A 111,778-nucleotide genomic window follows, 5' to 3' on the forward strand; every position below is an offset into this window, starting at 1 on the left:
GGTGATGGTGGCGACCATCGCCTTCGGCATGGGGGTCGACAAGCCCGACGTCCGCTTCGTGATCCACGCCGATCCGCCGGCCGCCATCGAGGCCTATTGGCAGGAGATCGGCCGGGCCGGCCGCGACCGCCAGCCGGCCGAGGGCATCACCCTCTACAGCTCCGCCGACCTGGCCTGGGCCGTGCGCCGCATCGAGGCCCAGAGCGCGCCCGACGAGGTCAAGGCGGTGCAACTGCGCAAGCTGCGCCAGTTCTACGCCATGCTGGAGGGCGTCACCTGCCGCGCCGCCGCCGTCCGCCGCTATTTCGGCGAGGAGGGGGTCGAGCGCTGCGGGGTCTGCGACATCTGTGTTGCGCCGCCTGTCGGCGTCGATGCGACGCAGGCCGCCCAGAAGGCGCTGTCGGCCGCCCACCGCATGGGCGGACGGTTCGGACGCGGCCGCCTGGTCGACCACCTGCTCGGCAAGACCAAGGACGTGACCCAGGCCGAGGCGACCATGTCGACCTTCGGCATCGGCAAGGAATTCAGCCCCCAGGGCTGGCGCGACCTGATCGACACCCTGGTGTTCGAGGGCCTGCTGCGCGAGGACCCCAACGACGGCCGGCCGCTGATCGGCCTGGGCGACGGCGAGGGCGTGCGCCAGGTCTATCGCGGCGAGCGGCTGGTCTCGCTGCGCCAGCAGCCGATCACCGCCGACGGCCAGGCCAGGTCCGGGGCGGGCAAGACCGCCCGCAAGCGCCAGGCCCTGACCGTGCCACTGGAGGACCAGGCCCTGTTCGAGGCCCTGCGGAGCTGGCGGCGCGAGGAGGCGGCCCTGCAGCACGTGCCGCCCTACGTCATCTTCCACGACGCCACCCTGGCCGAGATCGCCGCCGCGCGGCCGGCCACCGCCGCGGCCCTGGCCAAGGCCGGCGGCGTGGGCCAGGGCAAGCTCGACCGCTATGGCGAGGCGGTGCTCAAGGTGGTGCGCGACAACTAGAAAAGGACGGCGGCGCCGCAAGCGCGAGAAACGTTTTGCCGCCGGGCGTGTTAAGAGTGTTGACCCCATCTCCTCCATGGATTTCGGCACGGGATTTCGCATGACCGACTTCACGATCAAGACCGCCACACCCGCCAAGACCCGCGCCAAGCGCGCCAAGGCCGCCGTGGACAAGGCCGTCGAGACGGTGACCGAAAAGGCCCACGTCGCCGCCGAGTACGCCGCCGAGAAGGCTGGGGTCGCCCGGTCCTTCGCCGCCGAAAAGGCCGAGGTCGGCAAGGCCTGGAGCATCGAGAAGGCCAAGGCGGCCCACGTGATCGCCGAGGAACGCCCCGTCGCCGTGGCGATCGGCGCGTTCGTGGCTGGCGCGGTGTTCGGTTTCCTGCTGGCCCGCAACTTCGACCGCTAGACCCGGCGTCAGAGCGTCAGCCGCTCGGCGTTGACGCCGGCGGCGCGCAGGGCGGCCAGCCGAGCGAAGGCCAAGGTCAGCGCCTTGCGGCGCGCCGGGGCCAGGGGCGCGACCGGCGCCTCGCGCACGATCGCCCCGCCGAAGCCGTCGGCGACGATCAAGCCCGGCTCCTCGGGCAGGATGCCTTCCGGGAAATCCGGCGACACCGAGAAGTAGAAGGCGTCGCAATAGGGGGCGTATTCGGGCCATTTGCGATCGACCCGGAAGTCCTCCAGCCCCGACTTCACCTCGACGATCAGCACATCCCCCTTCGGCCCCAGGGCCATCACGTCGGCGCGCCGCCCGTTGGGCAGGGTGACTTCGGCCAGGGGCGCGTAGCCCAGCGACACCAGGAACCGCGCCGCGCCCCGGGTGACGAGGTCGGTGGTCTCGGGCCGCGTGCGGAGATCGACGATGATGTCCATGCCGAAAACATGTTCCAGCTTTGTTCGCGGATCAAGAGGTCAGTAGTGGTAGCGGCATTGCGCCACTTCGAACCGCTGGTCTTCGCCCCAACCCACGACCCGATAGACGAGCCGATCTTCCAGCGTGATCCGCCGGGACCACCAGCCCTTCAGGTCGCCCTTCAGCGGTTCGGGCTTGCCGGTGCCCTTGAACGGCGTGCGCAGACATTCCTTGATCATGGCGTTCACCCGGTCCAGCACGGTGCGATCGGCGGCCTGCCAATGCAGGTAGTCTTCCCAGGCCTGCTCCGAGAAGACGAGCTTCACGGCTCGATCAGCGTCCGCTCGACGCCTTGCCCGGCATCGAGCTCGGCGATCGACTTACGCAGACGCTCGGCGTTGGCCGGCGACGATAGGAGGTGCAGCGTCTCTTCCATCGCATGCCAGTCCGACAGCGAGACCATCACGACAGACTCCGCCTTCTGGCGGGTGATCACGACCGGAGCACGGTCATCGACGACCCGATCCATGACCTCCTTGAGGTTGGCTCGGGTGTCGGAATAGCTGAGCACGTCCATCGGCAAAGCCTCCAAAATCACGGATTATATGTACTGATATTTGTACAAATTCAAGATGGCGTGCCGACCTCAACGTCGTTAGCTTGCTCGCGAAGCGTCACCTGACCCGCGAGCCGAACGCCATGAGCCTCACCGCCATCTTCCTCAATATGCTGCCCATCTTCCTGCTGATCGGCGTGTGGATCTTCTTCATGAAGAAGATGGGCAAGGCCTCGCCGGCGGTGACCACCCAGCTGGACTGCATGACCGCCCAGCTCGAGGAGACCCGACGGATGAACCAGACGCTGGAGCGGATCGCCGTCGCCCTGGAAGAGCGCCGAGGCGCCTAGCGCGACCCGTGCCGGGTCACCCGCAGCCTCGAGGTGTCGTAGCCCATCGCCCGGGCCCGGTCGGTCAGGGCGCTGAGCTGGGCCGGCGTCGGCGGTTCGCGGGTCAGCAGCCACAGATAGCGGCCCGAGCCCTCGCCGACGATCGACCAGCTGTAGTCGTCGGCGTGGTCCAGCACCCAGTAGTCGCCCAGGAAGAACGGGCCGAAGAACGAGACCTTCAGCTTGGCCGAGGTGGTCGCGTCGGCGACCTTGGCCTTGCCCTCGCTGACCTTGGCCGGGCCGGTCGGGCCGCCCTGGCGGCAGGTGTTGAGCACCCGGATCAGGCCGTCGGGACGTTTTGAGTACTCGGCCGTGACGCCGTCGCAGCCCTTCTCGAACCGCATGTCGTAGCGGGCCGCCTCGTACCAGCGCCCGGCGTAGCGCTCCAGATCGACCGCCTTGGCCGGCTGGGGTGGGTGCGGATTGCCGCTGGGCGGGGCCATGCAGGCGGCGACGGCGACCGCGGTCAGCAGCAGGGCGGCGACGAGGCCGGAGGCGTGGAGCGTCCGCATCTCAGGCCGGCGGCTGCTGCGGATATTCCAGCTTGGCGTAGCCGAGGCTCTTCACCCGCTCCAAGGCCTGGGCCTTGACCCCCTCGCTCAGCACCGGCCGACGGGCCAGCAGCCACACATAGTTGCCGCCCGGTGTGGCCATGATCGCCCACGAATGGTCGTCGGCGCAGTCCAGCACCCAGTATTCCTGCTTCTTCAGCCCGCCCAGGAAGCTCATGGTGAAGCGGGTGTTCTGGCTGCCCGCCAGGATCTTGCCGGTGGTGTCGAACGCCTTGGCCGCGCCGCTGGCCGAGCCCCTTCGGCAGACCTGGTGGACGGCGAAGCCGTCGGCGCCCTTGCCGGTGAACTCGGTGGTCGGGGCCTCGCAGTCGCGCTGGCCGGCGTTGGGCGTGCGGGCGATCTCGTACCACTTGCCCGAATAGAAGCTGGTCGGGATGGCCTTGGCCGGCGGCTTGGCGGCCGCCAGCGCGCCCCCGCCCGCGAACAGGCCCGCGGCGAGCAGGCTGACGGCGATCGAGATCGAAAGACTGCGCATGACGCCCACCTTGCCCCACAAGTCGTCCACAACGCAAAACGCCCCGCCGGGGTTCCCTTTGAGGGGTCCCGGCGGGGCGCTTGGTTCAGGCGATAGGAGGCCTATTCGGCGGCGATGGTCACCGGCGCGACGCGGTCCTTGAAGTTGATGGCCTGCAGGTGGCGGATGCCTTCCTCGGCGATGTCGTCGCCGACCATGCGGTCGCCCTCGCCCTTCAGCTCCTCGATGTCCACGTACATGGCGTAGAACGCCTTGGTGCGATCGGTGATGATGCCGGCGTTGAGCAGGGTCTTCACCAGCACCCGGAAGATGTTGGTCTGCTCCTTCATGTTCTCCCGACGCAGGTCGTCGGTCATGATCTTCCCGTACTCCTCGACCACCTTGTCGGGGTCCAGGCCAAACTCGCGATAGAGATCCAGCTGCTGGTGCGGCGAGACCAGGTTGAACAGCAGGGTCTGGAAGCAGTGCGCCGCCCAGTCCTCGATGATCGCGTGCTCCTCGGGGCTCAGCTTGGGCACCGTGCGGTCGGCCCAGATCTTCCCGAACTTGTGGTGGAAGGCCTCGTCGGTCATCACCAGCTGCAGCAGCTTCTTGCCGACCGGGTCGTTGATATTGTTGAAGAAGGTGGCGAAGGCGCCCATGGCCAGGCCTTCCACCAGCATCTGCATGCCGATGATCTTCTTATAGACCTCGGGCGCGCCGATGATCTCGACCAGCAGGGTCTTCAGGGCCGGCCCGCATTCGACCGGCTTGCCCCAGCGGGCCTTGATGTACTTGGCGAAGGCCGTGACGTGGCGGGCCTCTTCGCGGGTCTGGTTGGCGGCGTATTCCTGGGCGCCCTGGTCCTTGAGCACGTGGCACAGGCTGGCCGACAGGTTCAGCGCGCCCTGCTCGCCGTGCAGGATCGACGAGAAGCTGCGCAGCACCGACTGGTTGATGAAGCGGATGCGCTGCTTGGGATCGGAAAGGTGGTCGGAGACGTAGTCGGTGGACAGGGCGATCACCAGGTCCTCGGGAACCAGCGCCTGGTTCTCCATGTCGAACGGCTCGTCGAAATCGATATAGGCCTTGTCCAGCGGGTCCCAGAAGTGGTCGTGGGTGGCCGAGATGATCTTGTCGAAGGCGCTGGAGCGGTTGCCGTAGCGGTCGAGTTCGAGCATCGACTCGAAGTCGTCCGGCGCCACCGCGTCGTACATGGCGTCCTTGGTGATGTTCTTGTCCGTCGCGCTGGTCATCCTTGGGGGCTCCTCGCCTAAAGGGGCTGGACAGGCCCCGTCTAACGCGGGTCTCTGGCCTATCTAAACACTGTCAACTCAAAGACGCGGCGGGGTCAAATTAAAAATGACGACTGCGTCAGGTTCGCAAATGGGCCCGGGGCCCCTGGGGAAAGCACGGCCATGGGGCTCAACGTCTTCGTCCTGACCGGCGCCGGCATCTCGGCCGAGAGCGGCCTGGGCACCTTCCGCGACACCAGCGGCATCTGGACCCAGTACGAGCTTTCCGAGGTGGCCACCCCCGAGGGTTTCGCCCGCGACCCGGCCAAGGTGCGGGCCTTCTACAACGCCCGGCGGACCAATCTGGAGGGCGCGGCGCCCAATGCGGCGCACACGGCCCTGGCCCGGCTGCAGGCGGGTCTGGCCGCCAAGGGCGGGCGTCTGTTCCTGTGCACCCAGAACGTTGACGACCTGCACGAGCAGGGCGGCTGCGTCGATGTGGTCCATATGCACGGCGAGCTGCGGGTGACGCGCTGCCACGCCTGCGGGGCGACCTGGCCGGACCTGGATCCGCTGAACGCCGACATCGGCTGCCCGGCCTGCGGCCGCGTCGGGACCGCCCGCCCGCACGTGGTGTGGTTCGGCGAGGAGCCGCTGTTCCTGGACGCGATCGGCGACGCCCTGGAGGAGTCCGACCTGTTCGTGTCGATCGGCACCTCCGGCTCGGTCTATCCGGCCGCCGGCTTCGTGGCCGAGGCGCGGCGGCTCGGGCTCCGAACCTGCGAGCTGAACCTGGAGCCCTCGGACAACGCCCGGGCCTTCGACGAGCGGCGCTATGGACCGGCGACGGAGGTGGTGCCGGCCTGGGTGGAGGAGGTGCTGGGCGGGTAGGACCTCACCCTAGTCGCGTATCCACCCATCGAAGTAATCGGTCTCGGTGAGAAGGTCGGGTTCGCTGGAAACGACCGCCAGCGTGGCGTCGGGAGACACGGGCGCCTTGTCCTCATGACGCAGGCAGATGAACGCCTGGCCATCCCAACCGAAGGTTACCGCTCGGCAGGTCGCTGCCGATCGGACCGTGCCAGCACATACAGCGTTCGGGTCGATCGATCGCCGTATGCGGTCTAGCAAGTCCTCTTCCGACAGGAGGGGGATCAGGTGCGGTTCGGCCAGGTCTTCGTGAAAATGGCCCGCATCGGCGGCCGCTCCGGGATCGCGCCAATCGACGACGAACTGGAAGACGTCTCCTCCACTCCGCAGGCTGTCGAATGTCATCTTGGCGATCAGCGAAATGGACGCCTGCGTCCTTTCGGCCGGAACGTCATCACCATAGAGCTCGAACGCGGGAAAAATCGCATAGGCCTTCATGCCGTCAATCCGTCGGCCATGGTCGAGGTTCGCAACAGCGTCACGACGCTCCTACCCCTCCAGCCCCGCCAGCACCTTCGGATCCCGTTTCGCCAGCTCTACGATCCGTTCGATCAGGGCGTCCTTGCTCTCCAGCGCCAGACCGTCCCTCAGCCGCGCCAGGCGCTCGCGGACATAGCCCCGCCCCGTGCCGTCCAGCAGGTTGGCCGCCACGACCACGGCCGCTTGGTGCTTGCAGGCCCCGAACTTGTCGAAGCCCGGGCAGGTGCAGGCGCCCTCGCCGTCCGGGGCGCGCAGGGTGACGACATAGAGGTCGCCGGCGCTGCCCTTCACGTGGGCGGTGACCGCGTCGTCCTCGATGGCGACCAGGTCGACCGACCCGGCCTCGGCGATGGCCGCGCCGCTCTCGAACCAGCGCTCGTCCATGCGGCCCCGCCACGCATCGGCGTCAAAAAGCGTGTCGCCGTGGCTCATGCGTCGTCCTCGATGCGGTGGATGTCGTCGTCCGACAGTCCGAAATGGTGGCCGATCTCGTGGACCAGCACGTGGGCGATCAGTTCGCCCAGGGTGACGTCGCCGCGCTCGCACCATTCGTCCAGGATCGGGCGGCGGTACAGGAACACCATCGACGGCTGCGGCGTGGGGTCGAACAGCGAGCGGCGGGCCAGGTCGACGCCCTGGTAGAGACCGGTCAGCTCGAACGGGTCCTCGATGCCCAGGTCGTCCAGCACCTCGTCGGAGGCGAAGTCGTCGATGCGGAACACCACGTCGCCGGTCTGGCGGCGGAAGTCGGCGGGCAGGTCGTCGAAGGCCCGGCGCGCCAGGGCGGCGAAGTCGTCCAGCGAGGGGGCCATGCGTTCGGTCCAGGTCATGGTCGGTACATAGGCCGGAGGGACGGCGCCGGAAAGCCTCCGCGACCGCCACGCTCATCGCGCTCTGGCCACGCGCGGCCTAATCTGTGAAGCTGATTCGCTAACCATGACCGTAGCCAGGGGCCGACGCCAAGCCTGATGACCTCGTCCGACCTGATCTTGGCCGCGACGGCCGGCGCGGTCTGCCTCGCCCTTTGCGCCACCCTGTGGGCGATGTCGCAGCGGCGACGCTTCGAGGACCACCTCGCCCGCCTGAAGGCCCGCGCCGTCCGCCTGGAGACCCGGCTGATGGACAGCCAGGGCGCGGCCGAGGCCTTCGAGAGCGCCGTGGTCGTCCTCCACGACGACGGCGTCGACCTAGTGTCCGGCGAGGACGCCCTGGCCGCGTGCGCCGAGATCCTCGACGTCGCCGCCGACGCCCAGGCCGTGGTCCTGGCCCTGACCGAAGCCGATCCGTCCCACGCCCAGAAGCTGAAGGCCCTGTTCGAGCAGGGCCAGTCCTGCGCTTTCGAGGCCCGCGGCCCGCGCGGCGGCGTGGTGGTCGAGGGCCGGGCGGCGGGGACGCGCGCCTGGCTGCGCCTGTGCGCGGCAGCCGCCAGCGAGACCGGCCTGCCGGACGCCGGACGCTTCGCCGCCTTCATGGACGGCCTGGTCGAGCCGGCCTGGATCTCGGGCGCCGACGGCGCGCCGGTCTGGGGCAACGCGGCCTATCTGCGGGTGGTGGGGGTCGAGACGGCCGCCGACGCCTCGCGCGACAACAAGTCGATCGACCGGGCCGCCGACGCCCTGGCGGTCGAGGCCGCCAAGGCCGGCGAGCTGCGCGAACTGGTCCGCTGGGTGCCGCTGGACGGCCGCCGCCGGGCCCTGCGTTTCTCGGCCCAGCCGCTGGACGGCGGCGGGGTCGGGGTGTTCAGCAGCGACGTCACCGAGGTCGAGGACATGCGCGACGCGCTGAAGAAGCACGTCGCCGCCCACGACGAGACCCTGAACCACATCGCCGACGCGGTGGCGATCTTCAGCGCCGGCCGCCGCCTGGCCTTCCACAACACCGCCTTCGCCGAGCTGTGGGGCCTGGAGCCGGCCTGGCTGGCCGAGCGCCCGACCCACGGCGAGGTGCTGGACCGCCTGCGCCAGCGCCGCCGCCTGCCCGAGACGGTCGACTACGCCAAGTGGAAGGCGGCGGAACTGGCCCGCTACGAGGACCTGGGGCCCCAGGCCGACGAGATGTGGGACCTGCCCGACGGCCGCACCCTGCGCGTCGTGCGCCAGCCCCACCCGCTGGGCGGCATGCTGGTGCTCTATTCCGACATCACCGGCGAGCTGCGGCTGAAGGCCCAGTACAACGCCCTGATCCAGGTGCAGCAGGCCACGCTGGACAAGCTGAACGACGCCGTGGCGGTGTTCGGCTCGGACGGCCGCCTGCGCCTGCACAACGAGGCCTTCGAGACCTTCTGGAACGTCTCGGCCCAGGCCCTGGAGGCGGCGGTCGACTTCGAGGGCGTGGTCGAGCTGTGCGTGCCGCGCCTGCACGACCTGAGCTTCTGGCGCGAGCTGAAGGGCCGGGTGGCCGATCCCGACCCGCAGATGCGCGCCCCGACCTCGGGCGAGACCCGCACCTCGGACAACCGCATCATCGTCTATCAGAGCCGCCCGCTGCCCGACGGCGCCACCCTGATCGCCTTCGCCGACGTCACCGACACCCGCCAGCTGGAAAGCGCCCTGGCCGACCGCTCGGCGGCCCTGACCGAGGCCGAGCGGCTGAAGCGCGACTTCGTCGGCAACGTCTCGTACGAGCTGCGCACGCCGCTGACGACGATCATCGGCTATTCGGAGCTGCTGGAGCGGGCCGACGGCCTGACCGAGCGCGGGCGGGGCCACGTGGCCTCGGTGCGCGCCGCCGCCACCCAGCTGGCCCGCTCGATCGACGACGTGCTGGACATGGCCCAGATCGACGCCGGCGAGATGGCGCTGGAGATCGAGGACATCCGCGTGGCCGGCCTGCTGGCCGACGCCCAGGAGCGTTCGCTGAACGCCGCCCAGATCGGCGGGGTCACCCTGTCGGTCGAATGCGACAAGGACGTCGGCCTGATCCGCGGCGACCACAAGCGCCTGTCGCAGATCCTGGACCACCTGATCGAGAACGCCCTGCGCCAGACCCCGCCGGACGGGGTGGTCACCCTGTCGGCCCGCCGGGCCCTGGGCGAGGTGCGGCTGGACGTGTCCGACACCGGCCGCGGCGTGCCCTTCCACGTCCAGGCCCACATCTTCGATCGGTTCGTGGGCCGGGATCGCGGCGGGCCGGGCCTGGGCCTGGCCCTGGTCAAGGCGCTGGTCGAGCTGCACGGCGGCTGGGTGGCGCTGGAAAGCGAACCCGGCGCGGGCTCGACGTTCACCTGCCACCTGCCGGAGACCCAGCAGCCGGGGGCGGCGCAGCCGGAGTTCGGGTTCTAGGGCAAGGTTTGGGCGGCGAACACTTGCCCCCTACGGACCGCTTCGCGGTCGTCTTCCCCCGAAGGGGGAAGAGCGTTCGGCTCCGCCCCCTTCGGGGGCGGATAGACGGCGAAGCCGTCAGGTGGGGGCAAGTGGGTGAGCCACCGCCCCCAAAAAGACAATCCTAGTGCTGGCTTTCCGGCAGCCGCACCACCAGCCCGTCCAGGGCGTCGCTCACCTTGATCTGGCACGACAGGCGGCTGTTCGGCTCGACGTTCTCGGCGAAGTCCAGCATCGACTCTTCCATGGCCGACTTCTCGCCGGTCTTGTCCAGCCAGGCGTCGTCCACATAGACGTGGCAGGTGGCGCAGGCGCAGGCGCCGCCGCAGTCGGCGTCGATGCCCGGCACGTTGTTCTTCACGGCGCCTTCCATGACCGTCAGGCCCGGCTTGACGTCGATGACGTGGTCCGTGCCGTCGTGCTCGATGTAGGTGATCTTGGCCATGGGTCCCCTGAACTGGCTTTTGAACGGTCGTTTTACGCCGCTACTTCTTTCATGGAAATCGTGGTGTCCGCCAGCTTCTCGATGCTGACGGGCGTGCGTTTGGCGATCAGCTGCTTGCCGGCCATGAATTCGGGCGGCGCGTTGACCGCCTCGACGGCCTGGACCAGGTCGCCCTTCAGGTGGAAGACGGCGAACTTGGCGGCCGCCACGTCGCCACGCACCACTTGGCGGTCGGTGTCGAACGGCAGGCCGGCGATCTGCAGTTTCAGGTCGTACTGGTCCGACCAGAACCACGGGATCTCGTGCGGCGGCATGGCCTTGCCGGCGATGGCGGCGGCGGCCTGCTTGGCCTGCTCCAGGGCGTTGGGCACGCTCTCCAGGCGGAACTGGCGGTCGTAGGTGGGCAGCGGCCGGTGGGTCAGGTCGCCGATCGCGAACACGAACGGGTCGGCCGTGCGGGCCTCGATGTCGACCACCACGCCGTTGGCGCACTCCAGGCCCGCGTCGCGGGCCAGCTCCTCGTTCGGGACCGCCCCGACCCCGACCAGGGCCGCGTCGCAGGCGATGACCGAGCCGTCGGCCAGCCGCACGCCGGTGACGTGGCCGTCGACCCCGTCGAAGCCCGCGACGTTGGCGTCCAGCACGAAGGTCACGCCGCGTTCGCCGTGATAGTCCTGGAAGAAGTTGGACAGGGTCTCGCAGGCCACCCGGGCCAGGACGCGGGGCTCGCGCTCGATGATCGTGGCGTGGCCGCCCAGGGCCATGGTCGAGGCCGCCGCCTCCAGGCCCACATAGCCGCCGCCCACCACCGCCAGCCGCTTGCCGGGGCCCAGGGCCGCCTTCAGGGCCTCGGCGTCGGCCGCCGTGCGCAGAGCCAGGACGCCGGCCAGGTCGGCGCCGGGGATCGGCAGGGCCCGGGCCCGGGCGCCGGTGGCGAGGATCAGGTAGTCGTAGGGCAGGGTCTCGCCCGAGGCGAGGCTGACGGTCTTGGCGCCGCGGTTGATCGAGACGACCACCCCGCCCAGGCGCAGGGAGACCCCGGCTTCCTCGTACCAGCTGCTGGGCTTGAGCTGCAGGCTGTCGGCGTCGGCCTCGCCCTTCAGCCAGGCCTTGCTGAGCGGCGGGCGCTGATAGGGCAGCAGGGGCTCGTCGCCGATCAGCACGATCGGGCCGACATGGCCGTACTGGCGGAGGAAGGCCGCGGCCGAACCGCCGGCGTGGCCGGCGCCGACGATGACGACGCGGGCGTTCAGATCCCCGGTTCCAGCTTCACTCCCAATGCCGCTCAACGCCAAAGTCCTCCCGTTCGAGCAAAGATGACGGTGGCGTCACCTTTTTGCAAGCCGATCGGCCTTGGGCTCGAAGACCAGTTTTTACCGATCTTCTGCGGCGATGGAACAGGCCTCGTCCCGAGCCCGTCGAAGGACGAGGTAGGGAGCCGTGGTCCTTAGACCACGCGCTCCACCAGCATCTTCTTGATCTCGGCGATCGCCTTGGCCGGGTTCAGGCCCTTCGGGCAGACCTGGGCGCAGTTCATGATCGTGTGGCAGCGATAGAGCTTGAACGGGTCCTCGAGGTTGTCGAGGCGGTCGCCCGTGGCTTCGTCGCGGCTGTCGATCAGCCAGCGGTAGGCGTGCAGCAGGGTGGCCGGACCCAGATACTTGTCGCCGTTCCACCAGTAGCTGGGGCACGAGGTCGAGCAGCAGGCGCAGAGGATGCACTCGTAGAGGCCGTCCAGCTTGGAACGGTCTTCCGGCGACTGCTTCCACTCGGTGCGCGGCTCGGGCGTGACGGTGTGCAGCCAGGGCTCGATCGAGGCGTACTGGGCGTAGAACAGCGTCAGGTCCGGGATCAGGTCCTTGACCACCGGCTGCGACGGCAGCGGGCTGATCTGCACGGCCTTGCCGGGCGTGTCGGCGTGGCCGTGGGTGCAGGCCAGGGTGTTGCGGCCGCCGATGTTCATCGCGCACGAGCCGCAGACGCCCTCACGGCACGAGCGGCGGAAGGCCAGCGTCGGGTCGATGGTGTTCTTGATGTAGAGCAGGGCGTCCAGGACCATCGGGCCGCAGGCGTCGACGTCCACCTCGTAGGTGTCCCAGCGCGGGTTGCGGCCGTCTTCCGGGTCGTACCGGTAGACCTTGAACGAACGCGTGTTCTTGGCACCGGCCGGGGCGGGCCAGGTCTTGCCGTTCTGGACGGTGGAGTTCTTCGGGAGGGTGAGCTGAACCATCGATCGTACCCTCAGTACACGCGTTGCTTCGGCGGGATGTAGTCGATGTCCTTGGACATCGTGTAGCTGTGCACCGGCCGGAAATCGATCTTCACCTGGCCGGTCGACTGGTCGAGCCAGGCCAGGGTGTGCTTCATCCAGTTGGTGTCGTCGCGCGTGGAGAAGTCCTCGCGGGCGTGGGCGCCGCGGCTTTCGGTGCGGTTCACCGCCCCGGCCACGGTGACGACGGCCTGGCCGATCAGGTTGTCGAACTCCAGGGTCTCCATCAGGTCGGTGTTCCACACCAGGCCCCGGTCGCTGACCTTGATGTCCTTGGCCTTGTCCCAGACCGCGCCCAGGCGCTTGACGCCGCTTTCCAGGCTCTCGCCGGTGCGGAACACCGCGGCGTCCTCCTGCATGGCCTTCTGCATCTCGAGACGCAGGGCCGCCGTCGGCGTGCCGCCGTTGGCGTTGCGGAAGCGGTCGAAGCGGGCCAGGTGGCCGTCGGTCATGCTGTCCTTCAGCTCGGGCTGGGTGGCGCCGGGCGTCAGGATCTCGGCGCAGCGCAGGGCGGCCGCGCGGCCGAACACCACCAGGTCGATCAGGCTGTTGGAACCCAGGCGATTGGCGCCGTGCACCGACACGCAGGCCGCCTCGCCCACGGCCATCAGGCCGGGGATCACCTGGTCGGGGTTGTCGCCCGACTTGGTCACGACCTCGCCGTGATAGTTCGTGGGGATGCCGCCCATGTTGTAGTGGACGGTCGGCAGGACCGGGATCGGCGCCTTGGTCACGTCGACGCCGGCGAAGACCTTGGCGGTCTCCGAGATGCCGGGCAGGCGCTCGTGCAGGATCTTCGGGTCCAGGTGGTCCAGGTGCAGGAAGATGTGGTCCTTGTTGGGGCCCACGCCGCGGCCTTCGCGGATCTCGATGGTCATGGCCCGGCTGACCATGTCGCGCGGGGCCAGGTCCTTCACCGACGGGGCGTAGCGCTCCATGAAGCGCTCGCCCTCCGAGTTGGTCAGGTAGCCGCCTTCGCCGCGGGCGCCCTCGGTGATCAGGCAGCCGGCGCCGTAGATGCCGGTGGGGTGGAACTGCACGAATTCCATGTCCTGCAGCGGCAGGCCGGCGCGCAGCGCCATGGCGTTGCCGTCGCCCGTGCAGGTGTGGGCCGAGGTGGCCGAGAAGTAGGCGCGGCCGTAGCCGCCGGTGGCCAGGATGACCATCTGGGCCTGGAACCGGTGCAGGGTGCCGTCGTCCAGCTTCCAGGCGGTGACGCCCCGGCAGACGCCGTCTTCCATGATCAGGTCGAGCGCGAAGTACTCGATGAAGAACTCGGTGTCGTGGGCCAGGGACTGGCCGTACATCGTGTGCAGCATGGCGTGACCGGTGCGGTCGGCCGCCGCGCAGGTGCGCTGGATCGGGCCTTCGCCGAAGTTCTTGGTCATGCCGCCGAAGGCGCGCTGGTAGATCTTGCCGTCCACGGTGCGCGAGAACGGCACGCCCCAGTGTTCCAGCTCGTAGACCGCCGCCGGGGCGTTGCGGGTCAGGTACTCGATGGCGTCCTGGTCGCCCAGCCAGTCCGAACCCTTGACGGTGTCGAACATGTGCCAGCGCCAGTCGTCCTGGCCCATGTTGCCCAGCGAGGCCGAGATCCCGCCCTGGGCGGCGACCGTGTGGCTGCGGGTGGGGAACACCTTGGTGACGCAGGCGGTCTTCAGGCCGGCCTGGGCGCAGCCGAGCGCGGCGCGGAGGCCCGAGCCGCCGGCGCCGACGACGACGACGTCGAAGCGGTGATCAATGAACTTGTAGGCCGACATCAGAGGGCTCCGGTGAAGGCGACCTTGAGGATCGCCACGACCCCAAGAGCGCCGCCGAGGACGCAAACGAAAAGATTGGCGAGGACCAGCACGGTCTTGGTCGTGAAGTCCGGGACGTAGTCCTCGATCACCACCTGCACCGCGCCCTTCAGGTGGACCAGGGCGACGACGATCAGCAGGCTGAGCAGGACGGTGTTGTGCGGGATGGCCACCCATTCGGCGGCGCCGTCGAAGCCGAGGCCGGCCAGGCGCAGGGCGGCGAACACGCCCCACAGGGCCAGCGGGATCAGGGCGATGCCCGAGACGCGCTCGGTGACGAAATGGCCGACGCCGTGGTGCGAGGCGCCCAGGCCGCGGGCCCGGGACATCGGCGTGCGGAAGCGGGCGGAAGACGACTTGGCCATGATCAGAGCGCTCCGGTTTGGGCGGCGATCACCCAGACGACGATCGCGCCGACCACCGCGAAGGCGATGGCGGCCGCGCCGGTCATGTCCGCCGTCTTCGGCGTGAAGCCCTTGCCGGCGTCCCAGAAGGTCTGACGCACGGTGTAGGCGATGTTGTAGAGCACGGCGACGGTCAGGCCGAACAGCACCAGCTTGCCCAGCGGCGAGCCGAGGCAGCCGGTGTAGCAGGCGTAGGCCTGCGGACCCGAGGCCAGGGCCAGGGCCCAGCCGGCCAGCAGCAGCACGCCGACATAGAGGGCGAAGACGGTGGCGCGATGCAGGATCGAGCAGGCCATGGTGATGTGCCAGCGCCAGACTTGCAGGTGCGGCGACAGGGGGCGCTCGGGCAGACCCCCGCTGGTCTCGGTCATGGTTGTGTCCAACCCTTTAGCTTTGTGCGTTGCGGGATGCTTTTAAGCGCGACGCCCCGGGTGTCAACGCGGGCGCCCTTGTTGAGAAACGTTCTCATGACCGAGAGGATGGGCGCGGCGGAATACAGGCGCCGCAGCGCGCGGGGGCGCCCGCACCGGGTCGATCGCCGTTCGCCGAGCGCGTTCAACCTTTCGTTCAAACCTAGACAGTAAACGGGCCGTTGACCAAGTTGGGGTGCGTTCAATGGCCGCAGGGATTTCAACGGACGCGCCGGCGCCGGCCGGCTGGCGACGGACGCTCGGCGCGCTGTTCGACGTGCTGCGCGTCGCGGGCGGCGACACCGGCGGCATGGGCGCGCGGCTGGTGTTCTCGGCCGTCGTCTTCTGCGCCACCCTGCCCTATTCCAGCGACCACGCGCCGTACTTCTGGATGGCGGCCATGGCCGTCCTGGCCGTCGCCGAGGCGCGGACCACTGCAACGGGACGGGGCGGCGCCGCCGACCTCTTCGCCTGGATGCAGAGCGCCGGCTACGGCCTGGCCGGCTTCTATCTGACCTTCTTCCAGGTCGGCGCGGCCCAGACCTTCGGCGTGACCCTGTACGGCGTGGTCATGTTCGAGATCCTGGTGCGCGACTACGCCCGGCCCAAGCGCCTGCTGACCAACCTGACGCCGATGCTGGTCTCGATGGTCGTGGTCCAGCTGGGGGCCAGCGCCCGGCTGATCCAGCGCGACCAGCCCTGGCGGATCGCCACGGTGCTGGCCACCACCTACCTGGTGTTCCGCGTCTTCCGCTCGCTGCAGATCGACCTGACCCGGGCCCGTCGCGAGCTGGCCGAGGCGCGGGGGCGGGCCGAGGCCGACGCCCGCACCATCCGCGAGGCCCACCGCATCGCCCTGATGGCCGAGGACATGGCCGGGGTCGGCCACTGGCGCATCGACGTGGCCAGCGGCGTGACCACCTGGTCCGAGGGCGTGTTCCGCATCTATGGCCGGGAAACCTCGGCGGGCGTGCCCGACCGCGAGGTCCAGCTGACCCATTTCCCCGCCGACGACCGCCCCCGCTGGCGGGCCGAGCTGGAGACGGCGGCCGAGACGGGCGAGCCGTTCGAGTTCGAGACCCGCCTGACCCGGGCCGACGGCACGGTGCGCGACATCGTCAGCCACGTCGCGGTCGAGCTGGACGCCGAGGGCCAGGTCGCCACGCTGTTCGGCGCCCTGATGGACGTCACCGAGTCCCGCGCCCGCGAAACCGCCCTGCTGGACGCCAAGCTGCGCGCCGAGGCCGCCGCCGAGGCCAAGGCCGAGTTCCTGGCCAATATGAGCCACGAGATCCGCACGCCGCTCACGGCGATCAACGGCTTTTCCAGCCTGCTGGCCGACATCGACGACCTGTCGCCCGACGCCGGCCTCTATGTCCGGCGGGTCAGGACGGCGGGCATGACCCTGCTGACGGTGGTCAACGACATCCTGGAGTTCTCCAAGCTGGAGTCCGGCCACGTGGCCCTGTCGCCCCAGGCCTTCGCCGTGGCGCCGTTCCTGGACGACGTCATGGCCCTGTTCGCCGAGCAGGCCCGCGCCAAGGACCTGGCCCTGTCGCTGGATCTCGACCCGGGCGTGCCCGCGGCCCTGGCCACCGACGCCAACCGCCTGCGCCAGGTGATCGTCAACCTGGTCAGCAACGCCATCAAGTTCACCGAGGCCGGCGAGGTGCGGGTGGGCGTGCGCCATGCCGACGGCGTCTTGCACGTGTCGGTGCGCGACACCGGCTGCGGCGTGCCCGAGGACAAGCGCGACGGCCTGTTCCAGCGCTTCTTCCAGGCCGACGGCTCGATCAGCCGCCGCTACGGCGGCACGGGCCTGGGCCTTTCGATCTGCAAGGGCCTGGTCGAGCTGATGGGCGGCTCGATCGCCATGGAGCCCGCCCCGGGCGGCGGCTCGATCTTCGCCTTCGACGTCCGCGCCGACGAGGCTGCGGCCGCCCCGACGGGCGCCAACATCGAACGCGCCGGACCCGTCGCCGTCGCCCAGGTCCTGGTCGTCGACGACGTGGCGGTGAACCGCGAACTGGTGCGCGCCATGCTGCAGGCCGTCGGCCACGAGGTCTCGGAGGCCGCCAGCGCGGCCGAGGCCCTGCGCCTGACCGCCTGCGAGCGGTTCGACCTGATCCTGATGGACCTGCAGATGCCGCAGGTCGACGGCTTCACCGCCGCCCGCGCCGTCCGCGCCCAGGACAGCGCCAACCGCGACACCCCGATCATCGCGCTGAGCGCCGACGTCCTGCCCGAACACGTGGCGGCCAGCGCCGAGGCCGGCATGAACGGCCACATCGGCAAGCCGATCTCGCCGGCCGAACTCCTGGGCGCCGTCGAGCGCTGGACGGGGGTGCGGGTGGGGGGCGAAGACGTCGAACGGGAACAGGCGTAAGGCGGACGTCGCCTTTCCCTCCCCTTTATGGGGAGGGGGGACCAGCGAAGCTGGTGGGTGGGGCTTCGCCGCCGCCCTTGAGTCATCAAGCCCCACCCGACCCCTTCGGGGCCACCCTCCCCACAAGGGGGAGGGAAAGCTGGAGAGGCGCCCCTACCCCCGAAACACCGTCAGCGCCGCGTGCTGCAGCAGCATGATGGTCTTGGCGTCGCGGATGCGGCCGTCGGCGACCATGGCCAGGGCCTCGTCGATCGCCAGTTCCAGGACCTCGATGTCCTCGCCCTCGTCGGGATGGCCGCCGCCGTCGCCGATCCGCATCGAGGCGTCGTAGGGCGCGACGAAGAAGTGCAGGATCTCGGTCACCGAGCCCGGGCTCATGAAGGCCTCGAAGACCTTGGTCACTTCGCCCAGCCGGTAGCCCAGCTCCTCCTCGACCTCGGCGCGGATGCGCACCTCGGGCTCGGCGTCGTCCAGCAGGCCGGCGGCGGCCTCGATCAGCAGGTCGTCATAGCCGTTGACGAAGGCCGGATAGCGGAACTGCCGGACCAGCAGCACCGTGCGCCGGTCCAGGTCGTAAGGCAGCAGCACCGCCCCGTTGCCGCGGTCGTAGACCTCGCGAGCCTGCGTCTGCCAGGTCCCGTCGCGGCGCTTCCAGTCGAAGGTGGCGGCCTTCAGGACGTACCAGTTGTCGGAGAGCAGCCGGGTCTCGTGGACGCGGACACGGTCTTTCACGCTCATGGGTTCCTCGTCCTCATCACTCTGCCGATCCCAGGCCCATTCTTTTCAACCGTCATCCCGGGCCTTGTGCCCGGGACCCCTCTATCCGCCGCAGGTGCAGCGGTGTGGCGCGCCGGCGCGCCAATCTATCTCACGCGTCAGCTGACCCAGGGGTCCCGGGCACAAGACCCGGGATGACGGTGATGGGGAAGGCTCCGCGCTCGAATATCGATCAATCCTAGTCCCGCACCCGCGCCACATAGTCGGCCGAGCGCATCTCCTGCAGGCGCGACACGGTCCGCTCGAACTCGAACGAGCCGTCGCCGGCCGGATACAGGGCCTCGGGCTCGCCGTGGGCCAGGGCCACCAGCTTGGCGTCGGCCTCGTAGAGGGCGTCGACCAGGGTGTTGAAGCGCTTGGCCGCGTCGCGCCGGTCCGGGGTCAGCAGCGGCACGTCCTCGAGGAACAGGGTGTGGAAGCGCTCGGCGATCGCCAGATAGTCCTGCGGCCCCAGGGCCTGCTGGCAGAGGCTGGCGAACGAGGCGCGCAGCAGGCCGCCGGCGGCGCGCGGGAAGTGCATCTTGCGGCCCAGGACCTCGATCTTGGCGCCGGTCTCCTCGGCTCCGTCCAGCATGTCGGCCCACAGGCGGTCGAACTCGGCGAGGTTGGCCTTGTCGTCCGGGGCCAGCCAGGTGCGGGCGGCGCGCAGGCGGTCCAGCCGGAAATCCACCGGGCCGCGCACGGCCACGATCTCCAGCTTCTCCTTCAGCATCTCGATGAACGGGACGAAGAGCTGGCGGTTGAGGCCGTCCTTGTAGAGGTCGTCCGGCGGCCGGTTGGAGGTGGCCACCAGGGTGACCCCCTGGGCGAACAGGGCCTCGAACAGCCGGCCCAGGATCATGGCGTCGGCGATGTCGGTGACCTGCAGCTCGTCGAAGCACAGCAGGCGGGCGTCGGCGGCGATCAGGTCGGCGGTCGGGGCGATCGGGTCGTCGCCCTTGTGCTGGCCGAAGCGGGCCTTGCGCTCGGCCGCGTCGCCCTTGCGCCAGGCGTTGATGTGCTCGTGCACCTCGGCCATGAACGCGTGGAAGTGCGCGCGGCGCTTCTTGGCGACCGGGGCGCTGTCGAAGAACAGGTCCATCAGCATAGACTTGCCGCGCCCGACCGGTCCCCACAGATAGACGCCCTTCTGGCCCTTGGGCTTGCGGCCGAACAGCGAGAAGCCGGGCTCGCCGGCGTTGTCGAGGTCGGCCTCCAGCCGCGACAGGGCGTCGACCGCGGCGGCCTGGGCGACGTCGGGCTTGATCTCGCCCTGGGCCAGGCGCTCTCGGTAGGCGGTGCGGACGGACGTAGGCATCGCCACGGGGGTTAGCGCGCCGAGGACGGCGGGGGAAGAGCCAACAGCCCACCGAGCCCATCGCGCCCTCTTCCCGTTGTCAGCCCGGAAGCGCGCAGCGCTTGTCCGGGACCCAGGGGCGGCTGCACGGCTTTGGCCCGGTCACCTGGGTCCCGGACAGCCCCTGCGGGGCTTCCGGGATGACAACCTGTTTTGAGGCGCCGGCATCCCTAGGCCCGCCCCGCCGTCCGCATCCGGCCGCGCATGAACTCCACGAACGCCCGCAGCGCGGCCGAGGCGCCCAGGCGGCTGGGATAGTAGAGGTGCCACGAGGTCGGACCGGCCAGATAGGCGTCCAGCACCCGCTCCAGCCGGCCGTTCAGCACATGCCCCATGGCCAGGGGCTCGGGCTGGTAGGTCAGGCCCAGGCCGTCCAGCGCGCCCTTCATCAGCAGGTCGAAGTCGTTGACGCTGAGCGGGCTCTCGACCGCCACCTGGAACTCGCGGCCGTCCTCCTCGAACTCCCAGCGGTAGTTGTTCATCCGGGTGGTCTGCAGGACGTTGAGACAGGGATAGCCCTTCAGGTCGCGCGGGTGCTCGGGCCGGCCCCAGCGCTGCAGCAGGGCCGGGGCGCCGACCACGCAGAACCGGAACGGGTGCGACACCCGCACCGCCACCATGTCCGGCGCGATCATCTCGCCCATCCGCACGCCGACGTCGAAGCCCTCCTCGATCAGGCTGACCTGGGCGTCGTCGACCACGATCTCCAGCTTCACGTCGGGATAGGCGCGGACGAAGTCGGTGATGACCGGGGCCAGCACCATGCGCAGCGCCAGGCGCGAGGTGGTCAGGCGCACCGTGCCCGCCGGACCCTCGCCCAGCGATCGCGCCGAGGCCGTGGCCGCCACCATCGCCTCGACCGCCGGCTGGGCGCCGTGCAGGAAGCGCCGCCCAGCCTCGGTCAGTCCCACCTCGCGGGTGGTGCGGGCGAACAGCGACACGCCCAGCCGGGCCTCCAGCTGCTTGACCGCGTGGCTGACCGCCGCCGGCGTCACGCCCAGGTCGGCGGCGGCGACGGTGAAGCTGCGTCGCCTGGCCACGGTGGTGAAGGCGACGACGCCGTCCAGCAGGTCGCGCTGCATTATCAAGCCCTGTTTGAAACGACGTTCAAACTATCAAGGATTATCGCGGACGGGTCGAGCCCTCATCTTCCCCGTCACGAGGCGAGGACGCTCCAAAGCCCTCCCCGACAGCCAAGGAGATTTCCCATGTCCGCCAACATTTCCGGCAAGGTCGTCGTCGTCACCGGGGCCAGCAGCGGCCTGGGCGAAGCCACCGCCCGCCACCTCGCCGCCCAGGGCGCCCGCCTGGTGCTGGCCGCCCGCCGCGTCGACCGCCTGGAGGCCCTGGTCGCCGAGATCACCGCCGCCGGCGGCCAGGCGATCGCCGTCCGGACCGACGTCACCGTCAAGGCCGACGCCGACGCCATGATCGCCGCCGCCGTCCAGGCCTTCGGCCGGGTCGACGTGCTGGTCAACAACGCCGGCTACATGGCCATCGCCCCGATGTCGGCGCGCCTGACCGACGAGTGGGACAAGATGATCGACATCAACATCAAGGGCCTGCTGTACGGCGTCGCCGCCGCCCTGCCGGTGTTCGAGGCCCAAGGCTCGGGCCAGTTCATCAACATCAGCTCGATCGCCGGCCGCAAGGTCTTCAGCCCGGGCGGCACGGTCTACAGCGGCACCAAGTTCGCCGTGCACGCCATCTCGGAAGGCCTGCGGCACGAGGTGGGCTCCAAGGTCCGCGTGACGGTGATCTCGCCCGGCGGGGTCAACACCGAACTCAAGCACGGCAGCTCGGATGCGGACTCGCTGAAGGCCCTGGACGCCTTCTACGAGATCGCCATCGGCCCCGACGCCATCGCCCGCGCCGTCGCCTATGCGGTGGAACAGCCGGCCGACGTCGACGTCAGCGACATCGCCGTCCGTCCGACCGCCCAGGATTTCTAACAACCCTCCCGCGGTCGATGCGCGCCCCCGGTCATGAAACGTGACCGGGGGCGAGGTCGTTTGGTCCCTGAAACGTCAGAGGAGACCGTCATGGCCCAGCCCGAAGACCGCACCCCGTCCACCGTCGCCCCCGAAGGCGAGACCCGGGCGATCTACGAGGACGACGACAACCTGGAGCTCGACGCGGGCGCCCCGCCGCGCGACGGCGACCTCGACCATGTTCACGGCTCCAAGACCCGCCGGGCCCGCAAGGACGAGATCAGCCGCCGGCCGGTCTAGACCTCGCCGATCATCCAGACCTCGCCGCGCACCACATGCGGCGGGCCGAAATCGAAATCGCGCAGCTCGGTGGCGAAGCCCCGCTCTCCGAAACCCGGCGGGAGCCGAAGGTCCCAGCGTCGGGCGAGGCTGGCCTCGACCGGCGTCCAGGTCTGCTCCTCGTCGTCGCGCGGCGCGAAGGCGCGGAAATAGGCCTCGTCGAAGAAGACGCACACCTCGCTGCCGAACATGTGGGGCAGGTTGATGATCGCCGCCACCCGCGCGCCGGCCAAGCCGGGCGGCCGCCGGTCGGCCAGGGTCCTGGCCGCGTCGATCAGCACCTGGGCCGCGCGGCTCTGGAGCGCCGGCCGCGCCGTCGGCCCCGAGACCAGCGCGTAGGGCAGGGCCAGCTTCCAGTGGAAGTAGCCGCGGCCCTCGTACGGCTTCCAATCGAAGCCCTCGCCCAGGCCGGCGGCCCAGGACCGGAGGCGCCGCATGCGGCGCACGACGTCGTAGCGCGGCCTTTCCGACAGGACGGTGTCGAGGACCCGCACTAGGCGCCCAGGTCCTTCCGCACGAACCGGTAGGTCTCGCGCCGCTCGCAGGCGCAGGCCTTCATCGTGCCGTCCTTGGTCCACCAGACCAGCAGCGGATAGGCGAAGCTCACGCCGTTCTCCTTGAGCAGCGGCCGCAGGTCCTCGACGGTCTTGCGGCCGGCCTCGATCACGGCGGTGCGGGCCACGTCGCCGTCGGCGGGGGCGATGCCGGCGGCCGTCCAGGCCTCGACCGGGGTGGCGTCCCATTTCTCCGACAGCGCCCAGCTGCGGTTGACCCACATCTCGGCCACGGTGGCCCGCTCGGCCGGCGTGGATTTCGGCACGCCGTTGCGGTCGGCGCGGGCGATCTCGATCAGCCGGGTGTCGACCCCGGCCTTGTGCAGGCCCGGATATTCCTCCTGCTTGAACCGCACGCAGTCGGGGCAGGTGCGGAAGCTGACCATGTACAGCTTCTGGCCCTTCAGCCCCGGCGACACCCAGCCGGCGGTCTCCAGGATCTTGGCGATCTCCGCCTGGTTCCGGGTGATCGTCTTGGGCCGCCAGCGCAGGTCGTAGTTCCAATAGGCCCAGACCCCCGCCCCGACGGCGGCGATGACGACGGCGGCGACGAGCCAGCGACCGAAACGCTTCATGCGAGAACTCCCCTCTTCCGACCCCAACGTCCGACGTCGCGGCCGGTCCGTCAAATTTCCAGCCTCGCCTTGGAACCGCGCCCGGCCTTCTCTAGACTCGGCGGATGACCATGCAGCAGGCCCAGGACACGGCCCGCCCCCACATCATCGACACCCTGATCGCCGAGCGGGCGCCGAAGCTGTGCGGCTCGCCGGCCTGGCCGCTGGCGCGCGGGCCGGTGCACGCCCTGCTCAGCTACGGCAAGGCGCGCGCCCTGGCCGAGGCCGTCGCCCCGATGAGCGGCCGCGAGGCGCTGGACTACGTCTCCGGCCTGCTGGCCCTGGCCGTCGATGTCCGGGGCCTGGAGAACCTGCCGGCCAAGGGCGCGGCCCTGGTGATCTGCAACCACCCGACCGGCATCGCCGACGGGGTGGCGGTCTACGACGCCCTCAAGGCCCGCCGGCCCGACATCACCTTCTACGCCAACGCCGACGCCCTGCGGGTGTGCCCGCGCCTGGACGAGACGCTGATCCCGATCGAATGGGTCGAGGCCAAGCGCACCCTGGCCGACACCCGCCGCGTGCTGGAGCGCACCCGCGCGGCGCTGAAGGCCGAGCAGGCCCTGATGATCTTCCCGGCCGGCCGCCTGGCCACGCGCGTCGAGGGCCGGCTGACGGACAAGCCCTGGCAGGCCTCGGCCGTGTCGATGGCCCGCTGGAGCGGGGCGCCGATCGTGCCCATGCATCTGACCGGCCCCTGGTCGACCCTGTTCCACCTGTTCGACGGCCGCTTCCAGGAGCTGCGCGACATCACCCTGTTCCACGAGATGCTCAACAAGCGCGGGCGGCGGTTCTCGCTGATCGTCGGCCGGCCGATCCCGGCCAGGGCCCTGGACCCCGACGCGGCCATGGCCACCGGCGCCCTCAAGCACTTCGTCGAGCGCGTGCTGCCCACCAACCCCGACGCGGTGTTCGGATGATCGAGATCGACCTCCCTGATGAAGCCGCCACCCAGGCCCTGGGTCGGAAACTCGCCCTTGTGCTGCGGCCCGGCGACGCCCTGTGCTTGAGCGGCCCTCTTGGCGCCGGCAAATCGACGCTGGCCCGCGCCCTTATCCGCGCCCTGACCTCGCCCGACGAGGAGGCGCCCAGCCCCACCTTCACCCTGGTGCAGTTCTACGACGGCCCCGACTTCCCGGTCGCCCATTTCGACCTCTATCGCCTGACCGACCCGGACGAGGCCTACGAGATCGGGCTGGAAGAGGCGCTGGAGGACGGCGCGGCCCTGATCGAATGGCCCCAGCGCCTGCAAGGCCGCCTGCCGGCCGACCGACTCGCTATAGACATCAGCCCCACGGGCGAGGATGGACAGGCGCGCCGCGCCACCCTGATCCCGCATGGAACCTTCGAAGGACGCAACCTTGAGCTCTGACCGCGAAACCCTCAAGGCGGCCTTCCTGGCCAAGGCCGGTTTCGGCGACGCCCGCCGCGAGCTGCTCAGCGGCGACGCCTCGACCCGCGTCTACGAGCGCCTCCACCGAGGCGACGAGCGGTTCATCTTCATGGACCAGCCGCCGGCCCTGGAGAGCGTGGTCTGTCCGCCCGGCGCCGGCGAGGCCGAGCGGATCGCCCTGGGCTACAACGCCGCCGCCCGCCTGGCGGCCGGCTCGGTCGCCGCCTTCGTGGCCACGGCCGCCTATCTGCGCGCGCGCGGCCTGTCGGCCCCGGCCGTCCTGGCCCACGACATCGAGGCCGGCCTGGCGGTGCTGGAGGACCTGGGCGAAGGGCTCTACGCCACCCTGATCGCCGAGGGCCAGGACGAGGTCCCGCTGTACGAGGCCGCCGTCGATGTCCAGGTGGCCCTGCACGCCGAGAGCCCGCCCGACGTGCTGACGGCGGAAGGCGGCGTGTCGTGGCCCCTGCTGACCTACGACACCCTGGCCCTGAAGATCGCCACCGACACCTTCCTGGAATGGTGGCCGAAGTTCGCGGGCATGCCCGCCTTCGGCCCCGAGGCCGTGGCCGAATGGGACGCCCTGTGGGCCCCGGTCTGGGTGCGCGGCGAGGCCGGCGCCAGCGTCTTCACCCACCGCGACTATCACGCCCAGAACCTGCTGTGGCTGCCCGGTCGCGACGGCGTCGCCCGCGTCGGCCTGCTGGACTTCCAGGACGCCCTGCGCGCCCACCCCGCCTGGGACCTGACCCACCTGCTGCAAGACGCCCGCCGCGACGTCTCGCCCGAGCTGGAACAGGCCATGCTGGACCGCTACCTGGCCGCCCGGCCGCAGGTGGACCGCGCCGCCTTCGTCGCCGACTACCGCGCCCTGGCCGCCTCCAACGCCGCGCGCATCCTGGGCCGGGTGTTCGCCCGCCAGGCCCTGCTGGGCCGGGCGCACTACGAGTCCTACATGCCGCGCACCTGGCGCTATCTGGAGCGCAACCTGCAGGACCCGGCCCTGGCCGGGCTGAAGGCCTGGTTCGACAAGTATGTGCCGCCGGAGTTCCGTCGGTGAACGCCGCCCCCCAAGCCCCGAAGATCGCCATGGTCCTGGCCGCCGGCCTGGGCACCCGCATGCGCCCCCTGACCGACGACCGGCCCAAAGCCCTGGTCGAGGTCGGCGGCAAGGCGCTGATCGACCACATGCTGGACCGCCTGGCCGCCGCCGGGGTCGAGACCGCCGTGGTCAATGTCCACTATTTCGCCGACCGGCTGGAGCAGCACCTGGTCCGCCGCGCCGAGACCCATCCGCTGCCGCACATCGTCATCTCCGACGAACGGCCCCAGGCCCTGGAGACCGGCGGCGGCGTCAAGCACGCCCTGCCGCTGCTGGGCGACGCCCCGATCTGGGTGGCCAACATCGACTCCGTCTGGATCGAGGACGCCTCGGCCATCGAGGCCGTGGCCCGGGCCTGGGACCCGGCCAGGATGGACGTCTGCCTGATGCTGGCCTCGACCACGGAATCCCTGGGCTTCCACGACACCGGCGACGTGTTCCTGGGCGACGGTGTGGTTCGCTTCAAGGACCCCGGCGAGACCGCGCCCCTGGTCTATGTGGGCGTCCACATCTGCAAGCCCCAGGTCGTGGCCGACGGCCCCGAGGGACCGTTCTCGCTGCTGCCGATCTGGAAGGCCCTGGCCAAGGACCACCGCGTGCACGGCGTGGCGCCGCAGGGCGTGTGGATGCACGTCGGCGACCCGGGAGCCCGGGACGTGGCCGAGGCCCGGCTGGCCAAACACAGCGAAGTGGGCCGCAGCTGACCATGGCCGGCCCCTTCGACACCCCGGGGCCGCGCTGGTTCTCGATCCCCGCCCACCGGCCCTTCGTCGAGGACCTGGCGCGCGGGCTGCTGGACGCCCTGGCGCCGCTGGGGCCCGAAGCCCTGCCCGCCGCCACCGTCCTGACCCCCACCCGCCGGGGCGCCCGCGCCCTGGCCGACGCCTTCCTGGCGGTAGGCGGAAGCAAGGCCCTGCTGCTGCCGCAGATTCGCCCCCTCGGCGACCTGGACGAGGGCGAGCCGCCGTTCGAGCCGGGCGAGCTGGCGCTGGACCTGCCGCCCGCCGTCTCGTCGCGCCGCCGTCGGTTCGAGCTGGCCCGGCTGGTCGCCGACCACGCCCACCTGCTGTCGTTCCAGCCCCAGGCCGGCCAGGCCCTGGAGATGGCCAAGGCGCTCTCCGAATTCCTCGACAGCTGCCAGATCGAGGAGGTGGTCACCGACGACGGCCGCCTGGACGGTCTGGCCGAGGGGGACCTGGCCCAGCACTGGCAGGTCTCGGCGCGGTTCCTGAAGGCGGTGCTGACCGCCTGGCCCAAACGCCTGGACGAGATGGGGCTGATCGACGTCAGCGACCGGCGGGTGCGGCTGCTCAACGCGCTCTCCGATCAATGGGAGCTGAACCCGCCCCAGGGCGTGCTGGTCGCCGCCGGCTCGACCGGCACGGCCCCGGCCACCGCCCGCCTGCTGCGGGTGATCGCCAACCTCCCCCAGGGCGCGGTCGTGCTGCCGGGCCTGGACGACGGCCTGGCCGACGACGCCTGGGACCAGATCGCCGGCGTCCAGGGCGAGCAGCATCCGCAGGGGGCGATGAAGCGCCTGCTGGACGGGGCCGGGGCCACCCGCGCCGACGTCCGCCCCTGGTGGCCCGAGGCCGACAGCCGGGGCCGCTGGCGCCGCCGCCTGATCAACGAGGCCCTGCGCCCGGCCCAGGCCACCGCCGACTGGCTGGCCCAGATCGACCGGCTGCGCGCCGAGGCCCCGGGCCTGGACCCGATCAAGGAGGGCCTGAAGGGCCTGTCCCTGGTCAACGCCCGCACCGAGGAGGAGGCGGCCGTCGCCTGCGCGCTTCTCTTGCGCGAGGCCCTGGAGACGCCCGGCCAGACCGCCGCCATGGTCACCCCCGACCAGGAACTGGCCCGGCGGGTCAACGCCCGGCTGGTGCGCTGGGGCGTGATCCCCGACAGCTCGGCCGGCGCGCCCCTGGCCGCCAGCGCCGCCGCAATCCTGGCCCAGCATGTGGCGGGCCTGGCGGTCGATCCGCTCGATCCGGTCCGCCTGCTGGCCGTGGCCAAGCATCCGCTGCTGCGCGGCGACCTGGACGTCGCCCGCGACCTGGAGCGATACGGCCTGCGCGGCCCCGCCCCCCGAGACGCCGCCCAGCTGCGGGAGCGGCTGGCGAAATATCCGGACGCCAAGGCCCTGGTCGAACGCGTCCTGGCCGCCGCCCATCGCGTGGCCCTGCCCTATGTCGCCGATCCGAAGGCCGGTGCGCCGGCCGAGGCCGCCCGCGCCCTGGTCGAGGCGCTGGAGGCCCTGGCCGATCCCACCGACCTGTGGGCCGGCTCGGCGGGCGAGAGCCTGGCGGGCCTGTTGTCGTCGCTGATCACCGACGGGGTCGCCCTGCCGCCGGCCTCGGCCCAGGGCTTCGCCGACCTGTTCGACCGCATGGTCAACGAGGAGACCCTGCGCACCGGCGGCGCCACCCATCCGCGCCTGCGGATCTTCGGGGCCATCGAGGCGCGGATGGTGCGGGCCGACCGGTTGATCCTGGCGGGCCTGGAGGAGGGGATCTGGCCGCGCGGCGCGCCGATCGACCCGTTCCTGTCGCGGCCGATGCGGGCCAAGCTGAACCTGCCGCCGCCCGAGCGCCGCATCGGCCTGACCGCCCACGACTTCGCCCAGGCCGCCTGCGCGCCCGACGTGATCCTGGTCCACAGCGAGCGGCGCGGCGGCGCGCCGGCCGTCGAGAGCCGCTGGCTGTGGCGGCTGAAGACCCTGGCGCGCGGCGCCGGCCTGACCCTGACCGAGCGCCCCGACGTGCTGGCCTGGGCCCGCGACCTGGACGCCCCCGGCCCCTACGAGCCGATCAAGCGCCCCGCCCCGACCCCGCCGGTCGCCGACCGCCCGCGCAAGATGGCCGTCACCCGGGTCGAGGCCCTGACCCGCGACCCCTACGCCGTCTGGGCCCGCGACATCCTCAAGCTCTATCCGCTGGACCGTCCCGACGAGCCGGTCGAAGCCCGGGCGCGCGGCACGGCGATCCACGCCGCGTTCGAGAAATTCGCGGAGGACCATCCAGGGCCCGTCCCCGCGAACGCCGCCGAGATCTTCGCAGGCCTCTATCTGGGCGAGCTGGAAAAGGCCGGCATGCCGGCCGCCGCCCTGGCCCGCGAACGCGCCCTGGCCCGCGAGGCGGCGCTATGGGTGGCCGAGCTGGAGACCCGCCGCCGCGCGGGCGCCGAGCGGATCGTGGTCGAGGCGGCCGGCGAGCTGACCTTCGACATCGGCGGGCGGCCGTTCACCGTCACCGCCAAGGCCGACCGCATCGAGCCCACGGCCGACGGCCTGGCCCACATCCTCGACTACAAGACCGGCGCCGCGCCGTCGAAGAAGCAGGTCGAGACCGGCTTCTCGCCCCAACTGACCCTGACCGCCGCGATCCTGCGCGAGGGCGGCTTTCCGGACATCGGCCCGCGCGAACCCGGCGACCTGACCTATCTGCGGGTCACCGGCCGCAAGCCGGCGGGCGTCGAGGAGGTGCGGGCGACGGCCGGGATCGAGGCCCAGGAGGCGGCGATCAAGGCCCTGAACGGCCTGCGCGAGCTGATCGAGCGCTACGACAACCCGAAACAGCCGTACCTGTCGCGCGTGGCCCCGCAGTTCGTGCACGACCACACGGGCGATTACGGCCACCTGGCGCGGGTGTTCGAATGGTCGACCAGCGGCGATGACGGGGAGGGCGGGGAGTGATCGGTTCGCCCAACCAGATCCTCCCCCCCTGGGGGAGGTGGCCCAGAGGGCCGGAGGGGGTTCATCCCCGCCGGCTCAGCAAGACCCCCTCCGTCGGCTTTGCCGACACCTCCCCCAGAAGGGGAGGATCTTGATGTCCTCGATGATCGACCCCCAGCGCATCGCCGCCGACCCGGCCATCTCGGCCTTCGTCACGGCCAACGCCGGTTCGGGCAAGACCAAGACCCTGATCGACCGGGTCGCGCGCCTGCTGCTGGCCGGCGCCGAGCCCGAGGCGATCCTGTGCGTGACCTACACCAAGGCCGCCGCCGCCGAGATGCAGCGCCGGCTGTTCGAGCGCCTGGGCGAATGGTGCGTCACCCCCGACGTCAAGCTGCGCGAGCAGCTTGGGGCCCTGGAGGGCCGCGATCCCTTGAGCTTCGACCACATCGCCCTGTCCAAGGCCCGGGGCCTGTTCGCCAAGGCGCTGGAGACGCCGGGCGGGCTGAAGATCCAGACCATCCACGCCTTCTGCGAGAAGCTGCTGCGGCGCTTCCCGCTGGAGGCCGGGGTCTCGCCGGGCTTCCAGGTGATGGACGACAGCGCCTCGGCGGCCATCGCCCAGGGCGCCCTGCGGCAGGTGGCGACCTGGGTCACCGACCACGACGATGCGTTCGCCCAGGCCTACGCCCGCTTCTCGGTGGCCCTCGACTTCGCCAGCTTCGAGGCGATGTTCGCCGCCTTCGAGGCCCAGCGCGGGGCGGTCGGCGAGTATCTGGAGCGGGTCGGCGGCCTGGCGGGCGCGGTCGAGGACGTCTGGAAGGTCTGCGGCTTCCACTATGGGCCGAGCAGCGTCGAGGCCGTCGTCGCCGAGGCGATGGCGGAGCTCGACCGAGACCTCTGGCGCTCGGTGGCCGACGTGCTGCTGAACGGAACCAAGACCGACATCAAGTGCGCCGGCCAGTTGCTGGCGGTGGCGACCGATCCGGACGCCGACCTCGACCAGGCCCTGGCCGCCCTGTTCACCGAGAAGGGCGCCGGCACGCCCGCGACCTGGCCGGCCAAGACGTCCGGGCTGAAGAGCCGGGAGGACCTCCGCGCCCGCCTGCTGGCCGAGCAGGAGCGGCTGGAGGAGGCCCGCGAATGGCTGCGCGCCGCCCGGGTGGCCGAGGACAGCGCCGACGCCCTGCGCCTAGCCGCGCTCTATGTGACCAGCCACCAGATCGAGAAGGACGCCCGCGGGGCCCTGGACTTCGCCGACCTGATCGACCGCACCCGCGTGCTGCTGACCCAGAAGGTCGACGCGGCCTGGGTGCTGTACAAGCTGGACGGCGGCATCGACCACATCCTGCTGGACGAGGCCCAGGACACCGCCCCCGAGCAGTGGGCGATCCTGCGGGCCCTGACCTCGGACTTCTTCGCCGGCGAGGGCGCCGTGCGCTGGCGTTCGCAGCACGCGGGCGAGGCGCGCGACCACCGCACCCTGTTCGTGGTCGGCGACGAGAAGCAGTCGATCTATTCGTTCCAGGGCGCCGATCCCCAGCGCCTGCTGGCCGAGACGCAAGGCTACATCGCCCAGATCACCGCCGCCGAACGGGTCGGCAAGGCCGTGCCCCTGACCATGTCGTACCGCTCGACCGTGGAGGTGCTGAGCTTCGTCGACGCCCTGTTCTCGGCGCCCGAGACGCGGTCCGGCGTGCCCGCCCCGGCCGGCGAGGACCTGGTGCGCCACCAGCCGTTCCGCGTGGAGCACAAGGGCTGCGTCGACCTCTGGCCGCTGGAGCGCGAGCTGCCCGGCGAGGAGCGCGAGGCCTGGGACGCCCCGCTGGACGCCGAGAGCGAGCAGGGCGCCAACCGCCGCCTGGCCGAAAAGATCGCCGCCGAGATCCAGGCCCTGATCCGGCGCGGCGACGCGGTGTTCGACAAGGAGACGAAGCTGTGGCGTCCGGCCCATCCGGGCGACATCCTGGTGCTGGTGCGGCGGCGCAAGGCGCTGTTCGAGGAGGTGCTGCGGGCCCTGAAGCGGCGCGGCGTGCCGGTGGCCGGGGCCGACCGCCTGAGCCTGTCGGCCCACATCGTGTTCGACGACCTCCTGGCCCTGGGCCGGTTCTGCCTGTTCCCCGACGACGACCTGACCCTGGCGGCCCTGCTGAAGAGTCCGTTCTGCGGCCTGTCGGACGACGACCTCTACGCCCTGGCCAAGGGGCGGTCCTCGACGCTGTGGCGGGCGGTCAACGACCGCGCGGCCGAACGGCCGAACTGGTCCGCCGCCCGCGACCTGCTGCGCTGGGCCCTGGCCGAGAGCCGCCGCAAGCAGCCGTTCGAGTTCTACGCCCTGCTGCTGGGCCGGGTGGACGACAGCGTCCGCTCCAACCGCGCCAAGGTGCTGACCCGCCTGGGCGAGGAGGCCGCCGAGGCGCTGGACGAGTTCCTGGCCCAGGTCCTGGCCGCCGAGCAGCGCGGGGTGCGCGACCTGGAGGCCCTGGTCGCCGACTTCGCCAGCCTGGACATCGTGGTCAAACGCGAGATGGAGGGCGCGCGCCACGAGGTGCGGGTGATGACCGCCCACGGCTCCAAGGGCCTGGAGGCGCCGATCGTCTTCCTGCCCGAAACGACGATGAAGGGCGGCGCGCGCGGCTCGCCGCTGATGCGCACGGCCGACGGCGGTTTCCTGTGGTGCGCCAGCAAGGCCAACGACTGCGCCGCGTCGGCCGAGGCCCGCGAGATGCGCGAGAGGAAGGACGCCGAGGAGGCCCTGCGGCTCTACTACGTAGCCCTGACCCGGGCGCGGGACCGCCTGGTGCTGTGCGGCCGGATCGACGCCCGCACCAAGGACGAGAACGTCGGCGGCTGGTACGCGGCGGCCCGCGCGGCCTTCGCCCACGAGGACATCGCGCCGGGCGTGCGGGAGATCGACGACCCTTCCGGTATGGGGGGCCGCCTGCGCTTCGGCCCTGACCCGATGCGCGCCGAGGCCCTGGCTCCGCGCCTGGCGTCCGCGCAGGTCCCCACGCCCGCCTGGACCCTGGCCCCGGCCGCGCCCGAGACGCCCGCCGCCCGCTACGCCGCCCCCTCGACCCTGGAGGACGAGGCCCGGGGCAGCGCGCCCTCGCCCCTGGCCCAGGTGTCGGGCCTGGGCCGCTACCGGCGCGGCGAGATCGTCCACCGGCTGCTGCAGCTGCTGCCGGACCTGGAGCCCGCCGCCCGCCGGGCCGCCGCCGCGCGGCTGCTGGCGGCCGAGCGCGACCTGACCGACGACCAGCGCGCGGAAATGGCGTCCGCGGCCTTCGGCGTGCTGGAAGACGACCGCTTCGCCGCCGTGTTCGGCCCCGGCTCGCGGGCCGAGGTCTCGGTGGCCGGCGGCGCGGCGACCCTGCCGGCCGAGCTGCGGATCGCCGGCCGCGTGGACCGGCTGGTGGTGACGCCCGAGCGCGTCCTGGTCGTCGATTACAAGACCAACCGCCCCTCGCCCGACCGCATCGAGAACGCCGATCCGGCCTATCTGGCCCAGATGGCGGTCTACGCCGCCGTGCTGGCCGAGGTGTTCCCCGACCGCCCGATCGAGGCCGCGATCGTGTGGACCGACGGTCCCAAACTCATGGCGGTTCCAGAAAAGGTGATGGCCGCCGCCCTGGCCCGGTTGTTCTAGATCATTGCCGAGGGGGACCAGGGCCCCTAAATCTTGGCGCAAGACGGGGAGCGAATCCCCAGCCCGAGCAGTTTTCTAACGCGCCCCGATCGTCCGGGCGCAGATGGAGCCAAACGATGAGCACCGTGACGGTGACCGATGCGTCCTTCGAAAAGGACGTCCTGCAGGCCGACAAGCCGGTCCTGGTCGACTTCTGGGCCGAATGGTGCGGCCCGTGCAAGCAGATCGCCCCGGCCCTGGAGCAGATCTCCGAGGAACTGGCCGATGCCGTGACCGTGGCCAAGGTCAATATCGAGGACAGCCCCACCACCCCGTCGCGCTACGGCGTGCGCGGCATCCCGACCATGATGCTGTTCCGCGGCGGCCAGATGGCCTCGATGAAGGTCGGCGCCATGCCCAAGGCCAAGATCCTGGAGTGGCTGAACGAAGCCGGCGTGCACCAGCCCGCCTAGGCTTTAGCCGCCTCCACAGTCCGATTGTAAGCCGCCCGTCTCGTTCGCGAGGCGGGCGGTTTGCGTTTACGGCTCCAGAGCCGGCCTAAGACCATGGTCGCAGTAGGAACGGCCGCGAAAATGTGAAGGCTGGGCCGCGAAGGCGAGCCGCGCGCGCCGTTCGGGAGGCTCCCCATGTTCGTCCAAGCCGTCGTCCTCGCAGCGCTCCTGGCCGGGGCGACGCCCGCGGCGCCGGCGCAGGCCCCGTCTGCGGTCGCCGGCGCGCCGGCGACGGTCACGCTCTGGCCGCGTGGCGCGCCCGGCGTGGGGCAGAGGTCAAGCGAGCCCGAGATCGTCGAGAACACCTATGTGCGCAACGTCCACAGCCCGTCCCTGACGGTGTTCCCCGCCGACCCGCGCCACGCCAACGGCGCGGCGGTCATCATCGTGCCGGGCGGCGGCCATCGCATGCTGGTCTTCGTCAACGAGGGCTCCGGACCGGCCAAGGCGCTGAACCGCTACGGCGTCACCGCCTTCGTCCTGAAGTACCGGCTGGCCCGCGAGGCGGGGTCGACCTATGCGATCGACCGCGACGCCGCCGCCGATCTGCGCCGGGCGGTCCGCTGGGTGCGGGCCAACGCCGCCCGCTACGGGGTGGACCCCCGCCGCATCGGGGTGATGGGCTTCTCGGCCGGCGGCGAGCTGGTCTCGCTGGTCGCCGACAACCCCGCCCCGCAGGAGCCGCCCTCGGGCGACCCGCTCGACGCGGTCAGCGCCCGTCCCGACTTCCAGGTGCTGGTCTATCCCGGCCCGCTGGGCGTCCCCGCCCAGGCCGCCGCCGGCGCCCCGCCGGCCTTCATCGCCGCCGGCTCGCTGGACGCGTGCTGCGCCGAACCGGCCCTGACCCTCTACGACCAGCTCCGCAAGGCCGGGGTGTCGGCCGAGCTGCACATGTTCGCCGACATGGACCACGGCTTCAACATCGCCGCCCACTCCGAGAGCCTGTCGATCCTGCACTGGCCCGACCGCCTGGCCGACTGGCTGGGCGACGGCGGCTGGCTGCACGAACGGCCCTTGACCGACCCCAAGCCCTTCAAACCCTAATGCCGCCGCCAATCACCGGGACCACGACCATGGACATCGGACGCCGCGACCTCCTTCTCGCCGCCGCCTCTCTCGCCGTCGCCTCGGCCGGGGGACGGGCCCGCGCCGCAGGCGACCGCAAGGTCGGCTACGCCATCGTCGGCCTGGGCTATTACGGCCTCAACGTGATCCTGCCGCAGTTCGTCAATTGCGAGCACAGCCGGGTCACGGCCCTGGTCAGCGGCGACCCGGCCAAGGCCCGCGCGACCGCGGCGAAATACGGCGTGCCGGAGCGCTCGATCTATTCCTACGAGACCTTCGACAAGATCCGCGACAACCCCGACGTCGACGTCGTCTACGTGATCCTGCCCAATTCCATGCACGCGGAGTACACGATCCGCGCCGCCAAGGCGGGCAAGCACGTGATGTGCGAGAAGCCGATGGCGACCTCGGTCGCCGAGTGCGAGGCGATGATCGCCGCCTGCAAGGCGGCGGGGCGCAAGCTGATGATCGGCTACCGCTGCCACTTCGAGGCCACCAACCTGGAGGCCATGCGCCTGGCCCGCGCGGGCGCCGCCGGCAAGACCCGCTATGTGCGCTCCGAGCACGGCTTCGTGCAGGGCGACCCGTCCAAGTGGCGGCTGAAGAAGGCCCTGGCGGGGGGCGGATCGCTGATGGACATGGGGGTCTACAGCCTGCAGGCCGCCCGCTACATGACCGGCGAGGAGCCGATCGCCGTCACCGCCCGCGAGTCCACCGATCGCGCCGATCCCCGGTTCACCGAGGTGGAGGACATGATCGAGTGGCTGCTGAAGTTCCCCTCCGGGGCGATCGCCAGCTGCCTGTCGACCTACAGCGCCAACCAGAACCACGTGCTGCTGATGGGCGACAAGGGGCGGATCGAGCTGGAGCCCGCCACCCGCTACGACGGCAATCGCCTCTGGACCGGCAAGGACGGCCGCTCGCAGGAGATCGCGCCGCCGCCCGGACCGGCCAAGACCCAGTTCGCCGGCCAGCTTGACCACATGGCGGACTGCATCGCGGCCGACCGGTCGCCGATCGTCTCGGGCGAGGAAGGCCTGCGCGACATGCGGATCATCGAGGCGATCTACCGGTCGGCGCGCGAGGGGACCACGATAAGGCTCTAGGGCGGCGTGGACGCCGCCCCCGCCTACTTCTTCCCCGGGGTGACGATGAACGGCGAGACCGAGACCGGGGGCGTCTTCTTGTCCGCCTTGGGTTTGCGGACTTCCTTGTTGGACTTCTTCTGACCCTTGGCCATCGTGGTTTCCTGCCTGGACGCTCGCGCGCCAGGGAGGTCCGGCAGGCCGAGCCGCCCTCCGGCGTGGCCGCACCCTAGGGCCTGGGCGGGCGAGGACCTAAGGGTTTTGCCGGGGACGCGCACTCACGGCAGGGCCTTGCCGGCTTCGCGCGAAGGCCGGGGGTGAGTGCGTGTCCCCCAAGTCGTCCGCTGGGTTCGGGAGCTGGCCCTCTGGCGCTGTGACCGAAGGAGGGGACACGTACTCACGCCACGGCCGGGGCTCGACCCGCAAGGCCCTGCCGTGAGTACGTGTCCCCGTCGTTGCGGCGGAGCCGGATCAAGCCGCCTTCTTCGCGGCCTTTTCCTTCTTGGGCTTCTTGTCCTTCTTGCCGTGGGCGGCCTTTTCGGCCTTCGGGGCCTTGGCCTTCTTGGCCTTGGCTTCCGGTTCGGCGTGGACGTCGGACACGGCCATGTCGGCCAGCAGCTCCAGGAAGCCCTCGCGCTTGCTGGGCTTGAGCAACGCGAGAATGCGGGCGTCGGCCATGGCCACCTTGGGGCGGCTCTCCTCCAGCACGGCGGCGCCGGCGGGGGTCAGGCTGACGGTGTTGGCGCGGGCGTCCTGGTCGGAGCGGTGGCGCTCCAGGTGGCCCTTGGTGATCATCCGGGCGACCATGTCGGCCAGGGTGGAGCGGTCGATGCCGGTGGCGCGGACCAGGCCCGTCTGGGTGACGCCCTCGTTCTCGGCCACGGCGGCCAGCACCGCGTACTGGCGCTGGGTGACGCCGCCCGCGCCGCTCTCCTCGGCGTAGATGTCGAGGGCCAGTTGCAGGACCCGGTGAAGGAGGTGACTGGGCGACCGGGCCAGGGCCCCGCCGTGCTCAGCCTTGGCTTCGCCCCCATCGCGTTTAGCGTCGCCCTTGGTCTTGGCCATGGTCCGTCGTCCCTCGTTTCCGCCGACGGACCTTTATGTACCACGCTTAGACGTCGTTTTGACGACAGACGGTCCGTGGGCTGCCGATTAGGTTTGCCCAACACCGCTCATCCCGGCGAATGCCGGGATGAGCGGATCGATGAGATCAAAGCCCGGACTAGAACCCCGCGTCTGGCGGCTCGGGGGTCTTGGCCTCGTCGCCCTTGGCGATGTGCTTCATCATGAAGGGCACCTGGCTGAGCGAGAACAGCAGGGCCAGGGGCAGGAGGCCGATGCGGAACTTGACCCACATGTCGGTGGTCTGGGTCAGGCGGACCAGCTCGTTGGCCGCGGCGGCGAAGGCGAAATAGCCGCCGTAGCGCAGGGTCAGGGTGCGCCAGGCCGCGTCGGGCAGGTGCACGGCCTCGCCCATCAGGGCCTTCAGCGGCGCGCGGCCGGTGACGACGCCGCCGATCATGAAGACGGCCAGGGCGGCGTTGACCACCGTGACCTTGACCTTCACGAACACGTCGCTGTGGAACACCAGGCCCAGGGTCCCGAAGATCAGGGCCATGACGCCGGAGAACAGCGGCAGCAGGGCCACGCGGCGCTCGACCACATAGCCCAGGATCAGGGCCAGGGCCGAGGCGGCGACCAGCACCCAGGTGGCGGTCTGGAAGTTCTTGGTGGCGAAGAAGGCGACGCCGAACGCGACGGGCGCGCCGTAGTCGATGGCGGTGCGCACCCAGGCGGCGTTCTTCTTGGCGGGGGCGGGAGGCGTGTCGGTCATCGGCTAGTCCTCCAGGCCCACCAGCGAACGCGAGAAGGCCCGGGCGTCGAACGGCTGCAGGTCGTCGACCCCCTCGCCCACGCCGATCAGCTTGATCGGGCTGTCGCTGGCGCGGGCCACCGGCACCAGCACCCCGCCGCGGGCGGTGCCGTCCAGCTTGGTCATGACGATGCCCGAGACGCCCACCTGGTTGCCGAAGATCTTCTCCTGGGCCAGGGCGTTGCGGCCGACCGTGGCGTCCAGCACCAGCAGGGTCTCGTGCGGGGCGTCGGGATCGACCTTCTTGAGCACCCGGATCACCTTGAGCAGCTCGTCCATCAGGCCCTGCTTGTTCTGCAGGCGGCCGGCGGTGTCGATCAGCACCACGTCGTGGCCCTCGGCCTGGGCGCGCTCGACGGCCTCGAAGGCCAGGGCGGCGGCGTCGGCGCCGGGCGGCTTGGACATGAAGTCGGCCCCGGCCCGGTCGGCCCAGACCTTCAGCTGCTCGACGGCGGCGGCGCGGAAGGTGTCGCCGGCGGCGATCAGCACCTTGGCCTTCTTGGCCGTCAGGTCGGACGCGATCTTGCCCAGGGTGGTGGTCTTGCCCGAGCCGTTGACGCCGATGAACAGCACCACATAGGGCTTGGGGCCCGACAGCGGGTCGAACACGCCCTCGCGGTCGGTCAGCTCGGCGGCGACCAGCTCGGCCAGGGCCTCCTTGACCTCGATGTCGGTCGACGACTTGCCGAACCGGGCCTTGCCGAAGGCGTCGGCGATGCGGGCGGCGATCTGGGGCCCCAGATCGGCCTCGATCAGCATCTCCTCCAGCTGGTCCAGCTGCTCCTGGTCCAGCGGCTTCTTGGTGAAGGCGCCGGTGACCTGCTCGGTCATCTGCTGGGACGACCGGGCCAGGCCGGCGGTCAGCCGCTGGAACCAGCCTTTTTTCTGCTCGGGCTTTTCGCTCATGGTGTTCCTTTAGCTGGCCGTGGCATGAAACGCCAATGGACGCGCTTTCGACCACGTTATTCTGGCTGGACTACGCCGCCGTCGCCGTCTTTGGGGCGACGGGCGCGTTGGCCGCCGCCCATCGCAAGCACGACATCATCACCTTCGGCTTCTTCGCGGCGATCACGGGCGTGGGGGGCGGCACCTTGCGCGACCTGCTGATCGACGCGCCGGTGTTCTGGATCCAGCGGCCCGGCTACGTGATCGTCTGCCTGGCGGCCGCAGTCGGGGTCTGGCTGCTGGGCCAGCGCGGCTGGCGGTTCCGGGCCCTGCTGTGGCTGGACGCCCTGGGCATGGCCGCCTACTGCGTGGTCGGCACGGCCAAGGCCCTGAGCCTGGGCGTCCATCCGTTCACGGCGATCGTCATGGGCGTACTGACCACCGCCTTCGGCGGGGTGATCCGCGACGTGCTGGCCCACGAACCGAACCTGCTGCTGCGCCGCGAGATCTACATCACCGCCGCCCTGGTCGGCGCGACGGTGTTCGCGGTGCTGACGGTGCTGCACGTCGCCTTCTGGCCGGCCGGCCTGGCCGGCTTCGGCGCCGCCTTCGGCCTGCGGGCCTGCGCCATCAAGTTCGGCTGGAGCCTGCCGGGCTTCCGGCAGGGCGAGGACGAGCCCGAGTGAGCGGGGAAACGGAAGTCGTCATCCCGGCGCGGACGGTCGTGAACGTGATGACGTTCGCCGCCGCCCTGCCGCTGGCCGTCGTGACCCTGGGCTTCGGCCTTTACTTCCTGATCTTTCCCGACGCCGCGCCGGCCGCTCCCGGGGTGCGGATCCCGTTCCTGTCGCCGGCCACGTCCGATCTCGTCGTCGTCACCCTCGCCCTGTCCTGGTTCGCGATCTGGCTTTGCGCCCGGGGCTTCGGGGCGCTGCTGCGGGCGCTGGACCGCCGGCCGCTGCTGGTCGCGGACGCCGAGGGGCTGCGGTTCGATCCCACCCTGCGCCGCGAGACCGTGCCCTGGTCGGCGGTCCGCCGCATCCGCCAGACGGGCTGGAGACGGCCCTACAACCTCACCTTCGAGCTGCGGCGGCGGTTCTGGGCGGTCGAGGCCCCGCTGACCGCCCGACGGGTCCACATCGGGGCGGCGCATCTGGACAACTACGGCTGGGTCCCGCCGGACCTGATCGAGCGGCTGGAGCGCCTGCGGGTCAGGGCGTCTCATGATCCGGGTGCTGGCGGCTGACCACCGCCACGGCCGGGCCGCCGGCGGGCGGGCGCACCGGCAGGTCGGCCAGGTGCTCGGTCCAGGCGGGACGGCTCTCGACGGCCAGCTGGACGCCGGGCTCGACCTTGGACGGATCGTCGAAGGCGAAGGTGGCCAGGTCGATCTTGTCGGCGCTCCATTCGAAGGAGAGGGGCGTGCCGCAGGCGGCGCAGAAGCCGCGCTTGACGGCGTCGGAGCTCTGGAACGTCGAGCGCTGGCCCCGGGTCCAGGTGAGGCCCTCGACCTTCACCGTCACCAGCGCCCCGAACGGCCCGGCGAAGGCCTTCTGGCACATGCGGCACCAGCAGATCGAGGCGCGTCCCGGCTGGCCCTCGACCCGGAAACGCACGGCGCCGCACTGGCAGCCTCCGGTCAGGGACGTCCCGGTCAGAATTGGCGCGTCGGTCATGGCGAACCTCGGGGCTTGCGCGGCGGGATCGCCAGCACCGGGACCGGCGTCAGGCGGAAGGTCACTTCATAGGCGTCGTGGTCGGACAGCACCGGCCCGCCGGTGGTCGAGCCGTCGAACCGCGCCTCCACCTGGACCGGCCGGATCGCCACCCGGTCGCCCTGCTTGAAGCCGATCAGGTCCTGGGTGTCGAGCCAGGGCGCATCGCCGTCGGCGCTGATCTTGGCGTCGCAGCTGTCGGGCGTCTGGAAGCAGACCTGGCTGACCACGTCGAACGGATAGCGCTGCATCACGTAGTCGTAGCGGTCCGGGGCGTGCATGACATTGAAGTCGCCGCCGACGATCAGGGGCGCGCCCGGCGTGCGGTCGGTCTCCATGAAGTGGCCCAGCTCCTCGGCCTGGAGGTGGTGGGCCATGCGGTTGCGGTTGCGCGGCACGCCCGAGGCGCCCTTGGAATTGAGATGGGTGTCGGCGATCTCGACCGGCGTGGGCAGGCCCGGCACCTGCAGGCTGACCAGCATGACGCCCTTGTTGGCCAGGCAGTCCAGGCCCGCGCAGTAGCGGTAGGCGTGCGACTTGACCCAGTTGATCGGGTGGTCGCTCAGCACCCAAAGGCCGCTGGAGCCCCACTTGCCCCAGCCCTCGCCCTTGCGGATGTACTTGACCTTCTTGTAGCGCGGCCGGTCGTCCTTCGCGAACGGGTTGGGATCGCGCTGCTTCTTGCGCGGGCCCTTGGCGACGTACGGATAGCCGGACAGCTCGATCAGGTCGGAGACCTCGTCGCGGAACCCCTCCTGCAGCAGGACGACGTCGGGCTGCAGGCCCTTCTCGCGCAGGGCGGCCAGCTCGCGGCCGATGGCCTTGAGCTTGGAGCCGCGCCCCATCCGCACCGGCCAGGGCAGGCCCTCGACATTGTAGGTCATCACGCTGAACTCGACCGGCTGGATCGGACCGCTGGGCGTGAAGGGGGTCGGCGGCGTCTCCTCGGTCGTCGGGGCCGGGATGGCCGGCACGATCGGGATGTCCTGGGTCCTGACCTGGGCGAAGGAGGCCGCGGCCGGCGACAGCAGGGTCGCGGCGAGCACGGCGGTCAGGACGCGACGGACGATCATCCCTGGGCGGCGAGCTCCGCGATCACCCGCGCGCCGTCATGGCCGACCACGCGGAAGGCGGCGATCTCGCCCTGGGGGGCGGACCCATCGAACGCGATCTCGGTGAAGTCCTCGGCCCGGGCCACACCGTCGCGCTCGACCAGGCCCGACAGCACGCGGCCGACCTGGCGCTGGAGGTGGCGCTCGAGCCCGGCCTGGCCCGCCTCGCGCAGGCGGCGGGCGCGGTCCTTGATCAGCGGCCCCTTCACCGGCGGCATGCGGGCGGCGGGCGTGCCGGGGCGCGCGCTGTAGGGGAAGACGTGCAGGAAGGCCAGACCCGCCTCCTCGACCAGCTTCAGAGTGTTCTCGAAGGCCTCGTCGCTCTCGGTCGGGAAGCCGGCGATCAGGTCGGCGCCGAAGGCGGTGTCGGGGCGCACGCGGCGCACCTCGGACACCAGCCTCAGGGCGTCCTCGCGGCTGTGCCGGCGCTTCATGCGCTTGAGCACCAGGTTGTCGCCGGCCTGCAGGCTCAGATGCAGATACGGCATCAGGCGCGGCTCGGTCTCCAGCAGCTTGAACAGGTCCGGATCGATCTCGGCCGCGTCGATCGACGACAGGCGCAAGCGCGGCAGGTCGGGGACCATGCGCAGGATGCGGCCCACCAGCTGGCCCAGGGTCGGTTGCCCGGGCAGGTCGGCGCCCCACGAGGTGACGTCGACGCCGGTCAGCACCACCTCGCGATAGCCCTCGGCGGACAGGCGGCGCACCTGCTCGACCACCTCGCCGGCCGGGGCCGAGCGGGAGTTCCCGCGGCCGTAGGGAATGATGCAGAAGGTGCAGCGGTGATCGCAGCCGTTCTGGACCTCGACATAGGCCCGGGCGCGATCCTTGAGGCCGGCGATCAGGTGACCGGCGGTCTCCTTGATCGACATGATGTCGTTGACCCGCACGCGGGTGGAGGTGTCGAGCAGGGCGCCCGGCGCGGCCTTCTCGGCGTTGCCCAGCACCAGGTCGACCTCGGGCATGGCGGCGAAGGCGGCGGGGTCGATCTGGGCGGCGCAGCCGGTGACGATCAGCCGGGCGTCCGGCCGTTCGCGGCGGGCCTTGCGGATCGCCTGGCGGGCCTGGCGCACGGCCTCGTTGGTCACCGCGCAGGTGTTGAACACCACCGCGTCGGCCAGGCCGTCGGCCGAGGCCCGCGCCCGGATGGCCTCGGACTCGTAGGCGTTCAGCCGGCAGCCGAACGTGACGACGTCGACGCCGTCGGGCCCCGACATCGTCGTGGCCGGTCCGCCTTCCTCGCCCACTTCAGGCTTGGGCGTGGGGGGACGGGAGATGAGCGTATAGGTCGTCACGGCTTCTCAACGCCCGAAGCGATGAATTCCGCGAAGGCGTCCTTCCAGTCGGGGTGCCAGCGCGACAGGGCCGGGCGGTTCTCGATGACGTCGCCCATGGCCCAGGCCATGCGCTTCTCGTCCAGCGCGCGCGGCACGTCGTTGTCGGGGCACAGGATGTAGAAGTCGCCGCGGGCGATGCTGTCGAGCATGAACTGCACGGTCTGCTCGGGCGTCCAGGCGCCGTCCGGCTTGGGACCGCCGCGGCGGGTCATGCCGGTGAAGACGTAGCCGGGGATCAGCAGGCGGGCGTCCACCTGGCAGTCGACGATCTCGCGCAGGCTGTGGGCCAGACCTTCGGTCAGGGCCTTCACCGCCGACTTGCTGACGTTATACGCGGTGTTCCCCGGCGGCTGGGTGATCCCCTGCTTGGAGCCGGTGTTGATGATCAGGCCCGGACGGCCGCTGGCCGCCATTTCCTCGCCGATCACCTGGACGCCGTTGATCACGCCCCACAGGTTGACGTCCAGCACGCGCTTCCACGGATCCTCGCCCGAGAAGGCGTCGCCCCCGCCGCCCACGCCGGCGTTGTTCATCAGCACGTCGATCGCGCCGAACGTCTCGACGGCCGCGTCGCGCAGGGCCTGGACCTGGGCGCGGTCCGAGACGTCGGTCTCGACGGCCAGGGCCTTGTCGCCGATGGCGTCGGCGGCCTTCTTCAGGGCCCGGCCCATGATGTCGGCCAGGACCACGTTCATGCCCTGGGCGGCGAAGGCCTGGGCGGCGGCCAGGCCGATGCCGTCGGCCGCGCCGGTCACCACGGCCGTCTTGCCGGGACCGATGGCGGGATGGATCGTCATGCGGCCACGGGCTCCGGCAGCTTGCCGACGAACTCCATGGTCACGGGACCGGTCATGATCACGTGGCCGTCGTCCTCGCGCCATTCGATGGTCAGGGCGCCGCTCTCGAACTCGACCTTGGCCTTGCGGTCGATCAGGCCGCGACGCACGGCGGCGACCTGGGCCGCGCAGGCCCCGGTGCCGCAGGCGGCGGTCAGGCCCGCGCCGCGTTCCCAGACCTTCAGTTCGATGTGGTCGCGGGAGACGACATGGGCGAAGCCGACGTTGACGCCTTCGGGGAACAGCGGGTGATGCTCGACCAGGCTGCCGGTCTTGGTGGCGAACTCGTCGCTGACCGGGGCGTCGACGAAGAAGACGACATGCGGATTGCCCATCGACACGCAGACCGGGGTGTGGACCCACGGCGCGTCGATCGGGCCGACCTGCAGCTCGACCCGGGCGGTGTCCATCTCCTCGGAGAGCGGGATCTGGGTCCAGTCCAGCCCCGGCCGGCCCATGTCGACGGTCACCAGCTTGTCGCCGGCCATCACGCCCGACAGGCGCCCGGCCACGGTGTCGAAGGCCACGGCGTCCTTTTTGGCCGACTGCATCAGCAGCCACGCCACGCAGCGGGTGCCGTTACCGCAGGCGCCGGTCTCCTCGCCGTCCGAATTCCAGAACCGCACATAGGCCGAAGCGCCCTCGGCGCGCGGCGGGTCGATGGCGATCACCTGGTCGCAGCCGATCCCGCCGTCGCCCCGTTTCGCGATCGCGCGGATCTCGTCCGGGGTCGGATTGAAGGGCTGGGTCAGGGTCTCGATCACGACGAAGTCGTTCCCGAGCCCGTTCATCTTGAGGAAGGTGCGGCTCATGGCCGGGCTATATAGTGGAAAACCGCGCGCGAGTCAGAGGCTGGGGTCGACTGCGGCGTTTTGAGCGTGGGTTTTCGGGAGACATGCACTCACGACGAAGCGTCATATCCCCTCTCTCATTGAGAGAGGGAGGGGCCCATGGCGAAGCCATGGGAGGGTGAGTGGTTACACCCTCGCCGGATGAAGCACGGTTGTTCAGCCGGTCTTCGACGTGAAGAGCCCCGCCTTTCAACCGTCATCCTCGGACTTGTTCCGAGGACCCCTCTGTCGGCGGGTTTGTCGGTTGAGGAGAGGCCGCGACCTCGCCGCTCCACGGATCGTCCTTCTGCGCGGCTGAAGCAGGGGTCCTCGGAACAAGTCCGAGGATGACGGACGGTGGAGGTGAGCGCAGGCCGGGGACATGCCCTTGTGGCGTGTCCCCAGGTTTCGCACCGAGCCCGGTCTTGGGGACACGCCGCGAGGGCATGTCCCCGCGCGGGGATCGAGCCGCCTTTATCCCCGCTAGCGGCGGGAAAGGACAGGACCGCCCTGCTGACCTGGCGGGAGGAGATCAAGTCGCATCGGCCGGGCCTGCTGGCGAGCCGGGCCGACGCCATGAATCCGTGATCGGTCTGGCTCGAACACCGAAAGACAGACAAAGATCGGCCCGCATGGGTCTCGACCCCGTCTCTCGTCGTTCTATGGTCAAGCCCCATGCGTCGCCGCGGGATGGTCCGTTTGACAGCCGAGAACACCGACGGCCTGCGTCTCAGAGCCCGACTGCGCGCCCTCTATCACGGCGCCTCGCCCACCTCGGTGCGGTTCCGCTACGGGATCATCGTCATCGACCTGGCGATCATCGCCTTCTTCGTCGCCGCGCCGCTGATGCGCCGGCACGGCTGGACCTTCTATGCGATCGACTACGGGGTGGCGGCCTTCCTGGCCCTGGACCTCCTGGCCCGGGCCGTCGCCCACGGCGAGATCAAGGCCTGGCTGAAGAAGCCGATCACCTGGATCGACCTGTTCGTGCTGGCCACCCTGCTGTTCCCGGCCTGGCTGTTCAATTTCGGCTTCCTGCGGGTGGTGCGGCTGTGGACCCTGATCCACAGCGAGTTCTTCTGGCGCACGGTCGGCCGGCGATACGACGACACCCGGGTGGAGCAGATCACCCGCGCGGCCTCCACCCTGGTGACTTTCGTCTTCGTGGTGACGGGCTTCGTCTATTCCAGCTTCGCCGGACGGCACGCGGGCATCGGCGGCTATGTGGACGCCCTCTATTTCACCGTCACCAGCCTGACGACCACCGGCTATGGCGACGTCACCCTGCCGGGGGTCTGGGGCAAGCTCCTGTCGATGGCGGTGATGCTGGGCGGGGTGTCGCTGTTCATCGGCCTGATCCAGTCGATCCTGCGGCCGCACAAGGTGACCTTCCCCTGCCCGTGCTGCGGCCTGCGCAAGCACGACCCCGACGCCGTGCACTGCAAGGCGTGCGGCCAGGTGCTGAACATCCCCAACGACGGCGATTAGCCGAGCGAGGTCTGGCGCCCGGCGGCTTTTGCGATACCGTCACGATCCATAAAGCGCCGCTTCGCGCGGTCACCCCTGTCACGACAGTCGCCGGATCCCCAGATGCGCAGTCTGCTTCTCGCCCTCCTCGCCTCCACGAGCCTGATGACCTTCTCCGACGCCCAAGCCGCCGATCCCGCTCCCGCCAACACCGAAGCCCGCACGCCCCTGGCCGAGCTGGGCAAGGACGATCCCTACAAGTGGATGGAGGAGATCGAGGGCGAAAAGCCGCTGGCCTGGGCCAAGGCCGAGAACACCCGCAGCCTGGGCGTGCTGCAGGGCGACAGCCGCTACGCCGGCCTGGAAGGCCAGGCCCTGGCCATCCTCAACGCCAAGGACCGGGTGCCCGGCGTGTCGTTCGCCGGCGACGGGACCCTGCGCAACTTCTGGCAGGACGCCGACCACGTGCGCGGCCTCTGGCGCGCGACCACGCTGGACAGTTACCGCACCGCCACGCCCGCCTGGGAGACGATCCTCGACATCGACGCCCTGGCCAAGGCCGAGAACGCCAACTGGGTGTTCAAGGGCGCCGGCTGCCTGCCGCCCGACGAGACCCGCTGCCTGGTCACCCTGTCGAACGGCGGCAAGGACGCGGTGACGATCCGCGAGTTCGACACCAGGACCAAGGCCTTCGTGCCCGGCGGCTTCGTCCTGCCCGAGGGCAAGCAGAACGTCAGCTGGCTGGACCAGGACACCCTGCTGGTGGCCCGCGAATGGGAGCCGGGCCAGGTGACCCAGTCGGGCTATCCCTACGTGGTCAAGACGCTGAAGCGCGGCCAGGCCCTGGCCGAGGCCAAGGAGCTGTTCCGGGGCACGCCGGAGGACGTCTCGGCCTCGGCCTACACCCTGACCGACGCCGACGGGAAGGTCGTGGCCGTGCTGGCCAATCGCGGGGTCAGCTTCTTCGAGGCCGAGACCCATCTGCTGACCGACAAGGGCGCGGTGAAGCTGCCCTTCCCGCTCAAGCACTCGATCCAGGGCTATGTCGCCGGCCAGCTGGTGATGTCGCTGGAGCAGGACTGGCCCGAGAAGGGCTTCAAGACCGGCGACCTGATCAGTCTGGACCTGGCGGCCCTGAAGGCCGACCCGGCCAAGCCCGCGCCCGTCCTGGTGCTGCGCCCCACCGCCAGGCAATCGGTCGAGAGCGTCACCACCACCCGCGACAAGCTGGTGGTCGGCCTGCTCGACAACGTCACCGGCGCGGCCCTGGCCTACAGCCACGGCCCCAAGGGCTGGACCTCGCAGAAGCTGGCCCTGCCGGCCAATTCGACGATCGGCCTGGGCTCGGCCTCGCAGAAGGACGACCGTCTGTTCGTCAGCGTGACCGGCTATCTGACCCCCTCGACCTACTGGCTGGCCGACGCCGCCTCGCTGAAGCTGGAGCAGGTCAAGGCCTCGCCGGCCCGCTTCGACGCCTCGACCCACGTGGTCGAACAGTTCGAGGCGACCAGCAAGGACGGGACCAAGGTCCCCTACTTCGTGGTCCGGCCCAAGGGCGTGAAGTACGACGGCCAGGCGCCGACCCTGCTCTACGCCTATGGCGGCTTCCAGGCCTCGATGACCCCGGCCTATTCGGGGGTGATGGGCAAGCTGTGGCTGGAGCGCGGCGGCACCTATGTGGTGGCCAACATCCGCGGCGGCGGCGAGTTCGGGCCCGCCTGGCACAACGCCGGCCTCAAGGAGAACCGCCAGCGGGTCTATGACGACTTCTTCGCCGTCTCCCAGGACCTGATCACCCGCAAGATCACCTCGCCGCGCCGGCTGGGGATCATGGGCGGCAGCAACGGCGGCCTGCTGATGGGCGTGGCCCTGACCCAGCGGCCCGAGCTCTACAACGCCATCGTCGTGCAGGTGCCGCTGTTCGACATGATCCGCTACACCCAGATCGGGGCCGGGGCCTCGTGGGTGGGCGAGTACGGCGATCCGACCATCCCGTCCGAGCGGGCGGTGATCGCCAAGTACGACCCCTATTCCAACCTCAAGGCCGGCCAGAAATATCCGGAGGTGTTCATCGAGACCTCGACCAAGGACGACCGCGTCCACCCGGCCCACGCCCGCAAGGCGGCCGCGCGGCTGGAGGCGTTGGGCTATCCGGTGCTGTACTACGAGAACATCGACGGCGGCCACGCGGCCAGCGCCAACCTGGCCGAGACGGCCCGGCGCCAGGCCCTGGAATATGTCTACCTGTCGAAGAAGCTGATGGACTGACGGGGCATGGACGGCCCGGAGCGTCATGTTTTCCGGGCCGTAAACCCTAGTTCAATCTATCGGGGCCAGTATCCGTCCTCGAATTTCCGGCGTCCGCCGGATCGAGGTTTGCCTTGAAGATCGACGTCTTCCCCGCCCTGGAACTGCCCGCGGAGGTCGCCGCGGCCTGGTCGGCCGTCCAGGCCGGCGAGCCGCGCCTCGACAGCCCGTTCCTGTCGCCCCAGTGGGCCCAGGCCGTGGCCCGGGCGCGCGGGCCGACCAACGGCGCCAGGGTCGCGGTCCAGTCCGACGCCGCCGGCCGTCCCTCGGGCTTCCTGGCCGTGCGCAAGCGCGGCTCCACCGCCATGCCGGTCGGCGCGCCGATGAGCGACTACCAGGCCCTGGTGGCGCGCGACGGCTTCCGCGCCGATCCGCGCGCCATGCTCCGGGCCCTCGGCGTCTCGCGCTACGACTTCTGCCACATGCTGGCCGACGACCCGGCCTTCCAGGGCTGCGCCCGCGGACGGGACGTCTCCTGGGTGGTCGAGGTCGCCGACGGCTACGCCGCCTACGAGGCCGAACGCAAGGCGGCCGGGGTCGGCGCGCTGAAGGACATCGACAAGAAGCGCCGCAAGGTCGAGCGCGAGGTCGGCCCGACCCGCTTCACCGCCCTGTCGGACTCGCGCGCCGACTACGACCAGCTGATCGCCTGGAAGCGCGCCCAGCTGGCGGCCACCGGCCAGACCGACCTGTTCAAGTCCGCCTGGGTCATGCGGCTGATGGACGAGCTGCTGGAGACCCGCGATCCGGCGTTCGGCGGCGGGCTCTACACCCTGCACCTGGGCGACGAGCTGGCGGCGGTGCATTTCCACCTGCGCGGCGGCGCCACGATCCACGGCTGGCTGATCGCCCACGACCCGAAGTTCGAGCGCTATTCGCCGGGCCTGCTGCTGTTCCAGGACATCCTGAAAAGCCTGGACGACGGTCCCTACAAGCGCCTGGACCTGGGGGCCGGCGACTACCGCTTCAAGCGTGAGCTGTCGAACCGCCAGCAGGGCGTGATGTTCGGATTCCTGGGCGCGCCGTCGGTCTCGACCCTGGCGCGCACGGCGGTCTACGGCCTGCGCGAGGTCGCCGAGGCCCTGCCCCTGGGGCCGGTCTCGGCCCTGCCGGGCAAGGCGATGCGGCGGCTCGACGTCCTGCGCGGACTGAGCTGACCGTCGGTCGTCTTGGAAGCCTCGATCAGGACGCGCGTGCGATCAGGGCGATCACACCGGTCCAGAGCATGAGATTGACCGCCGAAATAAGCAGAAGCCAGGCAAGGCGGCTCTGACGGCCGTCCTGCCGCGCGCGAAACGCAACGCCGCGAACCCCATGACCCATGGTTTCCTCCAAAGCTCTCTACTGGAGCTTGAGTCGGATGAAACTCCCGTTCCCGGGCACGCGCAAGCAAGTTTGATCGGCTGTCCCAGGACAATCTCGAAATTGTGACGCCGACCGTCCGCGGGGCCGCGCTAGGGCGCGACCCCGTTGATCCGAAGGGCCGGCGGATCGATGCGACCCGCCTCCCAGGCCCGGGTCCAGCCCAGGCGTTTGACCGGCTCGCGGAAGGCGAAGCGCAGCAGGTGCTCGGCGACCACGTCCTCGAGCTTGGCCAGCCCCTCCAGGTCGACCGCCTCGATCGTGACGTCCAGGCCCTCGGGGTCGGCCAGCATGCTGCACGTGCCCAGCGGCAGCGGGATCAGGGCCGAGACGTCGTCGTACGTCACCTCGAACCTGTGACCCCAATGCTTGGCCAGCTGGATCATGTAGCGCGTGGCCTTGTCAGTGTTCAGGCGCGCGTGGCTCTGCATCGGTCAGACCCCTTCGATGGCCGCGGCCGCGTCGTCCATGACCTTGGCGATCGCGGCCACCTGTTCGGGGGTCAGCGAGCCGGAGGTCAGCTTCAGGCGCAGGGCGGTCTTGAGGTTCTCGCGGGCCCGCATGATCTGCGGCGAGAAGGCGGCGCTCTGGGCGGCGGCTTCGGCCATGCGGGTGAACAGGCCGTGGACCGGCTGGCTGTTGCTTTCCAGGAAGGCCTGGCCTTCGTCGGTGATCGTGTAGAGCTTCTTGCCGCCGCCGGCGTCGGCCGCGGTGACGTAGCCCAGCTCTTCCAGCAGGGTCAGGGTCGGATAGATCACGCCCGGGCTGGGGGTATAGGCGCCGCCGGCGGCGGTCTCGACGGCCTTGATCAGCTCGTAGCCGTGGCTGGGCTTGTCGGCGATCAGCTTCAGCACGACCAGGCGCAGGTCGCCGTGGTCGAAGAACCGGCCCATGCGGCCGCCGCGACGATGATGGCCTTCATGGCCGCCGTGGAAGCCGAACGGATGGCGGCCGAAATGCGCGCCGTGGGGACCGCCGTGGCGGCCGTGGTGGGGATGATGACGTCCAAACATGTGTGTTTTAGATCCTGTTTCGTTATATCGGACTTACAGATATATCGGATTGAACGATCGTCAAGACCGTTTTTCGATATATCTGATATCAGTCTAAGAAAAAGGGGCGCGCCACGATGGCGCGCCCCTTCGTGAAGCCTAGGCTCCCGGCGGAACCGGGAAGCCGCGGTTGCGCATCAGGGCGCCGATCTTCACGTCCCGGCCGCGGAAGCGGCGGAAGGCCTCGCCCGCGTCGATGGTGTTGCCCACGCTCATGATGTCGTCGTGCAGGCGCTTGGCCACGTCCTTGTCGTAGAAGCCGCCGGGCGCCTCCTCGAACGCCTCGGCCGCGTCGGCGGTCAGGGTGTCGGCCCAGATGTAGTCGTAATAGCCGGCCGAATAGCCGTCGCCCGAGAAGATGTGGCCGAACTGCGTGGGCCGGTGGCGCATGACGATCTCGGACGGCAGGCCGATCTCGGCCATGGCCGATTTTTCGAACGCCGCCGGGTCGATCGCTTGGCCCTTGGTCGCCAGGTGGATCTTCATGTCGTAGATCGCCGAGGCCAGGTACTCGACGGTCGAGAAGCCCTGGTTGAAGGTCTTGGCCTTCTCGATCTTGGCCACCAGCTCGTCGGGGATCGGCTTGCCGGTCTGGTAGTGGACGGCGAACTGGGTCAGCACGGGCTTGGTCGGCAGCCAGTGCTCGTTCAGCTGGCTGGGGAACTCGACGAAGTCGCGGGCCACGTTGGTGCCGGCCAGGCCGGGATAGTTCACATCCGAGTTCAGGCCGTGCAGGGCGTGGCCGAACTCGTGGAACATGGTCGAGGCGTCGTCCCACGAGATCAGCACCGGCTCGCCGGGCTTGCCCTTCACGAAGTTGCAGTTGTTGGAGACGATCGGCGTGACCACGCCGCGGAACTTCTCCTGGGTGCGGTACTCGCTCATCCAGGCGCCCGACTGCTTACCGGCCCGGGCGTAGGGGTCGAAGTACCACAGGCCCACGCGCTGTCCGCCCTTGGTCACCTCCCAGACGCGCACGTCCGGATGGCAGACGGGCACGTCCTTGATCTGGGTGAAGGTGAAGCCGTAGAGCTGGCCCGCCGCCCAGTGGATGGCCTCGCGCAGCTTCTCCAGCTGCAGGTAGGACTTCACCACGTTCTGGTCGAGGTCGTAGCGCGCCTTGCGCACCTTCTCGGCGTAGTGGCGGTAGTCCCAGGGCGCGATCTTGAAGGTCGCGCCTTCCGCGTCGGCCACCTTCTGCATGTCGGCCACTTCTTCATGGACGCGGGCCACGGCGGGCTTCCAGACCTGCATCATCAGGTCCATGGCCGCGTCCGGGGTCTTGGCCATCTGGTCGTCGGTGATCCAGTGGGCGTAGGTCGGGAAGCCCAGCAGCTGGGCCTTCTCGGCGCGCAGCTTGAGGATGTCGGTGATCACCGCCTTGTTGTCGTGGGCGTCGTTGTTGTCGCCGCGCGACACCCACATCTTCCAGCCCTTCTCGCGCAGGTCGCGACGGTCGGAATAGACCAGGAAGGGCTCCATCGACGAGCGGGTGTTGGTGATGAGCCACTTGCCCTTCAGGCCCTTCTCCTCGGCGGCCGCCGCGGCCCCGGCCTTCACCGAGTCCGGCAGGCCGGCCAGGTCGCCCTCGCCCAGCTCCAGGGTGTAGCCCTCCTCGTCGGCCAGCTCGTTCTGGCTGAACTTGGTGTAGAGGCTGGCCAGGGCCTGGTTGATCTGGCCCAGGCGGGCCTTCTTGGCGGCGTCCAGCGCCGCGCCCTGGCGGGCGAAGCTGTTGTAGACCACCCAGGTCAGGCGTTTCTGCTCGGGCGTCAGGTTCGCGGTCTCGCGGGCGTCGTAGACGGCCTTGATGCGGGCGAACAACTGCTCGTTCTGGATGATCTCGTCGCTGAACGCCGCCAGCTTGGGCGTGCTTTCGGCCTCGACCTTCTGCATGGCCGCGTCGTTCATGGTCGAGGTGAACACCCCGAACAGCGCGCCGACCCGGTTCAGGGTCCGGCCCGAGTCCTGATAGGCCGCCAGGATGGTCTCGAAAGTCGGGGCCGAACGCTTGGCGGTCAGGGCGAACAGCTCCTGGCGCTGCTCGGCCATGGCGGCTTCGAAGGCCGAGGCGAACAGCTCGGGCTTGACCTTGTCCAGCGGCGGCAGGCCGCCGTGCGGCCCGGTCCAGGGCGCCAGCAGCGGGTTGCCGGACGCGGCGGCGGGGGTGGCGGCTTTGACGATCATGGGCATCAGGGCGGTCGCGCTGGCGGCGGCGAGGAAGGAACGACGCTTCACGGCGGGTCTCCGGAAAATGGGAAGCTGGACCCTAGAGCGTCGCGCGGTCCCAAGGTAAGCGCTTTCGCGCGGAATTCGTCCCATGGAAGATGAATTCGACGACAGGAACTCGCGCCCGCCCGTTCCGCCGGGGCCGGTTCGTGCGCGATCGGGACTGCACGGGTTCGGCGCCAGAATCTCAAGCGGGCCGCGTGGACGGCCGGGCGAGGGCGGGGTAAGCCAGGATCATGTCCATCGGCGTCTTCGACTCCGGCGTGGGCGGCCTCACGGTCCACCGCGCCCTCGTGAACCGTCTGCCCCAGGCGGACTTCACCTATCTGGCCGACCAGGCCAACGCCCCTTATGGCGGGCGGCCCGGCGAGGAGGTCGTCGCCCTGACCAAGGCCGGCTGCGAGCGCCTGTTCGACACGGGCGCCAGCCTGGTGGTCCTGGCCTGCAACACCGCCTCGGCCATCGCCCTGCGCCGCCTGCAGCAGACCTGGCTGCCGGGCTACCGCAAGTCGCTGGGCCGGCCGATCAACGTGCTGGGCATCATCGTGCCGACCATCGAGGCCGCCACCGGCCTGCCGTGGGAGCACGAGGCCGAGCGGCGCGGCGACAAGGTCGAGCAGCTGGACGTGCTGGGCGTGTTCTCGACGCAAGGCACGACCAATTCGCGCGTCTACGAGATCGAGATCGACAAGCGCAAACAGGACATCGCGGTCTTCTCCCAGCCCTGCCCGGACCTGGTGCCGATGATCGAGGCCGACGCCGGCGTCGTGGATCTGGCCAAGGCGGTCGACGGCTATGTCCAGGCGCTGAAGACCCGCATCGGCCGCTATCCCGACCGCGCGGTGCTGGGCTGCACCCACTACGAGATCATCGCCGACATCTTCCGCGCCGCCCTGCCGGCCGGCACGCCGGTGATCCACCAGCCGGCCTCGACCGCCGACGCCCTGGAGCTCTACCTGCAGCGCCACCCGGAGTTCGACCCCGGGACCGGCGGTTCGCGCAAGTTCCGGACCACCGGGACGCCGGGCCCGCAGAACGGGCTGGTGGAGAGCTTCTGGGGCGGGCCGCTGGCGTTCGAGAAGGCTTAGAGGCGGCTTACCCGAGCGTCCGGGCGGCGAACGCTTGCCCCCTACGGGTCGCTCCGCGACCGTCTTCCCCCAAAGGGGGAAGAGCCTCGCGCCTCAGGCTCCGCCGCCTATGGGGGCGGACAGACCGCGAAGCGGTCAGGTGGGGGCAAGTGGCGACTTGACGCCGAGGCCGCACGCGCCACCCTTCCTCCAAACGGGAGGGGCCACCTCATGAAACACCTGCTGATCGCCGCCGCGCTGGCCCTGGCCGCCACCGCCGCCCGCGCCGAAGTCGTCGACGCCCAGCCCAACGGCTTCGAGGTCAAGCGCGTCGCCGTGCTGAACGCCCCGGCCGACAAGGTCTACGCGGCCCTGGCCCAGCCGTCGCAGTGGTGGAGCAAGGACCACACCTGGTCGGGCTCGGCCGCCAACCTGTCCCTGGCCCCGATGGCCGGCGGCTGCTTCTGCGAGAAGCTGCCGAACGGCGGGTCGGTCATGCACATGACCGTGGTCTACGCCCAGCCCGGCCAGGCCCTGCGCCTGTTCGGCGCCCTGGGGCCGCTGCAGATGTCCGGCGCGGCCGGCCACCTGGGGTGGGCCCTGGCCGAGAAGGACGGCAAGACCACCCTGACCCAGACCTTCGACGCCGGCGGCTACATGAAGGGCGGGCTCGACAAGATCGCGCCGGGCGTCGACGCGGTGCTGGGCGAGCAGCTCGACCGGTTCAAGGCCTATGTCGAGACGGGCAAGGCGCCGTAGGGCCTCGAAACGCTGCTATCCCGGACAGCCCCTGCGGGCTTCCGGGATGACACCCGTTGGGGCGCCTATTTCTGCCAGCTGGCCTTCTGGCTCATCAGCCACGAGAAGTCGGCGGTCAGCTGACCCGACTGGTTCCCCTTGCCGGTCTTGGGATCGTACGAGGTCCAGACCCCGGCCGACGAGTGGCAGCCCATGCAGCTTTCGGTCTGGTAGATCAGGGTGTTGATCCCGGGGGTGATCGGCTTGCCCTGGTTGTTCAGCACCGAGTTCCAGACGGGCGGCTGGGCCGCGCCCGAGGCGGGGCAGGCCTGGCCGTTGGGCAGCTCCTCGCCGTGGCAGGCCTCTTCGTTGCCCTTCTGGAAGTAGGTCTCCATCGTCACGTTGGTCAGGAAGACCGGGGTCGGGTTGCCGCCGGGCTTGTTGGTCACCGCGTTGGGCAGGCCGCCGTTCCACGGGGAGGGCGGCGCCGTCGGGTCGGTGGGCCACTGGGTGTCGATCAGCTGGTAGTACTGCCAGACCGAACCCTGGGCCTTGAGCGCCGCCTGGGCCTGGCGGTTGAGGGCCACCTTGTCGCCGGGGATCGGGATTCCGCGCCAGGCCTGGGTCGGGATGCGCGGATAGACGCCGGACTTGTCGGCCTGGGGCAGCTGGTCGACCGCGCAGATCGGGCAGTTGGGGTCGAAGAACGACGGCTGCAGCTTGGGATGGGCCACCGTGTCGACGTCCAGGTTGTCGACCTGTTCGAAGGTGGACCAGATCCATTGCGGCGAGGTGGTGCTCTTGTGGCCGATGTGCATGCCGACCAGGCCCACGGTCACCTTGCGCTCCAGCTGCTTGCCGTCCGGTCCCTGGTCGATGATCACGGCGGGGCTGGTGTAGAAGCGGCTGAAGTCGTCCTTGCCCGCCTTCAGGATCCGCCAGGCGAACTTCAGTTCGAACGAGCCGCTCCAGTCCTTGCCCGGCGTGCCCAGCGGCATGGCCACGGTCTTGCCGGCCTTGGAGAAGGCGACCTGGCCGTTGATGTTGTAGAGGCTGTTGTCGCAGAGATAGCCGACCTCGTTGGGGTCGATCATGATCTCGTAATAAACGAACTCGCCGTTCTGATCGATCATCGGGCCCGAGAAGGCCTGGTTGATGTCGCTCAGGTCGCCCAGGTTGGCGGCGTTCAGCTCGCCCACGGCCGACAGCACGCCCAGGAACCGGGTCGCGCGCGGATCGGCCTTGACGGCCTGGGCCGAGAACGGAAGCAGGCCCTTGCTGACCGGCTTGGCCAGGTCGCTGCGCACCAGCGTCAGGGTCCGCGCCTTGGGCGTCTGACCGCAGGCCGCGGGCCGCGCGCCGTCGGTCTGGAAGATCGAACTGGAATTGTGCCACAGCGTCCAGTGCGGCTGGCCGAACTTGGTGTCGGTCAGCTTCGGCGCCGCCACGCCCTGGCTGTTGGTGGGCCAGTTCAGCGCCAAGAACATCTGCCAGGAATAGAGGTCGAACTCGCGCTGCACCTCGGAGAACTTCTGGACCTTCTCCAGCTGCTTCTTCAGGGCGATATCGACGTCACCCGGCATCTGCGGCGTCAGTTTCGGCGCGAAATTGGGGAAGGCCGCCAGATAGGCCGGCTTGGCCGGCGGCGCCGCGTCGATCGCCTTGGCGGCGAACAGCGCGCCCCCGCCCGCCAGGCACACCAGGGTCGCGGCCAGCGCCCGCCAGCCGATCTTCCGTTCCGTTCCCGAGATTTTCATCACGCCCTCCGCCCGTTGTCGCTCCGCCCGTTGTCGGCCGGGTCCGCGCAAGGCCGCGCCATGCGTCATGGGCCCGAGCTTCGCCACAGGCTGATCACTCAAAAGGAGAAACGTCAACACATAAACGCTATGGTAGATATGCCCGGTCTTTCAGGGGCCTCGAAAGTCCGGGCGAAGAACCAGCCGCGCCAGGGTTTCGCCCCATGGCGGAGCCCAGCCGCGAGTCGAAAGATCGGCGCGAAACTTCGTCGCCGAGGGCCTTCCAATGATCGACGCTTTCGCCAAGTGGCTGGAGGCCGCCCCGACCTGGCAGATCGGCCTGGTCCTGCTCGCGGCCATGTTCGTGGCGTCGCTGTTCGGGGAATGGCTGAGCGGGCGCACGGCCAAGGCCAAGACCAAGGATGGGGACGACGGCGGCAAGGAGGGCTACATCGTCTCGGCCACACTGGGCCTGCTGGCCCTGCTGATGGGCTTCACCTTCTCGCTGGCCGTCGACCGCTTCGAGGCCCGGCGACTGCTGGTGCTCGAGGAGTCCAACGCCATCGGCACCACCTATCTGCGCACCCAGATGCTGGAGCCGGTCGACCGCGCCCGGATCAGCAAGATGCTGGTGGATTACACCGACAACCGGATCGCCCTGGCCAAGGCCCCGATCGACCAGGTCCCGTCGCTGCTGGCCAGGAACGACCAGATGCTGACCGACCTGTGGACCGCGACCCTGGCCGCCTGGCCGTCGATCAAGGGCCTGGACTTCTCAAGCGCGTATCTGGACAGCATGAACAACATGATCGACCTGGACGCCGCGCGAAAGGCCGCCCGGCTGGCCCGGGTGCCCAGCGCGGTGTTCTTCGTGCTGTTCGTCTACGTGATCACCTCGGCCGGCGTGCTGGGCTATGCAGGCGCGAACAAGGAAGGGCGCGGGGCGACCGCGTTCCTGTTCATCCTGCTGACGATCTCGCTGCTGCTGACCCTCGACATCGACCGCCCCCGCAGCGGCCGGATCACGGAAAGCCAGGCGCCGATGGAACGGCTGAAGGCCACGCTGGCCAGCCAGCCGCCGGAGGTGTTCGACCGGTTGTCGACGGGGAAGACCCCGCCGCCCGCCGCCGTCCCGAAACTGGAAACGGCGATACCGGGCCGCTGATATCAAAACGCCCCTGGTCCGGGCCGGACCAGGGGCGTTCTCGATCTCTTCGCCTAGCGTGATTTTTTCACGCGCCGGCTTTCCCTTCGCTCGAAGCGCCTCAGCCGGCGGCCTGGACGTCGTCGCCGGTGGCGCCCAGCAGGGCCATCTGCAGGCGCGAGCGGTCGCGGCGAGCCGATTCCAGGGCGCCTTCGGCCAGGGCGGCCTCCGAGCGGATCCGTTCGATCTCGGCCTGCATCTCGGCGATCTTCTCGTCGTGGGCGCGGCGGGTCTCGTCTTCCGAGGCCTGCAGGGCCTCGAAGCGGGTGCGCAGTTGGGCGGCGCGTTCCTCGGCGCGCTTGAGCGCCTTCTCGTGGGCCCCGACGGTCTTGGCCAGCTGGTCGGCGCGCTCGATCGCGGCGGCGCGGGCGGTGTCGACGCCGGCGTGACGGCCGCGCAGGTCCTCGACCTCGTCCTCCAGGTTGCGGACCCGTTCCAGGGCGCGCTCCAGGGCGACGTTCAGGTCGCCGGCGCGGCGCTCGACGGCCTGCTGCTGGGCGCTGGAGTCGTTGAGGCGGGCCGAGATCTGGCCGTTCATCTCTTCCAGCTTGTCGGCGCGGCCGGTGGCGGTCTCCAGGCGGGTCTGCAGGGCCAGCACCTCGGCGCGGCCGGACTCGACCTGGGCTTCCAGGCCGCGGATCGTGCGGGCGCTGTCGGCCTGGACGGTGGTCAGGGCGTTGTCGGCGGCCAGGACGCGGGCGCGCTCGGCGGCGACCTGGGCTTCCAGTTCGGTCTCGATGCGCGACAGGCGGGCCACGTCGGCGCCGGCCTGCTCCAGGCGCTTCTTCAGGGTGCCCAGCTCTTCGACCTGCAGGGCCATCTGCTGCTTGGCGGCAGCCAGGAAGGCCTCGGACTCGCCGCGACGGGCGTCGATGTCCTGGGTCTGGACGCGCAGGGTCTCGACGTCCTGGGTCAGGTGCTCGGCGCGGGCGGTGGCGTCGCGCAGCGAGGCCTCCAGGCCGCCGACCTTCAGCTCGGACTGCTGCAGGCCGTTGCGCAGGCGGTCGATCTCCAGGGCGCCGTCCTCGAGGGCGACGTCCAGTTGCTGGCGGCGCGCGTCGGATTCGGTCAGGGCGGCTTCGGAGGTCGCCAACTTGGCGGACAGCTCGCGTTCCTCGGCCTGGGCGGCGGCCAGCAGGCGGGCGGCCTGTTCGTGGGCGGCGCGCAGGGCGATCAGCTCGGCGTGCTCGGCGCGGCGGGCCTCGAACTCCTCGGCGACCGGGGCGCGGATCTCGGAGAGCAGCGGCTCGATGGCGCGCAGGTGCTCGACGACGCGGCTGATGCTGTCCAGCCCGCCGTGGATGGTCTCGTAACGGACGCCGATCGCCTGGGTCGCCTCGATCAGGCCGGCGCCGTCGCCCTCGGGGCGATCGTTCTCGGCGGCCAGCATGACCGGCTTGACGCCGCCCTTGGTGTTGCGATCGCCCTTAGACAGCAGCCTCATGTCGTGCCCACCTTCTAACGATCTGCGGAAACAACGCCCGTCGCGTTGATTCGACCCCTGGCCGCGCAGAATCATTTGCCCATTCGTTAACAGGATAGCCCGCGGTCAAGATTGCTGTCGAGGTCAAGATCGCGCGTTCGGCGAGAGGCGCATTGACGCATCGCCGAACGCACGAAAGCCGCCGCGACGGCCCGGAAAGGGCGGTCGCGACGGCTTTCTGGCGCGGTTCGAGAGGCTTCCGCCTCGCGGGTCAGGCGGCTTCCTGCTCGGCGGGAACGGCCGGCTCCAGGCGGATCATGTAGTCGAAGGCCGACAGGGCCGCCTTCGAGCCCTCGCCCATGGCGATGATGATCTGCTTGTAGGGCGTGGTCGTGGCGTCGCCGGCGGCGAACACGCCGGGCAGCGAGGTCTCGCCGCGATGGTCGACCTCGATCTCGCCGCGCGGGGTCAGGGCCACGCCGGTGTCCTTCAACCACTCGGTGTTGGGCACCAGGCCGATCTGCACGAACACGCCTTCCAGGTCGACGGTATGGACCTGGTCGTGGTTGCGGTCCTTGTAGGTCAGGCCGGTGACCTTGGCGCCGTCGCCCAGCACCTGGGTGGTCAGGGCCGAGGTGACGATGCGCACGTTGGGCAGGCTGGCCAGCTTGCGCTGCAGGACGGCGTCGGCCCGCAGCTGGCTGTCGAACTCGATCAGGGTCACGTGGGCGACGATGCCGGCCAGGTCGATAGCCGCTTCGACGCCGCTGTTGCCGCCGCCGATCACCGCCACGCGCTTACCCTTGAACAGCGGGCCGTCGCAGTGCGGGCAGTAGGCCACGCCCTTGTTCTTGTACTCGGCCTCGCCGGGCACGTTGATGTTCCGCCAGCGGGCGCCGGTGGCCAGGATCACGCTGCGCGACGCCAAGCTGGCGCCGTTCTCGAGCTTCACCTCGATCAGGCCGCCCGGGGTCTTGGCCGGGACCAGGCCCACGGCCTTCTGCAGGTTCATGATGTCGACGTCGTAGTCCTTGACGTGCTGCTCCAGCGCCGAGGCCAGCTTGGGGCCTTCGGTGTGCGACACCGAGATGAAGTTCTCGATGGCCATGGTGTCCAGCACCTGGCCGCCGAAGCGCTCGGCCGCCACGCCGGTGCGGATGCCCTTGCGGGCCGCGTAGATCGCCGCCGCGGCGCCGGCCGGGCCGCCGCCCACGACCAGGACGTCGAAGGCGTCCTTGGTCTTGATCTTCTCGGCGGCGCGATCGGCCGCGCCGGTGTCCAGCTTGGCCAGGATCTGCTCAAGGCTCATGCGGCCCTGGCCGAACGGCTGGCCGTTCAGCAGGATGGTCGGCACGGCCATGACCTGGCGCTCCTCGACCTCGGCCTGGAACAGGGCGCCGTCGATGGCGACGTGGCTGATGTTGGGGTTCAGGGCGGCCATGGTGTTCAGCGCCTGGACCACGTCCGGGCAGTTCTGGCAGCTCTGCGAGAAATAGGTCTCGAAGCGGAACTCGCCCTCCAGGGCGCGGACCTGGTCCAGCACCTCGGCGTCGAACTTGGGCGGGTGGCCGCCGACGTGCAGCAGGGCCAGCACCAGCGAGGTGAACTCGTGGCCCAGCGGCAGGCCGGCGAAGCGCACATCGGCGCTTCCGTCGGCGCGGGCGATGGCGAACGAAGGCTTGCGGGCGTCGTCGCCGGCCAGGTTCAGGCTGACCTTGTCGGAGGTCTCGGCCACGGACTCGAGCAGCGCGCGCATGTCCTTGGAACCCTGGCCCTCGCCCAGCGAGGCGACCAGCGTGATCGGCTGGCGCAGGTTCTGCAGATAGGCTTTCAGCTGGGTCTTCAGACCATCGTCCAACATGGCGGGGCTCCGACTGCGGGGCGCGCAAATCCAAGGGGGAGGGAGACGCGGCGCCGGATTTTGGAATTTGGTGGGCGTCGCCGCCGGTTCCGTGGGCTGACGGAACCGGCGGCGCGCCGTGCCGCGGCCCGAAGGCCGCGACAAGCCGAGGAAGGTTTAGATCTTGCCGACCAGGTCGAGCGACGGGGCAAGGGTCTTTTCACCCTCTTCCCACTTGGCCGGGCAGACTTCGCCCGGGTGCGACGCGACGTACTGGGCGGCCTTGATCTTGCGCAGCAGTTCGATGGCGTTGCGGCCGATGCCTTCGGCGGTCGTTTCGGTGAACTGGATCACGCCTTCCGGGTCGATGAGGAAGGTGCCGCGGTCGGCCAGGCCGACGCCCGGGCGCATGACTTCGAAGTTGTTGGTGATGACGCCCGAGGGGTCGCCGACCATGACGTACTGGATCTTGCCGATCGCCGGCGAGCTGTCGTGCCAGGCCTTGTGCGAGAAGTGGGTGTCGGTCGACACCGCGTAGATCTCGACGCCCAGACGCTGGAACGTGGCGTAGTTGTCGGCCAGGTCTTCCAGCTCCGTCGGGCAGACGAAGGTGAAGTCGGCCGGGTAGAAGAACACGACGGACCACTTGCCCTTCAGGTCGGCGTCGCTGACCTCGACGAACTTGCCGCCCTTGTAGGCCTGGGCGGTGAAGGGTTTGATCTGGGTGTTGATCAAGGACATGAAGTTCTCCTGCAGGAATTGCGAGGAGCCTTGTAGGGAAGGGAAATCGATAGGGCCAATCGATTGTTTCATTCTCGATGATAGGGTCACTCTATGCGTCGGCTCGCCGGCCTTCGCAGGTGCAGCAGAGAAAGCGCCAATTGTCTTTTGATTTCCGATAGATCGGCCCTATCTAAGCATCATGCTCCCGACCCTCCGCCAGCTGCAGTATCTGAAGCTCCTGTCCGAGCACGGCTCGTTCAGCCGGGCGGCCGAGGCCTGCCACGTCACCCAGCCGACCCTCTCGGCCGGAATCCAGGAGCTGGAGAAGATTCTGGGCGCCCCGGTGGTCGACCGGGCCCGCTCGGGCGTCATCCTGACCGCCGCCGGCCAGGAGGCCGTGCGCCGGGCCGAGGCGATCCTGGCCCAGGCGGAAGACCTGGTGCAGGCGGCGCGCGGCGCGGGCCAGCCCCTGGCGGGCCGCTTCCGCCTGGGCGTGATCCCCACCGTCGCCCCCTATCTGCTGCCTCGCGCCCTGCCCGCCCTGCGCGACCAGTTCCCCAAGCTGAAGCTCTATCTGCGCGAGGACCTGACCCATCGGCTGATCGCCGCCCTCAAGTCGGGATCGCTGGACGCCGCCCTGATCGCCCTGCCCTACGACATGACCGGCCTGGAATGGGCCCATGTCGAGGACGACGAGCTGCTGGCCGCCGCCCCGGCCAACCACCGCATGGCGGCCTTCGACCGCGTCGATCCCGACAGCCTGCGCGGCGACGACATGATCCTGCTGGAGGACGGCCACTGCCTGCGCGACCACGCCCTGGCCGCCTGCGGGCTGGAGCCGCCGCGCGGGGCGGGGATCGGCGACGAGGAAAGCTTCGCCGCCACCTCGCTGCCCACCCTGGTGCAGATGATCGGCTCGGGCCTGGGCGTGTCGTTCCTGCCGTCGATGGCGGTGGCGGCGGGCCTGGCCCAGAACGCGCCGGTCACCATCCGCCCCCTGAATTCAGACCATTCCAGCCGCGAGATCGTCGTGGCCTGGCGGGCGGGCTCCAGCCGGGGCGCCGAGGGCCGCCTGCTGGCCCAGACCCTGCGCGACCTGCCGCCCGCCGCGCTTTCGCCACGGCACTAGGATACCTATCCTCTAGCCACGCTTTCTGGAGACGAGGACGGTCATGGTTCGACGGATATCGGCGCTGATCGGCGGCGCGGCCCTCGCCCTGGCCGCCTCGGTCCTCCCCGCGACGGCCCAGGCGCCCGCGCCCCAGACCGTCCAGCTGGTCCCGCAGGATCCCGGCAGCGCCGTGGTCGAGGAGCTGTGGGTCGTCGCCCGCCCGCCCGGCCCGGCCCTGTGGCTGGTCGAGAAAGGCCAGGCCAAGCTCTATGTGGTCGGGTCGGCCCCGCCCCTGCCGCACCAGCTGAAATGGGACAGCCCGCGCCTGGACCGCGCGCTGGGCGAGGCCAGCCTCGTGCTCGTCCCGCCCGAGGCCTCGGTCGGCCCGCTGCAGATCACCAAGTTCTTCCTGACGGGCGGGGGCGGCGTGCGCCAGCCGTTCGGCAAGAAGCTGGAGAACCGCCTGCCGCCCGACCTCAAGACCCGGTTCGTCAACGCCCGCGAGCAGGCCCAGCGCACCGCCGTGCCCTACAAGGACTGGAAGCCGGCCGTGGCGGGCTTCATCCTGCTGTCGGACTTCCGCCAGGCGGCGGGCCTGTCTGAGGCCAAGCCGGTCAGCACCATCGAGCGCATGGCCAAGGCCAAGGGCGTCAAGGTCAAGGCGATGAGCCAGTACCGCCTGGGCCCGATCCTCGCCAGCGCCGGCAAGCTGTCGGACGAGGCCAACCTGGCCTGCCTGAACGACGCCCTGACCGAGCTGGAATACGACGCCCAGCACAACACCACGATCGGGACCGACTGGGCCAACGGCGACCTGGCCAGCGTGCGGGCCCGCTATTCGACCTCGGCGATCCAGCGCTGCGTGGCGCGCGCGCCCGGCGGTCCCGGCCTGCTGGCCCAGCAGATCGGCCAGTCCGCCGACGCCCTGAACGAGGCCCTGACCCGCCCCGGCGTGACCGTCGCCGTGGTCGACCTGGCCTTCCTGCTGCCCGCCAACGGCGTGCTGGACCGCCTGAAGGCCTCGGGCGCGACCATCACCTCCCCGGCCGGCTAGGAGACCGCCGCCATGCGCCTGCTCGGCATCGACCACGTGGTGATCCGCGCCCGCGATCCCGCCCTGATGGAACGCTTCTACACGCAGGTGCTGGGCTGCGCGGTCGAGCGCCGCCAGGACGCCATCGGCCTGGTGCAGCTGCGGGCCGGGGCCCAGCTGATCGACCTGGTCGACGTCGCCGGACGGCTGGGCAAGATGGGCGGCGCCGCGCCGGGCGCCGACGGCCACAACATGGACCACCTGTGCCTGCGCGTGATCGACTTCGACGTCGAGATCGTCCGCGCCCATCTGGAGGCCCACGGCGTGGCGATCGGCGACGTCGGCGAACGCTACGGCTCAACTGGCGAGGCGACCTCGCTCTACCTGACCGACCCCGAGGGCAACGGCCTGGAGCTGCGCGGCTAGCCGGCCTCGACCGGGGCGTGAACGCCCCGGCCGAAACCGCGTGGACCAGATCAGTAGGTCAGGCGACCGTTGTTGTTGCCGATGTTGTTCAGCGGCAGGCTGGTGGCGTTGCTGCCGCCTCCGCTGTTGCGGCACAGGGCCGACAGGGTGGCGCCCTGGGCGTTGGCGGTAATCTGGATGTTGCCGCAGCTCTTCTGGAAGGTGCTGTCGCCGCTCCCTTGCTTGAGCGTGCCGTTCTGGTTGGTGATGCCCGTCAGCACCAGCGACGAGCCGGTCGCCGAGCCGTCGGCGCGCAGGCACATGGCGCTGACCGTCGCCTGGCTGGCAGCGCTGTAGCCGAAGGCGATGTTGGAGCAGGTGTTCTGGAAGCCGCTGGCCGCGGCCGCCGGCGAAGCCGCGCCCAGAACCAGCACCGAACCGACCCCGGCCAGAGCCATGGCGGTCGCGCCGGCGAGATTGAAGATCTTGGACATGGTGTCCTCCCTTTTGTTGCCCGCCGCGACGGGTTGTCCATCGCGGAGAATACGCGCAATACGCGTATGATTTGATATCACAACTTCTGAGAGCTGCATCAAGGCCTAAACAACCCTGGCCTTCAAAGCTCGCCCGGCGTCGCGCTTTGACTCCCCGCCCCCTTTCGTGCATAAGCGCGCGCTTCCGGCGCTTTATCAGCAGCGCCTCCACCGTCACGACCCCGGCCTGTTAGCGCAGGATCCATCCGGACGAGGACGGCGAGGACCCCCATCGACGTGATCGTCCATGGGGGCTGATCGCGTTTGGTCACTGTTCTTGACGTGGGTTCCGCATGTTCGACGGCCTTACAGAGCGACTTTCAGGGGTCTTCGACCGCCTCGGCGGTCGCGGCGTGCTGTCCGAGAAGGACATCGACGAGGCGCTGCGCGAGGTCCGCGTCGCCCTGCTGGAAGCCGACGTCGCCCTGCCGGTGGTCAAGGACTTCATCAGCAAGGCCAAGGAGAGCGCCTCGGGCGAGGCGGTCATCCGTTCGGTCAAGCCGGCCGACCAGGTGGTCAAGATCGTCTATGACGGCCTGGTCGACATGCTGGGCGGCGAGGTCCCGACCGGCCTGAACCTGGCCCTGAACCCGCCGTCGGTGATCCTGATGGCCGGCCTGCAGGGCTCGGGCAAGACCACCACCACCGGCAAGCTGGCCCTGCGACTGAACAAGATCGAGCGCAAGAAGGTGCTGGTCGCCTCGCTCGACACCCGCCGCCCGGCCGCCATGGAACAGCTGGCCATGCTGGCCAAGCAGGTCGAGGTCGAGAGCCTGCCGATCGTCGCGGGCCAGAGCGCCGCCGACATCGCCAAGCGCGCCCTGACCGCCGCCAAGCTGGGCGGCTACGACGTCTTGATCCTCGACACCGCCGGCCGCACCACCCTGGACGAGGCGATGATGAGCGAGGCGGCGGAAATCGCCCGCATCGCCACGCCGTCCGAGACCATCCTGGTCGCCGACAGCCTGACCGGCCAGGACGCCGTGCGCACGGCCAAGGCCTTCCACGAGCGCCTGCCGCTGACCGGCCTGATCCTGACCCGCGCCGACGGCGACGGCCGCGGCGGCGCGGCCCTGTCGATGCGCCACGTCACCGGCCTGCCGATCAAGTTCCTCGGCGCCGGCGAGAAGATCGACGCGCTCGACGTCTTCGACGCCCGCCGGGTGGCCGGCCGCATCCTGGGCCAGGGCGACGTCGTCGCGCTGGTCGAGAAGGCCGCGCAAGACCTCGACGTGGCCGAAGCCGAGCGCATGGCCAAGAAGCTGGCCAAGGGCCAGTTCGACCTGAACGACCTGTCGGCCCAGCTGAACCAGATGCAGAAGATGGGCGGCATGCAGGGCATCATGGGCCTGCTGCCGGGCGTCCAGAAGGTCAAGAAGCAGATCGCCGAGAGCGGCATCGACGACAGCATCTTCCGTCGCCAGCAGGCGATCATCGGCTCGATGACCAAGCTGGAGCGCAAGAAGCCCGACATCCTGGCCGCCTCGCGCAAGCGCCGCATCGCGGCCGGCGCCGGCGTCGACGTCGCCGAGGTCAACCGCCTGCTCAAGCAGCACCGCCAGATGGCCGACATGTTCAAGGCCATGTCCAAGGACGGCGGCAAGGGCATGGCCCGCATGGCCGCCATGATGGGCGGCGGCGACATGGCCCGACTGAAATCCATGGGCGGCGGCAAGATGCCGACGCCCGATCCCAATGCAGCGGGAGGCCAAGGCCTTCCGGGGCTGCCCGGCATGCCGGGTCTCGGGGGCGGCGGCGACAAGCCCAACCCCCTCTCCGGCCTGGGCCTGCCCGGCTTCAACCCGTTCAAGAAATAGAACTTTAGACCAAGGACTACGAAAATGCTGAAGATCCGTCTCGCCCGTGGCGGCGCCAAGAAGCGCCCCTACTACTCGATCGTCGTCGCCGACAGCCACTCGCCCCGCGACGGCCGCTTCATCGAGAAGGTCGGCACCTACAACCCGCTGCTCAAGAAGGACGACGCCGCGCGCGTGACCCTGAAGGTCGAGTCCATCCAGGAGTGGCTCAAGAAGGGCGCCCAGCCGACCGACCGCGTCGCCCGCTTCCTGGCCGCCCAGGGCCTGACCACCTGGACCCACGGCAACAACCCGCAGAAGGGCGCCCCGGGCAAGAAGGCCCAGGAGCGCATCGCCGAGCGCGCCCAGCGCGACGAAGAGCGCGCCGCCGCCGAAGCCCAGGCCAAGGAAGACGCCAAGGCCGCCGCTGAAGCCGCCGCCGCCGCGGCCGCCGAAGCCGCCGCTGCTCCGGCTCCCGAGCCGGAAGTCGTCGCCGAAGAAGCCCCGGCCGCCGAAGTGGCCGCTGAAGCCGCCGCTGAAGAAGCCCCGGCTTCGGAAGAAACCACCGAAGGCTAAGGCTTTCGGAAGCGCCGCCGCCGGAACTCCCTGGCGGCGGCGTTTTCTTTTGCGCGCTTCCGCACCATGACCGCATCGTCCCCGCAGACCCTGATCCTGGTCGGCCGCGTCGCCGGCGGCTTCGGCGTGCGCGGCGAGGTGCGGATCACGACCTATACCGAAGACCCGCTGACCCTGACCAAGTTCAAGGTGCTGTCGCGCCAGGACGGCTCGCCCGCCCTGACCCTGGCCAGCGCCCGGGTGGCCAAGGACGGCGTCGTCGCCCGCTGCGCCGGGATCGACACCAAGGAGGCCGCCGACGCCCTGCGCGGCCTGCGCCTCTACGTCCCCCGCTCCGCCCTGCCGGAACCGGAGGAAGACGAATTCTACCTGGCCGACCTGATCGGCCTGACCGTGCGCCACGTGGCCACCAACGACCTGATCGGCAAGATCAAGAGCGTCCAGAACTTCGGCGCCGACGACCTGCTGGAAATCACCCCGGCCCTGGGCGGCCAGACCTGGTACCTGCCCTTCACCCGCGCGGCCGTGCCCGAGGTGAAGATCGCCGAAGGCCTCGTGCTGGCCGATCCGCCGGCCCTGGTGGGCGAGCCCGAAGGCCCGGTCGAGGACGACGATCGCTAGGGCCCAGGCCCTTGTCCGCATGAAAAATAGGTCATGACAGAGGCTTAACTGGCCTTGTCCGCCGGTCCCCGCCATCTCGTTTCGAACCGAACGGAGGGGGAATCTGTCTTGCGTAAAGGACTCTGGCTGGCGGCCGCGACCGCCCTGCTTTTCACCTCGGCCCAACCGGCCCTGGCCGCCGAGGAGCTGACCTCGAAACAGGCCGGCCAAGTGGTCGACACCCTGGTCGCCGAGCTGAACGGCTATTTCGATCCCGCCAAGGCCCAGACCGTGCAGGCGGCGCTGAAGGCCCAGCGCGGGCAGTTCGTCCGCATCCACGACCGCGCCGCCCTGGCCGACGCGCTGAGCGCGGTGACCCTGAAGGTCTCGGGCGACCAGCACATGAAGGTGACGGTGACCACCGCCAACGCCCAGGCCGTCCGGCTCAGCGACGCCGACGAGGTCCTGGTCGACAAGCGCCTGGCCTACGGCCTGATGGCCGCGCGCCGGCTGCCGGCCAATATCGGCTATCTGAAGCTGCGCTATTTCGAGCAGGGCGAGGAGGGCGCGGCGATGATCGACGCGGCCCTGGGCCTGCTGAAGGACACCGACGCCCTGATCATCGACCTGCGCGAGAACACCGGCGGCGGCGGGGCGACGGACGAGCGGCTGCTGGGCCAGCTGTCGCGCGCGCCGCTGGTCATGGAGGCGATCCGCTGGCGCGATCCCGACGGCAAGACCACGACCCTGTCCCGTCATGTCCGCCAGGGCCCCGGCGACCCGCTCTACGCCGACAAGCCGGTCTATCTGCTGGTGGGCGGCCAGACCTTCTCGGCGGCCGAGGCCTTCGCCTACACGATGCAGGCCAACAAGCGGGCCGTGCTGGTCGGAACCCGCACGCGCGGCGGCGGCAACCCGGCCAACCGCCCCAAGCCGAACCTGGGCTTCGGCCTGGTGGCCTTCATCCCCAACGGCCAGGTGGTCCATCCGCTGACCGGCGGCGGCTGGGAGGGCGTGGGCGTCAAGCCGGACGTCGAGACGCCGCTGGACGGGGCCCTGACCGAAGCCTACCGCCGCGCCCTGGCGGCGGCCAAGCCCCTGGTCTCGACCCCGAAGTCCGAAAAGGAACGGGCCGACGCCGTCGCCGACCCGGCCAAGGCCCTGATCGCCGACCAGGCGCTCTAGGCGGCTACTTGCGCACCCGCATCAGGCATTCCTGGGCCACCGAGGCCACCAGCTTGCCGTCGCGGGTGAACATCTGGCCGCGCACCAGGCCGCGGCCGTGCGAGGCTGAGGGGCTGTCCTGCGAAAACAGGATCCAGTCGTTGAAGTCGAAGGTGTGGTGGAACCACATGGCGTGGTCCAGGCTGGCGGCCTGCAGGCCCGGCGTGGTCCAGATCAGGCCGTGCGGGCGCAAGGCGCTTTCCATGAAGGCCATGTCCGAGGCGTAGGCCAGGGCGCATTGCTGGGCTCGGACGTCGTCGCCGATCGGCGCCTTGGCCCGCATCCAGACCTGCTTGGTCGACGACTTGGGCACGGGCTTGGTGGGGTGCTGAGGATCGACCCAGCGCAGGTCCACCGGGCGGGGGAACTCGGCCAGCTTGACGAACCGCGGATGCAGCTCGTCGCCCAGCGAGCGCAGATATTCCGCCTCGGTCGGCAGGCTCTCGGGATCGGGCGCGTCGGGCATGTCGGCCTGGTGCTCCAGCCCCTCCTCGGGGGTCTGGAACGAGGCGGCCAGGTTGAAGATCTGCTCGCCGTGCTGGATCGCGGCCACCCGGCGGGTGGTGAAGGTGCCGCCGTCGCGGGCCCGCTCGACCTCGTAGAGGACCGGGGCGTTCACGTCGCCGGGGCGGATGAAATAGGCGTGCAGCGAATGGCAGATGCGGTCGGGCACGGTGCGGTAGGCCGCCATCAGGGCCTGGGCGATGACCAGCCCGCCGAAGATGCGGGGAAAGCCGTCATTGGGGCTGACGCCCCGGAACAGGTTCACCTCGATCGGTTCGAGGGTCAGGATTTCGGCGAGGTTCTCGGGCGTGCGCATGGGGGTTCGTTAGGCGCGCAGGCGGGACAGGGCAAGTCGTGAGCTTGCGCCGGGGCGATGCGCTCACCATCGTTGCGTCATGGCCACGCCTTTTCCCCCGCCCATCGTCCACCACCCCGCCTTCCGCGCCGAGATGCCGGCCGGCCACCGCTTCCCGATGGACAAGTTCTCGCGCCTGGCCGCGGTGCTGGAGGCCGAGGGCGTGGCGGGCCCGGCGGGCTTCGTGCTTCCCGAGCCGATCGACCTGGAGAGCCTGCTGCTGGTCCACGACGAGGCCTATGTGCGCGGCGTGATCGATCTGACCCTGCCGGCCGAGGTGGCGCGGCGGGTGGGTCTGCCCAACACCGGGTCGGTGGCGAAACGGGCCCAGGCCGCGGTGGGCGGCACCCTGGCGGCGGCGCGCCTGGCGCTGGCGCACGGGATCGCCTGCAACACCGCCGGCGGCAGCCATCACGCCCAGGCCGACACGGGCGCGGGCTTCTGCGTGTTCAACGACGTGGCGGTGGCGGCGCGGCGACTGCTGGCCGAGGGCGCGGTCGGCCGGGTGCTGGTGGTCGATCTCGACGTCCACCAGGGCGACGGCACGGCGCGGATCTTCGAGGGCGATTCCAGCGTCTTCACCTTCTCGATGCACGCCGAGAAGAACTTCCCGGCCCGCAAGGCGGTCAGCGACCTGGACGTCGCCCTGCCCGACGGCACGGGCGACGCGGCCTATCTGGAGACGCTGGGGGAGGTCCTGCCGGACCTATTGGCCCGGACGGCGCCGGACCTGGTGTTCTTCAACGCCGGAGTCGATCCGCACGCGGACGACAAGCTGGGGCGTCTCAGCCTGAGCGACGAGGGCCTGGCGCGGCGCGAGGCGTTCGTCCTGGGCTCATGTCTGGAAAGGGGGATCCCCGTGGCGGGGGTGATCGGCGGCGGATACGACGCCGACATCGATCGATTGGCGCATCGTCACGCCCTTCTCCACCGGGCGGCCCGAAAGGCTCTCGAAGCCTGAGGGGTCGCTCTCCGGTGGAGGCTACGCGGCGATCACTTAGAAGCTCGAGACGAGCGAACCGGCGATCACGACGAGGGGCAGCATGGCCAGGACGATGCTGGCGAAACCCGAGAAGGCGTTGTTCGAGAAGGTCATTGTCTTGGTTCCCTGAAAGTCCGGCGCGACGACCGCGTCCGGTGATCAGGGGTATAGGCCCGCGGGATGGTGAACACCCGTTACCTTTGCTTCATGAAGCGTTTTTAAGAAACATTGATGCCGCCAACCCGCATTACAGAGGTGTAATGTGATTGTTTTCGATCGTTACAGTGGAAACTTTTACCGTTGATACCATCGTTCGGCGGGTCGATCACTCGTCGGCGGAGGTCAACAGGAAATGACCGCGCAGGGCCGCGATCGGGGCGGCGCGCTGCTCCTGCCAGGCCTCGACGTGCACATTGGCGATCCGTCGGCCGACCTTCTTGATCTGGGCGCGGGCGAAGGTGGTCAGCGGACGGCCCGAGCGCAGGTACTCGATCGAGACGTCGATGGTCCGGGGCTGGCGCTTCAGCGGCTCGGCCACCGACAGCTGGGCCAGGGCCGTCATCTCCATGAAGGCGCCCAGCACCCCGCCGTGGATGGCCGGCAGCAGCGGATTGCCGACGATGTGGTCCGAGAACGGCAGGATGGCGGTCATCTCGTCGCCGGCCAGTTCGGCGTGCATGCCGATGAACCGGGCGTAGGGGATCGAGCCGAGCACGGCGCTGAGGCGGGTGGCGGCGTCGGTCATACGGCGTCTCCCTGTCCGCCCGACGCCTTGGCGCGGGGCGGCTTGAGGTTGGCGCCCGGCTTCTTGCCGGCGCTGGAGTCCAGCATGAAGGCGGCCTGGGCGGCGGCGATCGGGTCGTCGGGATCGTCCTCGTAGGCCACGGCCCGCACGAAGGCGACCGAGCGGGTGACCTTGTAGCAATGGGCCCGGGCCAGCACGTCGCGCCCCGGCTGGGCCGGCCGCATGTAGTCGATGCGCAGGTCCAGGGTGGCGATCGAGGTCCATTCGGCCAGGGCGGCGTGCACCGCCTGGCCGCTGGCGTGGTCGAGCAGGGTGGTGACCACCCCGCCGGCGATCACCCCGGTCTCAGGGTCGCCGACGATCTCGGGACGGTACGGCGCCTTGAGGATGGCGACCGCGTCGCCGATCTCCAGGGTCACCAGGCCCAGGGCGCGTGCCTGGGGACTGCCTGCGTTCATCGCGTCGGCGATGAACCGGTGCTGTTCGTCACTGCTCATGGGGATAGGTTTATAGCCAGGCGCGTTCCCATATCCAGCCGATGAAACCGCAGGACCTGATCTGTCCGAAGCCCGACGGGCTCTACTGCCCGCCCGGGGACTTCTATATCGACCCCGTCCGCCCCGTGGACCGGGCGGTGATCACCCATGGCCACGCCGACCACGCGCGGGCCGGACATGGCGTGGTGGCGGCCACCCCCGAGACCCTGGCGATCATGGCCGAGCGCTACGGCGAGGACTTCGCCGGCCAGCGCCACCCGGTGGTCTATGGCGAGACCTTCACCCACAACGGCGTCGAGGTGGGCCTGGTCCCCGCCGGCCACGTGCTGGGCTCGGCCCAGGCCGTGGTGCGCTGGAAGGGCATGACCATCGTCGTCTCAGGCGACTACAAGCGCCGCCGCGACCCCACCTGCCCGGCCTTCGAGCCCGTGCCCTGCGACGTGTTCGTGACCGAGGCGACCTTCGGCCTGCCGGTGTTCCGCCATCCCGACGACCGGGGCGAGATCGCCGCCCTGCTCAAGTCGGTCGAGCAGTTCCCCGAACGCAGCCACATCGTCGGGGCCTACGCCCTGGGCAAGGCCCAACGGGTGATCCGGCTGCTGCGCGAGGCGGGCTGGGACAAGACCATCCACGTCCACGGGGCGATGGACCGGCTGAACCGCCTCTACGGGCGGCACGGCGTGGAACTGGGCCTGCTGGCCCCGGCCACCACGGGCGCGAAGAAGGACTTCGAGGGCGCGATCATCGTCGCCCCGCCCTCGGCCCTGGCCGACCGCTGGAGCCGGCGCTTCCCCGATCCGGTCGACTGCTTCGCCAGCGGCTGGATGCGCGTGCGGGCCAGAGCCCGCCAGCGCGGAGTCGAGCTGCCGCTGATCATCTCGGACCACGCCGACTGGGACGAACTGACCGCCACCCTGGACGAGCTGCGCCCCGGCGAGGTGTGGATCACCCACGGGCGCGAGGAGGCCCTGGAGCGCTGGTGCGAACTCCAGGGCATCCCCGCCCGGGCGCTAAGGCTCGTCGGCTATGACGAGGAAGAGGGCGAGTAGGCTCAGCTGATCAGGTCGGGACCGCCGGACGGCGGCGTGGACCCGGCCGAAACCGTCTTCTTCTTGCCGCCCATCACCTTGCGGACCCAGGCCGTGACGCTGGCGAAGGCGGCCGCGATGACCACGAAGCCCTTCTTCAGCACGATCAGCAGGATCGCCAGCAGGCCGAACTTCTTGGCCGCGGCCAGGCCCAGGCCCGCCGCCACCAGCCCGGCGACGCCGAACTCGGCGGCCTTGTCGCCCTTGGCATGGTCGGCATAGGTCGAGCCGGGATCGAAGACCGCCGCCTGGGCGATGCTGCCGGCGGCCGCCCGGACGTCCTGCAGGTCGCCCATCGACGAGATGACGTTCAGGCTCAGCACGCCCTGCCGGTTCAGCAGGCGGATGTCGTAGTTCAGCGAGTGGGCCTCGCCGCCGCCGATCGCCAGGTCCTGGGCCCAGATCACCAGGTGACGCGTGGGATCGTAGGAGGGCTGTTCGGCCCAGCCGGCCAGGTGGATCGTCGGATAGCCCGCGTCCTTGCGCCGGGCGTTGGACTCGTCCTCGGACTCGCGCAGCTGGTCCAGCAGCTTCTGCTGGTCGATCTTGCGGGCGTCCTTGTCGGAGACGTAGCCGACGTCCTGGTAGGTGACCACCGCGCCCCACGACGCCGCCTCGAGCGGCTTGAACCGCGTCGGGACGATCATGCCCAGCACGCCTTCGCCGGCCTCGGGCGGGTTGCCCCAGCCCTCGGTCAGGACGCGCTTGGCCGCCGCGGCGTCCAGGAAATAGTAGTCCGGACCCAGGTTCAGCTTGGCGTGGGCGTCCGGCAGGGCGATCTGCCCGGTATGATGCTGGAGCCGGTCCTGCCAGGAGATGTCCGGCTGGGACGCGGCGATCGGCGCCGGCGGTTGATCCGAAGCAAAGGCCGACGCGGCGGCGCCGACGAAGACGACCGCCACGACGGGCGCGAGAAACTGACGCAAAACAAACCCCCAAAGATTCCCCACGGCGAAGCTAGCGGAGGTTGTATGGCTTGGCCAGGGAGGGGGCTATACGACTTTGAAGGTCGCCCGGGCCCGCGCCACCGGCTTGTCGTCGGCCCGCACCGTGGCCTCGGCGTAGCAGAGGCTCTTGCCCGGCTTGATGAAGTCGGTGTCGAAGGCCAGCCACTGGCCCAGCTGGGCGGCGGCGATGTAGTCCAGGCCCAGCGAGACGGTGATCAGGCCCTTGCTGGGGATCTTCAGCCGGCTCAGCACCACGCCGCACGACAGGCCCATGGCGTTGTCGGCCAGGGCGGCGATCAGGCCGCCGTGCGGACCGCCGCGCGAATTGGTGTGCGGCTCGCGCACCTCCACCGCCAGCACCCAGCGATCGTCGCGGATGTCGGCGAAGATCGGCTCCCACGGCGTGGTCAGCGGGCTCTTGCGGGGATGGGGGACGAAGGGTTCGGGCGGGGTCATGGTCGCCTCCTGTCCGGCGTTCGGACCCCATCATTCAAACAGATGTTTGAATTGACTTCAAGCGGCGGCGGCGTGCTAGCGTCAGCCTGTCCCGAGCGGGACCGGATCGGGGGATCGCATGGCCAATCGCAACGGCGCCGGCGCGCTGAAGCTCGACGCCGACAAGGTGGTGCTGACGCTGGATCACCTGAAGGCCCGGGTGACCGAGCGGTTCCCGGCGTCCGGCCTGGCGGAGGTCTGCGACCAGCTGACGGCCGTGGCCCGGGTCACCGCCAGGCGGGCCCGGCGGCTGTCGCGGCCCTATCTGGGCCTGCGGACCCTGGTGGCCGTGATCGCGGTCCTGGCGCTCGGCGCGGAAGCCGCGCTGATCGGCCGGCTGGACTGGCTGGCCAGCCTGCGCAACGCCGGGGCCCTGAGCCTGGCCACCAGCCTGGAGCCGGCCGTCAACCTGCTGCTGCTGTCCGGCGCGGCGATCTGGTTCCTGGTGTCGCTGGAGTCGCGCTGGAAGCGTTCGCGGGTCCAGAAATCCCTGCACGAGCTGCGGTCGTTCGCCCACGTCATCGACATGCACCAGTTGACCAAGGACCCGACCCTGGTGCTGGGCCCGCGCACGGCCTCGTCGCCCGCCCGCGAGATGAGCCGCTTCCAGCTGGCCCGCTACCTGGACTACTGCGCCGAGATGCTGGCCCTGACCGCCAAGCTGGCGGCGCTCTACGCCGGCGAGACCAACGACCCGGTGATCGTCGCCGCCGTCAACGACATCGAGACCCTGACCTCGGACCTGGGCCGCAAGATCTGGCAGAAGATCATGATCCTGGGCCAGCTGGACGAAAGCCGGGCGGGCTGAAGTCCGCGACTTGAACCGAAGCGCAAGCGCGACATTTCTTTCCCATGCGCGCCTTCGCCCATCTTCTCGACCGGCTGTCCCTGACCAGCTCGCGCAACGCCAAGCTGACCCTGATCAAGGACTTCCTGGCGGAGACGCCCGATCCCGAGCGCGGCTGGGTGCTGGCGGCCCTGACCGGGGCGCTGTCGTTCAACGCGGCCAAGCCGGCCTTCATCCGCAAGGCGGTCGAGAGCCGGATGGACGCCCAGCTGTTCGCCTGGTCCTACGACTATGTCGGCGACCTGGCCGAGACCGTCGCCCTGGTCTGGCCGGAGAAGCCCGGGGCCAACCGCGAACCCGATCTGTCCGAAGTGGTCGAGAGCCTGCGCACCGCCTCGCGGGCCGAGGTTCAGCGGCTGATCGAGGGCTGGCTGGACGCCCTGGACGCCGACGGACGCTGGGCCCTGCTGAAGCTGATGACGGGCGGCCTGCGGGTCGGCGTCTCCGCGCGGCTGGCCAAGCAGGCCTGCGCCGACTTCGGCCAGGTGGAGATCGGCCAGGTCGAGGAGGTCTGGCACGCCATGGCCCCGCCCTACGGCGACCTGTTCGCCTGGCTGGAGGGGCGGTCCGAACAGCCCTCGCCCGACGCGCCGGGCCGCTTCCGGCCGGTGATGCTGGCCCAGGCGATCGACGAGGCCGTCGACTTCGCCAAGCTGGACCCCGCCGACTACGCCGCCGAATGGAAGTGGGACGGCATCCGCGTCCAGGCGGTCAGCGAGCGGGGCGAGAAGCGCCTCTACACCCGCACCGGCGACGACATCTCGGCGACCTTCCCCGATGTGGTCGAGGCCCTGACCTTCGAAGGGGCGATCGACGGCGAGCTGCTGGTGATGCGCGACGGCGCGGTGGCCAGCTTCGGCGACCTGCAGCAGCGGCTGAACCGCAAGACGGTGGACGCCAAGCAGCTGCAGGCCTTCCCCGCCGGCATCCGCGCCTACGACCTGCTGCTGGACGGCGAGACCGACCTGCGCGGCCTGCCGTTCGCCGAGCGGCGGAAGCGACTGGAAGCGTTCGTGGCGAAAGCCGCCAGCCCGCGCATCGACCTGTCGCCGATCCGGCCGTTCGCGACCTGGGACGAGTTGGCCGCCCTGCGCGCCGCCCCGCCGGCGGGCGACCCCGTCATCGCCGAAGGCCTGATGCTCAAGCGCTGGGACAGCGTCTACGAGCCGGGCCGCCCCAAGGGGCCGTGGTTCAAGTGGAAGCGCGATCCCCGCCTGATCGACGCGGTGCTGATGTACGCCCAGCGCGGCCACGGCAAGCGGTCCAGCTTCTACTCCGACTACACCTTCGGGGTCTGGCGCGAGGACGAGACGGGGACGCGCCATCTGACCCCCGTCGGCAAGGCCTATTTCGGCTTCACCGACGAGGAGCTGAAGCAGATCGACAAGTTCGTGCGCGACCACACGGTCGAGCGCTTCGGGCCGGTGCGCTCGGTGCGGGCCGACCTGGAGTTCGGCCTGGTCTTCGAGGTGGCCTTCGAGGGGCTGCAGCGCTCGACCCGCCACAAGTCCGGCGTGGCCATGCGCTTCCCCCGCATCAACCGCATCCGCTGGGACAAGCCCTCGCGCGAGGCCGACGAACTGGCCACCCTGGAGCGGATGCTGGATTGATCTTCAAATTCGGCTCATCTCGAAACGGTCAAGCTTGAGCCAAACTTGACAATAGACCCTAGTGGCCGCCCCCGACGCCCTCCAGGGCCGGCGCGCCGGAGCCCGCGTGGAACATCCGGCCCCGCTCGGTGATCAGCACGGCGACCAGGCCGGCCAGGCCGAAGCCGGCGAAGCCCAGGGTCAAGGGCACGGTGGTGCCGTCGAACAGCTGGCCGATCCAGAAGCCGAACAGCGCTCCGCCGATCGTGGTGATGAAGCCCTGCACCGAGGCGGCCGTGCCGGCCAGGTGGCCCAGCGGCTCCATGGCGATCGCCCCGAAGTTCGACATCACCATGCCGAAGCAGAACATCATGCCCGCCTGCAGCAGGGAGAAGGTCCAGAGGGTCTCGTGGCCGCTCACGGCGACCAGGGCGTGGACCACCGCGAAGCCGAGATAGCCCATCAGCGAGACGTGCGAGACCAGGCGCATGCCCAGGCGCTCGACGATGTGCGAGTTGAGCAGGGACGAGACCGCGATGCCGCCGGCGATGGCCGCGAAGATCAGGGTGAACAGCTTGCCCGCGCCCAGCACGTCGACGAACACCTGCTGGGCCGAGTTGAGGAAGCCGAACAGTCCGCCCAGCACCAGGGTGGCGGCCAGGGTGTAGCCCACGGCGATCCGGTTGGTCAGGCACACCTTGAAGGCCGCCAGCACGGGTCCGATCTCCAGGGGCGTGCGGTCTTCCGGATGCAGGGTCTCGGGCAGCTTGACCCACGACCAGGCGATCACCGCCAGGCCGAAGATCGCCAGCACGCCGAACACCCACGGCCAGGGCGCGACCAGCAGGATGGCCTGGCCCACCGAGGGGGCGATGATCGGCACGCCCAGGAAGACGATGAACGACAGCGACATCACCCGCGCCATCTGCCGGCCGCTGTAGCAGTCGCGGACGATCGACACCGACAGCACGCGCGTGGCGGCCGCGCCCACGCCGCACAGGGCGCGGGCGATCAGCAGCATCGGGAACGAGGTCGCGAAGGCGCACAGGGCGGCGAAGACGACATAGAGCGACAGCCCGACCAGCAGCACCGGCTTGCGGCCGTAGCGGTCGGCCAGGGGGCCGTAGACGATCTGGGCCGCGCCGAAGCCCAGCAGGTAGGCGGTCAGGATCCACTGCCGCTCGTTGTCGGTCGCCACGCCCAGGGCGTGTCCGATCTGCGGCATGGCCGGCAGCATCGAGTCGATGGCCAGGGCGTTGGTGGCCATCATCGCCGCGATCAGGGCGACGAATTGGCCGAACCCCATGCCTGGGTGTGGGCCGGGGCGGATTGCGGCGGGACTGGACGACATGACGCTCTTCTTCACGGGCCGGACGCCGAAGCGCCGGCGGGCGCGAGACGCGATGGTCGCGATATAGGTCAGGCTTGGCCGTCCGCCAAACGGGTCCGGGTCTAGGAGCCCATCTGGAACTGGATGCTCACCGTCTGGTCATCGCCGACCTTCGAGGCGCCTTCCTGCGACTGCCCCACGCTGGCCACCCGCAGCAGCGGCTGCGAACCGGGCTGGGCGGGCGGCGCGTTGCGCAGGACGCCCAGGGCGGGCTGAGCGGTGGTCAGGGCCTGATGGAAGGCCGCCGCCCGGCGCAGGGCCAGGCTGGCCGCCTGCTGCCCCTCGGCGCTGAACGCGTCGAGATTGGTCTGGGCCACGACATTGACGACCGACAGCTTGGGTCCCTCGTCCTCGCAGCCCGCGCCAGGAGCGACGCCGTAGCCCAGGCAGGGAAGGCGCTTCATCAGGACCTGGGCCACGTCGCCGGCGATGCGCCGGCCGTCGGCCGACAGGTCGGCCGTTCCCGGCGAGAACAGCTGGTCGGCCCGGAAGGCCAGGGAGCCGCCGGAGGGGTCGCTGGCCAGCGCCACCTTCATGTCGCGCAGATCGGCATCCAGCGATTGCATCAGCAGCTTCTGGGCGTCGGCGACCGAAGCGGTCGGCGCGCCGGCCTTGGGCGGCGAGAAGCCGAAGCAGCGACGCTCGCCCGCCGCGCCCGCGCCGGTCTCCGACAGGGCGGTCTCGGGCAGGCACACCACCTGGGCCTTGTAGTCGATCTCGATGTCGGCCGTCTTGGGCTGGAGGTTCGCGGTCGTCTGCAGCAGGGCCGCCGTCTCCGGATGCTTGGCCGCGGTCAGCTTGGCGGTCGTCGAGCGGAACTCGAAGGCGAAATAGCTGAGCATGATGATGAAGATGAAGATCACCCCCACCATCATGTCGGTCATCGAGACGTAGTAGCTTTCGCCTTCCTCGACATCGACGGTCCGGCCGCGCTTGCGCCCCATCAAACCGCGCCCACGCGGGCGGGCTTGCCGGCCAGGGCCGCCTCGATGCGGCCCAGGACGGCCAGCTGCTCCAGCATCACCTTCTCGGGCGGGGCGAAGCGCACGCAGGCGTCCAGCAGCGCGAAGAAGTGGGCCTCCTGCGCCTCGATGGCCTGCCGGCGGCGGCGCGCGGCCAGCCGCAGGATGATCGAGGCCAGCACCCCGGCGATCGAGGTCCAGAACTTGGTGGCGGCGATGGTGAGCAGATTGATCAGCGCGCCCTGCATGGCCGCGCCGCCGCCGCTCATGGCCGAGGTCGCCTCGGTCAGGGCCGCGACGATGCCCATGAAGGTGATCACCAGGCCGATCGCCACCATGATGTTGGCCCACCATTCCAGGGTGCGGGCCGGGGTGTCGGCGAGCTCGAAGGCGTCGGAGGCGTGGATGGAGGCCGCCAGGCGTCCGTCCTCGGTCGGGGTCAGCTGGCTGCGATAGTGCGCCCAGCCCAGTTCGAGGACGGGATGGGCGATGCCGCCCAGGTGCTTGTCGATCGCCTCGAAGGTTTCGGCGAAGGCCTTCTGGCGATCGCCGCGCAGGTCGTCGAGCAGGTCGGCGCGACGGCGCAGGTCGTTCATCAGCGGCGTGTATTCGAAATGTCCGGACTGGAAGATCAGCCCCACGGCGAACACCAGGATGGCCCCGGCCATCAGGAGCGCGGCGCCAGGCATGCTGAACACCGCGACTACGAACGACGTCACCGGATCGTGCATCTGAACCTTCGAATCAACCTCCGGCCACAATACCCCGGGGTGAGGCCGGAATGGGGCGGAGTTTAACCGTTGAAGGCGCGGATCGAGTCGATGATGCGCTGCTGGTCGCCTTCCGCCAGGTACGGATGCATCGGCAGGGCCAGCACGGTCTCGGCCTTGGCCTCGGTCACCGGCAGGCCGCCGGCCCCGCGCGGGAAGTCGGCGTAGGGCGCCTGCACGTGCATCGGCACCGGATAATAGACCGCCGTCGGGATGCCCTGGGTCTTCAGATGGGCGGCCAGGCCGTCGCGGTTGTCGTGCTCGATCACGTACTGGGCCCAGACCGAGACGCCGCCGTCGATGACCTTGGGCGTGGCGATCACCGCCCCCTTCAGGCCCTCGGCGTAGCGGTTCGCCACGACCTGCCGCAGGTCGATCTCCTCCTGGAAGATGGCCAGCTTCTCGATCAGGATCGCCGCCTGGATCGTGTCCAGCCGCGAGTTCATGCCGATGCGGGTGTTCAGGTACTTGGTGTCGTGGTCGAAGGTGCGGCCGACCAGGTCGGGGGCCACGGCCTTGCCGTGCACCCGGAAGCTGTCCATCAGGTCCCACAGGTCCTGGTCGTTGGTCAGCACCGCGCCGCCGTCGCCGTAGCAGCCCAGGGGCTTGGCCGGGAAGAAGCTGGTGGTGGCCACGTCGGCCCAGTGCAGCGGATGCTTGCCGTCCAGGGTGCAGCCGAAGCCCTGGGCGCTGTCGGAGACCAGCTTCAGGCCTTCGCGGTCGCAGATGGCCTTGATCGCCGGATAGTCGGCGGGCTGGCCGAACAGGTCGACGGCGATCACCACCTTGGGGGTCAGCTGGCCCTGCGCCTTCACGCCGGCGATCGCCGCTTCCAGCTTGGCCGGATCGAGGTTGAAGGTGTCGGGCAGCACGTCGACGAACACCGGCGTCGCCCCGACCCACGGCACGACTTCCGGCGTGGCGGCGAAGGTGAACGACGGGCAGAACACCGCGTCGCCCGGACCCACGCCCCAGGCCATCAGCGGCAGGGCGATGGCGTCGGTGCCGTTGGCGCAGGACAGGGCCAGCTTGGCCTGGCCGAACGCCGCCAGCTTGACCTCGAACTCGCGCACCTGCGGGCCCATCACATAGGCGCCGCTGTCGAGGACGGCGGCGATCGCCGCGTCGATCTTGGCGCGGATCCGGCGCTGCTGCGCGGCGAGGTCGATGAAGGACATGCTCATGGGCGGCGCTCTTAGAGGCGGATCGGCTCGGTTTCGAGCCAATTGATGTAACGGAGTGTTTCCACAGGACGAAGCGATACCGAGCGGGGAACGCGTCTTCGGCGTGGTTCGTTGACGGGTCGGCGCGGGGGCGCCATCGAGAGAGTCATGCAGACCAAGCCGAGCCTGATCCCCGCCGACGCCACGCTCCCCTCCCTCGCCAATGTGAAAGCCGACGAGACGATGTTCGGGCATTTCCTCGACTGGCTGGGCAAGCTGGCGGTGAACCTGGTGGTCGCCACCCTGATCCTGGTCGTCACCTTCTGGGTGGCCGGCTGGCTGGCGGGCGTGGCCCGGCGCGCCCTGGGCCGGGTGCATCGCAAGAACCCCGACCCGACCCTGGAGAGCTTCGTCTCGTCCCTGGTGCGCTACGCCGTGGTGGCCGTGGGCCTGGTGGCGGTGCTGCAGCAGCTGGGCGTGCAGGCCACCTCGATCATCGCCGTGCTGGGCGCGGCCTCCCTGGCCATCGGCCTGGCCCTGCAGGGCGCGCTGTCGAACGTGGCGGCCGGGGTGATGATCCTGCTGTTCCGGCCCTACAAGGTGGGCGACGTGATCGAGACCTCGAGCCGCAACGGCACGGTCAAGTCGCTGGACCTGCTGTTCACCGAGATCGCCACGCCCGACAACGTCAAGGTGATGATCCCCAACAGCAAGGTGTTCGGCGACGTCATCCTCAACTACTCGACCCACCGCAATCGCCGCGCCGACGTGGTGTTCAAGGTGCCGCTGAAGACCGACCTGGTCACGGTGCTGCAGAAGATGCGCGAGCGGGCCGAGGGCGATCCGCGGGTGCGCAAGGACCCGGCGGTGATGATCGAGGTCGTGGACCTCAGCGAGGCCTTCGCCCAGGCCGCGATCCGCGTCTGGACGGCCAAGGAGGACTACGGCCCGGTCAAGACCGACCTGATGCTGGCCGCCCACCTGTGGGCCGAGGACCCGACGCGGGAGCTGCCGCCGCCGCGCAAGTCCAAGGCCCCCGACCCGTCGCCGGCCATGCCCGGCGACGCCGGGCATCACCTGTTCAGGTTGCCAAAGCCTCGGAGAGGTCGGCAATCAGGTCCTCGCAGTCCTCGATCCCCACCGACAGCCTGATCAGGGTGTCGGAGATGCCCAGGGCGGCGCGCTGATCGGCCGGGATCGAGGCGTGGGTCATGATGGCCGGATGCTCGATCAGGCTCTCGACCCCGCCCAGGCTTTCCGCGAGCGTGAACAGCCGCGTGCGCTCCAGCATCCGCCGGGCGGTGTTCACGTCGCCCTTCAGCTCCACCGAGATGATCCCGCCGAAGCCGCCCAGCATCTGGCGCTTGGCCAGCTCGTGCTGCGGATGGCTGGGCAGGCCGGGATAGATCACCCGCTCGACGTCCTTGCGGGTGGACAGCCACCTGGCGATGGCCAGGGCGCTGTCGCAGGCCCGCTGCATCCGTAGGGCCAGGGTCTTGACCCCGCGCAGGGCCAGGAAGCTGTCGAACGGCCCCAGCACCGCCCCGACGGCGTTCTGCAGGAACTTCAGCTTCTCGGCGATCTCGGCGTTGTCGCCCACCACCGCCACCCCGGCCACCACGTCGGAGTGGCCGTTCAGGTACTTGGTGGCCGAGTGCATGACGATGTCGAAGCCCAGCTCCAGCGGCCGCTGGACGAACGGGCTGGCGAAGGTGTTGTCGGCCACGGTGATCAGGCCGTGCTTCTTGGCCAGGGCCGCGATGCCGGAGAGGTCCGCCAGGCGCAGCATCGGGTTGGTGGGCGTCTCGACCCAGATCATCTTCGTGGCCGGCGTGATCGCGGCCTCGATCGCGGCCAGGTCGCCCATGTCGACGAAGCTGAACGTCAGGCCCGCCGAGCGCTTGCGCACCTTGTCGAACAGCCGGAACGAGCCGCCGTAGAGGTCGTCGCTGGCGATCACGTGCGCGCCGCTGTCCAGGATCTCCAGGATCGTCGAGGCCGCCGCCAGGCCCGAGGCGAAGGCGAAGCCGGCCGCGCCGCTCTCCAGGTCGGCGATGCAGCGCTCGAAGGCGAAGCGGGTCGGGTTGTGGCTGCGGCTGTACTCGAAGCCCTTGTGCTCGCCCGGGCTGGACTGGACGTAGGTCGAGGTCGCGTAGATCGGGACCATCACCGCCCCGGTCGTCGGATCGGGGAACTGGCCGCCGTGGATCGTGCGGGTGGCGAAGGCCAGGCGGTTCTTGCCGGGAACGTCGGTCATGGGGCGACTCTCACTGGAGGGCTAGGACGGTTTGTAGCGAATTTCCGGTGCGGGAAGCGACCGCCGCGGCGCAAAGGCCCGGGATCTCGGGGCTCAAAAAGCTTCCGGATGCTGTTGAGCGCGCCAAGGGGCTGTGTCAGATACCACCTTGGATAGATTATTGAGTAAGGCCGTGGTTTCAATGCCTGTTGAGTTTCGCACAAACCTTTTCTTCCTTCATATTCCAAAGACCGCTGGAACCAGCTTCGTGGACACCCTGAAGCCCTGGTTTCCAGAATACAGCCGTGCGAACTATATCGAAGGCCTGTCGCCGAACGACCGAATGGAGTTGTCCGGCAAGCAATTCATATCGGGACATATCTTCTTCGACGAAATCCGGCGTCTTCCGTATATTTCGGAGTATTCTTTGGTTTCGGTTTTCCGGGACCCCTATGCTCGCCTGGCGTCCCATATCCGATACATGGATCGCTACAATCAGACCGAGTATGAGGCGGCCTTCAACCACCTTGGCGACGATCTGAAGGCGATCGTCAGGACCATCGGGCAACTGGATTTTCAGCGACCGGACGATTTGGAGCGCCTGTTCGCCAAGCTCCCGGCCTGGGGACGCGCCGCCTACGAGAACTGCCAGACCCGCTTCCTGGTCTGCGACCTGGAATCGACCGTCGCCTCGCCGTACGAGGACCTGCCGGACGGCGCGCTCGACCTCGCCCTGGAACGCCTGGAGTCGCTGGACCTGATCGGCATCAGCGAGGCGCTGGACACCACGGTCGGACGCCTGGCCGCGCTTCTGGGCCGACCGACCGCCCTCGCGCCGCGCTCGAACACCGCCTCGTCCGCCCGAGCGCTCGACCACACCGATCCGCGCATCCGCGAAGTGATGCGCCCGCTTCTCGGCCTTGACGAGGCGGTCTACGCCCGCGCCAAGACGCTGTTCGACCAGCGCCTCGACGTCGCGATCTGACAGGCGGCGCCCCGAGCGCGCCCCAAGGTCCATCAGGCGCTCATGCGCAGGTGGTTGATCAGGTCGACGCGGGTGATCACGCCCACGAACTCGTCGCCGTCGCAGACCAGGGCCACCTCGTCGCGATCGAACACTTCCGGCAAGGCGTCGACGCCCTGGGTGGATTGCAGCGTGTTGACCGCCTTGGTCATCGCCTTGCCGACCAGGGTCTTGAACTTGGGGCCCCGATCGTCGTCCGCGCCCTCGACGGCGGCCAGGATGTCGCTCTCGTCCAGGATGCCGACCAGCTTGCCGTGGTCCACCACCGGCAGCTGGCTGATATCGCTGCTGCGCATGCGGTTGTAGGCGGTCAGCAGGGTGTCGTCCGGCCCGATGGCGATCACCCCGCCGTCGGCGTAGCGCTTGGCGATCAGGTCGCGCAGGTCGCCATGCAGCTCGCGCTGATCGAAGCCGTGGGCCGCCAGCCACAGGTCGTTGAACATCTTGGTCAGGTACTTGGCCCCGGTGTCGCAGACCAGGGTGACCACCCGCTTCGGCTCGGTCTGTTCGCGGCAGTAGCGCAGGGCCGCCGCCAGCAGGGTGCCCGAGGACGAGCCGGCCAGCACGCCCTCCTTGCGCAGCAGCAGGCGGGCGGTGTCGACGCTCTCGCGGTCGCTGATCGAATAGGCGTGCTTGACGAAGCTCATCTCGGCCACGGCCGGGATGAAGTCCTCGCCGATGCCCTCGACGATCCACGAGCCGGCCTCGCCGTAGCTGCCGGTGGCCACGTATTCGCAGAGGATCGAGCCGACCGGGTCGGCCAGCACCATCCGCGTCTTGGGCGAGTGCTGGGCCATGAAGCGGCCGATGCCCGTCAGGGTGCCGCCGGAGCCGACGCCAACCACCACCGCGTCGACGTCGCCGTCCATCTGCTCGAAGATCTCGGGCGCGGTCGTGGTCTCGTGGGCCTTCGGGTTGGCCGGGTTCTCGAACTGGTTGACGTAGATCGCGCCGGGGATCGACTGGGCCAGGGTCTGGGCCATGTCCTGGTAGTAGTCCGGGTGGCCCTTGCCGACGTCGCTGCGGGTCAGGCGCACGTCCACGCCCATGGCCCGCAGGTGCAGGATCTTCTCCCGCGCCATCTTGTCGGGCACCACCAGGATCAGCTTGTAGCCCTTCAGGGTCGCCACCTGGGCCAGGCCCAGGCCCGTGTTGCCGGCCGTCGCCTCGATGATCGTCCCGCCCGGCTTGAGGCTGCCGTCCGCTTCCGCCGCCTCGATCATCGAGCGGGCCACGCGGTCCTTGATCGAGCCGCCGGGGTTCTGGTTCTCGAGCTTCAGGAACAGCCGGCAGGGGCCGGTGTCGAGGTTGCGGACCTCGATCATCGGCGTGCGGCCGATCAGATCGAGCGCGGAACCGACGACCGGAGGAAGGGCGGATTTGGGGTCGTTCATGGCGCAACTCGGCGACAGAGAGAAATGATCTCCCTATCTAGGCCGGTTTTGTGAAAGCGCAAACAGCGTTACGCGAGCTTGGCCGCAACCCCTTGCCGGGCCTAGAGCGTGGCGGCCGAAAGTGTGAGCGGTTTCGGCGCCCGCCACGCTCTAGATGCTTGATCTGAGCCTTTTAGACGCCTCACATCGTGAGGCTAAAGGCTCAGGCTCCGCAGGCGCCGAGCCGATCCATCCGCCATTCGCGGGCGAACTTGCGGCCCACCACGGCGTCCTCGAACACCACCTTGCGGCGCTCGCCCGACAGGTCCGGGGCGTCGTGGATCATCACGAAGGGGAAGCCGTTGCGGGCCAGGAAATCCCGGACGAATCCCGAGAAGCGCAGGGCCTCCTCGGCGGAGGCGATGCAGATCTCGACGGCGAGGTCGGCGGCGTTCATGGCGCGCTCCCGAAAGCGGTTACTGGGAGCCTAACGCATGAACTCGCAAATGCGAACAACCTTCGCAGGTGCAAAAATAAAACGGCCCCGGATCGCTCCGGGGCCGCTCGAGGGATCGGAGGCGGTCGGAACCGCCTGGAGGATCGCCGTTACAGGATGGATTGGCCCGTGCCGGCCCAGTCCTTCAGGAACTGCTCCAGGCCCTTGTCGGTCAGAGGATGCTTGAACAGATCGCCGAACACGGCCGGCGGGATGGTCACCACGTCGGCGCCGACGATGGCCGCGTCCTTGACGTGGGCGACGTTGCGCACCGAGGCGGCCAGGATCTCGGTCTCGTAGCCGTAGTTGTCATAGATGGCGCGGATGTCGCGGATCAGGTCCATGCCGTCGAAGCCGTAGTCGTCCAGGCGGCCGATGAACGGCGAGACGAAGGTCGCGCCGGCCTTGGCGGCCAGCAGGGCCTGGGTCGGCGAGAAGCACAGGGTGACGTTGGTCGAGATGCCCTCGCCGGCGAAGGCGGCGCAGGCGATCAGGCCGTCGCGGGTCAGCGGGATCTTCACGACCACGTTGGGGGCGATGCCGGCCAGCTTCTTGCCCTCGGCGATCATGGCGTCGGCGGTGGTGGCGGCGACCTCGGCGCTGATCGGGCCCGGCACCAGGTCGCAGATCTCGGCGATCACCTCGAGCATCGGACGGCCCGCCTTGGCGATCAGGGTCGGGTTGGTGGTCACCCCGTCCACCAGGCCGGTGGCGGCCAGGTCGGCGATGACCTTGGTGTCGGTGCTGTCGAGGAAGATCTGCATGGGTCTGCGCTTTGTTTTGGGGGTTTCAGGCTCGTTTATCCGCCCAGGCCCTCCGCGCCAAGCGGGGAAAGTCCCTAGGACGGGTTCGGCGGGAACCGGTCGCCCAGGCTTTCGCGCAGGAAGGCCAGCAGGTCGCCGCCGCGGAACCGCAGGCCCTCGACCCCCGCCCGGCGGGCCGCCTCGACGTCCGAACCCTTGTCGCCGACCAGCACGGTCTCCTCCGGCGCCAGCGACCAGTCGGCCAGGCCGCGCAGGATCATGCCGGGATTGGGCTTGCGGTCGGGATGGTCGGGATGGCGATAGCGCGCGTCGACGGCGTCCTCGTGATGGGGCGCGACATAGAAGGCGTCGATCCGGCCGCCCGCCTCGGCCAGTCCGGCCTGCAGGGCGTCGTGAAAGAGGTCGACCTGGGCCTCGGTGAAATAGCCCCGCGCCACGCCCGACTGGTTGGTGACGACCAGCACCTTCACGCCGGCCGCGTTCAGCGCCGCCACCGCCTGGCGCGCGCCATCGACCCAGTCCAGCCGTTCGGGCTCGCAGACATAGCCGTGGTCGAGGTTCAGCACCCCGTCGCGATCGAAGAAGACGGCTTTCAGCGGCGCTTTTCCGGACATGGTCCCGCCTTACGCCAGGGCCGGCGACGCCACAAGACGGGCAAGGCGCGCGGGGTTGGCGAACCCGGGCGCGACGGCCTAGAACGGCCCCAGCCTACGATCTCCGCCCCAGGGCCGCCCAAGGATCACCGATGACCGACGACTTCGCCCGCCTCGTCCGCCTGCGCGACGAGCTCAAGGCCTGGGCCCTGGAGCACGCCTTCCCGGTCTGGTGGGAGGTCGGCGCCGACAAGGTCCAGGGCGGGTTCTTCGAGAAGATCGCCCTGGACGGGACGCCGGTCGAGGCCCCGCGCCGGGCCCGGGTCCAGCCGCGCCAGATCTATTCCTACGCCGTGGCCGGCCTGCTGGGCTGGGACGGCCCGTGGAAGCGGGCCCTGGAGCACGGGCTGGACTTCTATCTGGGCAAGTACCGTCGCCCGGACGGCTTCATGCGCACCCTGGTGGCCAGCGACGGCTCCCCCCTGGACGACAAGGTCGACCTCTACGACCAGGCCTTCGGCCTGTTCGGCCTGGCCATGGCCAGTTCGGTGCTGCCCGAGCGCGCCGACCTGCCGGCCCTGGCGGTCGACCTGCGCCAGGCCCTCTACGCCAAGCTCAAGCACCCCGTGGCCGGCTTCGAGGAGAGCAACCCGCGCACCCTGCCCCTGCTGTCCAACCCGCACATGCACCTGTTCGAGGCCAGCCTGGCCTGGGTGGAGGCCGGCGGCGACGCCCAATGGCGGGCCATGGCCGACGAGATCGCCGAGCTGGCCCTGGCCAGGTTCATCGATCCGAAGAGCGGCGGCCTGCGCGAATACTACGACGGCGACTGGAACCCCGCCCCCGGCGTCCAGGGCCGGATCGTCGAGCCGGGCCACCAGTTCGAATGGGCCTGGCTGCTGCTGCGCTGGGGCAAGCTGGCGGGACGCGACGACGCCGTGGCCGCCGCCCTGCGCCTGATCGCCATCGGCGACGGCCCCGGCGTCGATCCGGCCCGCGGCGTGGCGATCTTCTCGCTGCTGGACGACATGAGCGTGCACGACGACGTGGCGCGGCTGTGGGCCCAGACCGAGCGGATCAAGGCCGGGGTGCTGGCCGCCCTGACCACCGGCGACGACCGCTGGTGGACCACCGCCGCCGAGGGCGCCGAGGGGCTGATCAAGTATTTCGACGTGCCGGTGAAGGGGCTGTGGCGCGACAAGCTCCAGGCCGACGGGACCTTCGTCGACGAAGCCGCGCCGGCCAGCTCGTTCTACCACATCGTCTGCGCGATCCTGGAGCTGGACCGGGCGGTCAGCGCCAGATCGTGACCAACAGGACCGACGCCGGGCCGGCGGCGGCGGCGGTCGGGCTGACGAGCTCGAGACGGTCGCCCGCCGTTGCGGCGCGGCCGTCCAGCGTCACCTCGCCGGACAGGACCTGGACGCTGGCGGCCGGCAGCGTCGCCGCCGCGCCCGCCTCGAATCGCCAGAGCTCGACGCCGGCCTGGTCGGTATAGGTCACCGACCGCCGCTCGACCCCGCCGCCGCTGACCGTCGAGTGACGCTCGGCCAGGTCGCGGCCCTTGGCCTTGAGCCCGTCGACCAGCGCCTTGACCGCCTGGGCGTCGTCGCGGCGGCAGACCAGGACGGCGTCGGGTTCGGCGACGATCATCAGGTCGCTGACCCCGATCGCGCCGACGAAGGGGCCGGTCGAGCGGGCCAGGACGCCGGTGGTGTCGACCAGGGTCACGTCGCCCTGGGCCGCGTTGCCGGCGCCGTCCTGCGGCGAGGCGCCCCAGATCGCGTCCCAGGCGCCCAGGTCCGACCAGTCGAAAGCGGCCGGCACGACGGCGGCCTTGTCTGTGCGCTCCATCACCGCGTAGTCGATCGAGATGCTGGCGGCGCGGGCGAACCCCGTCGCGTCCAGCCGCACCAGACCGGGCTCGACCACCGCGTCGGCGAACGCCGCCCGGGCGCCCTCGGCCACGGTCGGCTCGAATCTGCGGAGCTCGCCCAGCAGGGTCGCGGCCTGGAAGGCGAAGTTGCCGCTGTTCCACAGATAGCCCTCGGCGACGTAGCGGCGGGCGGTCTCCAGGTCGGGCTTCTCGACGAAGGCGGCGACCCGGAACACGCCCTGGTCGGCCGGCTCGCCCGGACGGATGTAGCCGAAGCCCGTGGCCGGGCCGGTGGGCCGCACGCCGAACGTGACGATCAGGCCCTGGCCGGCCGCGGCCGCCGCCACCCGCGCGGCCTCGCGGAACGCCTCGGGCTCGCCGACATGGTGATCGGCGGCCAGCATCAGCATCACCCCGCTAGGATCCAGGCGCTCGACCAGGACGGCCGCGGCGGCGACGGCCGGGGCGGAATTGCGGGCCTGGGGCTCGACCAGCACCGTGATCGCGGCCCCGATCTCGCGGGCCTGGTCGCGGACCATCTCGACCATGCCCGCCCCGGTGACGACGATGACGTCGCGGTCCTGGGCCAGGTCGCGGACCCGCAGCAGGGTTTCCTGGAAGCTCGAATGGGCGCCCAGCAGCTTCAGGAACTGCTTGGGGCGGTCGGGACGGGACGCCGGCCACAGGCGCGTGCCCGCGCCGCCGCACAGGATGACGGGAAAGATGGCGGTCACGGAATCTTCCCCGAGGGCGCGTCGTCGAGCTTCGTCATGCGCCTTCCTAGCACGCCGCAACCCGACCGGAACACGGGACCGCCCCGCTGACTCAGGCCGGGGTTCCCGCCCGCAGCTCGGCCAGCCAGACGTCGGCCGTCGCGTCCGACGGCATCCGCCAGTCGCCGCGCGGCGACAGCGCCCCGCCCGACGAGATCTTCGGCCCGTTGGGCATGGCCGAGCGCTTGAACTGGTTGGCGAAGAACCGCTTCAGGAACAGCTCCAGCCACCGCTTGATCTCGGCCAGGTCGTAGGCGCGCTTGGCGCCCTCGGGAATACCGACCGGCCACGCCCCGGCGGCCGCGTCACGCCAGGCGGTCCAGGCCAGGAAGGCGATCTTCGAGGGCGCCATGCCGTAGCGGGTCAGGTAGTAGAGATTGAAGTCCTGCAGGGCGTAGGGCCCCACGAAGCTCTCGGTGGCCTGGACCTCCTCGCCCGGCACCAGTTCCGGCGAGATCTCGGTGGCCAGGATGTCCTCCAGGAGGTCGCTGGTCGCCGCGTCCACGTCGCCCGAGGCCGCCACGAAGCGGATCAGGTGCTGGATCAGGGTCTTGGGCACGCCGGAATTGGGATTGTAGTGGCTCATCTGGTCGCCGACCCCGTAGGTGCACCAGCCCAGGGCCAGTTCCGACAGGTCGCCGGTGCCCACCACCATGCCACGGTGATGGTTGGCCAGGCGGAACAGGTAGTCGGTGCGCAGGCCCGCCTGGACGTTCTCGAAGGTCACGTCATAGACCGGCTCGCCCTTGGCGAAGGGGTGGCCCAGGTCGGCCAGCATTTGCTGGGCCGCCGGGCGGATGTCGAGCTCCTCGGCCGTGACGCCCATGGCCCTCATCAGCTTCCAGGCGTTCGACTTGGTGCCTTCCGAGGTGGCGAAGCCCGGCAGGGTGTAGGCGCGGATGTCCGAGCGCGGCCGGCCCAGCTGGTCCATGGCCTTGGCGGCGACGATCAGGGCGTGGGTCGAGTCCAGGCCGCCGGAGACCCCGATCACCAGGCTCTGGGATCCGGTGGCCTCGACCCGGCGGGCCAGGCCCTGGACCTGGATGTTGTAGGCCTCGTAGCAGTTCTCGGCCAGCTTGGCCGGGTCGGACGGGGTGAACGGGAAGCGTTCGATCGGCCGCTCCAGGGCCAGGTCGCCGGCCGGCGGGACGAAGTCCAGGCCGACGATCCGGAACGGCGCGGCGGGCGGGTTCAGGGCCATGGAGTCGCCGTAGCTGCCCACCCGCATCCGCTCCTGGCGCAGCCGCTGGACGTCGACGTCCGCGATGGCCATCACCGGTCCGGTCGAGAACCGCGGGCTCTGGGCCAGCAGGGTCCCCATCTCGTGGATGTCGACATGGCCGTCCCACGCCAGGTCGGTCGAGCTCTCGCCCGCGCCCGCCGCCGAATAGACATAGGCCGCCACGGCCCGCGCCGACTGGCTGGCGCACAGCAGGCGGCGGGTCTCGGACTTGCCGATGGTGATGTTGCTGGCCGACAGGTTCAGCAGGATCTCGGCCCCGGCCATGGCCTGGGCGGTGCTGGGCGGCGCGGGGGTCCAGACGTCCTCGCAGATCTCGACCCCGACGGTGAACGCCACGTCTCCCCCGGAGCTCGGGGCGTTGCGCAGCAGGATGTCGGTCCCGAACGGCACGGCCTGGCCAGCCAGGTCCAGGGTGCGGCCGACCACGCCCGCGCCCGGCGTGAACCAGCGGCGTTCGTAGAACTCGCGATAGTTGGGCAGGAAGCTCTTGGGGATCACCGCCCGCACCCGGCCGCCCTGGATGGCGACGGCGGTGTTGTAGAGCCGGCCGTTGTCGCGCAGCGGCGCGCCCACCACGACCAGCGGCGAGAACGACGCGCTCTCTCGGGCCAGGGTGGCGATGGCCGCCTCGACGGCGTCGAGCAGGGCGTCCTGTTGCAGCAGGTCGTCGATCGTGTAGCCGGTCAGGCCCAGCTCGGGCAGCACCAGCACCGCCACGCCGGCGTCATGGGCCTGGCGCGCCAGGGCCAGGGCGCTCTGGGCGTTGGCGGCCGGATCGGCCAGCCTGACCTTGGGAACCGCGGTGGCCACCCGGACGAAGCCATGGCGGTAGGGCGAGAAGAACGAGGGAGAACTCAAGCGACCCGGCCTTTCGAGGTTATGCTAAAAATGAGCATAAGTCAGTCCCCAGCTATAACGCCTGCGGACGTTGTTGCATAGCGCCCACGCGAGGGGGCCGGTAGGTCTCGCGGGCGGGCTCGCGGGTTGACCCCGGGGGGTCATCGTGCGACTCGCGCCTCGCGCAGCCCCGCCAAATCAAGAACAAGCCGGAAGCCCCATGCCCGTTTCGCCCGTCAAGATGGCCGACGCGATCCGCGTCCTTTCCATGGACGCCGTCCACAAGGCCAAGTCCGGCCACCAGGGCATGCCGATGGGCATGGCCGACGTCGCCACGGTGCTGTGGGGCAAGTTCCTGAAGTTCGACGCCAGCAAGCCCGACTGGGCCGACCGCGACCGCTTCGTGCTGTCGGCCGGCCACGGTTCGATGCTGCTCTATTCCCTGCTTCACCTGACCGGCTTCAAGGCCGTGACGATGAAGGAGATCGAGAACTTCCGTCAGTGGGGTTCGCTGACCCCGGGCCACCCCGAGGTGCACCACACCCCGGGCGTGGAGACCACCACCGGCCCGCTGGGCCAGGGCCTGGCCACCGCCGTCGGCATGGCCATGGCGGAAGCGCACCTAGCCGCCCGCTTCGGCAAGGACGTCGTCGACCACCGCACCTGGGTGATCGCCGGCGACGGCTGCCTGATGGAGGGCGTCAGCCACGAGGCCATCAGCATCGCCGGCCGCCTGAAGCTCAACAAGCTGACGGTGCTGTTCGACGACAACAACACCACGATCGACGGTGAAGCCACCATCGCCGAGACCGGCGACCAGCTGGCCCGCTTCAAGGCCGCCGGCTGGGCGGTCAAGGCCGTCGACGGCCACGACCACGGCAAGATCGCCGCCGCCCTGCGCTGGGCGACCAAGCAGGACAAGCCGACCCTGATCGCCTGCAAGACCCTGATCTCCAAGGGCGCCGGTCCCAAGGAAGGCGACCCCCACAGCCACGGCTACACCCTGTTCGACGACCAGATCCGCGACGCGCGCCTGGCCATGGGCTGGGACGCCGCGCCGTTCACCGTGCCGGACGACATCGCCAAGGCCTGGAAGAGCATCGGCCGCCGCGGCGCCCGCGTCCGCAAGGCCTGGGAAGCCGTGGTCAAGGCCTCGCCCTTGGCCGACGACTTCGCCCGCGCCATGAAGGGCCAGCTGCCGGCCGACGCCTTCAAGGCCCTGGACGCCCACATCGCCGAGGCCGCCAAGACCAAGCCGGGCAACGCCACGCGCGTCCACTCGGGCGCGGCCCTGGACCAGCTGATCCCGACCGTCATCGACATGGTCGGCGGCTCGGCCGACCTGACCGGCTCGAACAACACCTTCGTCAAGGGCATGAAGCCGTTCGACGCCCCCGACTACGCCGGCCGCTACGTCCACTACGGCGTGCGCGAGTTCGGCATGGCGGCGGCCATGAACGGCATGGCCCTGCACGGCGGCGTCATCCCCTATTCGGGCACCTTCCTGGCCTTCGCCGACTACAGCCGCCCGGCCATCCGCCTGGGCGCCCTGATGCAGGCCCGGGTGATCCACGTGATGACCCACGACTCCATCGGCCTGGGCGAGGACGGCCCCACCCACCAGCCGGTCGAGCACGTGGCGTCCCTGCGCGCCATCCCGAACCTGCTGGTCTTCCGTCCGGCCGACGCGGTCGAGACCGCCGAATGCTGGAAGATCGCCCTGCAGCACGAGACCACCCCGTCGGTCATGTGCCTGTCGCGCCAGAAGGTCCCGGGCGTGCGCGGCGACGCCGACGAGAACCGCTCGGCCAAGGGCGCCTACGAGCTGCTGGCCGCCGAGGGCGGCGAGGCGGCCGTGACGATCTTCGCCTCGGGCACCGAGGTGTCGGTCGCCGTGGCGGCGCGCGACATCCTACAGGGCCAGGGCAAACCGACCCGCGTCGTCTCGACCCCCTGCTGGGAGCTCTTCGAGCAGCAGACCGACGCCTACAAGGCCTCGGTGATCGGGACCGCCCCGACCCGCGTCGCCGTCGAGGCCGCGGTCCGCATGGGCTGGGACCGCTTCATCGGCGTGGACGGCAAGTTCGTCGGCATGACCGGCTTCGGGGCCTCCGCGCCGTTCGAGCGCCTGTACAAGGAGTTCGGCATCACAGCCGAAGCCGTGGCGGCGGCCGCCGCCGGCTGACGTCCGCCCGCCTCACGGGAGCGGCTTCAAAAGCATCAGGCCCGCTTCCATCCGCCCCCTGATAATCCAGAAACGCGGCCCGCCGGTCTTTCTCCCCGCGGGTCGCGTCTCGGGATGGACAATATTTAAACAAGCCGTTACGCGTTTGGCGGGAGCTCGCATGGCCCGCGCCAAGCGAACGATAATGATCGCCAATAACATATATCCAACTGGGGTCTGATAGTCGATGAAATCGCTAAGCGCTCGGGTGTTGATGCTTCGCATTAGAGAGCGACAGTGGATCAAGGCGATTTCTTCCAGCGATCTATTCGATCGTGAGTATTATCTTTCGTCACACGACGATGTCCGGCTCGATGGCATCGATCCGATTTTGCACTATGTGAGATACGGCGCCCAGGAAGGCCGCAACCCTTCACCGACCTTCAGCACCCAGTTCTACCTGAACGGCAATCCAGACGTCGCCCGTTCCGGCATCAATCCGCTTTATCACTACCTGAAGTACGGCAGATCCGAGGGGCGCGTCGCCACTGATCTGAGCGCCCAGGTCGAATATATTGTCGCGAGCGGACTGCTGGACCGCGATTTCTATCTGCGGACCTATGCCGACGTGGCGGCGGCCGGCATGGATCCGGCGGTCCACTATCTTTCCAGCGGGCACCGGGAAGGCCGCAATCCGAGCGGCCTCTTCGACACCCAACAATACCTGGCCGACAATCCCGAAGTCGCGGCGCAGGGCGTCAATCCCCTGATGGACTTCCTGGCGCGGGGCGGCCGGCGCGACGACCTGGCCGGCGAGACCCGGGCCCAGATGCGCCTGGTCTCGACCAGCGGCCTGCTGGATTCCGCCTACTACCTGGCCCGCCACCCCGAGGTGGCCGCCGCGGGGGTCGACCCCATCTGGCACTATATGGAGCGGGGCTGGCGCGAGGGGCATAACCCCAGCGAGAAGTTCTCGACCCGGCGCTACCAGCGCCGCTACCTGCAGGACGACAGCGTGAACCCGCTGTTGCACTACCTGCTGATCGGGCGCGGCCGGGGTTACGAGATCTCTCCGCCGCTGTCGCGAAACCACGAAACCTGGGGATCAACGTCGCGCCAGGACTGGACGGTGCTGTTCCAGGAGAGGCTGGCCGAGCGGGTGAAGGCGCTCGAAACCATGGACCTCGGCCGGGTCACCAAGGGCGCCGCGCCGACCTTCTCGATCATCACGACGATCTACGACACCGACCCCAAGTTCCTGGACGCCCTGGCCCGGACGATCCAGGCCCAGGCCTATCCGTTCTTCGAATGGGTGATCCTCGACAACGGCTCGAAGACGCGGAAGACGATCGACGCCTGCGTCGAGATCGCCGCGCGCGACCCGCGCTTCCGACTCTTCCGGGTCGAAGACAACCTGCACATCATCGGCGGCAATCGCTACGTCTTCGAACGGGTCAAGGGCCACTACGTCGTGCCCGTCGACTCCGACGACATCCTCTATCCCGACTCCCTGGCCCTGTTCGCCAAGGCGCTGAGGGAGGCCGGGGACGAAAAGCCCGTCCTCATGTTCAGCGACGAGCAGAAGGTCGACGAGGACGGCGAGCCCGTCGAACTGATCTGGCGCTGGGACTTCGCGTTCGCGCACGCGATGGCCACGGCCCCGGCGGCGCACCTGATGGTCTATTCGACCGCCGTGGGCCGCGAGGTCGGCGTCTATACCGACGACTACGCACGCGGGTCGCACGACTGGGACACGGCCCTGCGCATCACGGAGAACGGCGGACGGGCCGTGCATGTCCGCGAGGTGCTGTACGGCTGGCGCATGCACGCGGAGTCCACCGCCCTGGCCACCTCGGCCAAGGACTATATCGGCGGCTCGCAGTACGAGGTGATGGAGCGGTCGCTCGCCCGCCGGGGCCTGCAGGACAAGTTCCAGGCCGGCTCGCTGTTCGAGGGCGTCGTCGGCTGGTACGCCACCCGGCGCAAGGAAATCCGCGACGTCGGCGTCCACGTCGATCTCGTCCTCCAGGACATCGACGATCTCGACACCCTCCGGCACAATCTCGACATGGTCGCCGGGGCCGCCACGGTCCGGCGCGTGCTCTATCCGACCCGGCTCAAGGACCAGGTCCAGGACCTGATCGCCGACGCGGGGCTCGTGACCAAGGCGTACGGCTCCGACAGCGCCCTGGCGACCCTGATCAACCAGGCGCCGGCCAAGGCCTTCGCCAAGGTGATCGTCTCGTCGAAGGTCGCGATCCAGAACCGCCGGGCCCTCTGGGAAGCCGTGGGGACCCTGGAGCTGGACCTCAATTGCGGCGTGGTCGGCGGACCCGTGACCGACGCGGAAGGCACGGTGTTCAGCGCCGGTCTCCTGGCCGGCCTGCAGGGCTTTGTCGCCTCGCCCTTCTACGAATGGCTGAAAACCGAGACGCCCGGCCACATCTGGTCGATCGCGCGACCGGTGACGGGCCTCCCGGCGTTCTTCCTGGCCATCCGCGCCGACCTGCTGAGGCAGGGCCTGTCCCTCAAGGGACTGGACGTCGACGACGCCCTCCACGGCCTGGAGCTGGGCCTCGACGCCGCCGCCATGGGCTATGGCGTCGTCCACGTGCCGGAGATGGAAAGCATTTCCGAGCAGGCCCTTCCCGAACTGATCGGGGCGGGCACCCCCGAGCGCACGCGCCTGCGGCGCAAGTTCGCCGGCATCCTGGACCAGGGCGCCTTCCCGAGCGTGCTCTCCCGTCAGGCGAACCGCTTCGGCATGCTGCGGCGGCCCGAGGAGCAGCTCCTCTCGACCGCGGTCGATCCGAAACTGTTCGCGCCGGCCGTGCCCCTGTCGCTGCGCGTGAGCCGCGACCCGACGGGCCAGCCCACGATCAACCTGCTGCTGCCGGCCATCCGGATGGCCAGCATGTCCGGCGGCCCCAACACCGCGCTCAACCTGGCCTACCGCCTGGGCAAGGTCGGCTTCGCCGTGCGCCTGATCTCAACGGACGCGCCCATCGACGCCGACCATGAGCCGATCTGGCGTCACATCCAGGCGATCTCCGGCGTCGAGGAACGCCTGCCCAACGTCGAGCTCGTCGACGCCTCGGACCGCCGCAAGACCATCACCATCCACGAAAAGGACCTGTTCTTCGCGACCGCGTGGTGGACGGCCCAGATGGCCAAGGCCGCCTCGCCGCTGGTGGGCGGACGGCCGTTCATCTACCTGATCCAGGACTTCGAGCCGATCCTCTACCCGGCCTCGAGCCACTACGCCCTGGCCCTGGAGACCTACGGCCTCGAGCACATCCCGGTCGTCAACACCAAGCTGCTGAGCGACTTCCTGGTCGAGAACGGCATCGGCCGCCACGCCGATCCGGCCTTCGCCCGGACCGCGATCTCCTTCGAACCGGCCGTCTCGCGCGACGATTTCCATCCCGAGCCCCGCAAGGGCAAGAAGCGCAAGCTGCTGTTCTACGCCCGGCCCAACACGGGCGTGCGCAACCTCTACGAACTCGGCGTCGCGGCGCTGCAGATGGCGATCGCCTCGGGCGACCTGGGCGCGGGGTCCTGGGACTTCGTCGGGATGGGCGAGCCCTTCACGAGCGTCCCGCTCGGCCAGGACGCCACGCTGGAATGCGCGCCCTGGCTGGGCTTCGACGCCTATGCCAGCCAGATGCGGCAGGCCGACATCCTGCTGTCGCTGATGATGTCGCCCCACCCCAGCTACCCGCCGCTGGAGATGGCGGCGTGCGGCGGCCTGGTGGTCACCAACGAATACGCCAACAAGGACGCGGAGCGGCTGGCGGCCGTCTCGTCCAACATCATCGCGGTCCCGCCGACCGTGGAAGCCGTGGCCGCGGCGCTGTCGCGCGCCGTCGACCGGCTGGAAGACGTCGAGGAACGCCACGAAGCGGCCAAGCTCGACCTGCCCCACACCTGGAGCCAGGCCCTGGCGCCCGTGCTGGAGGCCCTCTCCCGGCGGCTGATCGAACAGGGCGTCAAGCCCGACGCCCTGGAGATCGGCAAGAACGAGCCCCGCCGCCTGCCCCTCCCCGACCCGGAACGCGGCGTCGACGAGTACAACGCCTATCTCCGCGAGGCGCTCGCCGATCGCAAAGGGCTGTATCCCGCCGTCCAGGAAACCGGGCTGCTCAGCTTCGTGACCACGGTCTGGAACACCCCGCCCGCGTTCCTGGACGTGCTGGCGCGCAGCCTGGAGAACCAGGAGGGCGGCGCGGATTTCGAGTGGTACATCCTCGACAACGGCTGCACGCGCCCCGACGTCATCGCCTACCTGGCCAAGCTGGCCGAGAAGCCCTACGTGCGCCTCGAGCGCGTCGAGAAGAACCTCGGCATCATCGGGGGCATGCGCCGCTGCCTCGAGCGCGCCAAGGGGCGCTATATCCTGCCCCTGGACTCCGACGACTACCTGACGCCCGACTGCGTCCGCATCGTCACCTGGCATCTGCGGAAGCACGGCTATCCCGCGCTGGCCTACACCGACGAAGACAAGCTCATGGGCGCCGAGCTCAGCGGCCCCTACCTGAAGCCCGACTGGGATCCCGTCCTCTTCGTCAACTCCTGCTACATCGCCCATCTCTGCGCGATCGACCGCAAGATGGCGCTCGAACTGGGCGCCTATACCGACGCCGAGGCGGAGGGCAGCCACGACTGGGACACCTTCACCCGCTTCGCCCTGGCCGGCCACACGCCGCGGCACATCCCCGAAGTGGTCTACAGCTGGCGCATGCACCAGCAGTCGACGGCGTCGAACATCAATTCCAAGCCGGTGGTCTTCGGCTCACAGCGCGCCGTGCTCACCCGCTTCCTGAAGGGCCACGCCAAGGGCAAGCTCTTTGAACTGACGAAGAACCCGATGTTCGGCGAGACGCCGGACTGGTGGCTGCGCCGCCGTCGCGCGCCGGCCGCGCCGGGCCTGACCACGGTCGTGGTCTCCAACGGCTCGTCGCCCAAGAAGCACACGCTGCGCGTGCCCGCCAAGGTCGACCACCAGGTCTTCCACGTCGACCTGGCCAAGGGTCCCCACGCGCTGGTCGAACACGCCCGCGCCGCGGCGAAGGAAGGACGCCTGTTCCACGTCATCGCGGACGAGGTGGCGCCCGACAACGACGAGTGGTTCCACGAGGCCGTCGGCCATTTCGAGCTCTTCCCGGACGCCGTCATGATCGGGGGACGCATCCACTCCTACGGCGAGGTGCTCGCCGCCGGCTACGTCTTCGGCTTCGGCAAGGGCTGCGAGTGCCCGGACCGCGGCCGCCGCCTCGCCGACCCGGGCTACGCCGCCCAGATGTGGAAGCAGCATTCGGTCAGCGCCGTGTCGGCGCTGCACGCGGTGATCAAGCCGGACTTCCTGATCCGCGCCCTCGAGGAGATCGCGCCCTGGGGGCCGTCGACCGCGATGCTCGGCGCCTGGCTCGGCGCCAACGCGCGCAAGCACGGCGAGCGGGTGATCTATTCGCCCTTCGTCTCGGGCGAGACGGGGATCGACTGGGACAGCCTGGTCCAGGACGCGGAACACGCGCGGTTCGCGTCGTACGCCGCCGACATCATCCCCGAACGCCAGCTGCTGCACCCGGACCTGGGCCTGACCCGGGCGACGGCCTATCGCCCGGTTCGCCGCTCCAAGTCGTCGGCCTCGCCGGCGGCCTATCCGGTGTGGCACGACCTCCAGGCCAAGGCCCGGACGGCGGTCGCCCCGGGCGGTCCGGTCAAGACGCGCTTCTCGCTGCTCACGACCCTGTACATCCGCACCGACGAGGCCCTGTTCCGCCGCACGGCCGAGACCGTGTTCGCGCAGCGCGACGTCGGTTTCGAATGGGTCATCCTGGCCCACGGCCCGATCAGCAAGGGCCTGAGGGCCTACCTGCGCACCCTGGCCAACGATCCGCGGGTCAAGCTGCACTATCTCGACGAGAACCTCGGCATCATCGGGGGCATGCAGCACGTGCTCGCGGCGGCCAAGGAGGACTACATCCTCCCGCTGGACGGGGACGATCTGCTGACGCCCGACTGCCTCAAGCTGCTGGCCCAGGCCATCGAGCACGCCCCGAATCCGCCGGCCTTCCTCTACACCGACGAGGACATCGTCATCGGCGAGGCCCTGCAGGCGCCCTACCTGCGCCCGGCCTGGGATCCGGTCCTCGACCTGGAGAACTCCTGGATCTGGCACGCCTGCGCGTTCCGTCGCGACCTGGCCCTGAGCCTGGGCGTCTATACGTTCAAGCCGAGCGAATACTGCCACGACTGGGACACGGCCTACCGCTTCTCGCGGGCGGGCCACCCGCTGGTCCACGTGCCGTCGATCGTCTACCACTGGCGCCACCACCAGGGCAGCACGTCCAACAACGGCGAGACCAGCAACGGATCGTCGAAGTCGGTCCAGGCCCTGCTGGCCGCGAAGATCGAGGACCGCGGCCTGTCGGCGGTCTGCGAGGTCGCGCCCTTCCCGATCTTCCGCGGCGCCGAGGAATGGTGGATCAAGCGCAACGCCGAGAACCTTCCCGACATCGTCGCCGTGGAGGTCTCGGCCTCTGACGCCCTGGGTCCGTTCACCGTCGGGCGCCGCGCGCGCGGCAAGGCCGTCCCGGCCTCGGCGTTCGTCGAGCAGGTGCGCGGCGCCAAGCCCGGCGACCTGGTGCTGATCCACTCGACCAAGGCCCAGAAGCCCCGCCAGGAGCTCCTGCTGGAAGCGGTCAAGATGTTCGAGTTCCACGACGACGTCGCCGTGGTCGCCGGACGGCTGGTGAACGACGTGGCCGTGGTCGCCGCGGGCTGGATGGCCGACGGCCAGGGCCACCTGCACGCGCCCTACGATCAGCTGGCGCTGACCGATCCCGGGCCCTTCGTCCTTGGCTGGAAGCCGCAGACCATCTCGGCGGGCGTCATCGACCTCTGCCTGGTCAGGGCGGACTTCCTGCACGAGGCCCTCGCCGCGGCGCCGGCCGGCCTGGCCCCCGCCGAACTGGGCCTGTGGCTGGGCGCCTTCGCGGACCGCTCGGGCCGCCGGGTCGCCTACAGCCCCCTGATCGAGGGCAAGGTGCGCGGCCGGCCGCTCCATCCGACCGACAAGGCGAGCGTGCAGGTCGCCTGGAACGCCTTCACCGCCGGCTCCGCCGCCGGCGGCGAGGCCACCCCCGTCCGCGGCGCGGGCGGCTACGGCCTCAAGCGCTTCATCTGACGCGAAAACGGCGCCGGAATCCTGGATTCCGGCGCCGCCCGCGGTCGTCCTGTCCGGCGATGCGCGCCGATCAGGCCTTGCTGATGATCAGGGCGTCCTGCCCGCCCTCGGGATAGGGCCAGTAGCCCGACCACGACCCCAGGGCGATGCGCTCCAGCGTCAGGCCGGACGCGCCGACCAGGGCCTTCAGGCGCTCCTCGTTGTAGGCTACCGCGCCCAGGGGGTGCTGCGGATCGTTGATCAGGCAGCCCTCGCCCCAGGGATGCTCGAACCTCAGGTCGAAGGGCGTCAGGTTGGTCTCCCGCGCCTTGGCCAGCACGGCGTCGTTGTAGAGGAAGCAGGTCAGGAAGGCCCGGCCGCCGGGCTTCAGCACCCGCTGGAACTCGCCCAGATAGTAGGTGATGTAGTCCGACAGCATGTGCGTGAAGACGGACCAGGCGAAGACCCCGTCGACGCTGTTGTCTTCCAGCGGCATCTTGAAGGACCGCATGTCCTCCGTGCCCGTCGGATTGTGCAGCTGATCCGCCACATTGTAGTGGTGGAAATTGAAGTTGGGATGGCGCGGCGTGAGGTTGGCCGACAGCCAGGCGATCGAGTCGCCGATGATGTCCACGCCGTCGTAGCGGCCCTCGGTGATGATCTCGGTCAGCGGGATGGCGTCGCGGCCGATGCCGCAACCGATTTCGAGAAGCCGTGAATCGCTCTTGATCCCGAGATAGCGGCGCAGGTCGGCGATGTGGGCCGTGGAGATCGCATCGAACGAGTCGGGGCCGCCGCCCGTCAGGTTCACTAGTCGTTCAGGGAGGTCATAACCTTTGAAGTTAAAGGTGTTTTCTGACATTTCTGCTCTCTACCGAAGAAAAAACGACGCATCGGGACCAAGATTTCAGACAAGTTATAAGTTGAGTGGGGCCTCGAGCAACGAAAGTCTTTGACGCCTTCGGAGGCGACGGCGGATCCGGTTCAGGCGCGGGGCGCCACGAACAGCTTCTCCGTGAACGCCGGGATGACCTCGTCCACCGCCTCCAGCACGGTGGACCATCCGGCGGGGGCCGGCAAATTCGTCGACCGGAAGTCGAAGGCGTCGTGCTCGTTGCGCCAGACCGTCCAGTTCTTGGTGTAGATCGCCTTGGAGGCGGCGCTCATCATGTTCATGTAGGCGGCGATCTGCTCGGGCCTCATCTCGTGCAGGGCGGAGATCGCCGCAAAGCAGTCGACGATGCCGGCGGGGACATGCCGCAGCTGGTCGATCGTGAAGATCGCGATGTCCGCGGCCATGACCTCGTCGGCGACCTCGTCCCAGCGCGCGAAGGGCCGCCAGCGGAAGATCTTCCGATCGGGAAGCGCCTCCGCCAGATGCCATTCCGCCACCGCCAGGGCCGGCGGGATGTCGAAGATCCAGTAGCGCAACGGCTTCAGCTGGCTCGCGACATAGCCCAGCCGCCCGTATCCCGCCCCGATCTCGGCCAGGATGGGGCGCTCGCCTTCGAGGACGGGCCGCATGCGGGTGAACTCGCGCAGCGAATTGGCCAGGTCCTGCGAAACGGCCCGGCCCTGGACATTGATGGGAATGGGATTGCCGACCGCCGCCTCGGCCAGCTTGTCGCCGTCGCCCGGAGCCGCGCGCTTGGTCGCGTGCCACCACAGCAGGCCGACGAACAGCGTGTAGCCGCGCGCCGCGCTGGGCGAGAGCAGATAGCTGGTGTCGTTGATGCTGAGCACCGCCGGATCGCCGAGCAGCTCGGCCTCCAGCGGCAGGGCGCTGGGATCGTCCGCCCATTCGCGCAGCAGGCTCTGCATCTGCGGGTCATTGGGGCCTTCGACGGCCCAGTTGAAATAGTTCTGCGCCAGAGTCCGCTTGAAGTTCTCGACGCCGTGCCGCGACAGCAGCGCCTCGTTCTGGCCGCCGATGTCCGCCCAGAAGCGTCCAGCCTGGAACAGTTCGGGTCCGGCCTCGAGCAGGCGGCGCATCGCGGTCGAGCGTGCGAGGAGCGCCTCGGTCACCGCCGGCTGTCGGGGTTTCATCGGTTCGTGAGTACGCATTGAGCTTCCTTGGCGGACTTGGTCCTCCGCCCTTACCGCAGAATCATCACGCTTTCGCCTGGCGACGTTTGTCATTAGGCAGGGGTTGATCAACGAATCGAAGCTTGCCGGGAGCTTGCGTGATGACGGCATCGACTTCCCCGCCCGTGCGCCCGCCGATCGGCGCGTTCAAGCCCTACTACCGCGACGCCGACCTGACCGCCGAAGAGCAGCAGATCGTCGACCGCTTCCACGACCTCTACTATTCCAAGCTCGACGGCGGCGTGGGCCTGCACACGATCGTCCTGGCCTGGATGGGCCACGAGATGTTCAAGTGCCCGATGGACCTCTGGCTCTATCAGGAGCTGATCGTCCTGCGGCGACCGAACCTGATCATCGAGACGGGGACGTACAAGGGCGGCAGCGCGTTGTACCTGGCGTGCATCTGCGACATGGTCGGCGAGGGCTCGGTCGTGACGGTCGATATCGACGACACCCATCGCGCCATCCAGCCGCAGCATCCGCGCCTGCGCTATGTCAGCGGCTCGAGCACGGCCCCCGAAATCTTCGCCCAGGTCGCCGCCCAGGCCGCGGCGGCCGGTCCCGAGGTGATGGTGATCCTCGACAGCGATCATCGGCGCGACCACGTCCTGGACGAGCTGCGCCTGTACAGCGAGCTGGTGCCCGTGGGCGGCCTGCTGGTCGTCGAAGACACCAACGTGAATGGGCATCCGACCTATCCCGAGTTCGGACCGGGCCCCTGGGAGGCCGTCGACGCCTTCCTGGCCGAGAACCCCCGGTTCGTGGCCGATCGGTCCTTCGAACGCTTCCTGCTGACCATGAACCCGCGCGGCGTCCTGCGGCGCGTCGAATAGCGACGCGAACGCCCCCCTCCCACCTACGGAACGTCGAGTTTCATGTTCTCCGTCCTTATCCCCAGTCGGAATCGACTCAACCTGCTCAAACTCGCCGTCGAGTCGGTCCGGCTGCAGGATTTCGGCGACTTCGAGATCGTGATTTCCGACAACGCCTCGGACGACGACTATCGCGGCTATGTCGACGAGCTCGGCGATGCGCGCGTGCGCTATCTGCGGTCGGATTCACCGCTGTCTGTGACCGAGAACTGGAATCGCGCCCTGGAGGCGGCCCAGGGCGACTATGTCGTCATGCTGGGCGACGACGACGCCATGGCGCCGGGCTATCTCAGCCATCAGGCGTGGCTGATCTCGGCCTTCGATCGACCCGACGTGCTGTACGCCAACTGCTACCACTACACCTATCCCGGCGTGATCGCCGGCGCGCCGGACGGCTATCTGGCGACGGTCGACAACAGCGTCCTCTTCCACGATCGCAACGCGCCCTACGAGGTGGACCTGGACTGGGCGCGACGCCTGGGCGTCATGGGGCCCGCCTTCCGTCACCAGATCAGCTTCAACGCCCAGCACTACATGTACCGGCGCGACTACATCCTGTCGCTCGCCGACCTCGGACCGTTCTACCAATCGCCCTATCCGGACTACTATGTCAGCTTCCTGACCTTCCTGACCGCGGCGCGGATCATCGCCGATCCGCACCCGCGCATGATCATCGGGATCGCCAAGCAGTCGTTCGGCTTCTACTTCATGAACCAGCGCGAGGAGGAGGGACGGCTCCAGTTCCTCAGCGCGCCCGTCGACACCGCCTTCCTGTCAGGCGGCGACCCTGCCGTCGTCGAGGCGATCGAGCGGCCGGGGGTCGCCCACGTCCGCAACTGGCTCCTGGCCGCCCTGCAGCTGAAGCAAAGGCTGGCCGGACGCATCGAGGTCGCGGTGGACCTGCGCCGGTACCGACGCCTGCAAACGATGGAGATGGCGCTCCTGGCCGGCTACGAGACCCGCGAGCCGCGCCGCGCCTATTACGACTACATGCGGGGCCTGAGGGGCGCCGACCTGGCCTTCGCGCGACGCGCCCTGCGCTCGGCCATGACGGTCAAACGCCTCAAACTGCCCGACACCCGCTCGATCATGTGGGGCTATCAGAGCCTTCTCAACACCTACCATCCCGCCACCGTCGCCTATCACGGGATCCCGAGCCACCAGGACATCCTCGACGCCGTGCGGTGGCTGGCCCTCCCGGCCGAGGCCGCGCCCGAGCCCGAGCCGGCGACCGCCGCCCCCAGCCTGGAAGAGCAGCTGGCGCGGAGCCAGTCGCAGCTCCAGTCCCTCAACGAGGCCCACGCCGCGCTCGCCCGACGGGGCGATGAACTGGCCGCCGCCGCCGAGCAGGCCGCCGGCGAGACGCTAAGGCTGGCCGCCGAGCTTGAATCGACCGTCCGGTCGCGGAAGGCCGGCCAGGAACGCGAACGCCTGCTGACCGCCGAACGCGACGAACTGCTGGGTCAGCGCGCCGCGCTGGAACGCTCCCTGCCCTGGCGCGCCACCCGGACCCTGCGGGCTTTCCTGGCGCGCCTGGACCGGAAGCCGCCGGATCTCACGCCGCTCTAGAGCGGCGCCGCGCGGCCCGGAAAACCGGCGGCGAGCGACGGCGTCCCGCGGCGCGTCCGTAAATTGAAGACCGCGCGGTCGCTGTCGCAAAACTTTTACTCAACGAGACCGCCAAAAGCCCAGATCGGGCCTTTTTTCCTCGGTTGTCATTCTCGCGCGGGCTCCGCTATAGGGTACGGACGAGGCCTAAGTGCTTCGGCTCAAAATGGGGATGAGAATACTCGTGCGCTCAGATGTACCTGTCTTCATTTTGTGCGGCGGCCTCGGCACCCGCCTGCGGGAACAAACGGAGTTTCGCCCGAAACCAATGGTCCCGATCGGCGGTCAGCCGGCGCTTTGGCACATCATGCGCCTCTACGCGCATTTCGGCTTCCGTAAGTTCGTCCTCTGCATGGGATATCGCAGCGAAGTCATTCGGGAATATTTCCTGAACTTTCATCGCATGACTTGCGACGCGACCGTTCAACTGGGCACCGACCAGGTGACGTTCCATTCCGTGGAAGGCCTCACCTCCGAGGCGGATTGGGAAGTGACGCTGGCCTATACCGGCGAACTGACCATGACCGGCGGCCGCGTGTTCCAGGCGGCCTCGCGCTACCTGGGCGACGCCGAGCATTTCGCCGTGACCTACGGCGACGGCGTCACCGACGCCCACATCGGCAACGAGTTCAAGGATCACGTCGCCACCGGCAAGATCGGCACCGTCCTGGGCGTCAATCCGCCGTCGCGGTTCGGCGAGTTCAAGTTCGACAACGGCGAGGCCTTCGGCTTCGAGGAAAAGCCCGAGATCGAGGATCACTGGATCAACGGCGGGTTCTTCTTCTTCAAGCGCCAGTTCATGTCCTACCTGAACGACGATCCGGCCCTGGTCCTGGAGCAGAACCCGCTGCGCAAGCTGGCGGCCGACCGCCAGTTGAACGTCTTCAAGCACAGCGGCGAATGGGCCTGCATGGACACCCAGCGCGACGTCGAGACGCTGAACAAGGCGTGGACCGAAGGCCGGGCGTTCTGGGATCCGTCGCACCTGCCGCCCCGCACCTAAATCAGGCCAGTCATGTCATCCTCGTCCATCGCGCCCGCGTCGGGTCCGAAATCCGCCGACGCCGCGCTCCTGGGAGTCCCCAATCCGGCCTTCTGGGCGGGCCAACGGGTCTTCCTGACGGGCCACACCGGGTTCAAGGGCGGCTGGCTGGCGTTGTGGCTGGCGCAGATGGGCGCGACCGTGCGCGGCTATGCGCTGGCGCCGTCCACGAGCCCGTCGCTGTTCGACGTCGCCAAGGTCGCCGAGGTCACCGAGAGCGTCATCGGCGACATCCGTGACGCCGAGCGCCTGAACGCCGAGATCCAGGCCTTCAAGCCCACCGTGCTAATCCACATGGCCGCCCAGGCCCTGGTGCGTCCGTCCTATGACGATCCCGTCGAGACCTATTCGTCGAACGTCATGGGGACGGTCCACGTCCTGGAGGCCTCGCGCCGCTGCCCCAGCCTGGGCGCGACGATCATCGTCACCAGCGACAAGTGCTACGAGAACCAGGAAGTCATCTGGGCCTATCGCGAGACCGATCGCCTCAACGGCCACGACCCCTACAGCAACAGCAAGGCCTGCGCCGAGCTGGTGGCCTACGCCTACGGCCGCAGCTTCTACCACCAGCTGCCCGACCACGCCCTGGTGTCGGTGCGCGCGGGGAACGTGATCGGCGGCGGGGACTGGTCCAAGGACCGGCTGCTGCCCGACCTTCTCGAAGCGTTCGCCGCCGGGCGCGAGGCGATCATCCGCCGCCCCAAGGCCGTGCGCCCCTGGCAGCACGTTCTGGAACCGCTCTCCGGCTATCTCGTCGCGGCCCAGGCCAGCTTCGGGCGCGGCTCGTCCGAGAACCTGGCCTGGAACTTCGGCCCGCGCGAAAGCAGCAACCAGCCCGTCGGCACGCTGGCCAAGGTGGCCAGCGCCCTCTGGGGCGACGCCGCGAAATTGACCATCCAGGAAGATCCTAACGCCGTGCACGAGGCCGGGCTGTTGACGCTCGACTCGACCAAGGCGCTGATCGAGCTTCAATGGCGGCCGCGCTGGAACCTCCACGACGCGGTCGCCAACACCGTCGCGTGGCGCAAGGCGTTCGGCGAAGGCGCCGACATGGGCGCCGTCACGCGTCAACAGATCCAGCAATACGTCGCGACCGCCGCGGACGGCGCCGCTCAATAAGATGTCTACGGGAACCCTGACGATGCACGTTTCTCAGAGCTGCAGGCATTGCGGCCAACCAGTGAATGTGGTGATGGCCGATCTCGGCGCCACGCCGGTTTCCAACGACTACCTGCGCCCTGAAGCGGTGGACGGGCCCGAGCCCTATTATCCCCTGCGCGCCCTGGTCTGCGAAAGCTGCAAGCTCGTCCAGCTGCAGGACTTCTTCAAGGAAGACGACCTGTTCCGCAGCGACTACGCCTATTTCTCGTCGTTCTCGACCAGCTGGCTCAAGCACTGCGAAACCTACGCCAACGCGATGATCGCCCGCTTCGGCCTGGGCGCCGACAGCCAGGTCGTCGAGATCGCCAGCAACGACGGCTACCTGCTGCAGTACTTCAAGCAGAACGGCGTCAAGGTGCTGGGCGTCGAGCCCAGCCTGTCGGTCGCCCAGACCGCCATCGACAAGCACGGCATCCCCACCGAGGTGGCCTTCTTCGGCTCGGCCACGGCCCAGGCCCTGGTGGACCGCGGCGTCCAGGCCGACCACATGGCCGCCAACAACGTCCTGGCCCACGTGCCGGCCATCAACGACTTCCTCGACGGCTTCCGCATCCTGCTGAAGCCGCAGGGCGTGATCACCTTCGAATTCCCGCACCTGCTGCGCCTGATGGAGCAGTCGCAGTTCGACACGATCTATCACGAGCACTTCAGCTACATCTCGCTGCTGGCCGCCGAACGCATGCTCGACGTGGCCGGCCTGCGCGTGTTCGACGTCGAGGAGCTGCCCACGCACGGGGGCTCCCTGCGCCTGTTCGTCTGCCACAAGGACGCGGACTACGCCCAGGAGCCGCGCGTCGCCGCCGCCCGGGCGGCCGAGGACGCCGCCGGCCTGGGCGACATCGACACCTATCGCAAGTTCAGCGACGCCGTCCGCAAGGTGAAGCGCGACCTGCTCAAGCTGCTGGTCGAACTCAAGGAGGGCGGCGCCCGGATCGTCGGCTACGGCGCGGCGGCCAAGGGCAACACCCTGCTGAACTACTGCGGCGTCGGCGCCGACATGATCGACTACGTGGTCGACATGTCGCCGCACAAGCAGGGCCTCTACCTGCCGGGCACCCGCCTGCCGATCCTGTCGCCCGACCAGATCCAGAAGGACCGTCCCGACTACGTCCTGATCCTGCCCTGGAACATCAAGGACGAGGTCATGTCGCAGCTGGACGGCATCCGCGCCTGGGGCGGCAAGTTCATCGTCGCGATCCCCTCGCCCCGGGTCCTGTGATCCCATGCGGAAGCTCGACGAACCTCTCGCGGGCTGCAGGCTGCTGGAGGGACCGATCTTTCATGACGAGCGCGGCTATTTCCGGCGGCTGAACACCGCCGGCGACGCCGTCGCCAACGGCATGCCGGAGAGCTTCCGCCAGCAAGGGGCGTCCTTCAACCTGCAACGCGGCACGGTTCGCGGCCTGCATTTCCAGAAGGCGCCGTTCCTGGAGCACAAGCTGGTGCAGTGCGTGCGCGGGGCGATCTTCGACGTGATGGTCGACCTGCGCCCGGACTCGCCGACCTACGGCCGGCATTTCGCGGCGGAGCTGTCGGAGACCAACGGCCACATGCTGTACAGCGAGCCCGGTTTCGCCCACGGCTTCCAGGCCCTCACCGACGACTGCCTGGTGCTGTACCAGATCTCGCCCGACCTCGTTCCGGGCGGCGCCGGCTCCGTGCGCTGGGACGATCCCGAGCTCGGTATCGCCTGGCCGCTGGACGCCGTGAACGTATCGGAAAACGATCGCCGGGCGCCTTTATTTCGACAGCATGATCCGGCCCTAACCGCGCCGCGGCCTTAAGCACGAGAACCGTTTTGGCTTCGTCTGTCCTCTTCACGGGCGCCAGTTCCTTCACCGGTCTTTGGTTCGCCGAGGCCATGGCCGAGCGCGGCCTGCGCGTGGTCGCGCCGCTACGGGGATCCGCGGACTCCTACGAGGGCGTGCGCAGTCGGCGGGTCGAACGTCTGCAGGCCTGCGCCGAGGTGGTGTTCGACTGCCCGTTCGCCACCCCGCGCTTCCTCGAACTGGTCGAGGCCGGAACCTGGGACGCCCTGGCGCACCACGCCGCCGACATCGACGGCTACAACGGGTGGAGCTTCGATCCGGTCAGGGCGGTCCAGCGGAACGCCGCGGGCGCCGATGTCGTCTTCGCCAAGATGGCCGAGCGCGGCGCCAAGGCCGTCGTCGTCACCGGCACCGTGTTCGAGGCCGGTTCGGGCGGCGCGCCCGGGTCCCTGGCCGCCAACCCCTACGGACTCTCGAAAACGCTCACCACCGAGACCCTGCGCCATTTCGCGGCCTGGTCGAACCTGCGTTTCGGCCGCTTCGTCATCGCCAACCCCTTCGGCCCGTTCGAAGAGCGGCGCTTCGGCTGGTACATGTTCAAGACCTGGCTTTCGGGGAACGTCCCGGTCGTGCAGACGCCCGATTATGTACGTGACAACGTTCCGGCGCCCGTGATAGCCGCCGCGTACGCGGACTATGTCGAGGCCATGATCAACGAACCGGCGACACCCGCCGCCCGGCGGCCTTCCGGATACGTCATGAGCCAAGGCGCGTTCGCGCAGTTGATGGCCAAGGAGGCGTCCCATCGCCTGGGGCGCGATCTGTCCGTCGACTTCGCGCGGCAGATCGAGTTCTCCGAGCCCTATCTTCGCGTGAACGACGAGTTCAGCTTCGATCTCGCGGACATCCCACGGTTCTGGGATCAGTACGTCGAATACTACTCCGCACTGCACAAATCTGGAGACCTGAATTGATCGACCTTACTATCGGGTGCGCTGCGGATGAGTAATCCTTCGAAGAACGGCGCTCGACGCCTGATGCGTCTCACGCCGACCAACGCGTTCATCGAGCTCGGCGACTCCCTGGGCCTGTGGCGCCTGTGGCTGTCCATGGGCTGGTCCGACATCAAGCAACGCTATCGCAACTCGGTGCTGGGGCCGTTCTGGCTGGCCAGCGGCCTGGCGCTGACCATCGCGGGCATGTCGCTGCTCTACAGCCAGATCCTGCACGTCGCCTTCCAGGACTTCGCGCCCTATCTGGCGGCCGGCCTGATGATCTGGTCGTTCATCGCCAGCGTCGCGACCGAGAGCTGCCATAGCTACGTGCTGGCCGAGGGCCTGATCAAGTCGCTCCAGGTCCCCTACTTCGTCTACATCTTCCGGGTCGTGGCGCGGAACCTGATCGTCCTGGCGCACAACCTGGTCGTGGTGGCGATCATCTGGGTCGTCTTCGGCAAGGTCATGGACATCAAGCCGCTGGAGACGCTCGCCGGCATCGCGCTGCTGACCCTGTTCTCCATCGGCATGGCCACGGTCTTCGCGTCGCTCGGCGCAATGTTCAAGGACTTCATCCAGATCGTCACCCAGGTGTTCCAGATCCTGATCTTCGTGACCCCGGTCTTCTGGCTCACCAAGGCGATCAGCCCCCGGTCGGCGTTCCTGCACCTCAATCCGTTCTACTACCTGATGGAAGTCGTGCGCGAGCCGCTCCTCGGGACCACACCCACCGCCTTCGTCTTCACGGGAGCCGTGGGCTTCACCTTCGCCAGTCTGATCGCGGGCATCATCGCCTACGCCGTCAGCCGCAAGTCGGTCGTGTTTTACGTATGAGCCCAGAACGTCTTATCTCGCTGCGCGGCGTCA

The 111,778-nt window shown here is 69.5% G+C and carries 105 protein-coding genes (2 of these 105 running past the window's edge); 50 read left to right on the forward strand and 55 right to left on the reverse strand.

Going from position 1 to position 111,778, the window contains the following annotated elements; all coding sequences use genetic code 11:
- Both recQ and BR39_RS0107665 read left to right on the forward strand, forming a co-directional pair.
- Positions 1-979, forward strand: the 3' portion of a protein-coding gene (gene recQ / locus BR39_RS0107660; RefSeq protein ID WP_029909374.1) for a DNA helicase RecQ. It extends 860 nt beyond the left edge of the window; the window shows 979 of its 1,839 coding nt (coding positions 861-1,839); the start codon falls outside the window, past its left edge; its stop codon occupies positions 977-979.
- Positions 980-1,079: 100 nt separating this feature from the next.
- The gene (locus tag BR39_RS0107665; protein ID WP_029909376.1) at positions 1,080-1,388 is read left to right on the forward strand and encodes a hypothetical protein; all 309 of its coding nucleotides are present in this window, start codon (positions 1,080-1,082) and stop codon (positions 1,386-1,388) included.
- An 8-nt stretch (positions 1,389-1,396) separates the two neighbouring features.
- On the opposite strand, the gene mmcB is transcribed toward BR39_RS0107665, so the two are convergent.
- The 3 genes from mmcB to BR39_RS0107680 are packed head-to-tail and all read right to left on the reverse strand — an operon-like array spanning position 1,397 to position 2,409.
- A complete protein-coding gene (mmcB, locus tag BR39_RS0107670; RefSeq protein WP_029909379.1) occupies positions 1,397-1,852 on the reverse strand; it encodes a DNA repair putative endonuclease MmcB in 456 nt (151 codons plus the stop codon).
- A 39-nt stretch (positions 1,853-1,891) separates the two neighbouring features.
- On the reverse strand, positions 1,892-2,158 hold the full coding sequence (locus BR39_RS0107675) for a Txe/YoeB family addiction module toxin (protein WP_029909381.1): 267 nt from the start codon (positions 2,156-2,158) through the stop codon (positions 1,892-1,894).
- Positions 2,155-2,409, reverse strand: coding sequence for a type II toxin-antitoxin system Phd/YefM family antitoxin (locus BR39_RS0107680; RefSeq protein WP_029909383.1), 255 nt, complete (start codon positions 2,407-2,409; stop codon positions 2,155-2,157). The genes BR39_RS0107675 and BR39_RS0107680 overlap by 4 nt, the downstream gene beginning before the upstream one ends.
- Positions 2,410-2,531: 122 nt before the next feature.
- Between BR39_RS0107680 and BR39_RS0107685 the strand changes: the two genes are divergently transcribed.
- The gene (locus BR39_RS0107685; RefSeq protein ID WP_029909384.1) at positions 2,532-2,738 is read left to right on the forward strand and encodes a hypothetical protein; all 207 of its coding nucleotides are present in this window, start codon (positions 2,532-2,534) and stop codon (positions 2,736-2,738) included.
- On the opposite strand, the gene BR39_RS0107690 is transcribed toward BR39_RS0107685, so the two are convergent.
- The 3 genes from BR39_RS0107690 to BR39_RS0107700 all read right to left on the reverse strand — a co-directional run bounded on the left by BR39_RS0107690 (position 2,735) and on the right by BR39_RS0107700 (position 5,059).
- Positions 2,735-3,220 (reverse strand): lipocalin family protein, encoded by a 486-nt coding sequence (locus tag BR39_RS0107690; protein ID WP_051695338.1) that lies wholly within the window; start codon positions 3,218-3,220, stop codon positions 2,735-2,737. The genes BR39_RS0107685 and BR39_RS0107690 overlap by 4 nt on opposite strands.
- 70 nt (positions 3,221-3,290) lie before the next feature.
- Entirely contained in the window at positions 3,291-3,824 is a 534-nt protein-coding gene (locus BR39_RS0107695) for a lipocalin family protein (protein WP_029909388.1), read from the reverse strand.
- 101 nt (positions 3,825-3,925) lie between these two features.
- Complete coding sequence (locus BR39_RS0107700) at positions 3,926-5,059, reverse strand: ferritin-like domain-containing protein (protein WP_029909391.1); 1,134 nt, start codon at positions 5,057-5,059, stop codon at positions 3,926-3,928.
- 162 nt (positions 5,060-5,221) lie between these two features.
- On the opposite strand from BR39_RS0107700, the gene BR39_RS0107705 reads away from it, so the two are divergent.
- Entirely contained in the window at positions 5,222-5,929 is a 708-nt protein-coding gene (locus BR39_RS0107705; RefSeq protein ID WP_029909393.1) for an NAD-dependent deacylase, read from the forward strand.
- A gap of 9 nt (positions 5,930-5,938) precedes the next feature.
- Here BR39_RS0107705 and BR39_RS0107710 read toward each other — a convergent pair whose 3' ends face one another.
- The 3 genes from BR39_RS0107710 to BR39_RS0107720 are packed head-to-tail and all read right to left on the reverse strand — an operon-like array spanning position 5,939 to position 7,278.
- The gene (locus BR39_RS0107710) at positions 5,939-6,406 is read right to left on the reverse strand and encodes a hypothetical protein (protein ID WP_029909395.1); all 468 of its coding nucleotides are present in this window, start codon (positions 6,404-6,406) and stop codon (positions 5,939-5,941) included.
- 51 nt (positions 6,407-6,457) lie between these two features.
- Entirely contained in the window at positions 6,458-6,880 is a 423-nt protein-coding gene (locus BR39_RS0107715; RefSeq protein ID WP_029909403.1) for an SWIM zinc finger domain-containing protein, read from the reverse strand.
- Entirely contained in the window at positions 6,877-7,278 is a 402-nt protein-coding gene (locus tag BR39_RS0107720; protein ID WP_029909404.1) for a metallopeptidase family protein, read from the reverse strand. Before BR39_RS0107720 ends, BR39_RS0107715 begins: the two co-directional genes overlap by 4 nt.
- 138 nt (positions 7,279-7,416) lie before the next feature.
- Between BR39_RS0107720 and BR39_RS0107725 the strand changes: the two genes are divergently transcribed.
- On the forward strand, positions 7,417-9,729 hold the full coding sequence (locus BR39_RS0107725; protein WP_029909406.1) for a PAS domain-containing sensor histidine kinase: 2,313 nt from the start codon (positions 7,417-7,419) through the stop codon (positions 9,727-9,729).
- Between the two features lie 163 nt (positions 9,730-9,892).
- Here BR39_RS0107725 and BR39_RS0107730 read toward each other — a convergent pair whose 3' ends face one another.
- The 6 genes from BR39_RS0107730 to sdhC all read right to left on the reverse strand — a co-directional run bounded on the left by BR39_RS0107730 (position 9,893) and on the right by sdhC (position 15,056).
- The gene (locus BR39_RS0107730) at positions 9,893-10,213 is read right to left on the reverse strand and encodes a 2Fe-2S iron-sulfur cluster-binding protein (protein ID WP_029909408.1); all 321 of its coding nucleotides are present in this window, start codon (positions 10,211-10,213) and stop codon (positions 9,893-9,895) included.
- A gap of 32 nt (positions 10,214-10,245) precedes the next feature.
- Entirely contained in the window at positions 10,246-11,466 is a 1,221-nt protein-coding gene (locus BR39_RS0107735) for an NAD(P)/FAD-dependent oxidoreductase (protein ID WP_156035657.1), read from the reverse strand.
- Positions 11,467-11,660: 194 nt separating this feature from the next.
- A complete protein-coding gene (locus BR39_RS0107740) occupies positions 11,661-12,443 on the reverse strand; it encodes a succinate dehydrogenase iron-sulfur subunit (RefSeq protein WP_029909412.1) in 783 nt (260 codons plus the stop codon).
- An 11-nt stretch (positions 12,444-12,454) separates the two neighbouring features.
- Entirely contained in the window at positions 12,455-14,242 is a 1,788-nt protein-coding gene (gene sdhA, locus BR39_RS0107745; protein ID WP_029909414.1) for a succinate dehydrogenase flavoprotein subunit, read from the reverse strand.
- Positions 14,242-14,646, reverse strand: coding sequence for a succinate dehydrogenase, hydrophobic membrane anchor protein (sdhD, locus tag BR39_RS0107750; RefSeq protein ID WP_029909416.1), 405 nt, complete (start codon positions 14,644-14,646; stop codon positions 14,242-14,244). The genes sdhA and sdhD overlap by 1 nt, the downstream gene beginning before the upstream one ends.
- A gap of 2 nt (positions 14,647-14,648) precedes the next feature.
- Positions 14,649-15,056, reverse strand: coding sequence for a succinate dehydrogenase, cytochrome b556 subunit (sdhC, locus tag BR39_RS0107755; RefSeq protein ID WP_029909418.1), 408 nt, complete (start codon positions 15,054-15,056; stop codon positions 14,649-14,651).
- 244 nt (positions 15,057-15,300) lie between these two features.
- Here sdhC and BR39_RS0107760 point away from each other — a divergent pair, with 244 nt between their 5' ends.
- The gene (locus BR39_RS0107760; protein ID WP_051695261.1) at positions 15,301-17,481 is read left to right on the forward strand and encodes an ATP-binding protein; all 2,181 of its coding nucleotides are present in this window, start codon (positions 15,301-15,303) and stop codon (positions 17,479-17,481) included.
- A gap of 153 nt (positions 17,482-17,634) precedes the next feature.
- Here BR39_RS0107760 and BR39_RS0107765 read toward each other — a convergent pair whose 3' ends face one another.
- The 3 genes from BR39_RS0107765 to BR39_RS0107775 form a co-directional block, all read right to left on the reverse strand.
- Positions 17,635-18,219 carry an NUDIX domain-containing protein gene (locus BR39_RS0107765; protein WP_029909422.1) on the reverse strand — a complete coding sequence of 195 codons (585 nt, stop codon included), beginning with the start codon at positions 18,217-18,219 and terminating at the stop codon, positions 17,635-17,637.
- Between the two features lie 217 nt (positions 18,220-18,436).
- Complete coding sequence (gene zapE, locus BR39_RS0107770; RefSeq protein WP_029909424.1) at positions 18,437-19,555, reverse strand: cell division protein ZapE; 1,119 nt, start codon at positions 19,553-19,555, stop codon at positions 18,437-18,439.
- A gap of 209 nt (positions 19,556-19,764) precedes the next feature.
- Positions 19,765-20,676, reverse strand: coding sequence for a LysR family transcriptional regulator (locus BR39_RS0107775; protein ID WP_029909426.1), 912 nt, complete (start codon positions 20,674-20,676; stop codon positions 19,765-19,767).
- A gap of 126 nt (positions 20,677-20,802) precedes the next feature.
- Between BR39_RS0107775 and BR39_RS0107780 the strand changes: the two genes are divergently transcribed.
- Positions 20,803-21,546: an SDR family oxidoreductase gene (locus tag BR39_RS0107780; RefSeq protein ID WP_029909428.1), complete on the forward strand. Its 744-nt coding sequence runs from the start codon at positions 20,803-20,805 to the stop codon at positions 21,544-21,546.
- Between the two features lie 90 nt (positions 21,547-21,636).
- On the forward strand, positions 21,637-21,825 hold the full coding sequence (locus tag BR39_RS0107785; protein WP_029909430.1) for a hypothetical protein: 189 nt from the start codon (positions 21,637-21,639) through the stop codon (positions 21,823-21,825).
- On the opposite strand, the gene BR39_RS0107790 is transcribed toward BR39_RS0107785, so the two are convergent.
- Positions 21,822-22,358: a DUF3916 domain-containing protein gene (locus BR39_RS0107790; protein ID WP_029909432.1), complete on the reverse strand. Its 537-nt coding sequence runs from the start codon at positions 22,356-22,358 to the stop codon at positions 21,822-21,824. The genes BR39_RS0107785 and BR39_RS0107790 overlap by 4 nt on opposite strands.
- Complete coding sequence (locus BR39_RS0107795; protein ID WP_029909434.1) at positions 22,358-22,993, reverse strand: hypothetical protein; 636 nt, start codon at positions 22,991-22,993, stop codon at positions 22,358-22,360. The genes BR39_RS0107790 and BR39_RS0107795 overlap by 1 nt, the downstream gene beginning before the upstream one ends.
- Positions 22,994-23,097: 104 nt before the next feature.
- On the opposite strand from BR39_RS0107795, the gene BR39_RS0107800 reads away from it, so the two are divergent.
- From BR39_RS0107800 to BR39_RS0107840, 9 genes are all read left to right on the forward strand, one after another.
- A complete protein-coding gene (locus BR39_RS0107800; RefSeq protein ID WP_156035614.1) occupies positions 23,098-23,952 on the forward strand; it encodes a 1-acyl-sn-glycerol-3-phosphate acyltransferase in 855 nt (284 codons plus the stop codon).
- Complete coding sequence (tsaE, locus tag BR39_RS0107805; protein WP_029909951.1) at positions 23,949-24,404, forward strand: tRNA (adenosine(37)-N6)-threonylcarbamoyltransferase complex ATPase subunit type 1 TsaE; 456 nt, start codon at positions 23,949-23,951, stop codon at positions 24,402-24,404. The genes BR39_RS0107800 and tsaE overlap by 4 nt, the downstream gene beginning before the upstream one ends.
- Positions 24,394-25,485 carry an N-acetylmuramate/N-acetylglucosamine kinase AmgK gene (gene amgK, locus BR39_RS0107810; RefSeq protein ID WP_231499411.1) on the forward strand — a complete coding sequence of 364 codons (1,092 nt, stop codon included), beginning with the start codon at positions 24,394-24,396 and terminating at the stop codon, positions 25,483-25,485. The genes tsaE and amgK overlap by 11 nt, the downstream gene beginning before the upstream one ends.
- 29 nt (positions 25,486-25,514) lie before the next feature.
- The gene (gene murU, locus BR39_RS0107815) at positions 25,515-26,231 is read left to right on the forward strand and encodes an N-acetylmuramate alpha-1-phosphate uridylyltransferase MurU (RefSeq protein ID WP_029909440.1); all 717 of its coding nucleotides are present in this window, start codon (positions 25,515-25,517) and stop codon (positions 26,229-26,231) included.
- A gap of 2 nt (positions 26,232-26,233) precedes the next feature.
- Complete coding sequence (gene addB / locus BR39_RS0107820; RefSeq protein ID WP_029909442.1) at positions 26,234-29,218, forward strand: double-strand break repair protein AddB; 2,985 nt, start codon at positions 26,234-26,236, stop codon at positions 29,216-29,218.
- Between the two features lie 142 nt (positions 29,219-29,360).
- Positions 29,361-32,846: a double-strand break repair helicase AddA gene (gene addA / locus BR39_RS0107825; RefSeq protein WP_029909444.1), complete on the forward strand. Its 3,486-nt coding sequence runs from the start codon at positions 29,361-29,363 to the stop codon at positions 32,844-32,846.
- Between the two features lie 116 nt (positions 32,847-32,962).
- The gene (gene trxA / locus BR39_RS0107830; RefSeq protein WP_029909446.1) at positions 32,963-33,298 is read left to right on the forward strand and encodes a thioredoxin; all 336 of its coding nucleotides are present in this window, start codon (positions 32,963-32,965) and stop codon (positions 33,296-33,298) included.
- Positions 33,299-33,472: 174 nt separating this feature from the next.
- Positions 33,473-34,381: an alpha/beta hydrolase gene (locus BR39_RS0107835; RefSeq protein WP_029909447.1), complete on the forward strand. Its 909-nt coding sequence runs from the start codon at positions 33,473-33,475 to the stop codon at positions 34,379-34,381.
- 29 nt (positions 34,382-34,410) lie between these two features.
- Complete coding sequence (locus tag BR39_RS0107840) at positions 34,411-35,508, forward strand: Gfo/Idh/MocA family protein (RefSeq protein ID WP_029909449.1); 1,098 nt, start codon at positions 34,411-34,413, stop codon at positions 35,506-35,508.
- Between the two features lie 23 nt (positions 35,509-35,531).
- Here BR39_RS0107840 and BR39_RS26410 read toward each other — a convergent pair whose 3' ends face one another.
- The 4 genes from BR39_RS26410 to ftsY form a co-directional block, all read right to left on the reverse strand.
- Positions 35,532-35,642, reverse strand: coding sequence for a hypothetical protein (locus tag BR39_RS26410; RefSeq protein WP_156035616.1), 111 nt, complete (start codon positions 35,640-35,642; stop codon positions 35,532-35,534).
- Between the two features lie 316 nt (positions 35,643-35,958).
- Positions 35,959-36,552 carry a MarR family winged helix-turn-helix transcriptional regulator gene (locus tag BR39_RS0107850; protein ID WP_029909452.1) on the reverse strand — a complete coding sequence of 198 codons (594 nt, stop codon included), beginning with the start codon at positions 36,550-36,552 and terminating at the stop codon, positions 35,959-35,961.
- A gap of 157 nt (positions 36,553-36,709) precedes the next feature.
- A complete protein-coding gene (locus BR39_RS0107855; protein WP_029909455.1) occupies positions 36,710-37,321 on the reverse strand; it encodes a septation protein IspZ in 612 nt (203 codons plus the stop codon).
- Between the two features lie 3 nt (positions 37,322-37,324).
- The gene (gene ftsY, locus BR39_RS0107860; protein ID WP_029909457.1) at positions 37,325-38,266 is read right to left on the reverse strand and encodes a signal recognition particle-docking protein FtsY; all 942 of its coding nucleotides are present in this window, start codon (positions 38,264-38,266) and stop codon (positions 37,325-37,327) included.
- Positions 38,267-38,301: 35 nt separating this feature from the next.
- On the opposite strand from ftsY, the gene BR39_RS0107865 reads away from it, so the two are divergent.
- Together BR39_RS0107865 and BR39_RS0107870 are read left to right on the forward strand one after the other, a co-directional pair.
- Positions 38,302-38,931, forward strand: a complete 630-nt coding sequence (locus BR39_RS0107865; protein WP_029909459.1) for a trimeric intracellular cation channel family protein — start codon at positions 38,302-38,304, stop codon at positions 38,929-38,931.
- A complete protein-coding gene (locus tag BR39_RS0107870) occupies positions 38,928-39,491 on the forward strand; it encodes a hypothetical protein (protein WP_029909461.1) in 564 nt (187 codons plus the stop codon). The genes BR39_RS0107865 and BR39_RS0107870 overlap by 4 nt, the downstream gene beginning before the upstream one ends.
- On the opposite strand, the gene BR39_RS0107875 is transcribed toward BR39_RS0107870, so the two are convergent.
- Genes BR39_RS0107875 through dapF form a run of 5 tightly spaced genes read right to left on the reverse strand, consistent with a single transcriptional unit; the run spans position 39,457 to position 44,057 of the window.
- Positions 39,457-39,921 (reverse strand): GFA family protein, encoded by a 465-nt coding sequence (locus BR39_RS0107875; RefSeq protein WP_029909463.1) that lies wholly within the window; start codon positions 39,919-39,921, stop codon positions 39,457-39,459. The two genes, BR39_RS0107870 and BR39_RS0107875, sit on opposite strands and share 35 nt — an antisense overlap.
- A complete protein-coding gene (locus tag BR39_RS0107880; protein WP_051695263.1) occupies positions 39,918-41,033 on the reverse strand; it encodes an endonuclease/exonuclease/phosphatase family protein in 1,116 nt (371 codons plus the stop codon). The genes BR39_RS0107875 and BR39_RS0107880 overlap by 4 nt, the downstream gene beginning before the upstream one ends.
- Positions 41,030-42,367 carry a tRNA (N(6)-L-threonylcarbamoyladenosine(37)-C(2))-methylthiotransferase MtaB gene (gene mtaB / locus BR39_RS0107885; protein WP_029909467.1) on the reverse strand — a complete coding sequence of 446 codons (1,338 nt, stop codon included), beginning with the start codon at positions 42,365-42,367 and terminating at the stop codon, positions 41,030-41,032. Before mtaB ends, BR39_RS0107880 begins: the two co-directional genes overlap by 4 nt.
- Positions 42,364-43,290, reverse strand: coding sequence for an SDR family NAD(P)-dependent oxidoreductase (locus BR39_RS0107890; RefSeq protein WP_197026654.1), 927 nt, complete (start codon positions 43,288-43,290; stop codon positions 42,364-42,366). The genes mtaB and BR39_RS0107890 overlap by 4 nt, the downstream gene beginning before the upstream one ends.
- A complete protein-coding gene (gene dapF, locus BR39_RS0107895; RefSeq protein WP_029909470.1) occupies positions 43,203-44,057 on the reverse strand; it encodes a diaminopimelate epimerase in 855 nt (284 codons plus the stop codon). Before dapF ends, BR39_RS0107890 begins: the two co-directional genes overlap by 88 nt.
- 708 nt (positions 44,058-44,765) lie before the next feature.
- Here dapF and BR39_RS0107900 point away from each other — a divergent pair.
- The 3 genes from BR39_RS0107900 (at position 44,766) to BR39_RS0107910 (ending at position 49,006) form a co-directional block, all read left to right on the forward strand.
- Complete coding sequence (locus BR39_RS0107900) at positions 44,766-45,563, forward strand: potassium channel family protein (protein ID WP_029909474.1); 798 nt, start codon at positions 44,766-44,768, stop codon at positions 45,561-45,563.
- Positions 45,564-45,665: 102 nt separating this feature from the next.
- Positions 45,666-47,810: a prolyl oligopeptidase family protein gene (locus BR39_RS0107905; protein WP_029909477.1), complete on the forward strand. Its 2,145-nt coding sequence runs from the start codon at positions 45,666-45,668 to the stop codon at positions 47,808-47,810.
- A gap of 113 nt (positions 47,811-47,923) precedes the next feature.
- Entirely contained in the window at positions 47,924-49,006 is a 1,083-nt protein-coding gene (locus tag BR39_RS0107910; RefSeq protein WP_029909480.1) for a GNAT family N-acetyltransferase, read from the forward strand.
- 297 nt (positions 49,007-49,303) lie between these two features.
- Here the strand turns inward: BR39_RS0107910 and BR39_RS0107920 are convergent, their stop codons facing one another.
- From BR39_RS0107920 to BR39_RS0107930, 3 genes are all read right to left on the reverse strand, one after another.
- Positions 49,304-49,642: a DUF2218 domain-containing protein gene (locus BR39_RS0107920; protein WP_029909483.1), complete on the reverse strand. Its 339-nt coding sequence runs from the start codon at positions 49,640-49,642 to the stop codon at positions 49,304-49,306.
- 3 nt (positions 49,643-49,645) lie between these two features.
- Positions 49,646-50,224 carry a PadR family transcriptional regulator gene (locus BR39_RS0107925; RefSeq protein ID WP_029909486.1) on the reverse strand — a complete coding sequence of 193 codons (579 nt, stop codon included), beginning with the start codon at positions 50,222-50,224 and terminating at the stop codon, positions 49,646-49,648.
- A 138-nt stretch (positions 50,225-50,362) separates the two neighbouring features.
- Positions 50,363-52,498 (reverse strand): M3 family metallopeptidase, encoded by a 2,136-nt coding sequence (locus tag BR39_RS0107930; protein ID WP_029909488.1) that lies wholly within the window; start codon positions 52,496-52,498, stop codon positions 50,363-50,365.
- Between the two features lie 227 nt (positions 52,499-52,725).
- Between BR39_RS0107930 and BR39_RS0107935 the strand changes: the two genes are divergently transcribed.
- A complete protein-coding gene (locus BR39_RS0107935; protein ID WP_029909490.1) occupies positions 52,726-53,577 on the forward strand; it encodes a glutamate racemase in 852 nt (283 codons plus the stop codon).
- Between the two features lie 210 nt (positions 53,578-53,787).
- The gene (locus tag BR39_RS0107940; RefSeq protein WP_029909492.1) at positions 53,788-54,315 is read left to right on the forward strand and encodes an SRPBCC family protein; all 528 of its coding nucleotides are present in this window, start codon (positions 53,788-53,790) and stop codon (positions 54,313-54,315) included.
- Between the two features lie 65 nt (positions 54,316-54,380).
- Here the strand turns inward: BR39_RS0107940 and BR39_RS0107945 are convergent, their stop codons facing one another.
- Positions 54,381-56,051, reverse strand: a complete 1,671-nt coding sequence (locus tag BR39_RS0107945; protein WP_029909494.1) for a hypothetical protein — start codon at positions 56,049-56,051, stop codon at positions 54,381-54,383.
- 265 nt (positions 56,052-56,316) lie between these two features.
- Between BR39_RS0107945 and BR39_RS0107950 the strand changes: the two genes are divergently transcribed.
- Positions 56,317-57,195: a hypothetical protein gene (locus tag BR39_RS0107950; protein ID WP_197026655.1), complete on the forward strand. Its 879-nt coding sequence runs from the start codon at positions 56,317-56,319 to the stop codon at positions 57,193-57,195.
- Positions 57,196-57,295: 100 nt separating this feature from the next.
- Here the strand turns inward: BR39_RS0107950 and BR39_RS0107955 are convergent, their stop codons facing one another.
- From BR39_RS0107955 to ahpC, 3 genes are all read right to left on the reverse strand, one after another.
- Positions 57,296-58,678 carry a hypothetical protein gene (locus BR39_RS0107955; protein ID WP_029909497.1) on the reverse strand — a complete coding sequence of 461 codons (1,383 nt, stop codon included), beginning with the start codon at positions 58,676-58,678 and terminating at the stop codon, positions 57,296-57,298.
- Between the two features lie 250 nt (positions 58,679-58,928).
- Positions 58,929-60,518, reverse strand: a complete 1,590-nt coding sequence (gene ahpF, locus BR39_RS0107960; protein WP_029909500.1) for an alkyl hydroperoxide reductase subunit F — start codon at positions 60,516-60,518, stop codon at positions 58,929-58,931.
- Positions 60,519-60,674: 156 nt separating this feature from the next.
- A complete protein-coding gene (ahpC, locus tag BR39_RS0107965; protein WP_029909503.1) occupies positions 60,675-61,238 on the reverse strand; it encodes an alkyl hydroperoxide reductase subunit C in 564 nt (187 codons plus the stop codon).
- A gap of 178 nt (positions 61,239-61,416) precedes the next feature.
- Here ahpC and BR39_RS0107970 point away from each other — a divergent pair, with 178 nt between their 5' ends.
- Genes BR39_RS0107970 through BR39_RS0107980 form a run of 3 tightly spaced genes read left to right on the forward strand, consistent with a single transcriptional unit; the run spans position 61,417 to position 63,790 of the window.
- Complete coding sequence (locus tag BR39_RS0107970; RefSeq protein WP_081916583.1) at positions 61,417-62,349, forward strand: hydrogen peroxide-inducible genes activator; 933 nt, start codon at positions 61,417-61,419, stop codon at positions 62,347-62,349.
- 43 nt (positions 62,350-62,392) lie between these two features.
- Complete coding sequence (locus tag BR39_RS0107975; RefSeq protein WP_029909508.1) at positions 62,393-63,385, forward strand: TraB/GumN family protein; 993 nt, start codon at positions 62,393-62,395, stop codon at positions 63,383-63,385.
- A 12-nt stretch (positions 63,386-63,397) separates the two neighbouring features.
- Positions 63,398-63,790 carry a VOC family protein gene (locus BR39_RS0107980; protein WP_029909511.1) on the forward strand — a complete coding sequence of 131 codons (393 nt, stop codon included), beginning with the start codon at positions 63,398-63,400 and terminating at the stop codon, positions 63,788-63,790.
- Between the two features lie 50 nt (positions 63,791-63,840).
- Here the strand turns inward: BR39_RS0107980 and BR39_RS0107985 are convergent, their stop codons facing one another.
- Positions 63,841-64,263 carry a CVNH domain-containing protein gene (locus BR39_RS0107985; protein WP_029909514.1) on the reverse strand — a complete coding sequence of 141 codons (423 nt, stop codon included), beginning with the start codon at positions 64,261-64,263 and terminating at the stop codon, positions 63,841-63,843.
- 332 nt (positions 64,264-64,595) lie between these two features.
- On the opposite strand from BR39_RS0107985, the gene ffh reads away from it, so the two are divergent.
- From ffh to BR39_RS0108005, 4 genes are all read left to right on the forward strand, one after another.
- Positions 64,596-66,119, forward strand: coding sequence for a signal recognition particle protein (ffh, locus tag BR39_RS0107990; protein ID WP_029909517.1), 1,524 nt, complete (start codon positions 64,596-64,598; stop codon positions 66,117-66,119).
- Positions 66,120-66,143: 24 nt separating this feature from the next.
- Positions 66,144-66,674 (forward strand): 30S ribosomal protein S16, encoded by a 531-nt coding sequence (gene rpsP, locus BR39_RS0107995; protein ID WP_029909519.1) that lies wholly within the window; start codon positions 66,144-66,146, stop codon positions 66,672-66,674.
- 66 nt (positions 66,675-66,740) lie between these two features.
- Complete coding sequence (gene rimM, locus BR39_RS0108000; RefSeq protein ID WP_029909522.1) at positions 66,741-67,295, forward strand: ribosome maturation factor RimM; 555 nt, start codon at positions 66,741-66,743, stop codon at positions 67,293-67,295.
- Positions 67,296-67,403: 108 nt separating this feature from the next.
- Entirely contained in the window at positions 67,404-68,459 is a 1,056-nt protein-coding gene (locus tag BR39_RS0108005; protein WP_029909525.1) for a S41 family peptidase, read from the forward strand.
- Between the two features lie 4 nt (positions 68,460-68,463).
- Here BR39_RS0108005 and BR39_RS0108010 read toward each other — a convergent pair whose 3' ends face one another.
- Positions 68,464-69,318 carry an acyl-CoA thioesterase II gene (locus BR39_RS0108010; RefSeq protein ID WP_029909528.1) on the reverse strand — a complete coding sequence of 285 codons (855 nt, stop codon included), beginning with the start codon at positions 69,316-69,318 and terminating at the stop codon, positions 68,464-68,466.
- Positions 69,319-69,397: 79 nt separating this feature from the next.
- On the opposite strand from BR39_RS0108010, the gene BR39_RS0108015 reads away from it, so the two are divergent.
- On the forward strand, positions 69,398-70,318 hold the full coding sequence (locus BR39_RS0108015) for a histone deacetylase (RefSeq protein ID WP_029909530.1): 921 nt from the start codon (positions 69,398-69,400) through the stop codon (positions 70,316-70,318).
- 346 nt (positions 70,319-70,664) lie between these two features.
- Here the strand turns inward: BR39_RS0108015 and BR39_RS0108025 are convergent, their stop codons facing one another.
- Both BR39_RS0108025 and BR39_RS0108030 read right to left on the reverse strand, forming a co-directional pair.
- Entirely contained in the window at positions 70,665-71,084 is a 420-nt protein-coding gene (locus tag BR39_RS0108025) for a PaaI family thioesterase (protein WP_029909533.1), read from the reverse strand.
- On the reverse strand, positions 71,081-71,581 hold the full coding sequence (locus BR39_RS0108030; protein ID WP_035018179.1) for a PaaI family thioesterase: 501 nt from the start codon (positions 71,579-71,581) through the stop codon (positions 71,081-71,083). The genes BR39_RS0108025 and BR39_RS0108030 overlap by 4 nt, the downstream gene beginning before the upstream one ends.
- 41 nt (positions 71,582-71,622) lie before the next feature.
- Here BR39_RS0108030 and BR39_RS0108035 point away from each other — a divergent pair, with 41 nt between their 5' ends.
- Entirely contained in the window at positions 71,623-72,630 is a 1,008-nt protein-coding gene (locus tag BR39_RS0108035) for a ligase-associated DNA damage response exonuclease (protein ID WP_029909538.1), read from the forward strand.
- A gap of 2 nt (positions 72,631-72,632) precedes the next feature.
- Here BR39_RS0108035 and BR39_RS0108040 read toward each other — a convergent pair whose 3' ends face one another.
- Positions 72,633-73,595, reverse strand: coding sequence for a DUF2167 domain-containing protein (locus BR39_RS0108040; RefSeq protein ID WP_197026656.1), 963 nt, complete (start codon positions 73,593-73,595; stop codon positions 72,633-72,635).
- A 66-nt stretch (positions 73,596-73,661) separates the two neighbouring features.
- Entirely contained in the window at positions 73,662-74,072 is a 411-nt protein-coding gene (locus BR39_RS0108045; protein ID WP_029909546.1) for a PaaI family thioesterase, read from the reverse strand.
- Between the two features lie 118 nt (positions 74,073-74,190).
- On the opposite strand from BR39_RS0108045, the gene BR39_RS0108050 reads away from it, so the two are divergent.
- Both BR39_RS0108050 and BR39_RS0108055 read left to right on the forward strand, forming a co-directional pair.
- A complete protein-coding gene (locus BR39_RS0108050; protein ID WP_029909562.1) occupies positions 74,191-74,919 on the forward strand; it encodes a hypothetical protein in 729 nt (242 codons plus the stop codon).
- Positions 74,920-74,963: 44 nt separating this feature from the next.
- Entirely contained in the window at positions 74,964-76,568 is a 1,605-nt protein-coding gene (locus BR39_RS0108055; RefSeq protein ID WP_029909568.1) for a cisplatin damage response ATP-dependent DNA ligase, read from the forward strand.
- Between the two features lie 58 nt (positions 76,569-76,626).
- Here the strand turns inward: BR39_RS0108055 and BR39_RS0108060 are convergent, their stop codons facing one another.
- From BR39_RS0108060 to BR39_RS0108075, 4 genes are all read right to left on the reverse strand, one after another.
- Positions 76,627-77,853, reverse strand: a complete 1,227-nt coding sequence (locus tag BR39_RS0108060; protein ID WP_029909572.1) for a multidrug effflux MFS transporter — start codon at positions 77,851-77,853, stop codon at positions 76,627-76,629.
- A gap of 146 nt (positions 77,854-77,999) precedes the next feature.
- Positions 78,000-78,881 (reverse strand): hypothetical protein, encoded by an 882-nt coding sequence (locus BR39_RS0108065; protein ID WP_029909574.1) that lies wholly within the window; start codon positions 78,879-78,881, stop codon positions 78,000-78,002.
- Positions 78,881-79,630 (reverse strand): hypothetical protein, encoded by a 750-nt coding sequence (locus BR39_RS0108070; protein ID WP_029909578.1) that lies wholly within the window; start codon positions 79,628-79,630, stop codon positions 78,881-78,883. Before BR39_RS0108070 ends, BR39_RS0108065 begins: the two co-directional genes overlap by 1 nt.
- A gap of 62 nt (positions 79,631-79,692) precedes the next feature.
- Positions 79,693-80,853 carry a DegT/DnrJ/EryC1/StrS aminotransferase family protein gene (locus BR39_RS0108075; protein WP_029909581.1) on the reverse strand — a complete coding sequence of 387 codons (1,161 nt, stop codon included), beginning with the start codon at positions 80,851-80,853 and terminating at the stop codon, positions 79,693-79,695.
- A 147-nt stretch (positions 80,854-81,000) separates the two neighbouring features.
- Between BR39_RS0108075 and BR39_RS0108080 the strand changes: the two genes are divergently transcribed.
- Positions 81,001-81,984: a mechanosensitive ion channel family protein gene (locus tag BR39_RS0108080; RefSeq protein WP_029909584.1), complete on the forward strand. Its 984-nt coding sequence runs from the start codon at positions 81,001-81,003 to the stop codon at positions 81,982-81,984.
- On the opposite strand, the gene BR39_RS0108085 is transcribed toward BR39_RS0108080, so the two are convergent.
- Positions 81,914-83,089 (reverse strand): PLP-dependent aspartate aminotransferase family protein, encoded by a 1,176-nt coding sequence (locus tag BR39_RS0108085; protein WP_029909587.1) that lies wholly within the window; start codon positions 83,087-83,089, stop codon positions 81,914-81,916. The two genes, BR39_RS0108080 and BR39_RS0108085, sit on opposite strands and share 71 nt — an antisense overlap.
- Positions 83,090-83,336: 247 nt before the next feature.
- Here BR39_RS0108085 and BR39_RS26415 point away from each other — a divergent pair, with 247 nt between their 5' ends.
- Entirely contained in the window at positions 83,337-84,053 is a 717-nt protein-coding gene (locus tag BR39_RS26415) for a hypothetical protein (protein ID WP_231499414.1), read from the forward strand.
- A 32-nt stretch (positions 84,054-84,085) separates the two neighbouring features.
- Here the strand turns inward: BR39_RS26415 and BR39_RS0108095 are convergent, their stop codons facing one another.
- The 4 genes from BR39_RS0108095 to BR39_RS0108110 all read right to left on the reverse strand — a co-directional run bounded on the left by BR39_RS0108095 (position 84,086) and on the right by BR39_RS0108110 (position 87,339).
- A complete protein-coding gene (locus BR39_RS0108095) occupies positions 84,086-85,486 on the reverse strand; it encodes a cystathionine beta-synthase (RefSeq protein WP_029909592.1) in 1,401 nt (466 codons plus the stop codon).
- Positions 85,487-85,688: 202 nt separating this feature from the next.
- Entirely contained in the window at positions 85,689-85,922 is a 234-nt protein-coding gene (locus BR39_RS0108100; RefSeq protein ID WP_029909596.1) for a hypothetical protein, read from the reverse strand.
- A gap of 149 nt (positions 85,923-86,071) precedes the next feature.
- The gene (gene fsa, locus BR39_RS0108105; RefSeq protein ID WP_029909599.1) at positions 86,072-86,725 is read right to left on the reverse strand and encodes a fructose-6-phosphate aldolase; all 654 of its coding nucleotides are present in this window, start codon (positions 86,723-86,725) and stop codon (positions 86,072-86,074) included.
- Between the two features lie 74 nt (positions 86,726-86,799).
- On the reverse strand, positions 86,800-87,339 hold the full coding sequence (locus tag BR39_RS0108110) for an HAD-IIIA family hydrolase (RefSeq protein ID WP_029909602.1): 540 nt from the start codon (positions 87,337-87,339) through the stop codon (positions 86,800-86,802).
- Positions 87,340-87,470: 131 nt separating this feature from the next.
- Here BR39_RS0108110 and BR39_RS0108115 point away from each other — a divergent pair, with 131 nt between their 5' ends.
- A complete protein-coding gene (locus BR39_RS0108115; RefSeq protein ID WP_029909604.1) occupies positions 87,471-88,628 on the forward strand; it encodes an AGE family epimerase/isomerase in 1,158 nt (385 codons plus the stop codon).
- On the opposite strand, the gene BR39_RS0108120 is transcribed toward BR39_RS0108115, so the two are convergent.
- Positions 88,612-89,928 carry a mannose-1-phosphate guanylyltransferase/mannose-6-phosphate isomerase gene (locus tag BR39_RS0108120; protein WP_029909607.1) on the reverse strand — a complete coding sequence of 439 codons (1,317 nt, stop codon included), beginning with the start codon at positions 89,926-89,928 and terminating at the stop codon, positions 88,612-88,614. The genes BR39_RS0108115 and BR39_RS0108120 overlap by 17 nt on opposite strands.
- Positions 89,929-90,019: 91 nt before the next feature.
- Positions 90,020-92,068 (reverse strand): NAD(+) synthase, encoded by a 2,049-nt coding sequence (locus BR39_RS0108125; RefSeq protein WP_029909610.1) that lies wholly within the window; start codon positions 92,066-92,068, stop codon positions 90,020-90,022.
- Positions 92,069-92,267: 199 nt separating this feature from the next.
- Between BR39_RS0108125 and tkt the strand changes: the two genes are divergently transcribed.
- On the forward strand, positions 92,268-94,232 hold the full coding sequence (gene tkt / locus BR39_RS0108130) for a transketolase (protein ID WP_029909612.1): 1,965 nt from the start codon (positions 92,268-92,270) through the stop codon (positions 94,230-94,232).
- 379 nt (positions 94,233-94,611) lie between these two features.
- Positions 94,612-101,400, forward strand: a complete 6,789-nt coding sequence (locus BR39_RS25705; protein WP_231499422.1) for a glycosyltransferase — start codon at positions 94,612-94,614, stop codon at positions 101,398-101,400.
- Positions 101,401-101,470: 70 nt separating this feature from the next.
- Here the strand turns inward: BR39_RS25705 and BR39_RS0108140 are convergent, their stop codons facing one another.
- Both BR39_RS0108140 and BR39_RS0108145 read right to left on the reverse strand, forming a co-directional pair.
- Positions 101,471-102,190, reverse strand: coding sequence for a class I SAM-dependent methyltransferase (locus BR39_RS0108140; RefSeq protein ID WP_051695272.1), 720 nt, complete (start codon positions 102,188-102,190; stop codon positions 101,471-101,473).
- A 173-nt stretch (positions 102,191-102,363) separates the two neighbouring features.
- A complete protein-coding gene (locus BR39_RS0108145) occupies positions 102,364-103,443 on the reverse strand; it encodes a putative sugar O-methyltransferase (RefSeq protein WP_197026657.1) in 1,080 nt (359 codons plus the stop codon).
- A 122-nt stretch (positions 103,444-103,565) separates the two neighbouring features.
- Between BR39_RS0108145 and BR39_RS0108150 the strand changes: the two genes are divergently transcribed.
- From BR39_RS0108150 to BR39_RS0108190, 9 genes are all read left to right on the forward strand, one after another.
- On the forward strand, positions 103,566-104,297 hold the full coding sequence (locus BR39_RS0108150; protein ID WP_081916593.1) for a CmcI family methyltransferase: 732 nt from the start codon (positions 103,566-103,568) through the stop codon (positions 104,295-104,297).
- Between the two features lie 42 nt (positions 104,298-104,339).
- Positions 104,340-105,905: a glycosyltransferase family 2 protein gene (locus tag BR39_RS25710; protein WP_029909626.1), complete on the forward strand. Its 1,566-nt coding sequence runs from the start codon at positions 104,340-104,342 to the stop codon at positions 105,903-105,905.
- A gap of 211 nt (positions 105,906-106,116) precedes the next feature.
- On the forward strand, positions 106,117-106,947 hold the full coding sequence (locus BR39_RS0108160; RefSeq protein WP_029909629.1) for a sugar phosphate nucleotidyltransferase: 831 nt from the start codon (positions 106,117-106,119) through the stop codon (positions 106,945-106,947).
- A 12-nt stretch (positions 106,948-106,959) separates the two neighbouring features.
- Positions 106,960-108,105: a CDP-glucose 4,6-dehydratase gene (gene rfbG / locus BR39_RS0108165; RefSeq protein ID WP_081916595.1), complete on the forward strand. Its 1,146-nt coding sequence runs from the start codon at positions 106,960-106,962 to the stop codon at positions 108,103-108,105.
- A gap of 22 nt (positions 108,106-108,127) precedes the next feature.
- The gene (locus BR39_RS0108170; RefSeq protein ID WP_029909633.1) at positions 108,128-109,366 is read left to right on the forward strand and encodes a class I SAM-dependent methyltransferase; all 1,239 of its coding nucleotides are present in this window, start codon (positions 108,128-108,130) and stop codon (positions 109,364-109,366) included.
- Positions 109,367-109,370: 4 nt separating this feature from the next.
- On the forward strand, positions 109,371-109,931 hold the full coding sequence (locus tag BR39_RS0108175) for a dTDP-4-dehydrorhamnose 3,5-epimerase family protein (protein ID WP_029909637.1): 561 nt from the start codon (positions 109,371-109,373) through the stop codon (positions 109,929-109,931).
- Positions 109,932-109,945: 14 nt separating this feature from the next.
- Positions 109,946-110,890: an NAD(P)-dependent oxidoreductase gene (locus BR39_RS0108180; protein WP_051695275.1), complete on the forward strand. Its 945-nt coding sequence runs from the start codon at positions 109,946-109,948 to the stop codon at positions 110,888-110,890.
- A gap of 27 nt (positions 110,891-110,917) precedes the next feature.
- Positions 110,918-111,745, forward strand: coding sequence for an ABC transporter permease (locus BR39_RS0108185; protein WP_081916597.1), 828 nt, complete (start codon positions 110,918-110,920; stop codon positions 111,743-111,745).
- Positions 111,742-111,778, forward strand: the start of a protein-coding gene (locus BR39_RS0108190) for an ABC transporter ATP-binding protein (RefSeq protein ID WP_029909646.1). Its footprint extends 722 nt past the window's final position; only the first 37 of its 759 coding nucleotides appear in the window; it begins with the start codon at positions 111,742-111,744; its stop codon lies off the right edge, out of view. Before BR39_RS0108185 ends, BR39_RS0108190 begins: the two co-directional genes overlap by 4 nt.

The organism is Caulobacter sp. UNC358MFTsu5.1 (genome assembly GCF_000712075.1).
Taxonomy (GTDB): domain Bacteria; phylum Pseudomonadota; class Alphaproteobacteria; order Caulobacterales; family Caulobacteraceae; genus Caulobacter.

Bases quoted from the DNA above. Each gene is read 5' to 3' on its own strand.
- BR39_RS0107700 (WP_029909391.1), bottom strand. From the start codon at position 5,059: ATGACCAGCGCGACGGACAAGAACATCACCAAGGACGCCATGTACGAC.
- rfbG (WP_081916595.1), top strand. From the start codon at position 106,960: ATGTCATCCTCGTCCATCGCGCCCGCGTCGGGTCCGAAATCCGCCGAC.
- BR39_RS0108055 (WP_029909568.1), top strand. From the start codon at position 74,964: ATGCGCGCCTTCGCCCATCTTCTCGACCGGCTGTCCCTGACCAGCTCG.
- BR39_RS0107835 (WP_029909447.1), top strand. From the start codon at position 33,473: ATGTTCGTCCAAGCCGTCGTCCTCGCAGCGCTCCTGGCCGGGGCGACG.
- BR39_RS0107760 (WP_051695261.1), top strand. From the start codon at position 15,301: ATGGCCGCAGGGATTTCAACGGACGCGCCGGCGCCGGCCGGCTGGCGA.
- ffh (WP_029909517.1), top strand. From the start codon at position 64,596: ATGTTCGACGGCCTTACAGAGCGACTTTCAGGGGTCTTCGACCGCCTC.
- BR39_RS0107975 (WP_029909508.1), top strand. From the start codon at position 62,393: ATGGTTCGACGGATATCGGCGCTGATCGGCGGCGCGGCCCTCGCCCTG.
- BR39_RS0108160 (WP_029909629.1), top strand. From the start codon at position 106,117: ATGAGAATACTCGTGCGCTCAGATGTACCTGTCTTCATTTTGTGCGGC.
- BR39_RS0108110 (WP_029909602.1), bottom strand. From the start codon at position 87,339: ATGTCCGGAAAAGCGCCGCTGAAAGCCGTCTTCTTCGATCGCGACGGG.
- sdhA (WP_029909414.1), bottom strand. From the start codon at position 14,242: ATGTCGGCCTACAAGTTCATTGATCACCGCTTCGACGTCGTCGTCGTC.
- mmcB (WP_029909379.1), bottom strand. From the start codon at position 1,852: ATGGACATCATCGTCGATCTCCGCACGCGGCCCGAGACCACCGACCTC.
- BR39_RS0108045 (WP_029909546.1), bottom strand. From the start codon at position 74,072: ATGACCCCGCCCGAACCCTTCGTCCCCCATCCCCGCAAGAGCCCGCTG.
- BR39_RS0107730 (WP_029909408.1), bottom strand. From the start codon at position 10,213: ATGGCCAAGATCACCTACATCGAGCACGACGGCACGGACCACGTCATC.
- BR39_RS0107945 (WP_029909494.1), bottom strand. From the start codon at position 56,051: ATGAAAATCTCGGGAACGGAACGGAAGATCGGCTGGCGGGCGCTGGCC.
- BR39_RS0108175 (WP_029909637.1), top strand. From the start codon at position 109,371: ATGCGGAAGCTCGACGAACCTCTCGCGGGCTGCAGGCTGCTGGAGGGA.
- BR39_RS0108080 (WP_029909584.1), top strand. From the start codon at position 81,001: ATGCAGACCAAGCCGAGCCTGATCCCCGCCGACGCCACGCTCCCCTCC.
- BR39_RS0107950 (WP_197026655.1), top strand. From the start codon at position 56,317: ATGATCGACGCTTTCGCCAAGTGGCTGGAGGCCGCCCCGACCTGGCAG.
- BR39_RS0107890 (WP_197026654.1), bottom strand. From the start codon at position 43,290: ATGGCGCGAGGACGACGGCCACGTGATCATGACCGGTCCCGTGACCAT.
- BR39_RS0107795 (WP_029909434.1), bottom strand. From the start codon at position 22,993: ATGAAGCGTTTCGGTCGCTGGCTCGTCGCCGCCGTCGTCATCGCCGCC.
- murU (WP_029909440.1), top strand. From the start codon at position 25,515: ATGGTCCTGGCCGCCGGCCTGGGCACCCGCATGCGCCCCCTGACCGAC.
- ahpC (WP_029909503.1), bottom strand. From the start codon at position 61,238: ATGTCCTTGATCAACACCCAGATCAAACCCTTCACCGCCCAGGCCTAC.
- BR39_RS0107725 (WP_029909406.1), top strand. From the start codon at position 7,417: ATGACCTCGTCCGACCTGATCTTGGCCGCGACGGCCGGCGCGGTCTGC.
- BR39_RS0108150 (WP_081916593.1), top strand. From the start codon at position 103,566: ATGACGGCATCGACTTCCCCGCCCGTGCGCCCGCCGATCGGCGCGTTC.
- BR39_RS0107985 (WP_029909514.1), bottom strand. From the start codon at position 64,263: ATGTCCAAGATCTTCAATCTCGCCGGCGCGACCGCCATGGCTCTGGCC.
- BR39_RS0107865 (WP_029909459.1), top strand. From the start codon at position 38,302: ATGGACGCGCTTTCGACCACGTTATTCTGGCTGGACTACGCCGCCGTC.
- BR39_RS0107690 (WP_051695338.1), bottom strand. From the start codon at position 3,220: ATGGCCCCGCCCAGCGGCAATCCGCACCCACCCCAGCCGGCCAAGGCG.
- ftsY (WP_029909457.1), bottom strand. From the start codon at position 38,266: ATGAGCGAAAAGCCCGAGCAGAAAAAAGGCTGGTTCCAGCGGCTGACC.
- BR39_RS0107705 (WP_029909393.1), top strand. From the start codon at position 5,222: ATGGGGCTCAACGTCTTCGTCCTGACCGGCGCCGGCATCTCGGCCGAG.
- sdhC (WP_029909418.1), bottom strand. From the start codon at position 15,056: ATGACCGAGACCAGCGGGGGTCTGCCCGAGCGCCCCCTGTCGCCGCAC.
- addA (WP_029909444.1), top strand. From the start codon at position 29,361: ATGATCGACCCCCAGCGCATCGCCGCCGACCCGGCCATCTCGGCCTTC.
- BR39_RS0107710 (WP_029909395.1), bottom strand. From the start codon at position 6,406: ATGAAGGCCTATGCGATTTTTCCCGCGTTCGAGCTCTATGGTGATGAC.
- BR39_RS0108025 (WP_029909533.1), bottom strand. From the start codon at position 71,084: ATGACCGACGCCGCCACCCGCCTCAGCGCCGTGCTCGGCTCGATCCCC.
- BR39_RS0107940 (WP_029909492.1), top strand. From the start codon at position 53,788: ATGAAACACCTGCTGATCGCCGCCGCGCTGGCCCTGGCCGCCACCGCC.
- BR39_RS25710 (WP_029909626.1), top strand. From the start codon at position 104,340: ATGTTCTCCGTCCTTATCCCCAGTCGGAATCGACTCAACCTGCTCAAA.
- BR39_RS0107980 (WP_029909511.1), top strand. From the start codon at position 63,398: ATGCGCCTGCTCGGCATCGACCACGTGGTGATCCGCGCCCGCGATCCC.
- BR39_RS0108035 (WP_029909538.1), top strand. From the start codon at position 71,623: ATGAAACCGCAGGACCTGATCTGTCCGAAGCCCGACGGGCTCTACTGC.
- dapF (WP_029909470.1), bottom strand. From the start codon at position 44,057: ATGAGCCGCACCTTCCTCAAGATGAACGGGCTCGGGAACGACTTCGTC.
- BR39_RS0108015 (WP_029909530.1), top strand. From the start codon at position 69,398: ATGGCCACGCCTTTTCCCCCGCCCATCGTCCACCACCCCGCCTTCCGC.
- BR39_RS0108115 (WP_029909604.1), top strand. From the start codon at position 87,471: ATGACCGACGACTTCGCCCGCCTCGTCCGCCTGCGCGACGAGCTCAAG.
- BR39_RS0107925 (WP_029909486.1), bottom strand. From the start codon at position 50,224: ATGTTTGGACGTCATCATCCCCACCACGGCCGCCACGGCGGTCCCCAC.
- fsa (WP_029909599.1), bottom strand. From the start codon at position 86,725: ATGCAGATCTTCCTCGACAGCACCGACACCAAGGTCATCGCCGACCTG.
- tsaE (WP_029909951.1), top strand. From the start codon at position 23,949: ATGATCGAGATCGACCTCCCTGATGAAGCCGCCACCCAGGCCCTGGGT.
- BR39_RS0107875 (WP_029909463.1), bottom strand. From the start codon at position 39,921: ATGACCGACGCGCCAATTCTGACCGGGACGTCCCTGACCGGAGGCTGC.
- BR39_RS0107785 (WP_029909430.1), top strand. From the start codon at position 21,637: ATGGCCCAGCCCGAAGACCGCACCCCGTCCACCGTCGCCCCCGAAGGC.
- BR39_RS0108170 (WP_029909633.1), top strand. From the start codon at position 108,128: ATGCACGTTTCTCAGAGCTGCAGGCATTGCGGCCAACCAGTGAATGTG.
- rpsP (WP_029909519.1), top strand. From the start codon at position 66,144: ATGCTGAAGATCCGTCTCGCCCGTGGCGGCGCCAAGAAGCGCCCCTAC.
- BR39_RS0107855 (WP_029909455.1), bottom strand. From the start codon at position 37,321: ATGACCGACACGCCTCCCGCCCCCGCCAAGAAGAACGCCGCCTGGGTG.
- BR39_RS0107775 (WP_029909426.1), bottom strand. From the start codon at position 20,676: ATGCAGCGCGACCTGCTGGACGGCGTCGTCGCCTTCACCACCGTGGCC.
- BR39_RS0107920 (WP_029909483.1), bottom strand. From the start codon at position 49,642: ATGCAGAGCCACGCGCGCCTGAACACTGACAAGGCCACGCGCTACATG.
- BR39_RS0107900 (WP_029909474.1), top strand. From the start codon at position 44,766: ATGGTCCGTTTGACAGCCGAGAACACCGACGGCCTGCGTCTCAGAGCC.
- BR39_RS0107685 (WP_029909384.1), top strand. From the start codon at position 2,532: ATGAGCCTCACCGCCATCTTCCTCAATATGCTGCCCATCTTCCTGCTG.
- tkt (WP_029909612.1), top strand. From the start codon at position 92,268: ATGCCCGTTTCGCCCGTCAAGATGGCCGACGCGATCCGCGTCCTTTCC.
- addB (WP_029909442.1), top strand. From the start codon at position 26,234: ATGGCCGGCCCCTTCGACACCCCGGGGCCGCGCTGGTTCTCGATCCCC.
- BR39_RS0108050 (WP_029909562.1), top strand. From the start codon at position 74,191: ATGGCCAATCGCAACGGCGCCGGCGCGCTGAAGCTCGACGCCGACAAG.
- BR39_RS0108145 (WP_197026657.1), bottom strand. From the start codon at position 103,443: ATGCGTACTCACGAACCGATGAAACCCCGACAGCCGGCGGTGACCGAG.
- rimM (WP_029909522.1), top strand. From the start codon at position 66,741: ATGACCGCATCGTCCCCGCAGACCCTGATCCTGGTCGGCCGCGTCGCC.
- BR39_RS0108100 (WP_029909596.1), bottom strand. From the start codon at position 85,922: ATGAACGCCGCCGACCTCGCCGTCGAGATCTGCATCGCCTCCGCCGAG.
- BR39_RS0108070 (WP_029909578.1), bottom strand. From the start codon at position 79,630: ATGCACGATCCGGTGACGTCGTTCGTAGTCGCGGTGTTCAGCATGCCT.
- BR39_RS0107740 (WP_029909412.1), bottom strand. From the start codon at position 12,443: ATGGTTCAGCTCACCCTCCCGAAGAACTCCACCGTCCAGAACGGCAAG.
- BR39_RS0107765 (WP_029909422.1), bottom strand. From the start codon at position 18,219: ATGAGCGTGAAAGACCGTGTCCGCGTCCACGAGACCCGGCTGCTCTCC.
- BR39_RS0107680 (WP_029909383.1), bottom strand. From the start codon at position 2,409: ATGGACGTGCTCAGCTATTCCGACACCCGAGCCAACCTCAAGGAGGTC.
- BR39_RS0107780 (WP_029909428.1), top strand. From the start codon at position 20,803: ATGTCCGCCAACATTTCCGGCAAGGTCGTCGTCGTCACCGGGGCCAGC.
- BR39_RS0107665 (WP_029909376.1), top strand. From the start codon at position 1,080: ATGACCGACTTCACGATCAAGACCGCCACACCCGCCAAGACCCGCGCC.
- BR39_RS0107800 (WP_156035614.1), top strand. From the start codon at position 23,098: ATGACCATGCAGCAGGCCCAGGACACGGCCCGCCCCCACATCATCGAC.
- BR39_RS0107955 (WP_029909497.1), bottom strand. From the start codon at position 58,678: ATGAGGCTGCTGTCTAAGGGCGATCGCAACACCAAGGGCGGCGTCAAG.
- BR39_RS0108065 (WP_029909574.1), bottom strand. From the start codon at position 78,881: ATGGGGCGCAAGCGCGGCCGGACCGTCGATGTCGAGGAAGGCGAAAGC.
- BR39_RS0107720 (WP_029909404.1), bottom strand. From the start codon at position 7,278: ATGACCTGGACCGAACGCATGGCCCCCTCGCTGGACGACTTCGCCGCC.
- BR39_RS0108185 (WP_081916597.1), top strand. From the start codon at position 110,918: ATGAGTAATCCTTCGAAGAACGGCGCTCGACGCCTGATGCGTCTCACG.
- BR39_RS0107935 (WP_029909490.1), top strand. From the start codon at position 52,726: ATGTCCATCGGCGTCTTCGACTCCGGCGTGGGCGGCCTCACGGTCCAC.
- BR39_RS0107880 (WP_051695263.1), bottom strand. From the start codon at position 41,033: ATGATCGTCCGTCGCGTCCTGACCGCCGTGCTCGCCGCGACCCTGCTG.
- BR39_RS0107715 (WP_029909403.1), bottom strand. From the start codon at position 6,880: ATGAGCCACGGCGACACGCTTTTTGACGCCGATGCGTGGCGGGGCCGC.
- BR39_RS26410 (WP_156035616.1), bottom strand. From the start codon at position 35,642: ATGGCCAAGGGTCAGAAGAAGTCCAACAAGGAAGTCCGCAAACCCAAG.
- BR39_RS0108030 (WP_035018179.1), bottom strand. From the start codon at position 71,581: ATGAGCAGTGACGAACAGCACCGGTTCATCGCCGACGCGATGAACGCA.
- BR39_RS0108095 (WP_029909592.1), bottom strand. From the start codon at position 85,486: ATGAACGACCCCAAATCCGCCCTTCCTCCGGTCGTCGGTTCCGCGCTC.
- BR39_RS0107850 (WP_029909452.1), bottom strand. From the start codon at position 36,552: ATGGCCAAGACCAAGGGCGACGCTAAACGCGATGGGGGCGAAGCCAAG.
- BR39_RS0108075 (WP_029909581.1), bottom strand. From the start codon at position 80,853: ATGAGCATGTCCTTCATCGACCTCGCCGCGCAGCAGCGCCGGATCCGC.
- BR39_RS0108010 (WP_029909528.1), bottom strand. From the start codon at position 69,318: ATGCGCACGCCCGAGAACCTCGCCGAAATCCTGACCCTCGAACCGATC.
- sdhD (WP_029909416.1), bottom strand. From the start codon at position 14,646: ATGGCCAAGTCGTCTTCCGCCCGCTTCCGCACGCCGATGTCCCGGGCC.
- BR39_RS0107695 (WP_029909388.1), bottom strand. From the start codon at position 3,824: ATGCGCAGTCTTTCGATCTCGATCGCCGTCAGCCTGCTCGCCGCGGGC.
- BR39_RS0108060 (WP_029909572.1), bottom strand. From the start codon at position 77,853: ATGGGGTTCGGCCAATTCGTCGCCCTGATCGCGGCGATGATGGCCACC.
- ahpF (WP_029909500.1), bottom strand. From the start codon at position 60,518: ATGTTGGACGATGGTCTGAAGACCCAGCTGAAAGCCTATCTGCAGAAC.
- trxA (WP_029909446.1), top strand. From the start codon at position 32,963: ATGAGCACCGTGACGGTGACCGATGCGTCCTTCGAAAAGGACGTCCTG.
- zapE (WP_029909424.1), bottom strand. From the start codon at position 19,555: ATGCCTACGTCCGTCCGCACCGCCTACCGAGAGCGCCTGGCCCAGGGC.
- BR39_RS0107905 (WP_029909477.1), top strand. From the start codon at position 45,666: ATGCGCAGTCTGCTTCTCGCCCTCCTCGCCTCCACGAGCCTGATGACC.
- BR39_RS0107840 (WP_029909449.1), top strand. From the start codon at position 34,411: ATGGACATCGGACGCCGCGACCTCCTTCTCGCCGCCGCCTCTCTCGCC.
- BR39_RS0108085 (WP_029909587.1), bottom strand. From the start codon at position 83,089: ATGACCGACGTTCCCGGCAAGAACCGCCTGGCCTTCGCCACCCGCACG.